The sequence below is a fragment of the Cohaesibacter marisflavi genome (assembly GCF_900115225.1).
Classification (GTDB): Bacteria; Pseudomonadota; Alphaproteobacteria; order Rhizobiales; family Cohaesibacteraceae; genus Cohaesibacter; species Cohaesibacter marisflavi.
Window position 1 is genome coordinate 57,672 of sequence record NZ_FOVR01000011.1, and the last position, 115,343, is coordinate 173,014.

General features: G+C 54.5%; 104 protein-coding genes (2 of these 104 cut by a window edge). 51 read left to right on the forward strand and 53 right to left on the reverse strand.

Translation table 11 applies throughout. The annotated features are described in order from the left end of the window. The 7 genes from BM258_RS17640 to BM258_RS17665 form a co-directional block, all read right to left on the reverse strand. Positions 1-1,707 carry the 5' portion of a transglutaminase family protein gene (locus BM258_RS17640; RefSeq protein WP_090074538.1) on the reverse strand. It extends 1,671 nt beyond the left edge of the window, so only the first 1,707 of its 3,378 coding nucleotides appear in the window; the start codon lies at positions 1,705-1,707; its stop codon lies beyond the left edge, outside the window. A gap of 112 nt (positions 1,708-1,819) precedes the next feature. Next, on the reverse strand, positions 1,820-2,845 hold the full coding sequence (locus BM258_RS17645; protein ID WP_090074539.1) for an alpha-E domain-containing protein: 1,026 nt from the start codon (positions 2,843-2,845) through the stop codon (positions 1,820-1,822). Then, entirely contained in the window at positions 2,842-4,263 is a 1,422-nt protein-coding gene (locus BM258_RS17650; protein ID WP_244544756.1) for a circularly permuted type 2 ATP-grasp protein, read from the reverse strand. Before BM258_RS17650 ends, BM258_RS17645 begins: the two co-directional genes overlap by 4 nt. Before the next feature lie 208 nt (positions 4,264-4,471). Continuing rightward, on the reverse strand, positions 4,472-4,690 hold the full coding sequence (locus BM258_RS24520) for a hypothetical protein (protein WP_175528140.1): 219 nt from the start codon (positions 4,688-4,690) through the stop codon (positions 4,472-4,474). 26 nt (positions 4,691-4,716) lie between these two features. Then, positions 4,717-6,183 carry a sucrose phosphorylase gene (gene gtfA, locus BM258_RS17655; protein ID WP_090074543.1) on the reverse strand — a complete coding sequence of 489 codons (1,467 nt, stop codon included), beginning with the start codon at positions 6,181-6,183 and terminating at the stop codon, positions 4,717-4,719. Positions 6,184-6,462: 279 nt separating this feature from the next. Beyond that, positions 6,463-7,278: a response regulator transcription factor gene (locus tag BM258_RS17660; protein ID WP_090074545.1), complete on the reverse strand. Its 816-nt coding sequence runs from the start codon at positions 7,276-7,278 to the stop codon at positions 6,463-6,465. A 25-nt stretch (positions 7,279-7,303) separates the two neighbouring features. Beyond that, complete coding sequence (locus BM258_RS17665; protein ID WP_090074547.1) at positions 7,304-8,920, reverse strand: sensor histidine kinase; 1,617 nt, start codon at positions 8,918-8,920, stop codon at positions 7,304-7,306. A 90-nt stretch (positions 8,921-9,010) separates the two neighbouring features. On the opposite strand from BM258_RS17665, the gene BM258_RS17670 reads away from it, so the two are divergent. The 3 genes from BM258_RS17670 (at position 9,011) to BM258_RS17680 (ending at position 10,567) form a co-directional block, all read left to right on the forward strand. After that, positions 9,011-9,232 (forward strand): hypothetical protein, encoded by a 222-nt coding sequence (locus BM258_RS17670; protein ID WP_175528141.1) that lies wholly within the window; start codon positions 9,011-9,013, stop codon positions 9,230-9,232. A gap of 47 nt (positions 9,233-9,279) precedes the next feature. Next, complete coding sequence (locus BM258_RS17675) at positions 9,280-9,765, forward strand: low molecular weight protein-tyrosine-phosphatase (RefSeq protein ID WP_090074550.1); 486 nt, start codon at positions 9,280-9,282, stop codon at positions 9,763-9,765. Positions 9,766-9,853: 88 nt separating this feature from the next. Next, complete coding sequence (locus BM258_RS17680; RefSeq protein ID WP_139229308.1) at positions 9,854-10,567, forward strand: hypothetical protein; 714 nt, start codon at positions 9,854-9,856, stop codon at positions 10,565-10,567. 69 nt (positions 10,568-10,636) lie between these two features. Here BM258_RS17680 and thpR read toward each other — a convergent pair whose 3' ends face one another. The 3 genes from thpR to BM258_RS17695 form a co-directional block, all read right to left on the reverse strand. Next, the gene (gene thpR, locus BM258_RS17685; protein ID WP_244544757.1) at positions 10,637-11,176 is read right to left on the reverse strand and encodes an RNA 2',3'-cyclic phosphodiesterase; all 540 of its coding nucleotides are present in this window, start codon (positions 11,174-11,176) and stop codon (positions 10,637-10,639) included. Between the two features lie 289 nt (positions 11,177-11,465). After that, complete coding sequence (locus BM258_RS17690) at positions 11,466-12,521, reverse strand: aldo/keto reductase (protein WP_090074553.1); 1,056 nt, start codon at positions 12,519-12,521, stop codon at positions 11,466-11,468. An 81-nt stretch (positions 12,522-12,602) separates the two neighbouring features. Continuing rightward, entirely contained in the window at positions 12,603-13,331 is a 729-nt protein-coding gene (locus BM258_RS17695; RefSeq protein ID WP_175528142.1) for an arylesterase, read from the reverse strand. A gap of 192 nt (positions 13,332-13,523) precedes the next feature. On the opposite strand from BM258_RS17695, the gene BM258_RS17700 reads away from it, so the two are divergent. The 4 genes from BM258_RS17700 to BM258_RS17715 all read left to right on the forward strand — a co-directional run bounded on the left by BM258_RS17700 (position 13,524) and on the right by BM258_RS17715 (position 18,571). Then, positions 13,524-14,252, forward strand: coding sequence for an ABC transporter ATP-binding protein (locus BM258_RS17700; protein WP_090074556.1), 729 nt, complete (start codon positions 13,524-13,526; stop codon positions 14,250-14,252). A gap of 9 nt (positions 14,253-14,261) precedes the next feature. Then, complete coding sequence (locus BM258_RS17705) at positions 14,262-16,871, forward strand: ABC transporter permease (RefSeq protein WP_090074558.1); 2,610 nt, start codon at positions 14,262-14,264, stop codon at positions 16,869-16,871. A 283-nt stretch (positions 16,872-17,154) separates the two neighbouring features. Next, on the forward strand, positions 17,155-17,934 hold the full coding sequence (locus tag BM258_RS17710; RefSeq protein ID WP_090074560.1) for a Bax inhibitor-1/YccA family protein: 780 nt from the start codon (positions 17,155-17,157) through the stop codon (positions 17,932-17,934). 226 nt (positions 17,935-18,160) lie between these two features. Further along, on the forward strand, positions 18,161-18,571 hold the full coding sequence (locus BM258_RS17715; protein ID WP_090074561.1) for a hypothetical protein: 411 nt from the start codon (positions 18,161-18,163) through the stop codon (positions 18,569-18,571). Here the strand turns inward: BM258_RS17715 and BM258_RS17720 are convergent. Next, positions 18,552-18,905, reverse strand: a complete 354-nt coding sequence (locus BM258_RS17720) for a DUF2794 domain-containing protein (RefSeq protein WP_244544764.1) — start codon at positions 18,903-18,905, stop codon at positions 18,552-18,554. The two genes, BM258_RS17715 and BM258_RS17720, sit on opposite strands and share 20 nt — an antisense overlap. Positions 18,906-19,753: 848 nt before the next feature. Between BM258_RS17720 and htpG the strand changes: the two genes are divergently transcribed. From htpG to BM258_RS17750, 6 genes are all read left to right on the forward strand, one after another. After that, positions 19,754-21,685: a molecular chaperone HtpG gene (htpG, locus tag BM258_RS17725; RefSeq protein ID WP_090074563.1), complete on the forward strand. Its 1,932-nt coding sequence runs from the start codon at positions 19,754-19,756 to the stop codon at positions 21,683-21,685. Positions 21,686-21,934: 249 nt separating this feature from the next. Further along, the gene (gene dapF / locus BM258_RS17730) at positions 21,935-22,825 is read left to right on the forward strand and encodes a diaminopimelate epimerase (RefSeq protein ID WP_090074565.1); all 891 of its coding nucleotides are present in this window, start codon (positions 21,935-21,937) and stop codon (positions 22,823-22,825) included. A gap of 6 nt (positions 22,826-22,831) precedes the next feature. Beyond that, positions 22,832-24,088, forward strand: a complete 1,257-nt coding sequence (mtaB, locus tag BM258_RS17735) for a tRNA (N(6)-L-threonylcarbamoyladenosine(37)-C(2))-methylthiotransferase MtaB (RefSeq protein ID WP_090074566.1) — start codon at positions 22,832-22,834, stop codon at positions 24,086-24,088. A gap of 297 nt (positions 24,089-24,385) precedes the next feature. Further along, positions 24,386-25,675 carry a signal recognition particle-docking protein FtsY gene (gene ftsY / locus BM258_RS17740; RefSeq protein WP_210186802.1) on the forward strand — a complete coding sequence of 430 codons (1,290 nt, stop codon included), beginning with the start codon at positions 24,386-24,388 and terminating at the stop codon, positions 25,673-25,675. A 48-nt stretch (positions 25,676-25,723) separates the two neighbouring features. Next, on the forward strand, positions 25,724-26,392 hold the full coding sequence (locus BM258_RS17745; RefSeq protein ID WP_090074569.1) for a septation protein A: 669 nt from the start codon (positions 25,724-25,726) through the stop codon (positions 26,390-26,392). A 27-nt stretch (positions 26,393-26,419) separates the two neighbouring features. Continuing rightward, entirely contained in the window at positions 26,420-26,902 is a 483-nt protein-coding gene (locus BM258_RS17750; protein ID WP_090074571.1) for a hypothetical protein, read from the forward strand. Here the strand turns inward: BM258_RS17750 and BM258_RS17755 are convergent. From BM258_RS17755 to ccmA, 5 genes are all read right to left on the reverse strand, one after another. Further along, on the reverse strand, positions 26,899-27,552 hold the full coding sequence (locus BM258_RS17755; protein ID WP_090074573.1) for a DsbE family thiol:disulfide interchange protein: 654 nt from the start codon (positions 27,550-27,552) through the stop codon (positions 26,899-26,901). The two genes, BM258_RS17750 and BM258_RS17755, sit on opposite strands and share 4 nt — an antisense overlap. A 36-nt stretch (positions 27,553-27,588) precedes the next feature. Beyond that, positions 27,589-27,768: a heme exporter protein CcmD gene (gene ccmD, locus BM258_RS17760; RefSeq protein WP_090074575.1), complete on the reverse strand. Its 180-nt coding sequence runs from the start codon at positions 27,766-27,768 to the stop codon at positions 27,589-27,591. A 52-nt stretch (positions 27,769-27,820) separates the two neighbouring features. Further along, positions 27,821-28,639: a heme ABC transporter permease gene (locus tag BM258_RS17765; protein WP_090074577.1), complete on the reverse strand. Its 819-nt coding sequence runs from the start codon at positions 28,637-28,639 to the stop codon at positions 27,821-27,823. Positions 28,640-28,793: 154 nt separating this feature from the next. Next, positions 28,794-29,453, reverse strand: coding sequence for a heme exporter protein CcmB (ccmB, locus tag BM258_RS17770; RefSeq protein ID WP_090074685.1), 660 nt, complete (start codon positions 29,451-29,453; stop codon positions 28,794-28,796). A 20-nt stretch (positions 29,454-29,473) separates the two neighbouring features. Next, positions 29,474-30,148, reverse strand: a complete 675-nt coding sequence (gene ccmA / locus BM258_RS17775; protein WP_090074578.1) for a heme ABC exporter ATP-binding protein CcmA — start codon at positions 30,146-30,148, stop codon at positions 29,474-29,476. 487 nt (positions 30,149-30,635) lie between these two features. Between ccmA and BM258_RS17780 the strand changes: the two genes are divergently transcribed. The 3 genes from BM258_RS17780 (at position 30,636) to BM258_RS17790 (ending at position 35,136) form a co-directional block, all read left to right on the forward strand. After that, positions 30,636-33,428 carry a bifunctional aconitate hydratase 2/2-methylisocitrate dehydratase gene (locus BM258_RS17780; protein ID WP_090074579.1) on the forward strand — a complete coding sequence of 931 codons (2,793 nt, stop codon included), beginning with the start codon at positions 30,636-30,638 and terminating at the stop codon, positions 33,426-33,428. 321 nt (positions 33,429-33,749) lie between these two features. Continuing rightward, positions 33,750-34,181, forward strand: a complete 432-nt coding sequence (locus BM258_RS17785) for a GNAT family N-acetyltransferase (RefSeq protein ID WP_090074581.1) — start codon at positions 33,750-33,752, stop codon at positions 34,179-34,181. A 103-nt stretch (positions 34,182-34,284) separates the two neighbouring features. After that, complete coding sequence (locus BM258_RS17790) at positions 34,285-35,136, forward strand: urea carboxylase-associated family protein (RefSeq protein ID WP_090074582.1); 852 nt, start codon at positions 34,285-34,287, stop codon at positions 35,134-35,136. A 10-nt stretch (positions 35,137-35,146) separates the two neighbouring features. Here the strand turns inward: BM258_RS17790 and BM258_RS17795 are convergent, their stop codons facing one another. After that, positions 35,147-35,581: an EamA family transporter gene (locus BM258_RS17795; RefSeq protein ID WP_090074584.1), complete on the reverse strand. Its 435-nt coding sequence runs from the start codon at positions 35,579-35,581 to the stop codon at positions 35,147-35,149. 129 nt (positions 35,582-35,710) lie between these two features. Between BM258_RS17795 and mgrA the strand changes: the two genes are divergently transcribed. Continuing rightward, complete coding sequence (gene mgrA, locus BM258_RS17800) at positions 35,711-36,739, forward strand: L-glyceraldehyde 3-phosphate reductase (RefSeq protein ID WP_090074686.1); 1,029 nt, start codon at positions 35,711-35,713, stop codon at positions 36,737-36,739. An 88-nt stretch (positions 36,740-36,827) separates the two neighbouring features. On the opposite strand, the gene BM258_RS17805 is transcribed toward mgrA, so the two are convergent. Further along, positions 36,828-37,124, reverse strand: a complete 297-nt coding sequence (locus BM258_RS17805) for a DUF1674 domain-containing protein (protein WP_090074585.1) — start codon at positions 37,122-37,124, stop codon at positions 36,828-36,830. 109 nt (positions 37,125-37,233) lie between these two features. Between BM258_RS17805 and htpX the strand changes: the two genes are divergently transcribed. The 3 genes from htpX to BM258_RS17820 all read left to right on the forward strand — a co-directional run bounded on the left by htpX (position 37,234) and on the right by BM258_RS17820 (position 39,376). After that, the gene (gene htpX / locus BM258_RS17810) at positions 37,234-38,220 is read left to right on the forward strand and encodes a zinc metalloprotease HtpX (protein ID WP_090074587.1); all 987 of its coding nucleotides are present in this window, start codon (positions 37,234-37,236) and stop codon (positions 38,218-38,220) included. A gap of 265 nt (positions 38,221-38,485) precedes the next feature. Then, positions 38,486-38,827 (forward strand): hypothetical protein, encoded by a 342-nt coding sequence (locus BM258_RS17815; protein WP_090074589.1) that lies wholly within the window; start codon positions 38,486-38,488, stop codon positions 38,825-38,827. A gap of 204 nt (positions 38,828-39,031) precedes the next feature. Next, a complete protein-coding gene (locus BM258_RS17820) occupies positions 39,032-39,376 on the forward strand; it encodes a DUF6122 family protein (protein WP_090074590.1) in 345 nt (114 codons plus the stop codon). Between the two features lie 87 nt (positions 39,377-39,463). Here the strand turns inward: BM258_RS17820 and typA are convergent, their stop codons facing one another. From typA to BM258_RS17845, 5 genes are all read right to left on the reverse strand, one after another. Next, positions 39,464-41,284, reverse strand: coding sequence for a translational GTPase TypA (gene typA, locus BM258_RS17825; protein ID WP_090074591.1), 1,821 nt, complete (start codon positions 41,282-41,284; stop codon positions 39,464-39,466). Positions 41,285-41,540: 256 nt separating this feature from the next. Continuing rightward, complete coding sequence (locus BM258_RS17830; RefSeq protein WP_090074687.1) at positions 41,541-42,074, reverse strand: DUF1643 domain-containing protein; 534 nt, start codon at positions 42,072-42,074, stop codon at positions 41,541-41,543. A gap of 41 nt (positions 42,075-42,115) precedes the next feature. Continuing rightward, positions 42,116-42,559: an RbsD/FucU family protein gene (locus BM258_RS17835; RefSeq protein ID WP_090074592.1), complete on the reverse strand. Its 444-nt coding sequence runs from the start codon at positions 42,557-42,559 to the stop codon at positions 42,116-42,118. Between the two features lie 151 nt (positions 42,560-42,710). Continuing rightward, positions 42,711-43,940, reverse strand: a complete 1,230-nt coding sequence (locus tag BM258_RS17840) for an argininosuccinate synthase (protein WP_090074593.1) — start codon at positions 43,938-43,940, stop codon at positions 42,711-42,713. A 230-nt stretch (positions 43,941-44,170) separates the two neighbouring features. Continuing rightward, positions 44,171-44,953, reverse strand: a complete 783-nt coding sequence (locus tag BM258_RS17845; RefSeq protein ID WP_090074594.1) for a phosphatase PAP2 family protein — start codon at positions 44,951-44,953, stop codon at positions 44,171-44,173. A 125-nt stretch (positions 44,954-45,078) separates the two neighbouring features. Between BM258_RS17845 and BM258_RS17850 the strand changes: the two genes are divergently transcribed. Beyond that, complete coding sequence (locus tag BM258_RS17850) at positions 45,079-45,429, forward strand: hypothetical protein (protein ID WP_139229309.1); 351 nt, start codon at positions 45,079-45,081, stop codon at positions 45,427-45,429. A 148-nt stretch (positions 45,430-45,577) separates the two neighbouring features. Here BM258_RS17850 and BM258_RS24525 read toward each other — a convergent pair whose 3' ends face one another. Next, entirely contained in the window at positions 45,578-45,730 is a 153-nt protein-coding gene (locus BM258_RS24525; RefSeq protein WP_175528144.1) for a hypothetical protein, read from the reverse strand. Positions 45,731-45,989: 259 nt separating this feature from the next. On the opposite strand from BM258_RS24525, the gene BM258_RS17855 reads away from it, so the two are divergent. Both BM258_RS17855 and BM258_RS17860 read left to right on the forward strand, forming a co-directional pair. After that, on the forward strand, positions 45,990-46,853 hold the full coding sequence (locus tag BM258_RS17855) for a LysR family transcriptional regulator (RefSeq protein WP_090074596.1): 864 nt from the start codon (positions 45,990-45,992) through the stop codon (positions 46,851-46,853). Positions 46,854-47,034: 181 nt separating this feature from the next. Next, on the forward strand, positions 47,035-47,277 hold the full coding sequence (locus BM258_RS17860; RefSeq protein ID WP_090074597.1) for a hypothetical protein: 243 nt from the start codon (positions 47,035-47,037) through the stop codon (positions 47,275-47,277). A gap of 102 nt (positions 47,278-47,379) precedes the next feature. Here the strand turns inward: BM258_RS17860 and BM258_RS17865 are convergent, their stop codons facing one another. The 4 genes from BM258_RS17865 to BM258_RS17880 all read right to left on the reverse strand — a co-directional run bounded on the left by BM258_RS17865 (position 47,380) and on the right by BM258_RS17880 (position 50,828). Beyond that, a complete protein-coding gene (locus BM258_RS17865; RefSeq protein ID WP_090074598.1) occupies positions 47,380-47,838 on the reverse strand; it encodes a hypothetical protein in 459 nt (152 codons plus the stop codon). Positions 47,839-47,901: 63 nt separating this feature from the next. Further along, positions 47,902-49,158: a dual-specificity RNA methyltransferase RlmN gene (gene rlmN, locus BM258_RS17870; protein WP_342029362.1), complete on the reverse strand. Its 1,257-nt coding sequence runs from the start codon at positions 49,156-49,158 to the stop codon at positions 47,902-47,904. A gap of 348 nt (positions 49,159-49,506) precedes the next feature. Continuing rightward, positions 49,507-50,019 carry an invasion associated locus B family protein gene (locus tag BM258_RS17875; RefSeq protein ID WP_090074600.1) on the reverse strand — a complete coding sequence of 171 codons (513 nt, stop codon included), beginning with the start codon at positions 50,017-50,019 and terminating at the stop codon, positions 49,507-49,509. A 266-nt stretch (positions 50,020-50,285) separates the two neighbouring features. Then, positions 50,286-50,828 (reverse strand): RNA methyltransferase, encoded by a 543-nt coding sequence (locus tag BM258_RS17880; protein ID WP_090074601.1) that lies wholly within the window; start codon positions 50,826-50,828, stop codon positions 50,286-50,288. Positions 50,829-51,108: 280 nt separating this feature from the next. Here BM258_RS17880 and BM258_RS17885 point away from each other — a divergent pair, with 280 nt between their 5' ends. Further along, complete coding sequence (locus tag BM258_RS17885) at positions 51,109-52,164, forward strand: peptidoglycan-binding domain-containing protein (protein ID WP_210186795.1); 1,056 nt, start codon at positions 51,109-51,111, stop codon at positions 52,162-52,164. Positions 52,165-52,272: 108 nt separating this feature from the next. Continuing rightward, entirely contained in the window at positions 52,273-53,247 is a 975-nt protein-coding gene (locus BM258_RS17890) for an NADPH:quinone oxidoreductase family protein (RefSeq protein WP_090074603.1), read from the forward strand. 25 nt (positions 53,248-53,272) lie between these two features. Here the strand turns inward: BM258_RS17890 and BM258_RS17895 are convergent, their stop codons facing one another. The 12 genes from BM258_RS17895 to BM258_RS17955 form a co-directional block, all read right to left on the reverse strand. Beyond that, the gene (locus tag BM258_RS17895) at positions 53,273-53,608 is read right to left on the reverse strand and encodes a YkvA family protein (protein WP_394705150.1); all 336 of its coding nucleotides are present in this window, start codon (positions 53,606-53,608) and stop codon (positions 53,273-53,275) included. Between the two features lie 363 nt (positions 53,609-53,971). Then, positions 53,972-54,127: a DUF1127 domain-containing protein gene (locus tag BM258_RS17905; protein ID WP_090074688.1), complete on the reverse strand. Its 156-nt coding sequence runs from the start codon at positions 54,125-54,127 to the stop codon at positions 53,972-53,974. Between the two features lie 456 nt (positions 54,128-54,583). Next, complete coding sequence (purH, locus tag BM258_RS17910) at positions 54,584-56,197, reverse strand: bifunctional phosphoribosylaminoimidazolecarboxamide formyltransferase/IMP cyclohydrolase (protein WP_090074606.1); 1,614 nt, start codon at positions 56,195-56,197, stop codon at positions 54,584-54,586. A gap of 131 nt (positions 56,198-56,328) precedes the next feature. Continuing rightward, the gene (locus BM258_RS17915) at positions 56,329-57,984 is read right to left on the reverse strand and encodes a heparinase II/III family protein (RefSeq protein ID WP_175528145.1); all 1,656 of its coding nucleotides are present in this window, start codon (positions 57,982-57,984) and stop codon (positions 56,329-56,331) included. A gap of 303 nt (positions 57,985-58,287) precedes the next feature. Further along, complete coding sequence (locus BM258_RS17920; protein ID WP_210186797.1) at positions 58,288-59,595, reverse strand: RsmB/NOP family class I SAM-dependent RNA methyltransferase; 1,308 nt, start codon at positions 59,593-59,595, stop codon at positions 58,288-58,290. Positions 59,596-59,915: 320 nt separating this feature from the next. Beyond that, entirely contained in the window at positions 59,916-60,731 is an 816-nt protein-coding gene (gene xth, locus BM258_RS17925; RefSeq protein ID WP_090074689.1) for an exodeoxyribonuclease III, read from the reverse strand. A 177-nt stretch (positions 60,732-60,908) separates the two neighbouring features. After that, positions 60,909-61,628: a LolA family protein gene (locus tag BM258_RS17930; protein ID WP_175528147.1), complete on the reverse strand. Its 720-nt coding sequence runs from the start codon at positions 61,626-61,628 to the stop codon at positions 60,909-60,911. Between the two features lie 152 nt (positions 61,629-61,780). Then, complete coding sequence (locus BM258_RS17935; RefSeq protein WP_244544759.1) at positions 61,781-64,612, reverse strand: DNA translocase FtsK; 2,832 nt, start codon at positions 64,610-64,612, stop codon at positions 61,781-61,783. Positions 64,613-64,713: 101 nt separating this feature from the next. Then, positions 64,714-65,916 carry an aminotransferase class I/II-fold pyridoxal phosphate-dependent enzyme gene (locus BM258_RS17940; RefSeq protein WP_090074610.1) on the reverse strand — a complete coding sequence of 401 codons (1,203 nt, stop codon included), beginning with the start codon at positions 65,914-65,916 and terminating at the stop codon, positions 64,714-64,716. A 182-nt stretch (positions 65,917-66,098) separates the two neighbouring features. After that, positions 66,099-66,356 (reverse strand): hypothetical protein, encoded by a 258-nt coding sequence (locus BM258_RS17945; RefSeq protein ID WP_090074611.1) that lies wholly within the window; start codon positions 66,354-66,356, stop codon positions 66,099-66,101. Between the two features lie 39 nt (positions 66,357-66,395). Then, on the reverse strand, positions 66,396-71,225 hold the full coding sequence (locus BM258_RS17950) for an NAD-glutamate dehydrogenase (RefSeq protein WP_090074612.1): 4,830 nt from the start codon (positions 71,223-71,225) through the stop codon (positions 66,396-66,398). A gap of 208 nt (positions 71,226-71,433) precedes the next feature. Continuing rightward, positions 71,434-72,342 (reverse strand): LysR family transcriptional regulator, encoded by a 909-nt coding sequence (locus BM258_RS17955; RefSeq protein WP_090074613.1) that lies wholly within the window; start codon positions 72,340-72,342, stop codon positions 71,434-71,436. Between the two features lie 109 nt (positions 72,343-72,451). On the opposite strand from BM258_RS17955, the gene BM258_RS17960 reads away from it, so the two are divergent. Continuing rightward, entirely contained in the window at positions 72,452-73,687 is a 1,236-nt protein-coding gene (locus BM258_RS17960; RefSeq protein ID WP_090074614.1) for an MFS transporter, read from the forward strand. An 83-nt stretch (positions 73,688-73,770) separates the two neighbouring features. On the opposite strand, the gene leuB is transcribed toward BM258_RS17960, so the two are convergent. The 5 genes from leuB to BM258_RS17985 form a co-directional block, all read right to left on the reverse strand. Beyond that, entirely contained in the window at positions 73,771-74,877 is a 1,107-nt protein-coding gene (leuB, locus tag BM258_RS17965; protein ID WP_090074615.1) for a 3-isopropylmalate dehydrogenase, read from the reverse strand. Between the two features lie 280 nt (positions 74,878-75,157). After that, positions 75,158-75,763 (reverse strand): 3-isopropylmalate dehydratase small subunit, encoded by a 606-nt coding sequence (leuD, locus tag BM258_RS17970; protein ID WP_090074616.1) that lies wholly within the window; start codon positions 75,761-75,763, stop codon positions 75,158-75,160. Positions 75,764-76,058: 295 nt separating this feature from the next. Continuing rightward, positions 76,059-76,871, reverse strand: coding sequence for an alpha/beta fold hydrolase (locus tag BM258_RS17975; RefSeq protein ID WP_090074617.1), 813 nt, complete (start codon positions 76,869-76,871; stop codon positions 76,059-76,061). A gap of 134 nt (positions 76,872-77,005) precedes the next feature. After that, positions 77,006-77,962: an N-acetyl-gamma-glutamyl-phosphate reductase gene (gene argC / locus BM258_RS17980; protein ID WP_090074618.1), complete on the reverse strand. Its 957-nt coding sequence runs from the start codon at positions 77,960-77,962 to the stop codon at positions 77,006-77,008. A gap of 106 nt (positions 77,963-78,068) precedes the next feature. Beyond that, positions 78,069-78,341 carry a hypothetical protein gene (locus BM258_RS17985; RefSeq protein WP_090074619.1) on the reverse strand — a complete coding sequence of 91 codons (273 nt, stop codon included), beginning with the start codon at positions 78,339-78,341 and terminating at the stop codon, positions 78,069-78,071. Positions 78,342-78,785: 444 nt separating this feature from the next. Here BM258_RS17985 and BM258_RS17990 point away from each other — a divergent pair, with 444 nt between their 5' ends. After that, the gene (locus BM258_RS17990) at positions 78,786-79,829 is read left to right on the forward strand and encodes an aspartate-semialdehyde dehydrogenase (protein WP_090074620.1); all 1,044 of its coding nucleotides are present in this window, start codon (positions 78,786-78,788) and stop codon (positions 79,827-79,829) included. Between the two features lie 98 nt (positions 79,830-79,927). On the opposite strand, the gene BM258_RS17995 is transcribed toward BM258_RS17990, so the two are convergent. From BM258_RS17995 to BM258_RS18010, 4 genes are all read right to left on the reverse strand, one after another. Then, positions 79,928-80,572: a carbonic anhydrase gene (locus BM258_RS17995; protein ID WP_090074691.1), complete on the reverse strand. Its 645-nt coding sequence runs from the start codon at positions 80,570-80,572 to the stop codon at positions 79,928-79,930. Between the two features lie 152 nt (positions 80,573-80,724). Then, positions 80,725-81,687: a pyridoxal kinase gene (gene pdxY, locus BM258_RS18000; RefSeq protein WP_244544760.1), complete on the reverse strand. Its 963-nt coding sequence runs from the start codon at positions 81,685-81,687 to the stop codon at positions 80,725-80,727. Between the two features lie 144 nt (positions 81,688-81,831). After that, a complete protein-coding gene (locus tag BM258_RS18005) occupies positions 81,832-82,278 on the reverse strand; it encodes a hypothetical protein (protein ID WP_090074621.1) in 447 nt (148 codons plus the stop codon). A 206-nt stretch (positions 82,279-82,484) separates the two neighbouring features. Then, entirely contained in the window at positions 82,485-83,651 is a 1,167-nt protein-coding gene (locus BM258_RS18010) for an NAD(P)/FAD-dependent oxidoreductase (RefSeq protein ID WP_090074622.1), read from the reverse strand. A 129-nt stretch (positions 83,652-83,780) separates the two neighbouring features. Between BM258_RS18010 and BM258_RS18015 the strand changes: the two genes are divergently transcribed. Beyond that, positions 83,781-84,668, forward strand: a complete 888-nt coding sequence (locus tag BM258_RS18015; RefSeq protein ID WP_210186798.1) for an HpcH/HpaI aldolase/citrate lyase family protein — start codon at positions 83,781-83,783, stop codon at positions 84,666-84,668. A gap of 2 nt (positions 84,669-84,670) precedes the next feature. Further along, entirely contained in the window at positions 84,671-84,889 is a 219-nt protein-coding gene (locus BM258_RS18020; RefSeq protein WP_090074623.1) for a DUF1737 domain-containing protein, read from the forward strand. Between the two features lie 52 nt (positions 84,890-84,941). On the opposite strand, the gene BM258_RS18025 is transcribed toward BM258_RS18020, so the two are convergent. Further along, complete coding sequence (locus BM258_RS18025) at positions 84,942-85,478, reverse strand: GNAT family N-acetyltransferase (protein ID WP_175528148.1); 537 nt, start codon at positions 85,476-85,478, stop codon at positions 84,942-84,944. A gap of 232 nt (positions 85,479-85,710) precedes the next feature. On the opposite strand from BM258_RS18025, the gene BM258_RS18030 reads away from it, so the two are divergent. From BM258_RS18030 to lpdA, 17 genes are all read left to right on the forward strand, one after another. Further along, complete coding sequence (locus tag BM258_RS18030) at positions 85,711-86,529, forward strand: siderophore-interacting protein (protein WP_090074625.1); 819 nt, start codon at positions 85,711-85,713, stop codon at positions 86,527-86,529. Positions 86,530-86,691: 162 nt separating this feature from the next. Further along, the gene (locus BM258_RS18035; protein WP_090074626.1) at positions 86,692-87,741 is read left to right on the forward strand and encodes a MaoC family dehydratase; all 1,050 of its coding nucleotides are present in this window, start codon (positions 86,692-86,694) and stop codon (positions 87,739-87,741) included. Between the two features lie 449 nt (positions 87,742-88,190). Continuing rightward, complete coding sequence (gene sdhC, locus BM258_RS18040) at positions 88,191-88,595, forward strand: succinate dehydrogenase, cytochrome b556 subunit (RefSeq protein WP_090074627.1); 405 nt, start codon at positions 88,191-88,193, stop codon at positions 88,593-88,595. Positions 88,596-88,611: 16 nt separating this feature from the next. Next, positions 88,612-88,986, forward strand: a complete 375-nt coding sequence (sdhD, locus tag BM258_RS18045; protein ID WP_090074628.1) for a succinate dehydrogenase, hydrophobic membrane anchor protein — start codon at positions 88,612-88,614, stop codon at positions 88,984-88,986. 6 nt (positions 88,987-88,992) lie between these two features. Further along, positions 88,993-90,840, forward strand: coding sequence for a succinate dehydrogenase flavoprotein subunit (gene sdhA / locus BM258_RS18050; RefSeq protein ID WP_090074629.1), 1,848 nt, complete (start codon positions 88,993-88,995; stop codon positions 90,838-90,840). Between the two features lie 103 nt (positions 90,841-90,943). Continuing rightward, positions 90,944-91,726 (forward strand): succinate dehydrogenase iron-sulfur subunit, encoded by a 783-nt coding sequence (locus tag BM258_RS18055; protein ID WP_090074630.1) that lies wholly within the window; start codon positions 90,944-90,946, stop codon positions 91,724-91,726. Between the two features lie 368 nt (positions 91,727-92,094). Then, on the forward strand, positions 92,095-92,550 hold the full coding sequence (locus BM258_RS18060) for an arsenate-mycothiol transferase ArsC (RefSeq protein ID WP_090074631.1): 456 nt from the start codon (positions 92,095-92,097) through the stop codon (positions 92,548-92,550). 295 nt (positions 92,551-92,845) lie between these two features. Next, a complete protein-coding gene (gene fbaA, locus BM258_RS18065; RefSeq protein ID WP_090074632.1) occupies positions 92,846-93,928 on the forward strand; it encodes a class II fructose-bisphosphate aldolase in 1,083 nt (360 codons plus the stop codon). A gap of 328 nt (positions 93,929-94,256) precedes the next feature. Then, positions 94,257-94,880, forward strand: coding sequence for an AprI/Inh family metalloprotease inhibitor (locus BM258_RS18070; protein WP_090074633.1), 624 nt, complete (start codon positions 94,257-94,259; stop codon positions 94,878-94,880). A 97-nt stretch (positions 94,881-94,977) separates the two neighbouring features. After that, positions 94,978-95,568 carry an AprI/Inh family metalloprotease inhibitor gene (locus tag BM258_RS18075; RefSeq protein ID WP_090074634.1) on the forward strand — a complete coding sequence of 197 codons (591 nt, stop codon included), beginning with the start codon at positions 94,978-94,980 and terminating at the stop codon, positions 95,566-95,568. 310 nt (positions 95,569-95,878) lie between these two features. Beyond that, positions 95,879-97,024 (forward strand): cell division protein ZapE, encoded by a 1,146-nt coding sequence (gene zapE / locus BM258_RS18085; RefSeq protein ID WP_090074636.1) that lies wholly within the window; start codon positions 95,879-95,881, stop codon positions 97,022-97,024. Positions 97,025-97,175: 151 nt separating this feature from the next. Continuing rightward, the gene (mdh, locus tag BM258_RS18090) at positions 97,176-98,138 is read left to right on the forward strand and encodes a malate dehydrogenase (RefSeq protein WP_090074637.1); all 963 of its coding nucleotides are present in this window, start codon (positions 97,176-97,178) and stop codon (positions 98,136-98,138) included. Between the two features lie 262 nt (positions 98,139-98,400). Beyond that, positions 98,401-99,597 (forward strand): ADP-forming succinate--CoA ligase subunit beta, encoded by a 1,197-nt coding sequence (gene sucC / locus BM258_RS18095; protein ID WP_090074638.1) that lies wholly within the window; start codon positions 98,401-98,403, stop codon positions 99,595-99,597. A 4-nt stretch (positions 99,598-99,601) separates the two neighbouring features. Further along, on the forward strand, positions 99,602-100,513 hold the full coding sequence (sucD, locus tag BM258_RS18100) for a succinate--CoA ligase subunit alpha (protein WP_090074639.1): 912 nt from the start codon (positions 99,602-99,604) through the stop codon (positions 100,511-100,513). Between the two features lie 122 nt (positions 100,514-100,635). Next, positions 100,636-103,623, forward strand: a complete 2,988-nt coding sequence (locus BM258_RS18105) for a 2-oxoglutarate dehydrogenase E1 component (protein ID WP_090074640.1) — start codon at positions 100,636-100,638, stop codon at positions 103,621-103,623. Positions 103,624-103,657: 34 nt separating this feature from the next. Beyond that, complete coding sequence (gene odhB, locus BM258_RS18110; RefSeq protein WP_090074641.1) at positions 103,658-104,893, forward strand: 2-oxoglutarate dehydrogenase complex dihydrolipoyllysine-residue succinyltransferase; 1,236 nt, start codon at positions 103,658-103,660, stop codon at positions 104,891-104,893. 102 nt (positions 104,894-104,995) lie between these two features. After that, positions 104,996-106,396 carry a dihydrolipoyl dehydrogenase gene (gene lpdA, locus BM258_RS18115; protein WP_090074642.1) on the forward strand — a complete coding sequence of 467 codons (1,401 nt, stop codon included), beginning with the start codon at positions 104,996-104,998 and terminating at the stop codon, positions 106,394-106,396. Positions 106,397-106,516: 120 nt separating this feature from the next. On the opposite strand, the gene BM258_RS18120 is transcribed toward lpdA, so the two are convergent. The 3 genes from BM258_RS18120 to fsa form a co-directional block, all read right to left on the reverse strand. Continuing rightward, positions 106,517-106,927, reverse strand: a complete 411-nt coding sequence (locus BM258_RS18120) for a hypothetical protein (protein ID WP_090074643.1) — start codon at positions 106,925-106,927, stop codon at positions 106,517-106,519. Between the two features lie 233 nt (positions 106,928-107,160). After that, positions 107,161-108,144: a tyrosine recombinase XerC gene (locus BM258_RS18125; RefSeq protein WP_090074644.1), complete on the reverse strand. Its 984-nt coding sequence runs from the start codon at positions 108,142-108,144 to the stop codon at positions 107,161-107,163. A gap of 156 nt (positions 108,145-108,300) precedes the next feature. Then, the gene (gene fsa, locus BM258_RS18130) at positions 108,301-108,954 is read right to left on the reverse strand and encodes a fructose-6-phosphate aldolase (protein WP_090074645.1); all 654 of its coding nucleotides are present in this window, start codon (positions 108,952-108,954) and stop codon (positions 108,301-108,303) included. A gap of 164 nt (positions 108,955-109,118) precedes the next feature. Between fsa and BM258_RS18135 the strand changes: the two genes are divergently transcribed. From BM258_RS18135 to atpD, 5 genes are all read left to right on the forward strand, one after another. Continuing rightward, positions 109,119-111,335, forward strand: a complete 2,217-nt coding sequence (locus tag BM258_RS18135) for a primosomal protein N' (RefSeq protein WP_280141788.1) — start codon at positions 109,119-109,121, stop codon at positions 111,333-111,335. A 253-nt stretch (positions 111,336-111,588) separates the two neighbouring features. Beyond that, positions 111,589-112,149, forward strand: coding sequence for a F0F1 ATP synthase subunit delta (locus BM258_RS18140; RefSeq protein WP_175528149.1), 561 nt, complete (start codon positions 111,589-111,591; stop codon positions 112,147-112,149). Continuing rightward, on the forward strand, positions 112,149-113,678 hold the full coding sequence (gene atpA / locus BM258_RS18145) for a F0F1 ATP synthase subunit alpha (protein ID WP_090074648.1): 1,530 nt from the start codon (positions 112,149-112,151) through the stop codon (positions 113,676-113,678). The genes BM258_RS18140 and atpA overlap by 1 nt, the downstream gene beginning before the upstream one ends. Positions 113,679-113,708: 30 nt before the next feature. Beyond that, positions 113,709-114,596: a F0F1 ATP synthase subunit gamma gene (locus tag BM258_RS18150; RefSeq protein WP_090074649.1), complete on the forward strand. Its 888-nt coding sequence runs from the start codon at positions 113,709-113,711 to the stop codon at positions 114,594-114,596. Between the two features lie 23 nt (positions 114,597-114,619). Beyond that, positions 114,620-115,343: the 5' portion of a F0F1 ATP synthase subunit beta gene (atpD, locus tag BM258_RS18155; RefSeq protein WP_090074650.1), read on the forward strand. Its footprint extends 707 nt past the window's final position; the window shows 724 of its 1,431 coding nt (coding positions 1-724); the start codon lies at positions 114,620-114,622; the stop codon falls past the right edge of the window.

The window sequence follows — 115,343 nt, forward strand, 5'->3', positions numbered from 1 at the left end:
AGGGAGCGCCGCATGGGCTGCATGGGGGTCCATCGGGATCACATGCGGAAATTGGGTTTCCGGAATATGGGTAAGAGAGCCGAGTGGCAGACGGAAGCCGACCGGGCTGTCGCCGGGGATGAGGAAGAGCCTGTCACGGCGGAATTTCCAGACTTCCGACATCCAGGACCGGCCATAGGCCTCGCTGTTCCATGCCTGAACGGGCAGGACGAATCCTGCTGGAGTGGATAGACCCTGCTCAAACACCTTGATGATGCGGGCACGCTCTGCCGGATCGTCGATCTTGTTTTTGGATGGATCGACATCGACGGGAAGCTTCTGCTCCACCAAAGAGAAATGCGCCGGATCCTCATAAGCGGGCAGCACGCATTTGGGGTCTATCTTGAGCTTTTCGACGAGCTTGTAGATGAAGCGCTGCGCGATCTTTGCATCCGCCGGTTCCTGCGGGGTTTCCTGATCGATCAGAGCGGGGTCTTCCCACAGTGGTTCATCATCGGCGCGCCAATAAAGGGCAAAGGCCCAGCGGGGGAGCTGTTCGCCGGGATACCATTTGCCCTGTCCAAAATGCAGAAGGCCACCCGGTGCGAAGCGGTCGCGCAGACGGCGAATGAGATTTTCCGCGTAATAGCGCTTGGTCGGGCCTACGGCGCCGGTGTTCCATTCATCGCCTTCATAATCATCGATGGAGACAAAGGTCGGTTCGCCCCCCATTGTCAGGCGGACATCGCCCTCGTCAAGGCGCCGGTCTACCATGTCGCCCATCTTGTTGATGGCCTTCCATTGGTCATCGGTGTAGGGCTTGGTAACACGGGGGCGCTCGAAGATGCGCTGCACATCCATTTCAAATTCGAACTCGACTTCGGCCTTGTCATGCGCCCCGGTGATGGGGGCTGCCGAAATGGGATGCGGCGTTGCTGCCAGCGGAATATGGCTTTCACCGGTCAGAAGGCCCGATGTCGGGTCCAGACCGATCCAGCCCGCTCCGGGGATATAGACTTCGGTCCATGCATGCAGATCGGTGAAATCGTGATCGGTGCCTTCCGGCCCTTCCAGTGGCTTGACGTCGGGTTTGAGCTGAATGAGATAGCCGGAGGTGAAGCGGGCTGCGAGCCCAAGGTGACGCATGACATGGACCAAGAGCCATGAACTGTCGCGGCAGGAGCCGGAGCATTTGGTCAGTGTCTCTTCAGGCGACTGTACGCCGGGTTCCATGCGGATCAGATAATCGATCTTGCTTTCGACCAGATGGTTGATCTGTACGAGCATATCGATGGTCTTGATTTCCTTGCCCTTGTGGATCGGCTCGATTTCCTTGAGCAGAGCAGAGAGAAGGGGCGTTTCTTCACCAAGTTCCAGATAGGGGGCGAGATCCTTTTTTTCTCCCTCGGCATAGGGGAAAGGATAATGCTCGGCGCTTTCTTCGATGAAGAAATCGAACGGGTTGATCACCGACATGTCGGTCACCAGATCCACAGTAACGGAAAAGGCGTTGATCTTTTCGGGGAAGACAATCCGCGCCATATAGTTGCCGAATGGATCCTGTTGCCAGTTGATCCAGTGGTCGGCCGGTTCGATATTGAGCGAATAGGACAGAATCTGGTTGCGCGTATGCGGGGCAGGGCGCAGGCGAATGATTTGCGGCCCCATGCCTGTCGGGCGATCATAGATATATTTTGTCTTGTGTGTCAGAGCTGCATGAATGGACATTGAAAATGTGCCTTTGTTTCAAGACTCTGATCCCCTGCGGACAAATGCCCATGGACGGATCAGGATAAGATCACGAATAAAAAGGTTCAAAGTGAGCGGGCCGGCTGTGGCGTCAGGCCATCGTTTGTGACTGGGTTTGAGACTGGGACTGGCTTTCGCATTCCTCAGCTTCTTTTGACCAATCTGCATGTCCGAAGAATGACGTGCCCAGCTGGTTGGTAATCTCCATCAATCTGTGCTGAACCTTGTCGTTGAACCCATGGAACCGCATATGCAAGTGCGGGTCTTTTGCCGCAGCCTCCAGTTCGTAGAGCAACATCTCCACCTCTTCATAGCATTGAGCGGCCCGGCGTAGCTGGTAGCCCATATAAAGGTCATTGAGCATATCCTGTATTTCGCCGATGCAATGGGTTAGCGATTTTGGGAAGCTCTGGTTGAACATCAAGAAGTTGGCGACTTTTTTGGGGTCCAGTTTGCCCGATTTTGCGCGCTGGAAGGCATGATAGGCCTCAAAGGAGTGGAGCAGCAGTTTCCAGAATTCCATATCGGCAACGGTCTCGGTCTGATCGAGGCCATTGAAACTGGCAACCTGGGCGACCTTGACGTCGAGCAGGCGGCTGGTCTGGTCTGCACGCTCGATCCAGAGGCCAAGCTGATAGAAGCGCCATCCGGCATCGCGATAATAGGTGCCTTCTGTCACTCCCATGATCGCATCGCAGGTGCGGGCGATGGATTCGCAGGTGCGAGACAGGCGCGACGCATCCAGATCCCGGTCGCTGAGGCTCTTCATCTGATTGTATGAAACGTTGATGTAGGACCACATGGAAACAGAAATCAGCGGGCGCAACAGGCGGGCATTTTCTCGCGCAGCCCAAAGGCAGGAGAGGATCGAGCCCGGATTGTCGCGGTCCGTGATATAGAATTTGGCTACCTTCTGGGCGGTGATCTGACCGTTCTGCTCAGTGAAGCGGTCCTTATCGGCATAGAGGGATAGAATGGATGCCCAGTTTTCCTGACTGGAGTGATCCTGCCAGAAGCCGGCTTGCACATTGAGAATGCGCGCAAGGCTGGCTGAGCGCTCGATATAGCGGGCGAACCAGAACAGGGCTTCGGCATAACGACTGAGTAGCAGGCTCATGAGTTGCCTCCGTCCGTTGGATTGAATGGGGTTTCAGCGAGAACCCAAGTGTCCTTTGTGCCGCCGCCTTGGGAGGAATTGACGATGAGAGAGCCTTCCTTGAGGGCCACACGGGTGAGACCTCCGGGCAGAACCCATGTGCCTTTGCCCGTGATGGCAAAGGGGCGCAAATCCACATGGCGCGCCACCAGATCTGTTTCGCCCAATGTGGGGCAGACCGACAGGGAAATCATGGGCTGGGCAATGAAATTGCTTGGCTTGGCCAGAAGAGCCTCGCGGGCCGTGGCCAATTCTTCCTTGCTGGCCTTGGGGCCGATCGTGATACCATAGCCGCCGGATTCTCCCACCGGCTTGACGACCAGTTCATCCAGATGATCAAGGGTATATTGCAATGCGTCCTGTTCGCGGCAAATGTGGGTTTCCACGTTGGACAGAATGGGCTCTTCATCAAGATAATATTTGATGATGCGTGGCATATAGGCATAGACAGCCTTGTCATCGGCAACACCGGTGCCCAATGCGTTGGCGATGGTCACATTGCCTTTCAGCATGGCGCTTACGAGCCCTTTGACGCCAAGCATTGAATCCGGTTTGAAGGCTTCGGGGTCGAGGAATTCATCATCGATGCGGCGGTAGATGACATCCACCCGACGCGGGCCGCCGATGGTTTTCATATAGACCTTGTCGTCATCGCAGAAGAGATCATTGCCTTCCACGACGGGAACGCCCATCTCGCGGGCGAGGAAAATATGTTCGAAATAGGCCGAGTTGAACATGCCCGGGGACATGACGACCACTTGCGGATCGTCCTTGTCGAGGCATCCTTCCGGCGCGGTCTCGCTCAGCTTGGCAAACAGGTTGGTGCCATAGTCTGACACCTTGCGTAGCTTGAGATCGGCCAGAAGATCGGGGAAGGAGCGCTCCATAAGATGTCGGTTCTCGACTACATAGGAGACACCTGAAGGGGAGCGCACATTGTCTTCCAGTACGAGAAAATTACCACTGTCATCGCGGATGATATCCGTGCCCGAAATATGGGTGTAGACATTGCAGGCGGGTGTGAAACCGACCATGACGTCGCGATAGTTGGAATTGCCGAGTACCAGATCGGCAGGCACAATGCCGTCATTGATGATGTGACGGTCGTTATAGATATCGTGAAGAAAGGCATTGATGGCCGCGACACGTTGAATGACGCCGCGATCGATGGTGTTCCATTCGTTGGCGGTCAAGACCCGTGGGATGATATCGAAGGGGAGAACCCGATCGATAACATCCTTGTCGCTGTAGACCGTGAATGTGACACCGAGATTGAAAAGCTCCAGATCCGCGTCCTTGGCGCGTGTCTTCAGATTTTCAAAATCTGCTTCGTCGAACCTGTGCCAGATATCCTTCAATTGCGGACTGCGCTCTGACATGGCGCTCGACATTTCGCAAAAAAATGCGCAGGGATCGTAATTACTCACGCGATGCACCTTTATGTTGGCGCTTCAATTGCCCGCGTCGTCTGCTTTCCCGCCGTGTGCTGTTTGTGTGGCTTATAGCCTTGATAAGCTGTTCCCCAGTCTGTTCTTCGTGCGGAAAATCGTCCTTTGAGCCTGAAACGTACGAATTAACTGTTACGAGTTATTCAAAAGCAAGTTTTGGACCAAGCGTCATAAATTGGGCAAGGTTCTGTCTTTTTGGCATGTTATGCCGTTTCAAGGTGGTCTTCCAACCACTTTGAATCGTTTCCAGCTTAAATTTTACCCAAAGTTGTGTTGCTTTGTGGAGCAACTTTGCCTTACTTTTGAGCATTGTTCTAAAAGTGCGCGAATTTTGAACAATTGCAAGCTGTAAGGCCATCAGGCTCATGCAACTTGGGCAGGGCTTTAAGGTTTAACCGGGAAACGCCCGGTCCCATCCGGCGTGGTGTGGGAAATGGTTGCTTCCATTTGGGCAAAGTCGACCGAAAGCTTGGCCCATTGGCCCTCGGCTTTCCAGGTTATTTCAAGCTGAGCTCGGGCCGGCTGCACAATGGAGAAGGTGCCATTGAAGGCAGGGTGTTCATTTCGGAAGCGAATCAGTTTTATGAGGGCTGCGACCATTGGGGTCTCGAGCGCCTCTACAACTTCGTCATTCTTGTAATAGTGACGGTTGATGTCGCGCCCGACATCGGTTTTGGCCAGCAGCTCCATGTCATTTTCTCCGCCCAGCAGGCCGATATAATAGACCTGCGGAATGCCCGGCGCAAAAAACTGTACGGCACGTGCGATCAGATAGTCGGCTTCTCTGCGACCGATCGCGTCGAAATAGGTGCTGTTGACCTGATAGAGATCGAGGTTGGAGGCCTTGGCGCCTGTTGCTTTGCGAGAGGTGCCATCGGAGCGCTCATGCATGGTTTCTACCAGATTGTGAATGGCATCCGGCTCCAGCAGGCCCGGGCGTCCATCGGAATGGGCCCCTACATCAATGACGCCGATACCGTCATGGGTGTCGAGCACGGTGAGTGCATTGCGCGGGCTGATGTCAAGCCAGCGGCAGAGCGGAGCCGCATCGCCAGTGAACAGCGCATGCATGATGAGAGGCGGCAGAGCGAAATCATACACACAGTCGACTTTTTTCGAAATTTCGATCTGATCCTGATAGTAACTATGGATTTCGACCAGAACCTCCATGCCGCGCGCCTTGGCTTTCTGTGTTAGCTCGGCGAGGAAATCGTAGGTTTCCGGAATCATGAAGCAGCTGGTGCCCGGCTTCTTGATGGCATAGCCGGCCGCATCCAGGCGAATGCAGCTGATCCCTGCTTCGGCAAAGCGCGTCAGGATGCTATCGAGATAGGCTTCGCCCTTTTCGCTGCGTACATCGATATCGATCTGCTTGGGCGTAAAGGTGGTCCAGATCAGGCGACTGCTCCCGTTTTTCAGCGACATCTGGTTGAACGGCAACCCCGGGCGCGGACGATAGATGGAGGTCAGATCCTTTTCGGTGGCGCCATCAGGGAAGACCGATGCATAGGTCAGGAACATCTCCGCATAGTCGGAGGCGTCTCCATGGGCGAGAAAATCCTGAAAGGCCTCGCCATCGGCCGACACATGATTGACGATAAGGTCTGCCATCAGATCCACTGATTTGCTGAGGCTGCGCACGTCATCCCATGTGCCAAGGCGTGAGTCGACGTTGGTGTGGTCTTTGGGGTCAAAGCCCGCATCCGCGCCATCATAGGGATCGAAAAAGGGCAAGGCGTGGACCGTGCCGAAAAGACCCTTGAGCGGGCCATCGATCATGGTCTTGAGATCGGCAAATGTGCCATCGGTGAGCCGGTCTACATAGGTGATAAGCTGGACTTTGTTTTTCATAGCTGGCTCTCCGCTAAGAGGCGCACGCAAGGCTTTGACTGTATGACGTCATTTTGCAACGCGGTTTGAAGGGGCAGGCGCAAGGCACAGAATTTTGATTTCAAATGCTCTCTTGCGCACTGGTTTTACAACATTTTTGAAATTGCTAAAAGCAGTTATTGAGTGGCAAGGGGGATAGCGCTCATCCTCTGATGGCCATGCTAGGTGCGACAGGAGCGTATCGCACGTCTGTCGCGCCAAGCTCTGGCCTTCGAGGCTAAGGGAATATGAGGCTGCTTTTCACACCTTGTTTTGTGTGGCTTCTAGAATAACTTTGAAGATTGCGACAGGTGGATAGGGGTAATCGATGGTTTTGCCGATGCCCAGATCCAACAGCGCTTCTTTCAGGTTCCTGTCGACATTTTCCTTGCAAAGCAGCACCATTTTTCCGCGCCCATGGGTAGCGCGGGTGTTGATGAGATCATTGAGATAGAAATGCACGATTTTGCTGTAGAGCAGAAAAACCAGATCATTATTTTCGATCGCATCCTTGCGCACGGACAAATGCTCTTCATGCACGAACTCCACAAGGCAGCCCAAATCCTGAAGGGCCTGTTCGATTGGCAAAACGAACTTGTGCGAGCTTGCCACCAGAGCGATCGAGAGTGGTTCGGATGACCGGTTTTCGCGCAAGGCATTGTAGATGCGTTTGAGCTTGGTCTCGTTGGTTTCCTTGATGCGATAAACCTGTTCGAGGCGCGCTTTGATCGTGGCCAGCAGCAGGTCATAATCGATGGGTTTGGTGAGATAGTCATCCACCCCCATTTTTTTGCCCACGAGAATATCTTCTCTTGTCGACTTTGCCGTCAGAAAGATGAAAGGCACTTCATTATGTTGTGGCAGTCGTTCGCGGATGAGTTTGAGCGTGGTTGGACCATCGATCAGCGGCATCATGATGTCGCACAGGATGAGATCTACGGTTTCCACTTTCAGAATCTCGATGGCCTCCTTGCCGTTGGAGGCTTTCAGCGTTCTATAGCCAGCGTCCTGCAATTCTTCGACGATATCTTCCAGCAACAGGGCTTCGTCTTCAATGCAAAGAATCTTTTCCGGCATGGGTCTTTCTCCGATATGTCTTTAATCAGGATGCCAGTTCGTCAGGGGTGCCCTGATCTTTGTCGGGGCGGGCCTTACCGGTGTCTTCCTGCTCTTGGACATCATCTGCGATGGATGCCGGAAGGAAAATGGTGAAGCAGGAACCCTCTCCGAGTTTGCTTTTTACTTCAATTCTACCGCCTTGTTCCTTCAATGCCATTTGGGTGAAATTGAGGCCGATGCCTGTTCCGGCAATGCCACTTGAGTTGGAGGCGCGATAGTATTTGTTGAAGATCTTGGGCACTTCGTCTTCTGGAATGCCGATGCCTTCGTCGCAAATATCAATCGTGATATGCTGATCGCCGCGACGTCCGATTACATTGATAGGGGCGCCCGGCTCGGAATATTTGATCGCATTGGAAAGGATATTGCTGACGCACTGATCCAACAGATTCTGATCAAAGCTGGCATATTTGGGCAGCTCGTTCAAATCCCAAAGAATATTGGCGGTCTCCCCCATTTCCAAATGGTTCGCACATAGGCGCTCTACAGTACTGCGAAAATTCTGCTTCTTGGCGGCCATCTTGAGACCTGCGATTTCTTCGCTGGAGAAATCCATGAAGCGGTTGATCAGATACTGCATCCTTTGCACGGAGTCGCGAATGTTATCGATGCGCGTCAACAAGCGCTCGGTGGTCATGTCGCCTGCCTTGCGTTCAATGCGCTGGGCATTGCTGTCGATGATGGCGAGCGGCGTCTTGAATTCATGGGAGGCCATGGAGACAAATTCGCGCTGCGTCTCGGAAAGCGAGATTTCCTTTTGCAACAGTTTGACCAGCTTGTTGGTATGTTGCTGCAGCTTGCTGGTCTGGTCCTTGTAGGTCGAGATATCGGAGAATATGGCTATCTTGCCGCCATTGACCGTTGCCGATTGCTCGATCCGGTACCAGTGATCATCATGCAGTTTGACTTCGTTGCGATGCCGCCCCTTGAGCAGGTCTTCTTCGTTTGTTTCATCCGGCTCGGGCAGATCGAAGCCTTCGATCTTTTTGATATGGGACTGCTGGATCAGGTGTCGTTTCAGGCTTGGATAAAGATCCAGTATGCGGGTGTTGGCCAAAACCAGTCGGTCATCCTCATCAAACAGAATGATGCCGTCGTCGATGGCGTTGATCGCATTGAGCAACAGATCCCTGTTGTAGCGCACTTCTCGCAGGCTGTTTTCCAGCTTGAGTTCCAGCTCATACTGGACGGCTTCCAGTTTGGCCTCATAGGCGCGTTGTTCCGTCACGTCGCTGAAAATGGAAACAAAGATGCCTTCGGTGGCGAATTTGCCCTGCAGGCAGATGACACGTCCGTCCTGTGTTTCGTGATCGATATCGTGGACGGTTTCCTTGCGCAGCAGCTCAATGCGATGCTTGATGATTTCATCGATATCGCCCGGGCCATAGTCGCCCCGTTCAGCCATATAGCGAATAAGATTGTAAACAGTATTGTTTTTTTGCAAGAGGCTGACAGGAATATCCAGCATCTTGCAAGCTGCCCGGTTCATAAAAACTATATTGAGATCTTCGTCTGTAACCGAAATTCCCTGTTCGACGGATTCCATCAAGAATGAAATCAGATTATTCTCGATATTCTTGTTTTTTATGAAGTAAGGCATGTGTCCTCCCTCGGGTTTTTTACAAAATTTATAATATAATTGTTAATGAAAATAGAATTCCTAAATTCATCTATTTTCATGGTTGAGTTTATGTTTATTAAACGTTTTGTTTACTATAAATTACGCAAGTATTTTCTGATATTATCTAACTTTATAGACATTGCCTGGATTGACGACTTGTCTGTATCCTTTCATGTCCGTGGTTGGGAGGCTTGGGCAGAAGGTGTGGCTCATGTGGCCTTAGGTAAAGAAACCGGACTGATGCCCGCCAAGCCTGCAAAGGGGGTTGCGACTGCGCCTTTAGGCGAATAGGTTGTCTGCAAACAGATCGGTCAGATCAATCTACCGCGAGATACTTCATGATTCCTGCGCATCCCACCTCGGTTCTATTTGTCTGTCTTGGCAACATTTGCCGTTCCCCTTTGGCCGAAGGGGTTTTCAGGCAGAAGATTCAAGAGGCTGGCCTTGGCGATCAGTTTTTGCTCGACAGTGCTGGCCTTGGTGCCTGGCATGTGGGCCATCAGCCGGATGGCCGTACCATTAGCGTTGCCAGGGCCCATGGAACCGATATCTCTGATCTGCGTGCCCGGCGCATCGCTGTTGAGGATTTTTATGCCTTTGATCTCATTCTAGCGATGGATCGGGACAATCTGCGCGATATCCGGGCAATGCAGCCTCGCGATGGCACCGCAGAAGTCGCTCTCTATCTGGAATATTGCGGCCTTGAGCAAATGAAGCGCTCTTATGAAGTGCCGGATCCCTATTATGGCGGCGCGGATGCTTTTGAGGATGTCTATCATTTGGTCGATCAGGCCAGCGACATTTTATTACAAAAACTTCGTTGAAAAACTTGCTTCGTTTGACGGATCTGGCTGTACATGTCATCTCTTTATGCTTCTGTATTTTCGAATATGGCTAATTATGGAGAAGATCATGGCTCGCCCTTCCAGACTCATTCTTGCCACCGCGCTGCTGGTTGGCATGTCTTCGGCCGCCTTGGCTGATTTCGATTCCGATGTTGCAAAGGCCTATGCGCCTTATCGTGTTGCGCTCTTCAAGAGCAATCAGAAGGATGTTGAGGGCACCAAAAAGGCTTTGGCGCAATTCCAGACGGTCTGGAATGGCACCATCCTTGAAACCTACCCCACTGCTCCGGCTCGCTATGCCGATGAGGCCAAATGGTCTGAAAGCCTTCAGTCCATAAGCGCCATTGCGGCCAAAGCCGTCGACGCCACCGCAAAGGGGGAGGTGCTTGAAGCGCATGACATCCTGGAAGCAATCCGCAATGAGCTCGATGATTTGCGAGATCGAAACGGCGTGCGCGTGTTCAGCAGTTTCGTCAATGCCTATCATGCCGCCATGGAACCCGTACTCCGGGTGACAGTCAGCGAGCAAAGCTGGTCAGATGAGACGCGGGCGCAGCTTCTGGAACAAGCCGGTGTGCTTGGTTATCTGAGCGATGATCTGGTCGCCCATGCTCCGGCTGAGCTGCTGTCCAATGGTGAATTCAAAAAGCTCCTCAGAGGGCTGACAGGATCTGTCCGGGCCTTCATGGAAGCGCTGGAGAGCAATGACCCGGCCAGGGTTGGAGCTGCGCAAAAAGCGCTGAAGCCTGCCTATGCCAAGCTTTTTGTCAAGTTTGGCTAGCGCGGTAGAGTGCTTTATGCCAATCATCAAAAAGGGCCCATAAGGGGCCCTTTTATTCGATCACAGCGCCTATAAGAGATCGAAGGTTTCCTCGATCACATAGGGGCCACCGCCGGTACTGTCGCGTGATGAATAGAGTATAAAGCGCGGCACTCTGAAATGATCTGTCCGGAAGCCGCCGCGCAATGTCAAATAGTTGGCGACATCAATTGGTTCGGCTGATTTTTTCAGGCGGGCCAATGTGACATGGGGCGTATAGTCATGCTTGTCTGACTTGAGGCCAAGTTTGCGCATGCGCCGTTCCAGTTCGTGATGCAGGAGCAGCAGATCTTCATTATTCTGCACCGCCGCAAAGACCGAATGGGGCTTCTTGGCTCCGAAAGACCCAAAGCCTCGCAAGGAGAGGTCAAATTCGGGACATTGGATCTGGGACATTTGAAATACAATTTCATTGGCCAGAGTGTAATCGACATCACCCATGAAGCGCAGCGTGATGTGGTAGTTGGACTCGTCCACCCAGCGCGCACCATAAAGGCCGCCCTTCTGCAGGGACAACATGGTCGTGATGTCGGGGGGGATTTCCAGACCGGCAAATAAGCGTGGCATCATTTCGCTCCCGTATTGGACGTGGGGGCAGGATCACGTGATCCGTGTTACAGTCGAAATGAGTTCGGCCAAAGTAATTGATAGGTCAATGTCGAATCACTTCGGGGCTGTTGTCGTTGCAGGATAGCTGAAAAATTGTGACGATGCTTTAAAAGCTTTATCCGCCGTTGCCTTGTCCTGTTGGCATTTGCTCATAAAAGAAAGCCGCCCCGGCTAGTTCTGGCAGGCCGGGGCGGCTTTTTTTATTCTTGTCTATTAGGTCTTGGGGCTGTTGAAATCTACCGCTGCCAGATCATGGGCAAGGGTTGGAATGCAGCAGATGAACCTTGTTGATGGCTTCTTCCATTTCGTCGGTCAGCTTGAAATCGTGACAAGCGATGTCTGTTTTCAGCTGCTCGAGTTTGGACGCACCGAGGATCACCGACGTGGTGAACGAGCGGGTGTGGACAAAGGCCAAAGCCATTTGGGCAACATCCACGCCAAACTCTTCGGCAACCTTGAGATAGCCGCGAATGGCTGGTTCAGCTCCAGGGGTCTGATAGCGACCACCGAAATTCTTGAACAGGGTCATGCGTGCACCTTCAGGATGTTTGCCATCAAGATATTTACCCGTAAGAGTGCCCTGACCCAGTGAGGAATAAGCCAGCAGGCCGACCTGTTCGCGCATCGCGACCTCTGCGAGGTTGACCTCGAAGGTGCGGTTCAGCAGACTATAGGCATTCTGGATGGAAACGACGCGGGGGCCGGTGCCTTTTTCCGCTTCATTCAGATAGTTCATGGTTCCCCAGCCGGTCTCGTTGGACAGGCCCACATGACGCACCTTACCAGCCTTGACCAACTCGTCCATCGCGGCGAGTGTTTCGGCGATCGGGGTTTCGTCTTCGGCTGGTTCCGGATGGGAATAGATGACCGGGTTGGCGCCGAACTGGGAGACCTTACGATCTGGCCAGTGGATCTGGTACAGATCGATATAATCGGTCTTGAGGCGCTTGAGGCTCTTGTCGACGGCTTCAAAAATCTGTGCGCGGGTGAGGCGCGGTTCGATTTCGCCATCGCGGAACCATGTGCTCATGGAGCGGCCCACGACCTTTGTGGCCAGAATGATGTCGGAGCGGTTGCCGCGATCTTGCATCCAGTCGCCGATGATCTCTTCGGTGCGTCCTTGCGTGGCTGCGCGGCTAGGAACCGGGTAAAGCTCGGCAACATCAAAGAAATTGATGCCCTGATCGATGGCATAATCCATCTGTTCATAGCCGTCTGCTTTGGTGTTCTGCTCGCCCCAGGTCATGGTGCCAAGGCAAAGGCTGCTCACTTCGAGGTCTGTGCGACCCAGTTTTCTCATTTCCATATCGGGATCCGTTTATTCATCGCCAGCAAAGGGGGAAGGGATCTGGCTGTGTTAAAATGGCTACATGCCAGATGCATGCTGTCAGTTAGGTTGGTTCAATAAATCAATCACGAAGGGTGCGATATTTTTGACAATCACTTGAATGCCCTTCTGGTTCGGGTGCATGCCGTCCTGCAGATTCAGGTCTGGCTCAGCGGCCACATCTTCCAGAAAGAAGGGGTATAGCGGTATTTGGTATTCATTGGCAAGGGCAGGGTAAATGGCGTCAAAGGCCTGAGTATAGTCAGCGCCCATATTGGGGGGCGACCGCATGCCCATCAAGGCGACCTTGATGTCCTTTTGCTGGAATTTCTCGATCATGGCCGCCAGATTGGCCTTGGCATTGTCTACCGAGAGCCCTTGCAAGGCATCATTTGCGCCCAGTTCCAACAATACAAGATCGATATTCTCCGGTGTTGACCAGTCAAGACGAGAGAGGCCAGAGGCCGTGGTGTCGCCAGAAACGGAGGCGTTGACGATCTCTACATCAAGTCCCTGGTTTTTTAAATGCTGCTGGAGCTGCGTTGGGAAATCCTCTCCGGCGGGCAACTGATAGCCAGCGGAGAGAGAATCGCCAAAGGCAAGAATTCTGGTGGTGTCGGCGGCTTTTGCAGAGGTCATGGTGAAGAGGCCAAGAAGCAGTAATAGAAAAAAGGAAGGGAAGAAATGGGCAGGATGACTGGTCATCCGAGCCGTTGCCGCACCGCCGTGTGGCGATTGCAGGCGAGCCGTTGTTTGGCCATGTTGGCTATATTCATACTTCATTTTCATAAGACTTATCTTTGGTGCGCATAAGCAAAACGCCCAAGAATGCGCTTTGCTGTCTTTGATTCCGAAATAACGACCCCATATAGGATTGATCATATTTTCCTTTGTCTTGTCTTCACACTGCGTGCAGAGTTACTTGCAATATAGGTTAGGATCATCGTGACTTCATCCCTTGCTCAAGAAGTTTCCAAAACAATGGCCAATCCGGCAGACGGAGAGACTGCAAAAGAAGCGATTATTTCGCTGCATGGCGTCTATTTGAGCCTCGGGGCAGGGAATTCACGGGTCGATATTCTGCGCGGCATCGATCTCGACATCGAAAGCGGCCACTCGGTGGGCCTTGTCGGGCCGTCCGGCTCGGGCAAGTCAACCTTGCTGATGGTGATGGCAGGTCTTGAGCAAGCGGATCAGGGCAAGGTGCTTGTTGAGGGCAGCGATCTGTCGCAAATGGATGAGGATACGCTGGCGCAGTTTCGCGGCACGCGGATTGGCATCATCTTCCAGTCCTTCCATCTGGTGCCGACCATGACAGCGCTTGAAAATACCGCCATTCCTCTGGAACTTGCTGGCCGCCGCGATGCTTTTGATGTCGCCAAGGCCGAGTTGGAAGCGGTGGGGCTGGGACATCGCGTGCATCATTATCCGGCAGAGCTTTCCGGTGGTGAGCAGCAGCGCGTGGCCATTGCCCGTGCGCTGGCGCCGCGTCCCTCCATTCTTATTGCCGATGAGCCGACGGGGAACCTTGACGCAGACACGGGGCAGGAGATTTCCGATTTGATGTTCCGCCTGCATAAAGAGCGGGGCATGACGCTGATGCTGGTGACCCATGATCCGCGCCTTGCAGATCGATGTGAGCGTGTGGTGCGGCTCAAATCCGGCCAGTTGGTGGAAACACCCCATGATGCTGCCCACCCGGTTCAATAGGAGGGCGCTATGGATCAGCTGACTTCGAACAAAGACACAGGCAGCGCGCATGCGTTTCCCGGTCTGCCCGCACCGCGCGGCATCTGGGCATCCTTGCGCCTTGCTTTCCGTTTTGCGCTCAGAGAAATGCGTGGCGGATTGCGTGGATTTTATATTTTTCTGGCCTGTATCGCTCTTGGCGTGGCTGCCATTGGCGCAGTAGGCTCGGCCTCCAAGGCGTTGACCGGTGGCCTCAATGAGCAGGGACGGCAGATTCTGGGCGGGGATATCTCGCTATCGGCCATCCACACGCCGTCGACTGAAGAGCAGCGCGCCTATTTGAAACAATTTGGTCAATTGGCACAGTTGGCCAGCCTCAGGGCTATGGCGCGCACGGCTGATGCGTCCGATCAGTTGCTGATTGATATCAAGGCCGTGGATGGCAATTACCCCATGGTTGGCGATCTGGTGACCACCAATGGCAAGACGCTTGCGCCCGGCTCGCTGATTGTTGATCCGCTCCTTCTGGATCGGCTCGGGCTTTCGGTTGGGGATCCGCTGGTCATTGGCGTCAAGCAATTCACCATCGCAGACAGCATTGCTGACGAACCGGACGCGTTGGCCTCTGGCATTGCCTTCGGGCCAAGGGTGATCATGGGGCTTGATGACCTGCAAGCAACCGATCTGCTACAGCCCGGCGTCATCGTGCGTTGGATCACGCGGCTGAAGATGGATGGTGATCCGTCTCTTTCCCAAGTCGAGGCCGTTATTGAACAGATACGGGCAGAATTTCCTGATGCAGGTTGGCGCATTCGCTCTCGTGCCGATGCCGCGCAGGGGCTAAAGCGCAATATCGATCGCTTTGCGGCCTTTCTAGTGCTGGTCGGCCTTGCCTCGCTGATCACTGGCGGGGTTGGCATCGCCAATGCTGTGCAAGCCTTCATCTCCGGTCGGCAGACGACCATTGCCAGCTATAAGTGCCTTGGGGCGCCCAGTTGGCTGATTGTCGGCATCTATCTGATGCAGATCGTGTTTATTGCCTTTATCGGCATTGCGATCGGTGTCTTTTTCGCCGCGCTCGTGCCTTTCATTCTGCAGGCTGTGATACCGGATAATTTGCCGCTGTCTTCATCGTTGTTTCATCCGTTGCAGTTGGGCAAAGCAGCTCTGTTCGGTCTGTTGGCCGCGCTGCTTTTCTCCATGCGTCCCTTGTTGCGCACTCGTTCCATTCCGGCAACGGCACTGTTTCGTGACCAGATCGCTCCGGTCAAATATCGGGCCAGCAAACGCGATTGGCTGATCGTTCTGGCGCTTGGGGCCTTGCTGGTGGGGCTGGTTCTTGCAACGGCAGAGGTGCTCTATGTGGCTGCGGCTTTCCTTGTGGGCATGGTGATTGTCTTCTTGCTGCTGCGGTTCGTGGCTTTCGTCATCATGAAGGTGGCTGCTCGGTTGCCGCGTTTTCGGCATGTGGTGCCGCGGCTTGCCATTGCCAACCTGCATAGGCCCGGCGCGTTGACGCCTTCGGTGGCGCTGTCGCTCGGGCTCGGGCTCAGTCTGTTGGTGACGCTGGTGCTGATCGATCTTAATCTGCAACAGCAACTGACAGGCAATTTGCAGCAGAAGGCACCAAACTTCTTCTTCATGAACATCCAGAATTCCGAGGTCGATCAGTTTGAAGCCGAACTGGAAGCCATGGCTCCGGAAGGCATGCATCAGCGCGTGCCGATGTTGCGCGGTCGGCTGGTGACGCTGAAGGGGATCGCTGCACGTGATTTCGAAGCGCCGGACGGAGCGCAATGGGTGCTGCGCGGGGATCGTGGCATCACCTATTCGGCCCATCTGCCTGAAAATTCCACGCTGGTGGAAGGCGAATGGTGGCCTCAGGATTATTCCGGCGAGCCGCTGCTTTCCTTTGATGCCGAGTTAGCTGACGAAATGGGGTTAGCCATTGGTGATAGTCTGGAAGTCAATGTGCTTGGGCGCACCATTTCGGCAAAGATTTACAATCTGCGGCAGGTGGAATGGCAGTCACTGGCGATCAATTTCGTCATGGTCTTCTCGCCTAACACCTTTGCCGGAGCGCCGCACGCCCATCTTGCCACTCTGACCCTTGATCCTGATGGCAAGGAGAGTGCCGAGCAAATTGGGCAACGGGAATCGGCCATCATGAAGGCCCTTGTGCAGGATTTTCCAGCTGTCACCTCTATTCGGGTTGGTGATGCGCTTGATACGGTCAATGATCTTGTGCGCCAGTTGGCCTGGGGCATGCGCGCGGCTTCATCGCTTGCCATTATTGCCTCCATTCTGGTGCTCGCCGGTGCCTTGGCCGCTGGGCAACGCGAACGCATCTATGATGCGGTGATCCTCAAGACGTTGGGGGCAACCCGTGGTAAGGTTTTGCAGGCCTATTCGCTGGAATATTGTCTGTTGGGCGTGATTACGGCAGTCTTTGCGCTGATCATCGGCCATGTGGCGGCTTATCTGGTGCTGACCGAGATGATGGAAATGGCCTTTGCCTGGCAGCCATTGGTTTCGGCCATCGTGGTGGTGCTTGCCATGCTTCTGACAATTTTGCTTGGTCTCATTGGTACATGGTCAAGTTTGAACCGGAAACCGGCCCGAATTCTGCGTAATGGTTAACTGGCGTTAAGATTTCAAATGAAGCTTGGGCGAGTCTTTTCAAGCTTTTACAAGGGTCGGGCAAGGATTGTGCATCAAACTTTGCGGCCAGTGATGACATTTGCGTGAATTCGACGATAGAATCCCGTTTGTTGCGCAAAAAGGTCTTGAGCTGGTGCCTGAACCCACCCATATATGGGACACACGTCGGTTTTGAAATTAGGTCCGGCGACCACCAACGACATGAACACTTCGGATTGGTCAGTCGAACCGTTCGAGCTTTTGAGTTTTGTGAGGAGAAACCATGGTGAATGACTTCCGTCAAAGCGCGCAGCATATGAGTGGCCGTGCCGCCGAAATGGCGCGTATCGATCAGGGCCTGCGCAGCTATATGCTGAAGGTCTATAACTATATGGCCATTGCGCTGGCAGTGACCGGCGTATTTGCCTATGGCCTTTACACTGTCGCCTTTACACAGGATCCGTCTCAGGCCGTAGCTCAGGTGAGCGGTAGCCTGTATGTGACCCAGCTTGGTTACACACTGTTTGGCAGCCCGCTTAAATGGGTCGTGATGTTTGCGCCTCTGGCGATGGTAATGTTCCTGAGCTTCCGTATCCAGAAAATGAGCGCTAGTGCTGCTCAGACCATGTTCTGGGCTTACGCGGCGCTGATGGGTATTTCCCTTTCATCGATCTTTGCGGTTTATACCTCGACATCCATTACGCAGGTCTTCTTCATCACCGCAGCAGCCTTCGCTGGTCTTAGCCTCTATGGCTACACCACGCCGAAGAGCCTGTCTGGCTGGGGCAGCTTCCTGTTCATGGGCCTGATCGGTATCGTGATCGCTTCGATCGTCAACATCTTCCTTGCGTCCAGCGCACTGGCCTTTGCCGTGTCTGTGATCGGTGTTCTGGTCTTTGCAGGCCTGACCGCCTATGACACCCAGCAGATCAAGGAAATGTATTTCGAAGGTGACAGCTCCGAAGTCGCTGGCAAGAAAGCCATCATGGGCGCTCTGCGACTGTATCTGGACTTCATCAACCTGTTCATCATGCTTCTGCAGCTGCTTGGCAACCGCGAATAGGCATAGAACAGCGCTCTGCTGAATTAGAAAAAGCCGCTCCATTCGGGGCGGCTTTTTTCGTTTGATGCCATAGATATGGTGCGTCTTGCCCCGCCTTTCAATTGGGGCCATTCCCGACAAAATCGGTCACATTGACGCTTGGCTCTCGCGCGACATAGATAAGGTGTCGCCTCATACTGAGCGGCCTTGTTTGCGAGGATATTTGCGGGATAGGGGAGGATTTGCCGTGATCAAACTCATCGCAGGCGTCAATTTTGTTGCCGCCATGGTTCATCTGCTTTTCTGGGGGCTGGTGGCCTTCCATTTTTGGGACGGGGTCTTTGGTACGGCACCAACGACAGCGTTGGCGACGACGTTCGGAATCGGGGTGGCCGATCTCGTCTGGTCGGTGCCTTTGTTGTTGATTGGCTCGATAGGGCTAATGCGCCAGCATGCGTTCGGCTGGCTCTGTGCGCAGATGGCGAACGGGCTCTATTTCTATTCCATGACCTTCATTCTGGTCAGGGACGGGCTGACGGGGGATTTCAAGCCCGGCTCCTATCTCTTTATGCCCTTCACGCTGTTTGCTTTCTGGGCCGTGTGGGCGCTCTGGAGCCGGCGCCATCTGTTTTTCGTGCCTAGCTTTCCACGACCTTAAGCAGTTTCTGATTGAGAAGCTTGAGGATGGAATCCAGCTCGTGACCGCGTTTGAGAATCTGACCCTGTTGCGAAATGAGGCTGTAGGCGCCCTGACGGCGGGCGAGCTTGGGATTTTTCTCGATGCGGTAAATGGGCATTTCGCTTGATCGTCGGAAGATGGAAAAGACCGCCCGGTCTTTCAGTGTGTCGATGGCGTAGTCGCGCCACTCGCCTGCTGCCACCATGCGTCCGTAAACGTTGAGAATATTCGTCAGCTCCATGCGATGGAAACAGATTTGCTGAGGTGGCTTTGGCTGTTGGTTCGAATGGCCTGTCGTTGTTGCCGGACGCAGACTTGCCAGTGAGGTCACACTTTCATCAGAATTATCGAGCAAGCGATCCTCCTTTTGTTCGTGGTCATGGAAGGCATGACACCTAATGTGGCGCCGATCTTCGAAAACTCAAGAGATATGATTGCTGTAAAACGCCCGCTTGGCAAGAGTGGAGACCCGAACCAGCAAGGGGCTTGTCGCAAAGTTCATAGAGGGGGACACGATTATTCTGTTTTAAAGCAAGATATGGGTAGAGAAGCATTCGCTTTCTTTCGTGGAGGATCTGGTCTCCTGTCACCTGGCGATGGGGGCCTGACCGGATGACTGATCGTGGTGTTATCTGATTGATCGGCATAGGAAAATCACACAATTGCCTTATTTCGGCCCTTGGAAAGTCGCAGGTGGGGACCAATATCAGATATGTTGCATCGCGGTACGGTTCATTGATTGGACATGGGACTCTGCCCCCTCTGACTTATGTCCATGAACCTGATTGTTAAGCTTGGTCTGCTTGAGCTTTGATTTCAATGGCTCGAGCAGCTTGCTCGGCAAGCGTTCGATAGAGGTCATTTGTCCTTCGGATTCCCGATAGCGGTCAACATCCCAACAGCTCCTTCACGGGATGCCTTAGCGCATCCCGTTTTTTTTGGGCTCTGCTTTGCCCTTCCCATCTTGAAACTCACCGGCAGCATTGCTAGATCCTGTGCTGAAAACCGTCTTTCTTGCAGTTTTCCGGGGTATCCTTTTGCTCTTCTCGTGCTTGCGAGGCGGGGAGGCGGATGAACCTTGCAGAAAGGCGATCAATCTGGTTGCCGGATTTGGGCCAAAGCGGCTGCTTCCGGCGATGCTGATAAGGAAGGACATCTGTCATGACTGATGAAGCGCAAACTCCTGCTGCGGGCGCCGAGACCCATTCGTTTGAAGCCGAGGTTTCCCGACTGCTCCACCTGATGGTGCATGCCGTCTATTCCAACAAGGAAATTTTCCTGCGTGAGCTGATTTCCAACGCGGCGGATGCCTGCGAGAAATTGCGCCATGAGGCTCTGACCAATTCCGATCTGACGCGCAACGACCCCACTTTCAAGATCACACTGTCTTCTGATGGCAAGGCTGGAACGCTGAAGGTTGTCGATAACGGCGTTGGCATGAGCAAGGAAGAGCTAATCGACAATCTTGGCACGATCGCCCGCTCCGGCACCCGCGCCTTTCTTGATCAGCTTGCCAGCAGCTCCAATGGCGAAGATGGTTCGGCCCTGATCGGCCAGTTCGGTATCGGTTTCTATTCCGCCTTCATGGTGGCCGACAGCGTAGAAGTCGTTTCCCGCCGCGCCGGGGCCGATGAAGCATGGCGCTGGTCGTCCGATGGCATGGGGTCTTACGAGATTGCCCCGGCGAGCGATGAAGACGCGCCGGTGCGCGGCACCAAGATCACGCTGTATCTGAAGGAAGACGAAAAGAGTTTTGCCGATCCGGTAACCATTCGCCGCGTCGTACGCGAATATTCCTCTCATGTGCCCGTACCTATCCGCCTGATGAGCTACAATGAAGAAGCCAAGGCGATTGATGAGGAAGAGTTGACCGATGGCTCCGCACTCTGGATCAAGCCGAAGTCGGACATCACCGAAGAGCAATATACCGAGTTTTATCAGCATACGGCTGGCCAGTTCGACCATCCGGCCCTGACGATCCATTATCGCGCTGAAGGGCGGACGGAATATAACGTGCTCGCCTTCGTGCCTGAGCATAAGCCGTTTGATCTGTTTGATCCAAACCGCAAGGGCCGCATCAAGCTTTATGTGCGTCGTGTCTTCATCACCGATGATGCGGATGTGCTGCCGGCTTATCTGCGCTTTGTGCGCGGCGTCGTGGACAGCGAGGACATCCCGCTCAATATTTCCCGCGAAATGTTGCAGGACAATCCGATCCTCAATGCCATTTCCAAAGGCGTGACCAATCGTATTCTTAGTGAACTGGAAAAGCTGGCCAACAAGGAAGAAGAGAAGTTTGCTTCCGTCTGGGAAGCCTTCGGCCCGGTGATCAAGGAAGGCCTTTATGAAGATCCCGAGCGTCGCGATCAGCTGTTCAAGCTGGTGCGCTTCAACACCACCAAGGGCGACAACCGCACCTTGGCGCAATATGTCGAGGATCTGAAGGAAAACCAGACCGCGATCTATTATGCGCTCGGCGACAGCAAGGAAGCCATTCTGGCCAGCCCGCAGCTTGAAGGCTATCAGGCGCGCGATGTAGAGGTTCTGCTGCTCTCTGATGCAGTGGATGCCTTCTGGGTGCAGACAGCGCTTGGCTTTGATGGCAAGAGCTTCAAGTCTATTTCCCAGGGCGGTGCCGATCTCGATTTGATCGAGAAGCCGGAAAAGGAAGAAGACAAGGGCAAGAGCGAGGAAGACAAGGCCAAGGAACAGGGCGATGTGGCCGAGCTGGTGACCTTCGTTAAGGAAACCCTCGGGGAGGCCGTGTCTGACGTGCGCATTTCTGCTCGTCTGGCAACGAGCCCGGTTTGCATTGTGGCTCCGGATTATGGTCCGGATCGTCAGTTGGAAAAACTGATGCGCAGTCAGAAGGGCGCTGAGGTCGGAATGAAGCCAATTCTTGAGGTTAATCCGGATCACAGCCTCATTCGCATGCTGGCTGACCAGTATAAGGCTGCCAGCGACAAGGCCAGCGTGGAAGACGGGGCGCATCTGTTGCTCGATCAGGCGCTTATTCTGGATGGCGAACATCCGACCAATCCGGCCGACTTTGCCACACGCCTCAGCAAGGTGATGATGTCGGGTCTCAAGTAAAAGACCTGCCGCATAAACCAATCGGCGCTATTGGATGACATCAAGCCGCGAAGGAGGGTATCTTTCGCGGCTTTTTTGTTGTAATAGCAGCACTCTTGTAAAGGTGAAGAGGTGCCTCCCGGTTTCGGGGGTGGTAATTTGCGCCCAGTTTCGCCATATAGAACGAGAAAACCGAGAGCCCAGATACGGATCGGGCTCTCCTTCCCATCATAATGATCAGCAAAGTGATCAAGCAGGAATGGCTGAGAAATGGCCCCGCACGTGCAATTCTTGAAAATGAATGGTCTTGGCAACGAATTCATCGTGATCGATGCCCGAAAGACCAAGCCCCAACTTGGGGCCGATGCCGTGCGCGCACTTTCCAACCATCAGACCGGACCGGGCTGTGATCAGTTCATCACGCTTGAAAAGTCGCCCGCTGGCGGGGACGTCTTCATGCGCATTCACAACGCCGATGGCGGCGAGGTGGAAGCCTGTGGCAACGCGACCCGCTGTGTCGGGCGGCTGATGATGGCCGAGAGCGGCGCCAATCGGGCGGTGATCGAAACAGTGGTCGGCAAGCTGATCGGCTATCGCTGTGATGATGAAAGCATGGTGACGGTGGATATGGGCGTGCCGAAATTCGGCTGGCAGGATATCCCCCTTTCCGAACCTTTCGAAGATACCCGTGTCATTGAACTGCAAGTCGGACCGATTGATGCGCCTATTCTTCATTCCCCCTCGGTGGTCAATGTGGGCAACCCGCATGCCATTTTCTGGGTGAAGAATGATGTCGAGAGCTATGGGCTGGAAGTGAACGGACCGCTGCTGGAAAATCACATGATCTTTCCGGAGCGGGCCAATATCTCTCTGGCGCAGGTGCATAATCGCAGCGAGATGACCCTCAAGGTCTGGGAACGCGGCGTGGGCCTTACGCAGGCGTGCGGCACGGCTGCCTGTGCTGCCACGGTGGCGGCCATTCGCAACAAGATGACCGACCGCACCGTGCTGGTGCATTTGCCCGGTGGCGACCTCACGATCGAGTGGCGCGAAGCGGATGAGCACATCATGATGTCCGGTGGGACAGAACTGGAATATGCCGGTGAGATTGATCTTGCAGATCTCTCCTGGCGCAAGCTGCCAGCAGGCAGCGTGGAGTAGCCTTATATGACAATCAAGGTTCTTACCTTCGGATGTCGCTTGAACACCTATGAATCCGAAGTGATGAAACAGCAGGCCGATGAAGCCGGGCTGGACAATGCCATTCTTGTGAATACCTGCGCTGTAACCAGCGAAGCGGTGCGTCAGGCCCGCCAGCAGATTCGCAAGGCGAAGAGGGACAATCCCGATGCCCGCATCATCGTGACCGGTTGCGCCGCGCAGACCGAGAGCGAGCGGTTTGCCTCCATGGAAGAGGTGGATCTGGTGCTTGGCAACGATGAGAAATTGCGGGCCGAGAGCTATAAGGCCGTGCCTGACTTCGGTGTGCCGCTACCAGAGAAGATCCGCGTCAACGACATTATGAGTGTGCGCGAAACGGCGCTGCATCTGATTGACGGGCTGGAAGGGCGCACCCGTGCCTTCGTGCAGATCCAGAATGGCTGCGACCATCGCTGTACCTTCTGCATCATTCCTTTCGGGCGGGGCAATTCCCGCTCTGTTGCGATGGGGCCGATTGTCGAGCAGATCACCAAACTGGTGGACAATGGCTATGCGGAAGTGGTGCTCACGGGCGTGGATATCACCTCTTACGGGGCAGATCTGCCCGGTCAGCCCAAGTTGGGCACGTTGGTCAAGTCCATTCTCAAGCATGTACCGGATCTGCCGCGTCTGCGCATTTCATCGATTGATTCCATCGAGGCCGATCCGGACCTGATGGACTGCATTGCCAATGAAGAGCGCCTGATGCCGCATCTGCATCTCTCTTTGCAGTCGGGAGACAATATGATCCTCAAGCGCATGAAACGGCGGCATAATCGCGAACATACCATTGCCTTTTGCAAGGATGTGCGCGCGTTGCGGCCGGATATGGTGTTCGGGGCGGATATCATTGTCGGGTTCCCAACCGAGACCGAAGAGATGTTCCAGCGCAGCCTTGATATTGTCGAAGAGTGCGATCTGACCCATTTGCATGTGTTCCCATATTCCGCTCGGCCCGGAACACCCGCAGCGCGGATGCCGCAGGTGCGTGGTCCGGTCATTCGCGAACGGGCTGCCCGGTTGCGTGAAGCGGGGGAAGCGGCCCTGCAGCGCCATCTTCAAAGCCAGATCGGGCGTGAGGTGCGATTGCTTGTAGAGGGGAAAGGTCTTGCCCGCACTGAGCAATTTACGCTTACGGAGATTGCAGAAGGCGATTCAGGTGATATTGTTGCTGCGCGCGTCGTGGATGCCAGCCAGCGCCATTTGATGGCGGTCGGGCTTTGATCGTCCGCATATAGATGCGCGCCGCCTTGCGCTTTCGAGCGCGTTTTTCGATCAGGGAGTAGGATCGTGGCCAAAAAAGGATTTTTCTCGCGTTTGTTCGGCTCGTCCGAGGAGAACACGCCCGAAGAGCAAGTCAAGGACAAGGCTCTGGAGGCAGAAGGCGAGGATGTTGCCGATCCTGCCCAGGAGGCGACGGAAGCGACGCCTGTTGAGACCGAAGCTGAAGCGGTGGTTGCGGCTGCTGGTGACGATACAGGCAATGCTGGCGATGCTGTCGAAGAAGTGGATGTGGCCATTATGGGCGGGGATGTCCCTGCCGGAGCCGTTGCATCCGATGCCGAGGAGCTCGCCGAAGACAAGCTGGGAGAGGAAGCCGGTGAGGCTGTCTCCGAGGCCGATCTGGCCGCGCTTGAAGCGGAAGAAGCCGTTGTTCTGGAAGAGGATGCGGTCGATGATACTCCCTTGGAAGAGGCCCCTGCACCACTAGACGCGCCAGCTGCCGAGGAAGACGGACCGGAAGAAGCTATTGAGGCAGTGGCTGAAGAGCCTGAGCTCCCAGAGATTGCTGCCGAAAGCGCACCTGCGGACGACGCCGCTGACGTGCTTGAACCAGACGTGGAGCCAGCAACAGTTACTGAAGAAGCAGAAACGCCAGCGAAAAAGCTCTCATGGTTCGAGCGGCTCAAACAGGGGCTGTCGCGCTCTTCAGGGGCGTTGGGTGAAGGGATCAGCTCGATCTTTACCAAGCGCAAGCTTGATGACGACACCCTGCAGGATCTGGAAGACATTCTCATTCAGGCCGACCTTGGCGTTGAAACGGCGATGACGATCACGGAGCGCCTTTCTGACGGGCGCTACAACAAGGAAGTGTCTGACAAGGAAGTACAGGAAATTCTCGCCGACGAGGTGGACAAGGTGCTGGAGCCGGTGGCCAAGCCGCTGGAGATCACAAAGCCGGCCAGCGGTCCGCATGTGGTCCTGATGATCGGGGTCAACGGCGCAGGCAAGACCACCACGATCGGCAAGCTGGCGCAGAAATTCCGCGCCGATGGCAAAAAGGTCATGATGGCCGCTGGCGATACCTTCCGAGCGGCTGCCATTGACCAGCTGAAGGTCTGGGGCGAACGCACGGGCGCACCCGTGATTGCCCGCGAAGTGGGGGCTGATGCCGCCGGGTTGGCTTATGATGCGATGCTGGAAGCGAAAGAGAAGGACATGGATGTTCTTCTGATCGATACCGCTGGGCGATTGCAAAATCGCACCGAGCTGATGGCCGAGTTGGAAAAGATCGTCCGCGTGATCAAGAAGCATGATGAAGCGGCTCCGCACTCGGTGCTGTTGGTGCTGGATGCGACCACGGGGCAGAATGCGCTCAATCAGGTTGAGGTCTTCACCAAGATGGCGGGCGTTACGGGCCTTGTCATGACCAAGCTGGACGGCACGGCGCGGGGTGGTATTCTCGTTGCCATTTCAGCCAAGCACAAGGTGCCGGTGCATTTCATCGGTGTTGGCGAAGGCGTTGATGATCTGGAGCCATTCGCATCACGTGATTTCGCACGAGCCATTGCCGGGTTGGCAGACAATTGAGAACAGGCCTGTTCGCAGGCATATTGAACAGGCAGATAAAGGCATAGCATGAGCAATTCCGAATATCCCGGCAAGGATGCTTCTGAGGGGAGCGCACAGCAGGCGGCCGAGCCGCAGTTGGACAAGGCCCAGCTTCTCAAGCTGGTTCTGGAACTGGGGCCACTTGGCATTTTCTTCTTTGCCAATGCCAAGGGCGAAATGCTGGCAGACTGGATACCGGCGCTTGCTGGCATGAAGCCGATCTTCATCGCCACAGCCTGTTTCATGGTTGCCACCGTGATCTCTCTGGTCATTTCCCGAGTCAAGCTTGGTAAGCTGCCCGTGATGCCCATGGTCACCGGTGTTGTGGTGTTCATTTTCGGAGGGCTGACGCTCTATCTTCAGGATGACACCTTCATCAAGATGAAACCGACCATCGTCAATGTGCTGTTCGGATCGGTTCTGCTTGGGGGCTTGCTGTTTGGCAAGAGCCTGCTGGGCTATGTGTTTGATTCCGTGTTTGAGCTCAATGCAGAAGGCTGGCGCATTCTGACCATTCGCTGGGGCATTTTCTTCTTTGTGCTGGCATTTCTGAATGAAGTGGTCTGGCGCAATTTCTCCACCGACGTCTGGGTGGACTTCAAGGTCTTTGGTGTCATGCCGCTGACGATGGTTTTCGGGGCCTTCCAGATGCCCCTGCTCAATCGCTACGCGCCGGGCAAGGAAGAAGAAGCCTGAGCCGGCTGCATATGAAAGTCTTACGAGATGAAACCTCAGGTGTTTCTGTTTGACGGGCCTATAGGAGTGGGTAAGACATCTCTGGGGCAGGGCGTCGCAGAGCGTCTGGCACTTGCTTTCATCGACGGCGATGATCATTGTAAGACGGAGCGCTGGTTGGATTCCAGTTTGCAAACCAACAAGAGCATTGCGTCTTTGTGCATCAAGTTGCTTGATAGCGGGCAGGGGGTGATTGTCGCCTATCCTGTGCGCCGCACGAACTGGATTTTCTTTAAAGAAACATTTGCGCGTCTGGGATATTGCTGCCGCTGCATTGGCCTGATTGCGCAAAGCAGCCAGATCGCAAAACGCGAACGGGTGCTCTCAAAGGGAGAGTTGGCCAGAAGCATGCAGATGATCAAGGAAGGCTATGGTCAGCGAAGCTTCTGCGACTTGATCTATCACACCGATAAAGCTGACCTTGAAACCAACTGCGTCCGTCTTGCAGACAGCATCCGCGCACTGCCTTAATTGGCCTCTGCCAGAATCTTTTCCAGTTTGGGCATGAAATTTTCGGCGATGGAGCGTTTGGTCAGGGCGCCAATATGCTTGTAGCGGATGATGCCTTTTTTATCGACAATGAAGGTTTCCGGCGCGCCATAGACGCCCCAGTCGATGCCGACGCGGCCTGAAACATCCATGCCGACCTTGTCAAACGGGTTGCCGTGATTTTTCAGGAAGCGGGCCGAGTTGGCCGGTTCGTCTTTGTAGGCAAGGCCGATGAGGTCGAAGCGATTGTCATTGGTCATCTCGATGAGCAGCGGATGTTCATCGCGGCATGTGGGACACCAGGATGCCCAGACATTGACGACGGCAACCTTTTCCTTGAAATCCTCGGTCTTGAAACCGGGAATGATGCCGCCATCGGGGCGGCGAATGCCGAAGCTGGCATCCAGCGGCGGCAGGTCAAACTCTGGTGCGGGCTTGTTGATCAGCACGCTGGGCACTTCATTGGGGTTGCGCCCGAATTGCATCTGATAGCCAAACAATAGCGCCATGCCGACAAAGATGAGCAATGGCAGCAGGATAAAGATATTGAACCCGCGCTTGGAAGGGGCTGCCTCTTCGCTTGGTGCTTGTTCGGTCGTCTGGTTTTCGGGCGATTTGTTGTCTTCGCTCATGCTGGTCGTTCTGCTCGCAGGATGTGACGTGTCAGATTAGGAATGTGTGGCCGCTTTTGTGCGTTCGGAGCGGCGATGAACACCTCTCTCATGCAATTGGGCCAAAATTTTGGTCTGTTTGCGCCCATCCAGCAGGACCCACAGGATCAAGACAAGGATGGTTGCAGCGGTGACGCCATAGGAGGCGAGAATGAAACCGGCGTAATTTCCAAACATGCTGTTCTCCTTGCTCTGCTTTTGCCCCAAGTATCTCAGGTGCCTTTGCGCGTCAGTGTGAGGCCGAAGGGCCGGTGGAAGGGCTGGCTGCCTGAGTGGCTGCGGCCCGATTGCCGGAGGCGACCTGACGGGCGGCCTGCATTTGCATCGAGCGGATGCGGCGTCGCAGAATTTCGTTTTTCATGGCTTTGAAATGCAACACGGTGAAAAGCAGCGTGAAGCCGATTGCCATCACCATCAAGGGGATCAACATGGAATTGTCCATCTTGGGCCCTTCGAGCGTGAAGACGCTGGCTGGTTGATGCAGGGTGCTCCACCAGTCGACCGAAAATTTGATGATCGGGATGATGATAAAGCCCACAAGGGTGAGAATGGCGACGGCCTTGCCTGCCTTGATCGGGTCTTCGATGGCGTGCCAGAGGGCGATGAGCCCCAGATAGATGATCAGCAGAATGAGCATGGAGGTGAGCCGTGCATCCCAAACCCACCAAGTGCCCCACATGGGCTTGCCCCAGAAACTGCCGGTGGTCAGGCACACGAAGGTGAAAGCTGCGCCCAGAGGGGCGGCGGCCTTGGCCGAAACATCGGCCAGCGGGTGCTTCCAGACCAGCGTGCCCAGAGCGGAAATGGTCATCATGGTATAGGCAAACATGGCCAGCCACGCGGCAGGCACATGGATATACATGATCCGGACCGTGGCACCCTGCTGATAGTCTTCCGGGGAATCAATCAACGCCATATAGAGCCCTACGCCGATTACGACCACCGTGAGAATAACGAGCGGGATCATGATCTTGTCAAGCAATGCGAGAAAGCGCGTTGGATTGGCCAGGCCTCTAATCCGGAAAGATGGTTGTTTGGTCTCAGTCATCAAGCGTCCTGCGGTCTGGTCGAGCCCCGCGAAGGGGGCGGCTTGTTCGGTTGGTCGCCGAAAAGCGCGCCGGGTTTCTAGACAAATATCACGAGATGAAAGGCGCGCGAATTACGATTTTGTAACAAAGCCGCTTTTGCGCGCCGACTTTCTGCTATTCCTGCGAACTCCTCAAGGCGGCTGCGGCGGCCACGGGGCCGATTACCAGATAGAGAAGCGATAGGCCGCATAGAATGTAGAATGGCGTATCAAAAGGCGCAGGATCTGTGACCGCGCCAAGGGATGCGCTGACACCAAAGATCAGTACGGGGATCGTCAGCGGCAGAATGAGAATCGAAAGCAGCAAACCGCCGCGCCTCAGGATCACCGTCAGGGCCGCACCCACCGCGCCAATGAGCGTGAGTGCTGGCGTGCCGACAAGTAAGGTGGCAGTTACGGCGGCAATGCCGACCGGCTCCACATTGAGAAACAGCGACAGAAGCGGGGTTGCGACCACCAGAGGCATGCCGGTGGAGATCCATTGAGCTGCGCATTTGACCAGCACCACCAGCTCCAGCGGATGTTCGCCCAGCAGCAGAAGGTCCAGCGTGCCGTCTTCCTGATCTGCCTGAAACAGTCGATCCAGGCTAAGCAGCGTCGCCAGCAGGGCTCCGATCCATAGAATGGCCGGGCCGATGCGGGCAAGAAGATTGAGATCTGGCCCCACGGCAAAGGGAAAGATGGTGACGACGATCAGGAAAAACAGCACGCCCATGAGCGCACCGCCGCCGATCCGGATGGACAGTTTTAGATCCCGTACAAAGAGGGCACCCATGGCTGACATATTCTGCTCTCCTAGTGGGCGGTTGGTTCGCTCAAAGCGTCATCAAGCGCGGGCTCGCTGGCCAGATTGCGGTCAAGATGCAGGCGCAGCGGGTCGACCAGTCCAAGAGGCGCATGGGTGGCGGCAATGATCAGGCCGCCCTCAATCAAGTGCTCTGCCATCAGAACCTCCAGCTTGTGTTCGGATGCCTTGTCGAGCGCCGAGGTCGGCTCATCGAGCAGCCAGAGGGGGCGGTAGCTGACCAGCAGGCGCGCCAGCGACAGACGTCGGCGCTGACCGGCGGAGAGATAGGCCGCAGGCAGGTCGATGAGATCCTCGATCCCCACTTCGATCATTGCCTGATAGGGACTGCGGGTGGGGTGGCCATAATAGGTTTGCCAGAATTTGAGATTTTCCCTGCAAGACAGGGCTGGCTTGATAGCGTCGGCATGGCCAAAATAATGGGCTTGCTGGCCGACAGATAGGTCGTCCTCGGCCCCCTCAAGCGTCATGGAACCGGCATGGGCCTTGATGAGGCCCGCCAATGTGCGCAGCAGGGATGATTTTCCTATGCCGTTCGGGCCGGTCACCACAAGCGCCTTGCCTCCGGGCAGGTCGAAGGAAATATTCTCGATGACAGGACGGCCTCCACGGATACATCCCAAATTATGAACGCTTAAAAGCTTTGTGTCTTCTTGAAGAGTCAATGGTTGGTTACTCACCGCTGGGATCTGTATTGGAAACCAAATCTTGCCTTGAATTTCATTCTTTTATCTGGATTTTCCTGCTTGGGGCTGTCCAGCCTGTCTTTTGCATATTCCAGCTATAAAAAAGCACAGTCAAGACCATCGGTTATCTAGCAATCAGTAGTAAAAGATCTTAAAAATGGCTTGTTTGATGCCTGCGGTTCTCGCGAGGTCGGGTAATGTTGCGCTCTTTTTGGGCGGAAAACCGGCTTTTCGCGATCTTCTCGTGAGCATTTTCTTTCAATCATTGCACTGCATGTGCCCTTTTGTTGGCTCGGGCGCATGATCTGCACAAATAGGTGATGATCGACGGTGGAGCAATGGTCTTTTGTCGAAGCATTGCACGTTGATCTCATTGATTCAGGACGGCAGTTGAAATGCCTTTTTCTTCTCACCACGTTTAGTGGGAAGAAAATGGTTGAGCGTTAACGAATAAGCTGGGACCGATATGACCTTATATACAGACTATCTAGACGAAATCGAAACTCGCAAGATTCAAGGGTTGCACCCCAAGCCTATTGATGATGCCGCTCTCTTGAATGAGATTATTGCGCAGATCAAGGACACCGGCAACGAGCACCGGGCCGATTCACTTCACCACTTCATCTATAACACGCTGCCCGGGACCACGAGCGCAGCGGGGGCAAAAGCGGCCTTTCTTAAAGAGATCATTCTGGGCAATGAAGTCGTTGAGGAAATCACTCCGACTTATGCTTTTGAGCTTCTCTCCCATATGAAGGGTGGACCGTCGATCGAGGTTCTGCTCGATCTTGCTCTTGGTGATGATGACGCCATTGCCAAGCAGGCCGCCGAAGTGCTGAAAATGCAAGTCTTTCTGTATGAAGCCGATATGGAACGCCTCGAAAGCGCCTACAAGGCTGGCAATGCGATTGCCAAAGATGTATTGGAGAGCTATGCGAAGGCAGAATTCTTCACCAAGCTCCCCGATGTGGACGAAGAAGTGGAAGTGGTTACCTATGTCGCCGCCGAAGGCGATATCTCCACCGACCTTCTGTCTCCGGGCAATCAGGCCCATTCCCGCTCCGACCGCGAACTGCATGGCAAATGCATGATCTCGGAAAAGGCGCAGAAGGAAATCGAAGCGCTGAAGCTGCAGCATCCGCAAAAACGTGTCATGTTGGTGGCGGAAAAAGGCACCATGGGTGTGGGCTCTTCGCGCATGTCTGGCGTTAACAACGTGGCGCTGTGGACCGGCAAGCCTTCCAGCCCTTATGTGCCTTTCGTCAATTTCGCTCCGGTGGTTGCAGGCACCAATGGCATTTCGCCGATTTTCCTGACCACGGTCGATGTGACCGGTGGTATTGGTCTTGACCTTAAAAACTGGGTCAAGAAGGTTGATCCGGATGGCAAACCGATCCTGAATAATGATGGCAACCCTGTTCTCGAACAGAAATATTCTGTCGAGACGGGCACTGTTCTCAAGATCAACACCAAAGAGAAGAAGCTTTATAATGAGGATGGCTCTGAGGAGCTGACGGATGTTTCCAGATCTTTTACACCGCAGAAGCTTGAATTCATGAAGGCTGGCAGCTCCTATGCGATTGTCTTTGGCAAGAAGCTGCAGACATTTGCTGCCGAAACCCTTGGCATTGAAGCACCGACCGTCTTTGCGCCACCCAAGGAAGTGACCAATGAAGGGCAGGGCCTGACGGCTGTCGAGAAAATCTTCAACAAGAATGCCGTGGGCGTGAACTCCGATTTGCCACTGCTCGCTGGTTCGGACGTGCGCGTCAAGGTGAATATCGTCGGCTCGCAGGATACTACGGGCCTGATGACATCGCAGGAACTGGAAGCCATGGCGGCAACCGTGATCTCGCCAACGCTGGACGGGGCCTATCAGTCTGGCTGTCATACAGCGTCTGTTTGGGATCTCAAGGCGCAGGCGAATATTCCGCGGCTCATGAAATTCATGAATGACTTTGGTCTCATCACCGGTCGTGACCCGAAAGACGTCTATCCGCCGCTGACGGACGTCATTCACAAGATGCTGAACGATCTGACCGTTGATGACTGGGACATTATTATCGGTGGCGACAGTCATACCCGCATGTCAAAGGGTGTTGCCTTCGGGGCCGACTCAGGCACCGTTGCATTGGCTCTGGCCACGGGCGAAGCCTCCATGCCTATTCCGGAATCCGTCAAGGTGACCTTCAAGGGCACTATGGCTGATTATATGGATTTCCGTGATGTGGTGCATGCAACTCAGGCGCAGATGCTCAAACAGCATGGAGACAATGTCTTCCAGGGCCGAGTGATTGAAGTGCATATCGGCACACTGTTGGCTGACCAGGCCTTCACCTTCACTGACTGGACCGCAGAAATGAAAGCCAAGGCTTCCATCTGTATCTCCAACGATGAAACCCTGATCGGGTCGCTTGAACTGGCCAAGAGCCGCATTCAGGTAATGATCGACAAGGGCATGGACAATGAGAAGAAGGTTCTGCAGGGTCTGATCGACAAGGCGAACAAACGCATTGACGAGATCAAGTCTGGTGAGAAACCGGCTCTGCGTCCTGACGACAATGCGCAATATTTCGCAGAAGTCGTGGTTGATCTGGACGAGATCGTCGAGCCGATGATTGCCGATCCAGATGTCAACAATGCCGACGTTTCCAAGCGCTATACCCATGATACGATCCGTCCGATCTCCTACTATCATGCAGAGAAGAAGGTTGATCTGGGCTTTGTCGGGTCTTGCATGGTGCATAAGGGGGACATGAAAATCGTTGCCAAGATGCTGCGCAATCTCGAGGCTGCCAAAGGCAAGGTCGAGTTCAAGGCGCCGCTCGTTGTTGCCGCACCGACCTACAACATCATTGATGAGCTGAAGGAAGAAGGCGACTGGGACGTGCTTCAGAAATATTCAGGCTTTGAATTTGATGATCTGGCACCAAAGAGCGCTGCGCGTACCGAATATGAGAATATTCTCTATCTGGAGCGTCCGGGCTGTAACCTCTGCATGGGTAACCAAGAAAAAGCCGAGAAGGGCGATACCGTTCTGGCAACCTCCACACGCCTCTTCCAGGGTCGTGTTGTGGAAGACAGCGAAGAGAAGAGGGGGGAATCCCTGCTGGCCTCTACGCCGGTTGTCGTTCTCTCTGCAATCCTTGGCCGCACCCCAACCCTTGAGGAATACAAAACCGCGGTTGAAGGCATCGACCTGACCAAGTTTGCTCCTCCGAAGGAGATACCGGGAACCACACGGTCCGTGCATTTCTAGGATCAATCGGCTGAGCTTTGCTCTTCTTGATATCGAATTAAGAGCCCGTTGATATCGAATTAAGAGCCCGGCGTTCGAAAGAGCGTCGGGCTTTTTGCTTGCTTGACTGTGAAGGTGGGGGCGCTTATCCAGGATATATTGATGGATACAGGAGTTTTGATGTCCCGCTAAAAAGGGAAGCCGCAGATGCTTCCAATTGCATGAACCGTGTGAGACCTGCGGCGCGTTGCGCCAGCAGTCACTGTTTGTGCGACCATTTTTAGCGAAGCAATGAAACCGGAACGGCACCAGCCTTTCCGGACGAAAACTGGATATCACATCATGATCCGGACATTTACATCTGAAGACACCGACGCCGTGATTGCCATCTGGCAATCTGCCAGCGAACTGGCGCATTCCTTTCTTCCTGCCGACTTTATGATCGAGGCCGAGCGGTTGACCCGAGAGGTCTATCTCCCGCAAGCCGAGACATGGGTCTTTGTGCGCGATGGCGCAATTGTCGGCTTTATCGGACTGATCGACGCCTATATAGGCGGACTGTTTGTCGACCCCTCTCATCATGGCGAGGGCATAGGGCGGGCGCTTGTCGATAAGGCTGTGGCAGAGAAGGGATCCTTGACGATTGAGGTCTTTGTCGACAACGCTATCGGACGGCGCTTTTACACAGCCTATGGCTTCACCGGCGATAAGCAGGTGAGTGACCCGCATTCGGGTTTTCCGTTGTTACAGCTCACCTATGAGGTGACAGCTTAACGAAACAGCCCGGCGCCACTGCGCGCCGGATTTTTTCTTGCGCTGGTTGCCGCTTTTCTGTCAGACTGATAAAAAAGAATATCCTTCCAAATCGAGTTTTCCCATGTCCAACATCGTTCCACCCGCTGATGCAGACGCGCGTCGCGCGATCAAACCCGTTATTTGCTATCCGACCGAGACCTTGCCCAAGCCGGATATCGGGCTTTATCAGGCTGCTTTTGAGGGGGCCGAGAAGATTGATGAAGTCATCATTCCGGCGCGAGATGCTGCCAGCATTGAGGTGCCTGCAGGGCATCTGCTGCGCATCATCTGTCCGGAAGGGCCGCAGGTGGGGGATCTTGATCTCTTCAACAGCGGCAATCTCGACGAGCGTTTTTATTCAGGCAAGACCCGCGCGCTGCATGGAACCCATGTGAGCATTGGTGATCAGCTCTGGTCGAGCTTTCCCTATATGCGGCCGATGGCGACCGTTATGGAAGACACGCTGGCATGGTATGGCATCGATGAATATGGTGGCTCGGTGCATGACGTGATTGGTACGCGCTGTGATCCCTATACGGGGCGTGTGCTCAACGGGGTGGATTATCACTATTGTTGCCATTCGAATCTGACGCGCGCTTTGGCGCGGGCGCGCGGGCTCAGCCTGCCTGAAGCTGAGAAATATGTACATGATGTGCTCAATGTCTTCATGTGCACCGGCTTTACGCGGGATACGGGGCAATATTTCATGAAGGCCAGCCCGGTGCGGCCCGGCGATACTCTGGGGCTGTTTGCCGAGATTGATCTTTTGGCAGTGCAGAGTGCCTGTCCGGGCGGGGATTGCTCATCAGAACATTCCAGTGATGCGGCACAATGCTATCCCTTGAAGATGGAAGTCTATAAGCCTGCTGCGGGAAGCCTGGAGGGCTGGCAAAGCCCTGCTGTGAATGCTTATGATGGCAGTCACGGCTGCTGAAGGTTTGAGCTTAGAAAAGGGCAACGAGCACGGCTCCTGTGGCGATGAAGCCAACGCCGAGCCAGCCACCAATGGAGAGCTGTTCGCCAAGGAAGAGGGCGCCGAAGATGGCAACGAGCACAACGCTCATTTTGTCTATGGGGGCAACCTGAGAGGCTTGTCCGATTTTGAGGGCGCGGAAATAGCAAATCCATGATGCGCCTGTGGCCAGACCGGAAAGGACCAGAAAGAGGATTGATTTTGACGATAGGCTGGAAAGGCTGTCCCAGCCGCCTGTCGCACTGAGCATGGCTGCCAGAGCGAACAGAATAACGATCGTGCGTATGAAGGTTGCGAAATCCGACCCAATACCGGATACGCCGACCTTGGCAAAAATGGCCGTTAATGCAGCAAAGCAGGCCGAAAGAATGGCCCAGAACTGCCATGAAAGGATTAGATTTCTCATTGTTTCCTCGTGCTCGCCAGAGGACGAACGGATTCGAGTTTGAAAGAGTGAAATTTTGTGACCTCTCCCACGCTTTGGCAAGAGCCAAGTCGGGGTGGCGCAATGACGTTTGAACGTTGGAGGGAAGATATGATTTATACTGCATCTGATAAACGCTATGACACCATGCCTTACCGTCGGTGTGGCAAATCAGGACTCAAGTTGCCAGCGGTTTCGCTGGGGCTCTGGAACAACTTTGGCTATGACACACCGCATTTCACTAAGCAGGAAATGTGTCGGACCGCATTTGATCTGGGCATTACCCATTTCGACCTGGCCAACAATTATGGCCCGCCTGCTGGTGCTGCCGAAGAAGCCTTCGGTGACATTCTCAAGACCGACTTCAAACCCTATCGCGATGAAATGATCATTTCTTCAAAGGCGGGCTATGACATGTGGCCGGGGCCTTATGGGGAATGGGGTAGCAGGAAATATCTGATCGCGTCCTGCGATCAATCCCTCAAGCGTATGGGGCTCGACTATGTCGACATTTTCTATTCCCACCGCTTCGATCCCAATACGCCGTTGGAAGAAACCATGGGGGCGCTAGATACGCTGGTGCGTCAGGGCAAGGCGCTCTATGTGGGCATTTCGTCCTACAATTCCCAGCGAACGCGGGAAGCGGTCAAGATTCTCAATGAACTTGGTACGCCGTGCCTTATCCATCAGCCGAGCTATAATATGCTCAACCGCTGGGTTGAACGCGATGGTCTGAAGGATACGCTCAAGGAGCTCGGTGTGGGCTCGATTGCCTTTACGCCATTGGCTCAGGGCATGTTGTCCAACAAATATCTCAACGGTATTCCGGCTGATTCGCGTGCTGCTTCCGGTCGTTTTCTCAAAAAGGAAATGATCACGGATCGCGCTGTCGAGCATCTCAAGAAGCTCAATGAGATTGCCGCTCGTCGCGGTCAGACGTTGGCGCAGATGGCGATTGCGTGGGTGCTGCGTGATGAGGGTATTACCACGGCACTGATCGGGGCGTCTCGTGCGTCGCAGATCGTTGACTGCGCAGGTGCGGTAGCGAATCTTGATTTCACAGCGGAAGAACTGGCTGAGATTGATCTTTATGCGCAGGATGAGGACATCAATATCTGGAAGAAATCATCCGATCTGTGATTGACCCGGTCTTTGTGGCTTATTGAAAAACGAAAAAAGGGCGAGCGGCCAAGCCGTTCGCCCTTTTGTTGATCGCTGTGTGATCGTATCAAAAATCGATGGCACGACCGTCGATTTCATAATCATCATAGCGTGATGGATCGAGACCGCCGCGACCATTGAATTCTTTGGGGCGGTCTGCACTGACTTTCAGTGCATCGCGTTCCTTGCGGCGCTGTTCCGCTTCCATGAGCGCGCGCTGGGCTGCGGGGGGCAGATCCTCAAACTTGCGGCGTGGTCTTGGCTCTTCTTTCGGCTTGGCAGTATCGGCGACGCGTTCTTCCGTGCTCTTGAACTGAGGGGAGTCGACGTCAACCGTCTGTCTTTTCGGGGCTTCGTCTGCCATAAATTTGCTCCCTTGCTTTCCTATCTTGAAAATGGGTCTCGTGCGGCACCATATAGGATATTATAATGCGATCCAATCGCTGTGCGCCATAAAGAAGGATAGATTTGGCATGAATTTCTTCCGTACCACATTATTGCTGGCCGCCATGACGGGCCTGTTCATGGCCATCGGCTATTTGCTCGGTGGCTCGGGAGGCATGATGATTGCCTTCATCTTTGCGCTGGGCATGAATGTGTTCAGCTATTGGAATTCGGATAAGATGGTGCTGCGCATGCACAACGCCATGGAGGTGGATGCGCGTACGGCTCCTGAATATTACGAGATTGTGCAGAAGCTGGCCCAGTCAGCCGGGCTGCCCATGCCCAAGGTGTATGTCATCAATTCCGATCAGCCCAATGCGTTCGCCACCGGACGCAGTCCGCAGCATGCTGCTGTTGCTGCCTCGACGGGCCTGCTCAACCGGCTGACCTATGAAGAGGTGGCTGGCGTGATGGCCCATGAGCTGGCGCATATCAAGAATTACGACATTCTGACCATGACCGTGACGGCGACCTTTGCGGGTGCCATTTCCATGCTCGCCAACTTTGCGATGTTCTTTGGCGGCAGCAGGGAAAGGGGCGGTATCATCGGCACGATTGCCATCATGATTCTGGCTCCGTTGGCAGCGTCCATCGTGCAGATGGCCATCAGCCGGACGCGGGAATATGCGGCCGACAAGACCGGTGCTGAAATCTGCGGTCAGCCCATGTGGCTGGCCACGGCGTTGGCCAAGATTGCCAACGCTGCGGGGCGCACGGCCAATGTAACTGCCGAACAGCATCCCGAAACGGCCCATATGTTCATTATCAACCCGCTATCGGGGCAGAAGATGGATAATCTCTTCTCCACCCACCCGGATACGCAGAACCGGATCGATGCACTGCAGTCGCTGCAGTCTGAATGGTATGGCGGACAGAGCCCTCTCAAGGTAAGTGGTGGCGGTACGCTCGGAGCTTCCCAGCGTCGCGGCCAGATGCAACAGGATGCGGGCGCAGACGGCCCTTGGGGGCGCAGTTCTTCCCAGAGGGATGACAATCAGCCCGGGCCTTGGGGCTAGGGGGAGATTGGCTGCGTTGCAGCTTGAGACGAATCATTCAGGAGATAGGAAGAGCCCGGTTAAGCCGGGCTTTTTTATGTCTCCGGTATAGGCTGCGCGTTCCATGCAACTATGGGGCATTGTGCAACAGGTGGTTTTCCCGTGCTGGACCTTAGGAGGTTTCCATAATTCCTTGAGAGTTGCCATTTCGCGTTTGTTGTCCCCTTTTTTGCCTTTATTGGCATGTTCTAAACGGGGCTCTACGAAAAAGAAAAAGGAATATTCGATGTTTTTGATCTGGAGAGGCTGGGGCCTTCTGCTTCCTCTTGGTGTCTTCGCCGGTGCATTTATCGGTTTTCTCGTATCCGGTAGCCTTCTTGGCCCTCAGTCCGGTTTTGCTCCTGTCATTATTTCGCTTTTTGCGACAATCGGGGCATATGGCGTTGTGGCGCTTCTCGGCCGTACTGATAAGGGCAAAGTGGTTATCGACAAGGATAGTGGAGAGGAGCTTCTCTTGAAGCGGGGCGATAGCCTGTTTTTCATTCCAGTTCGTTTCTGGTTCTATCTGCTTGTCATTATTACTGTTGTGGCTCTCGGTATCAGCGTCTTTTCTCTGTTCGCTGGCTAAAGAGATTGTCTGCATTGGTTTTGTGAATATCGATCGCGTAAGCCGTGTGACTTTCAAACCCGGATCTAGATCCGGGTTTTTTTATTGGCGATTTCGATTGATCTATGTTTGATAGAGCGCCTGTAAAGGCAGGAAAGGCTTGTCTGCTCAAGCTGACGCGGCTCTTTTCTGGTAACAATCCGGGTTTAGACAAAGAGAGCCAACGTGGACGGATCTTACGACTTGCTTCGCACCCTTGTGCATTATTCAGGGCATTTTCTGGTGCCATTTGTGCTGGCTCGGTTGCTCTTTCCCAAAGAGATATGGCTCAAGGCTGCATTGGTCATGGTCGCTACCATTGTCATCGATGTGGACCATCTTTTGGCCGACCCGATTTTTGATCCGAACCGTTGCAGCATCGGTTTTCATCCGCTGCATACGCTTTGGGCTGGTGTGGTTTATGTCGGGCTTGTGTTGGTGCCAGACTGGCGGGCACGGGCGTTCGGCCTTGGGGCGTTGTTCCATTTGGCGGTGGATGCCAATGACTGCTTCATGGGTGGCACTTTCTAGCACCGGCTTGGTAAAACCTAATCATAAAAAAGCCGCCTGCGGGGTCTCCCGAGGCGGCTTTTTTGATTGCTTTGAAGGGGCGGCCTATCAGCTGGCCTTTTTGGAGGCGCGCATGGCCCGCTTGCGATCATTAGGATCCAGCAGGATCTTGCGCAGGCGGATGGACTGTGGCGTCACTTCCACCAGCTCATCATCGGCGATGTAGCTCAGCGCAGCTTCAAGGCTCAGCCTTAGCGGCGTGGTCAGCTTGATGGCATCATCCTTGCCCGAAGAGCGGATGTTGGTCAGCTGCTTGCCCTTGAGCACGTTGATGTCCAGATCGTTGCCACGGGTATGCTCGCCCACGATCATGCCTTCATAGACCTTGGTGCCCGGATCGATCATCATAGGTCCGCGATCTTCCAGCTGCCAGAGGGCGTAAGCCACAGCTTCGCCATTGCCGTTGGAAAGCAATACGCCGGTGTTGCGCGAGGCGATCTCGCCCTTGTGCGGCTGATATTCATGGAAAATACGGTTCATGATGGCCGTGCCGCGCGTGTCGCTGAGCAGTTCGGACTGGTAGCCGATCAGGCCACGGGTCGGCGCGTGGAACATCAGGCGTGTACGACCGCCACCGGATGGGCGCATTTCGACCATTTCGGCTTTGCGTTCCTGCATCTTTTGCACAACGATACCGGAAAATTCATCATCCACGTCGATGGTAACTTCTTCGATTGGCTCGAGGCGCTTGCCATTTTCGTCCTTCTGCATGACGACCTGCGGACGGCCGACGCCAAGTTCGAAGCCTTCGCGACGCATATTCTCGATGAGGATGGAGAGCATCAGCTCGCCACGGCCCGATACGATGAAGGCGTCTGTGCCCTGGGCTTCTTCCACTTTCAGGGCAACGTTGCCCTCGGCTTCAGACAGCAGGCGGGAACGGATGACGCGGCTCTGTACCTTGTCGCCTTCCTGGCCGGCCAGCGGGCTGTCGTTGACGCGGAAGGTCATGGACAAGGTTGGCGGGTCAATCGGCTGGGCCTGAATGGCTTCGGTCACGGCTGGCGCGCAGATGGTGTCGGCAACGGTGGCCTTCTGCAGGCCGGCGATGGAAACGATGTCGCCTGCTTCGCCCTTTTCGATGGCGGCGCGTTCAAGGCCGCGGAAAGCCAGAACCTTGGAGATGCGGCCCTGTTCGATCAGTGAACCATCACGGGACAAAGCCTTGACGGCCATGTTCGGGGTGACTTCGCCTGCGATGATACGACCGGTCAGGATGCGGCCAAGGAAGTTGTCCGACTGAATGGTGGTTGCCAGCAGACGGAATTCGCCTTCTTCCACCTTGGGGGCAGGCACATGCTTGATGACCATATCGAACAATGGCTCAAGGCTATCCTTGGGGCCATCCGGATCGGTCGCCATCCAGCCGTTCTTGGCGGAGCCGTAAAGAACGGGGAAGTCGAGCTGATGCTCGTCGGCATCCAGATTGGCGAACAGGTCAAAGACTTCGTCGAGCACTTCGTCAGCGCGCTGCTCGGGTTTGTCGATCTTGTTGATGGCTACGATCGGGCGCAGGCCAAGATTCAATGCCTTGGAGACCACGAATTTGGTCTGAGGCATCGGGCCTTCAGCCGCATCCACCAGCACGATAACGCCATCGACCATGTTGAGGATACGTTCCACTTCGCCGCCAAAGTCGGCGTGGCCCGGGGTGTCAACGATGTTGATGCGTGTGCCGTCATGTTCCAGCGAAGTCACTTTGGCCAGAATGGTGATACCGCGCTCACGTTCGATATCGTTGGAATCCATCATCCGTTCTTCGGTTTGCTGGTTGGCCCGGAACATGCCGGAGGCTTTGAGCAGTTCATCGATCAGAGTGGTCTTGCCGTGGTCAACGTGTGCGATGATCGCAATGTTGCGCAGATTCATGTCTGTTTCTCATGTTGTACGGGCATAGCAAACGGCCTCGGCAAATGCCGACGCACCCTCTCAGCCCGACTTATTCAGGAAGTTGGCGCAAGCTCTATACGAATTTTCCCCAGTTGAAAAGCCTTGTTCATGCGGAAAAACGGCAAATTGGCTGCGTTGCAGTATTGCATAGCTCTCTAAAGCGTTCCTGTGACAGGGGAATGAAGCTTGTTGCGGGACCATAATTGACCGATCTCGAACAGCGATGCGCGCGTGTTTATGCCGAGGGATCAACCGGCCAGACCTCAAAAGCTGTCTGGTAGGAGACATAAAGAGGGTGTTTGGGGTGATTATCGCGGGAGAGGCCAAGATGGTGCAATACCAATCCTTCCGAGGCCAGCAGCCTGGAGACCGCAGGTCCCATGCCCAGATAGGCTCCGTGGGTGCCCCATGCACACAGGACCGTGTCGGCAAGACGGGCGGATTTCGTCAGGATGGCCAGATTGTCCGGCCCTATCGGCTCCTTTGCCCGTTTGAGGTCTTTCGGATCTGTGGCGCGATAGGCAAAGAGGTTGCAAGCCCTGAGGCCGCCATAGCCCAGTGCGCGGGCACGTCGTTCGCAGCGCTCGATGGTGGGATCATTCTTCAGCTCGGTTGCCGTGGACGGATTGAGCATGATGAACAGGAGTTTGGGGGCCGTCTCGTCCCAGACCCGCGTGAGGGCGTAGCGGTAGGTTTCGCATGGCGAGTAATGGGCCGTGGAGATTTTGCCCTCTTCGATATGCTGTCTGATCAAAAGTGTTTCGGTCATATGCGTTTCCAAAGAGGGCAATATGCTCTGTTTCATGCGCGTCAGAGACGCACAACGCCCTTCTTGACGATAATATTGCCATAGAGCCGCCGTTCGCCGGTCTGGACGATGGCATAGGCGTTCTGGGAGCGCTCATAGAAGGCAAAGCGGTTCATCGATGCAATGTCTGCCGGATTGTCAGCCGCATCTTTGATGACAGACTGGAATTCGGTCACAACAGGCGGAATCTCGGCAGTATCGCCAACCACTTCCATCACATAGGCCGGGTCTTCCACGAAGTCGTCCAGTGGCATCAGCTCCAGCACGGCTTTCAAAACGTCCGTTGCCAATATGCCGTCAAGGCGCACATAGCGGCAGCCGTTGGTGCGGGCGATCTGCTCGCCGGGGTAATTCGCATCAGCAATCACCAGATCATCGCCATGTCCCATGGCAGCGAGAATATGAAGAAGGTCTGGGGAGAGAAGTGGATTGATATTTCTAAGCATTGGATGGTTCCCAATCACATAAAGGCCTTATGGATACAGGATCGCGGCTGGTTTGCGGGTGCAAATCGACTAAGGAGCAATCTGTCTCATCCATAAAAAATGGCGAGGTTGTAACCCCGCCACTTTGTCATTCCAGATTGGAGGCTTCAACTTAGCCTTTGGCCTTGCGGTTGCGATAGCCAATGGTCCTTAGGCGCAGTCCCTGTAGCTCGATAAAGCCGGCAGCGTCATTGTGGTCATAGTCGATCGCGCCTTCTTCGAAGGTCACCAGATCTTCGCTATAGAGGCTGTATTCGCTGTCTCGGGCGATGACGTCAACATTGCCCTTGTAGAGCTTCAGTTTAACAGTGCCGGTGACATATTCCTGAGACTTGTCGATCAGAGCCTGCAGCATTTCGCGTTCCGGGCTGTACCAGAAGCCGTTATAGATCAGCTCTGCATAGCGCGGCATGATGGAATCCTTCAGGTGTGCCGAGCCGCCATCAAGGGTGATGGATTCGATGCCGCGGTGCGCTGCGATCAGGATCGTGCCGCCCGGGGTTTCATAGATGCCACGGGATTTCATGCCGACGAAACGGTTCTCCACCAGATCAAGGCGACCGATGCCATTGTCATGGCCCAGCTCGTTGAGTTTGGTGAGGATTTCTGCCGGGGTCATTTTGACGCCATCAATGGAAACAGCGTCGCCCTTTTCAAAGCCAACTTCGATGATGGTGGCTTTGTCTGGAGCCGCTTCCGGGCTGATGGTGCGGGAATAGACATATTCCTCAGCCGGGATGGCCGGATCTTCCAGAACACGGCCTTCAGAAGAGGTGTGCAGCAGGTTGGCATCCACCGAGAAGGGGGCTTCGCCGCGTTTGTCCTTGGTGATGGGGATCTGGTTCTGCTCTGCAAACTCGAGAAGCTTGGTGCGCGAGGTCAGGTCCCATTCACGCCAAGGTGCGATGACCTTGATGTCCGGGTTGAGGGCACGGGCGGCCAGCTCGAAACGGACCTGATCATTGCCCTTGCCGGTTGCGCCGTGAGCGACGGCATCGGCGCCGGTTTCCTTGGCGATCTCGACAAGGCGTTTGGAGATCAGCGGGCGGGCGATGGAGGTGCCGAGCAGGTAGACGCCTTCATAAAGGGCGTTGGCGCGGAACATCGGGAAAACGAAGTCACGCACGAATTCTTCACGGACATCTTCGATATATATGTCCTTGATGCCGAGCATTTCGGCTTTTTTGCGGGCTGGTTCCAGCTCTTCACCCTGACCGAGATCGGCGGTGAAGGTAACCACTTCGCAGCCATATTCGGTCTGCAGCCATTTGAGAATGATGGATGTATCCAGGCCCCCTGAATAGGCCAATACGACTTTTTTGATATCGCCTTTTTTCGCCATGCGATTTCACCTGATTGTCTGGAGGCGCCTGATGCAATGTCTGCGCCATAGTCATTGGGAAGAGACTGCTCTCTTTAATATATCTGGCGGCACTATAGGCGCTATATAATTCTGCGCAAGAGGGAGAGGGGAGAATTTCCTCCTGAGGGGGGCGAGTTATCCGCCGGGTTTTGTCCTTATGGCAGCGTAGGTCCTTCCACTCTGCCAAGGCTTCTTAGCATTTGGCTGGGTTATTGGCTCAGAATGCGCCAGAGCGTTGCAAGGCGCGCGCGGAGCTGTTGTCCTGTATGATCCCAGTTTTCCTCAATTCTTTGTGCCCTGTCGCCAAACCATCCGGCCTGCTGCATGAGGCGATAGAGGATGACCATCACCCAGCCTGTCAGCGCCCACGAAAGGAGAATGTCGGAGAGAAAATGCCCCCCAAAGGCGACGCGATTAAGCGAGATCAGCACACACAGCGTGGCAAGGAGCCAAACCGATACCTTGCGCCAGCCAAATGGCAAGAGCAATACCAATCCCAACATCCAGAAGCCCATTGAGGCTTCACCTGATACGAAGGAACAGTTGCTCTGGCAGTGATCGGCCAACACCCAGACTTCAGAGTAGGGCCAGTCGCCGCCAAACAGATCTGTCTGGATCGGGCGGGCGCGGCCCCAGTTGGCCTTGAGCAGGCCATTGACCAGTAGTCCCGGCCCCAATAGGGCGCTTGCTCCCAGAAATAAGACAATCGGGAGCGGAAAAAGCTTTTTGAGAGATGGCCAGAAGAGACGCGCAAGAGCGAAGCCAAGCAAGAGCAGAATGGCGGCACGAGGCAGAAACAGGCCCAGCTTGCGCAACCGCAGTGGCACATCGTGAGCCTTGAGCCAGAAGCCATCGACAGGACTGAAAAAGAGCCCACTGACCCAGATGTCCAGCTCCGGCAGGATGAGAAAGAGGCTTGATAGCAGCAAAATCGCCATAGTCGCCCAATAGACAGGGTAACGGTATGCTTCGTGTATAAAAGTCTTGCGCATGGGTGGGTCCGGGTCGCTTGGTCTTTGCCTGCTCTAGCCTATTTGTCGGGCAAAGAAAAGGGACTGCGGGCGGTTGCATCGTGGTGGTGATTTATGTCCTTCTGGGTGGGGAAAGGATCGATTCGATGACGCATTTATGGATAAGTCTGATGCGGTTGGTTCTTGTTGCCTTTCTTGGCGCGGGACTCTTTGCCGTCAGCAGCGTTTCCGGCGCGACACAAAGCCGGGATGATAGTTGCAGAGCTCTGTCCATGGTGCGTTGTGATGCAGCGTCCCGATGTATTTGGGTGAAGAGCTACATGACCAAGACGGGCGCACGCATTGGTGCCCATTGCCTGGCCAAGAACCGCAATAAAAGCTCGGCCATCAATAAATTGCTCAATGGCGAGAAGTCCTCCACTACCGTCACGCGGATCCCCCCCCAGAGGCGGGGCAGTATCACGCGCAATCCCAAGCCCTCTGAAAAGCTTAGATAGGCTCTGCGGGTGCGATCGCGGGGTTTGTCGCTTCATGGTGACATGAAAAGAGCCGACGCAAGGGCTGTGATCGCTTGCATCGGCTCTGGCTCGCTATCTTTGGGAGGATAGGGCCTATCAATGGGTATTTTTCTTTGAAAAGTAGGCGTTAGTGTTTGCGTGAAAGGGCCTGAAGCATATTGACCCATGGCATGAAAGGTTGCCATTCAGGACGTTCAAACGGGTCCTGGAAGGCGTCATGTTTGGTATGGCTGGTCTTTGTTGCAGAATCCCACATGAGCAATGTTTGCATATGTGTCATTTTCTACACTCCTGCATTATGCGCATAAAAATCCCTGCCGTCGGCCCGTGGAGGCAGGAACGGATGATTCTATACGCCGATTGTGACTGATGGTTCCCTTGGAATGGCTCGGTGTTGATCCATTGAAAAATCGCGCACCGGTCCTTGGGGACACCCTAAGATATAGCATCACCCGCATGAGCGATGTAGATTAGAGTTTGAAAGTCGTTTTTCATTCTTATGCGTTTCGCCTGTTTGTGCTCCGTAGGAAAGAAGTGTCATGGAAGCAAGTTGGGATGATCTCAGGCTCTTTATGATTGTGGCCGAGTGCGGCGGATTATCCGGTGCAGCGGCGCGTACGGGGCTTAGTGCGCCGACAATCGGGCGACGCATTCTGGCTCTTGAGCGGACGATGAATCGTTTGCTGTTCGAGCGCAGCAGACGCGGCTATGTCTTGGCCAAGGACGGCGAGATTCTGCTTGAGCAGGTCAAGCAGATGCAGAAAATTTCGACCGATATTACAGACTGGCATGGCGGGGCTTTCAAGGATCCTGTGGTGGAAGTGGCTGGCGATACATGGTTGGCCATGTTTTTTGCCCATCACGGCAAAGCCCTTTCAAAAGGGCCGGGTGATATTCGAGTCGGCTTTACCGACTGTCATGAAACAACCCAACATATCAATCGCGACAGGCTCGTGTTTCTGACGATTGCACCGCCCACTTCAGGCAACTATGCCATCCTGCAATCGGTCGTGATGCGCTATGCGGTCTATAAAAGCATTGAGCTGGCCCAAACAGAGGATGTGCCATGGATTTCTCTGGGCAAGGAGACGTCGCGTTTTCCCGCCGATCGTTGGGTGTTTGAGCATTATGACAGGGAAATCTACAGCTGGACCAACAAGGCGCATATGTTGCTGCACCTCATCGTGAGCGGGCAGGGGCGAGGGGTTTTGCCTTGCTTCATCGGAGATATGCAGCCTTCCGTGATCCGGGAAGGCGATATAATCGAGGATTTAACCACGCGGCTCTATATCGTGGTCAATGATGATGATCGCCGACGCCCCGAAGTGCGCATGATGATGGATCGCGTGGCAGGTCTGCTTAGCGATCATGCCGAGCTGTTCGCCGGTCGCGGCGGCGCTTGAGTCGGCCTTACCGCTTGCTTGCATCCTGAATCGTGCCGCATCTTCGCCACTATTCCTCCATACCGCTTTTTTCGACATTCGTGTCTATTATTAGAAGCTCTCGAAAAGAGATGCCAACCCGGCAGAGCCTTCATGTTCTGGTTTGTCGGGTTTTCAGTTTTGTAAGGAAGAGAAGAAGAAAATGTCCGTAAAACCGTTTGTTATCGGAGCGCTGGTCTTCGCTGTCTGTGAATATCTCGCCTATGTCGCCTATAGCGGCGAAACTCTAGGTGTGAGTGGGCGGCGCGGTCGCGCGATAGCCGATCTGGTCAATTGGCTTGTTGCCAAGGTGGGCAGTATGCCGGCCGCGGGAATTCTTGCCGTGGCAGGACTGCTGCTGGCACTGATTGCTTTCAAGGCAGCCGTGCGCAAGGCTGCGGCCTAGTCGGCTTCTATTCTGACAAGCCAAATCTGGAGAGGTGCGTTCCTGCTGGAGCGCGCCTTTTTTTGCGAGACGAGCAGAGATATTCCAAGAGTTTTCGTGACTTCAGAGTGATTTGGGCTTGTTGTCGAGAGACCGCTTGACGATGCCTGCGCCTCTGCCTGCAATCAGCCAGTAGACAAAGCCGCCGATGAGGCCCGCTGCCATGGCGCGAATATCTATGGCGATTGCCATGGCATCAACCGGCTCATTGGGAGAATGGGTAATAAAGAAGGACAGCACCAACCCATAGGCCAAATAGATCCAGATGCTGCGCCATGAGAAGATTTCCGCGATGATCAGGCCCAGAATGGCTGGATAGAAGGCAAAATGCCCCAGTGGGAAGACAAGTACAAAGCCGGAAAAGATGGCGAACATATTTTCCGCTGCCGGATCATGATACATGCCGGGGCTGGGCGCCATGGAATTGAGGGCAAAGCCCAGAAAGATGCTGGCTGCCATGATGGCCAGAAACAGGCCGATTGGCACCATGATGATGCGGGCAATCAGGCGGGACAGGCTCATGGCAGGCTCCTTGGGCTTACAGGTATCTTGCGAGTGAGAAAAAGGGGAGTGTTTGGGTGCTCCCTATTCCTCTTCTTCCATATCGTCGTTGGAGCCGTCGCCGACAAGGTTTGCCATGCGCATTCTTTCAAGGGCGGCCAACTCGGCTTCCAGCTTTTCGCGCTCAACCTTGCGCAGGCGTTCGGATTCGGATTTCAACTGACCACAGGCAGCATAGATGTCACGTCCGCGTGGCGTGCGAACCGGAGACGCATAACCGGCGCGGTTGATGAAATCAGCAAATTCCTCGATCTGATCCCAGTCGGAGCATTCATAATTGCTGCCCGGCCAAGGGTTGAAGGGAATGAGGTTGATCTTGGCGGGAATGCCGCGCAGCAGCTTTACGAGGTTGCGGGCATCCTCGATGGAATCATTCACACCCTTGAGCATCACATATTCGAAGGTGATGCGCTTGGCGTTGGAAACGCCGGGATAGGTGCGGCAAGCCTCAAGCAGTTCCTTCAGGTTCCACTTCTTGTTGATGGGCACGATTTCGTCGCGCAGCTCATCATTGGTGGCATGAAGGGAAATGGCCAGCATGCAGCCGACTTCCTCGCCAGCGCGCCGGATGTTTGGCACATGCCCGGAGGTCGACAGCGTGATGCGGCGCTTGGAGATGGACAGACCTTCACCATCGGACATGATCAACATCGCGGTTTTCACATGGTCGTAGTTGAAGAGCGGTTCGCCCATGCCCATCATGACGACGTTGGAAACAAAACGGCCCATTTTTGGTACGATGGTGCCGACCTTTGCTTCGCGATCAGGGAAATCGTTGAGGATTTCGCGCGCAACGCGCAGCTGAGCGACGATTTCTTCCGCTGTCAGGTTGCGCACCAGCTTCTGGGTGCCTGTGTGGCAGAAGGTGCAGTTGAGCGTGCAGCCAACCTGGGAGGAAACGCAAAGCGTGCCCCGATTTTCATCGGGAATATAGACAGTTTCCACTTCCACCGGACGTCCGGCGCCACGGGGCGGAAAGCGCAGCAGCCATTTGCGGGTGCCGTCTACCGAGATCTGTTCGGCGACCAGTTCGGGATGGGTAATGGTGTAGACCAGATCCATCTTGGCGCGCAGATCCTTCGACACGTTGGTCATCTGATCAAAGGAAGTGGCCCCGCGCACATAGATCCAGTGCCAGAGTTGGTTGACGCGCATGCGGATCTGCTTTTCCGCCACGCCGACCCGGCGCATTGCCTCCGAAAGGTCTTCGCGGTTCATGCCCACAAGATTGAGCTTGTCCGGATCAAGGGCAGGCCAGGTGTAATTGTGGCTTGTTTCAATAGCGACAGTGTCCAGAACAGGGGTCTCCTGTGCTGTGTCGAGAGCGGAGGCGTGCGTCATGTAATTTTCAAAGCCGCGGGTTGGCGCGGTTCCTCTTTTCAAGGCCGATCACGTCTGTTCCTTCGCTTGCCGATCGGCAAAGGCGCAAGGTGTGGCGCGATCCTTGTAGACTGCCATTCCAGAACGACCACCGTGCATTGGCTATGGGTGGCCCGATCCTTGCCCTTTTTTCAGCAAATGCTGTCCATCAGGGGGCAATCCGGTTGAATGCTGTGCGAATTGGCGGGTGTATAAAGCAAAAAAGCGGCCTTGTCAGCCGCTTTTGTTGATTTTTCTGGTCACTTTATCTTACTGGCACTCGGCCAGAGCCTTGCGGGTTGCCGCCGTAACGCCCGAGAGGGAGTAGGTATCAACCGTCAGGGTGCCGCGAGACGAGGTGCCTTTGACGACCATGCTTGCGCCAGCGCGCATTGCATTGACCAAACGGGCTTCTTCAGCTGCATTCTCAAGCCAGGCGCCATCGCCGGACGTATAAAGAGAGAATGTATCCGAACCGACCTGAATGGAGGTCTTGGACCCCTCTTTGTAAGGATAGCCGGTGATCACGTTCACTTCTTCGCGAACACCTTCGCGCGGGCGCGTGGTGATGAAGAAATAGACCGGATCGCGGTTCACATTCTTTGGCTCCATGTCTTTGGGTTGGCTAACCGCAAAGCACATCTTGCCACGTTGAGGATCGTTAAAAACATAAGCACCCCAATCTTGGAATTGTTCGACGCGAGTGGCCGCGCCCTGAGCATTTGCTGCAGTGGCGGAAAGTGCGAGAAGGGTGGCTGCTCCGAGGATTTTTACGCTTTTCATCTCTACCTGTCGCTTTCGACTGGATGCCAACAGGAGCCTCAAGCTCCAATTCATTCATTTAACATTTACCAAAGTCAGGGTTACCAAACAGTGAAGTTGCAGCAAATTTTGATTTTTTTTGCTCGTTTGCCGTTCACTGCCCGGAATTCCGCGATTCTGATGTGATTGCAGGCAAGATTCACCGCAAATGCGGCAAGAGATAGGCAGATGCCATCTTGTCTGTTGTCTAAAGATCCTTCTTTGAAAGAAGACCTTCAGGCCATTTTTCAGCCCTTGAGCGCATCCGGTGTACCGGAGCGGAATCTTGGCTGGCCATGTTGATGCACACGGGTTTCGCGTGGGCCGCCAGCGCGCACCGGACGATCAGTAAAACCGCCCATGGATTGCACACGATCATACATGATGATCGCACCCGCTGTCGCGACATTCAGGCAGAAGCGTGTCGGGATCTTGACGATGAATTCGCATTTATCCTGCATCGACTTGGTCAGGTTACCCCGCTCGGGGCCCAGAATATAGGCTGCCTTGGTCGGGTGCCTGAAACTGGGCAGATCCACGGCGTCGTCTGTCAGTTCGATGCCGACAAGGCGGCAATCCTTGGGCAGTATGAGCTCATCTTCACTGGCCCATGGATAATAGGGCAGGTGGTCGCCGCTGTTGGAGGTGTCCGTTCCCGGCTTGGCGAATGTTTTTTCCGCCGCAATCGTGAAAAAGAAGCTGGCGCCGAAGGCATGGGCCGTTCTGACCAGATTTCCGAAGTTGCCCTCTTTGGATAGCCCTTGTACGCCGACTGCGAAATATCCGCGCATTTGTTTCCTGTCTTCCGCTTTTGTTGTTCTTTGTTTTGGTGCTGCGGCTTGCTGCTCTGGTAAGGTATCAGCGCAATGGCCACAGATGCGCCTTTCTAGACCAGAACGCGCCAAAAGGGAACCATCTGGCTTTTCACAGCGCAAAAGCTCGGCGATGAGCTAGACAAAAAGCGCAGTGATAAAATTTCGGGTTGATAAAATTTTTTCTGAAACCCTATCATTTGAAGATCATTCTTTCGGCCCCGTTGGCGGGCAAATTTATTGCAAATGGACTAGTCTCTTGAAACACCTATATCTGGCTGGCCTTGTCGCCTGCGCGTTTGCGGTCTTTATGGCCTCTTGCCCTTCATCCATGGCGCGCGAAGATCTCGTGGTTCAGTATCTGAGGGCGGAAAATGGCTCTGATCTTGGCCTCTTCACGGTTAAAAAGGTCAATCTGGAAGCCCATGGGGACAGAAGTGATGAATATATCGTCTCCTTCAGGGGCTCGCTATATTGCGGGACCGCAGGCTGTTCCCATGAAGTCTTGCAGGTTCGCGACAGGAAGGTGACCAAGCTTTTGGACATTGTCACCCATTCGATAGACCCGATTGAGGATCAATCTCGGAATGGCATGAAAGGGCTGATGCTTGGTGGCAGCAGGGGCGACGCGATCTGGGCGTTTGATGGCCAGGAATATCAGCATGTTAAAAATCTAAGTGAGCAGCAGCAGGCCTCCGCTCCTTCCCCTACTCCTTCAGCCCCTGCATCGGGCTGGGGCGCGCAACCCGACACCCGACCAAGTCCGCCCCCGAACGTGCGGGAAATCCAGTCAGCGCTCAACTATCTGGGCTTCTGTGTCGGGCCGGTCGACGGAATTATGGGCCGCAAGACGCGTGATGCCATTGCGTCCTTCAAGCGTAACCGGCGGGAATGGACAGCCAAAAACGAGACCTCGAGTATGATGACGGATCAGTTTGTCAGGGTGCTGCGCAAAGCTCGGGCCGAACAAGGGGCAGGCTCCGATCGATGCGCCGCTATGGCTCGGGCTGTTCGGCCCAAAATACCCGGGAGCTATCTCAATGAAAAAATTTATCAAAATAGTGAGGTGGATACACTTCTGTATTTGATGGGGAACGGCGAATTCAAGTTGAGCGTGATGCAATATAAGCCTTTGGGCACGCCGGGGCGCTATGTAATTTTGGTTTCGGGTGTTTACTCGGTCAGAGGGAGAGACGTTATTCTTCATGTGCAACGCTCGGATCCTCCCGGAGCCCCCAATAGAAGTGTTTTCGTGCTAACCCGGGATGGCAAAGCCCTGATTAATGAAGGGGTTGTTTACTACAAACAGCGCTAGATTTTACTTTGCCTGCCGCCTTTTGTCTTATTGCGCGCGTTTGCATCTTTGTGACGCCGTTTTCTCATGCTAGGGCTATGAGGATGGTTGCAGAAGGGGGAACCGAGTATGCGGGCAATTGTGTGCGATGCCTTTGAAGGCGTTGATAATCTCAAGCTGGTTGACATGAAGAAACCTTCTGCCGGGCCGGGGGAGGTTTTGATCCGGGTGAAGGCGGCCGCGCTTAATTTCTTCGACACATTGATTTTGCACAACAAATATCAGTTTACACCTGAGCTGCCTTTTTCTCCTGCTGGGGAGATTGCCGGTATTATCGAGGCGGTTGGGGAAGGAGTGGACCCGCACCGCGTTGGTGAAAAGGCAATTGCCTATATCCGTTGGGGTGGCGCGCGCGACTATGTCGTTGTCCAGCAGGATGAAGCGATCACGATGCCGTCCAAACTCGGCTTTGAGCATGCCGCCGGCCTGATGATTACCTATGGCACCACCATTTATGGCCTTCGTAGTCGCGCCCGCATGCAGCCGGGGGAAACCCTTGCCGTGCTTGGGGCCGCCGGGGGCGTCGGGCTTGCTGCAGTGGAAATCGGCAAGTTGATGGGCGCACGGGTCATCGCCTGTGCGTCATCGGATGAGAAGCTTCAGCTTTGCAAGGCCCATGGCGCAGATGACCTTCTCAATTACAAGACAGATGACCTTAAGGAGGCGCTGAAAGACATGACCTACGGCCATGGTGTCGATGTGGTCTATGATCCGGTTGGTGGCGATCTGTCCGAAGCGGCGCTCAGAGCTACGGGCTGGTATGGGCGGTTTCTGGTTATCGGTTTTGCGTCGGGCGCCATCCCCAAAATGCCGCTCAATCTGGTGATGCTGAAGGGCGTGGACCTGCTTGGGGTCTTTTGGGGAGAGGCGATCGGGCGGGAGCCCGCTGATCATGCGGAGAATATGAAGCAGATCATGGCCTGGGTCGCCAGCGGTCAGCTCAAGCCATATATTGATCGCCGTTATCCTCTTGAAGAAACGCCAGAGGCGATTAAGGCCATTGCCAACAGAGAAGCCAAGGGCAAGGTGGTGATTACGCTTTAGGTTGAGTGGTCAAGAGAGGTTTTGGCTAGCGCTCTACATGCACATCATGCTCGGCCATGGCCTGTTTGGCACGCAGCCGGTGTTTATCGGTGATGTTGCCGTGTACGGTCTTGATGACATAGGTCAGCAGCGCGATGTCGTCGGCAAAGCCGAGGCCGAAAATCATGTCGGGGATGGCATCCAGTGGCAAGACGAAATAAGCAAGGGCCCCGATCAGCGTCAGGCGTACCTTGACCGGCGTTTCGGGATCAAAAGCACAATAATAGGCGGCGACCACATCCTCGATGATGGGCATCTGCTTGGCTGCTTTTCTGACCACAGACCAGAATTTCTTGCGTACATTGGCAGCCTTTTTGGCCATGGAAGAATCGCGATGGCCCTGCTCATCCTCGGCTGCTTTCTCTGGCGGAAGCAGTTCGATTTCGTCTTCGGAATAGTGTTTATCAGCCATTTGTCCTTCCCCAGAATGTCTTGCCTTCTTGATATGGGGCAAAATATGCGGAAAGCAAGCTGCGTGCGACGGGAATGTCGGATGGCTTTGGGGATTGTCGAAGGAAGGCAGATAACAAAAACCCTCCGGGGGAGGAGGTCCGGAGGGCTTTGTTAGGAGATTCAAAACTGGGAGGAGGTAGTTTTGAATCGATCAGGCTTTGGGAGGAGGAAAAGCCTGAATTCCTTGAAACTCGTGGCTTTCGCTTGGACATTTCTGTCAGCGAAAGACTTTTTATTTTGCAGTAGCAGCTTCACGTGCGATTTCGGTGATGTCGCCGCGGGAAATTCCCAGTTCGCCCAGATCGCGATTGCTCAGGCGGGCAAGTTCATCAACCGTGTCACGGTAGTTGCGCCACTGGCGATAGTTTTCAACAACAGTATTGATCATCGGTGTCATTCCTTTGTTGCTATGTGGCTGTTTATCTTCAACTGCGTTTCAGAAGCGTTTACTTGATTTTGTCTTTCGAACTCGTCATCGCTTCCTTGACCATGAATATAGTTCATGGCTCTCGATTTTACATCGCACAAAATTGCATGGCTGTTTTGTTGGCATTGCATTTGTGGTGGTGATTATTTTTTAGGCAGACTATTTTTGCATATCTACATGGGTTTTGTCTTTGAAAACAGATATTTAAAAATTTTTCCAATTGCTTGATAGACGCTAAATATCAAACTTTTTGGTTCAAGAATTTCTTTCAGACTTGATGTCAAGCAGTGGATACGTGTTTTTACGCTGGGTTTTCTCCTTGTTTGGGGCGTCGTGCAGCCATGGAAAAAGCCCGAAGCGATTGCTCCGGGCTTTGTATATTGGACAGGCTTTCGCCTTTTTCTGGCGAAGTGTTCCCTAGTGCCGGAAATGGCGCATGCCGGTCATGACCATGGCAAGGCCGGCTTCGTTGGCCGCATCGATGACTTCCTGATCGCGCATGGAGCCGCCTGGTTGGATAACGGCAGTTGCTCCGGCTTCGGCGGCTGTCAGAAGACCATCGGCGAAGGGGAAGAAAGCATCGGAGGCCACGACGCATCCCTTTGTGAGTGGTTCGGTCATGCCTGCGGCTTCGGCTGCGTCTTCAGCTTTGCGGGCTGCGATGCGGGCAGAATCCACGCGGCTCATCTGACCAGCACCGATACCGACGGTCGCGCCGTCTTTCACATAGATGATGGCGTTGGATTTGACATGCTTGCAAACCTGGAAGGCGAATTTGAGGTCGGCCATTTCCTGCTCGGAAGGCTGGCGCTCGGTGGCTACCTTCAGGTCAATATCGGCAATGTTGCCGTTGTCCCGGTTCTGTACCAAGAGACCGCCGGAAACGGACTTGACGGTCACGCCTTCTTCGCGTGGGTCGGCAAGGCCACCTGTGAGCAGCAGGCGCAGGTTCTTCTTCTTGGAGACAAGCGCCTTGGCGCCTTCCGTTGCATCGGGGGCGATGATCACTTCAACGAAGATCTTTGTGATTTCTTCTGCGACAGCTTCATCCAGTGTGCCGTTCAGTGCCACGATACCGCCAAATGCGGAAACCGGATCACAGGCCAGCGCCTTGACATAGGCATCCTTGAGCGTGGCGCCCATGGCGACCCCGCATGGGTTGGCATGTTTGATGATGGCAACGGCCGGAGAGACGGCCGGATCGAACTCGCAGACCAGTTCGAAGGCGGCGTCGGTGTCATTGATGTTGTTGTAGGAAAGCTGCTTGCCCTGAACCTGGGTTGCGGTGGCAACGCCGGGACGGGAAGAGGCGGTCTTGTAGAAGCCTGCTTTCTGGTGCGGGTTTTCGCCGTAGCGCATCACTTCAGCCAGTTCACCACCAAAGGCGCGGAAGGTTGGCGATTCGATTTCCAGTTCAGCGGCAAACCAGCCAGAGATGGCTGCATCGTAAGCGGCGGTGCGGGCATAGGCCTTGGCGGCAAATTTCTTGCGCACGTCATAGCTGATGCCACCCTTTTCCTCGATCTGGGCGAGGATCTCGGCATAGTCGGCTGGATCAACCAAGGTGGTGACGAAAGCGTGGTTCTTTGCCGCAGCGCGGATCATGGCCGGGCCGCCGATGTCGATATTTTCAACAGTGGTGGCATAGTCGGCGCCCTTGAGGATGGTTTCCTCGAAGGGATAGAGGTTGACCACCAGCAGGTCGATTTCCAGAATGCCATGCTCTTTCATTGCTGCGCTGTGGGCTTCAACCGAACGGGCGCCCAGAAGACCGCCATGCACGCGGGGATGCAGGGTCTTGACGCGGCCATCCATGATTTCCGGGAATTCGGTAACCTCGGAGATGTCTTTGACCGGAATGCCAGCATCGGCAATGGCCTTGCAGGTGCCGCCGGTCGAGACAAGCTCGACGCCTTTGTCGGCGAGGGCCTTGGCAAAGTCGACAATACCGGTTTTATCAGAAACGGAGATGAGAGCGCGCTTGACGGAAACAACTTCCGGCGCGGAAACAGAAAGAGGAGCTACGGACATCGGTTATCCTGCTGCGTTTGATATGGGAAATTTCGCCAATGCGATAGCACATATCAGCTTTGAGGGAAACAATCCATTTAGCACAAAACGGCATCATTGTGTTGCCTTTTTGGCATCAAATGAACGGTGTCCTAGAGAGGAGCAATCGCGACGCGCTCAAAGAACCAGTTGACGGTCGGTACATGGCTGGCATGGCCATAAATGACGAGCTGTGTGGTCGGGCGGATGCCGTGAATATCGGAAAGATAGACACTCTCTTCGATGCCGGGATCGATTTCCTGGCAAACGAATTTCCAGATCTCGCCGTTGGCAAGCCCCAGATAGGCGACGTCCCTGTCTTCGGAGAATTCCACCTGTACCGATGGATGAAGATGGAAGCGGATGGCGTAGCTGTCCTGTCCCTTGGTGATGCCTTTGCCTATGGCATCCATTTCATCGCGCCCATCCAGACGGCGTCCATCGATGGCCAGCCAAATCTGGCGCGTGTGCCGAATGCCGAATTTCGAGCCATAGGCATCGTGGCTGGCATGGATCGTTTCCTGCCCACGTTCAAGAAAACGCTCATATCTGACATGGCTATCCCCACAAATCAGCGGGCGGCCATCCAGGTCAAAGCTCCTTGGGGCGATCTTGCAAGTCGAATGGTCCTGCACGATGAGGGTGGAATGCGCTGCCGTGCTGCGGGCCAATTCGCGCCAGCCTTCATGTTGTGGCGCAGGGGTGCCGCAGTTGACCACCATGGGAGCCGTGCCGGAGCAGATTTCAAAGGACAGCGCGCCTGCATGGGCCAGTGTGGATTGCTCGGTCGGCGGCGGGGCGCCGGTATCCATGATGAGAATCGACTGGCCTGCTTCCATGCGCTGATAGCCCGAGAAGGAGGCATCCGAGACGGGGGTGCCGCGGGTGTCATCATAGGCCAGAATGGTGGCCAGAGAATCCGCCGGTGTAGCGCCGGTGCCATTGAAATGGGCAAAACTGCCATTGGGGTGGCGGAAAAAGCGCAGCATGGGCATCATGCGTTCGATGGCTAGATTCATGCCTTCGGGCGGCACCATGTCGCGGGACATGAAGGTCTGGCGCAAAGGCAGCAGCTCCAGCAGGATGGACACGATGGCCAGCGGGTTGCGCGAAACATGGCCGCCATCCGGCAGGATTTGGTCGTTGAGCTCATGGACCAACCGCTTGGAAACGGAGCGCACGAGGCGCTCCTTATCCGAAAAGCAAAGCCAACCAGCCAGCTCGGCAATCAGAAGAAGCAACCTGTCGAGATTGTTGGGCATACCCGAGTATGTCGCACGCAAATACCGCACCTGTAGATAAAGCGCGCGCAAGAAGGCGCGATAGAAGACATGGTCTGCATCCTGAAGGATTAAGGGCGAATTGTTAAGCCATGCCAGCACCCTGTTTGCCACCACGGGAGCGGCCCATGCTTCATAATCCAGTTTGCCGGAATTCTTGATCCAGTCTTCTACCAAGGCTCGGGCATTCGAGCGCGGCAGGGTGGCATTGGAGGCGCGCAGATGGCGCAGCCAGCGGAAGCCATGCAGCTCGCGCGCCCATTCCTTGCTAGGGGCGGCATGCACAAATGGGGAGTGGCCCTGACAATTTTCCACCTGACCGGCAAAAATGAAAAGACCCGAATAGATATCCTCTGCGATGGTCGGATCAGAGGTACGCAAATCTTGCGGCGCAATGAGCAACCGGTCCGGGCAGCGCGGAACATAACGCGTGTTGCAGGCTGGCCGCCTAACCGGGATGCGCTTGGCACGGCGCAAAAGAGTCGCCATGGAGATTCGCAGTTTTTGCCAGTTTTGTGACACGCAATAGTCGTCCGTGTTAAGGGCTCCCTTCAAGCAGGGCTTCTGTGAAAGGGAGCTGATGGCCAGGATTGGTACGGGCTTCAAACCATTTGGGTCTTTGCCGCGCGTCATCCGATTCATGAATGGTCCAAGCGCTCAGTCATCCGATCATGGCGAATCACCGGATGCAGGCGCTTTTTGGTAATCGATTGGTTACAATTTTATCAAGCTATGGTTAACAAGGTCTATCTGAGTCCATTTGGTCCCGATTTACACAAAGCTTTGTCAAGGTCAGGAAGGGGCGTGGTTGCGCAGCCGGATCGCAAAGAATCCATCCATGCCGCCCGCTTCAGACCAATAGTCAGGCCTTGTTCTCAGGCTGCCATCAGGCTGGATGAAGGGGGCAAGGGCGGGTGTTTCTTCCGCTGTGAGCGGCTCGATGCCGAATGTCGGGTTCTGCATGAGGAAATCCGCGATCAACTCGGGCCCTTCTTCGGGCTGGAGGGAGCAAGTGCAGAAAACCATCAAGCCGCCCGGAGCCAGCATGTCGGCAACATGATTGAGCATCTTTGCCTGCAATTTGGCGAAATGGCCTATGTCAGCGGGTGTCCGCTGATGGATGAGCTCAGGGTGGCGGCGCATGGTGCCGGTGGCCGAGCAGGGGGCATCAAGTAGAATGAAAGGCCATTTTGCGTCGAAGCTTTTCTTGAGCAGATCGCCTTTTACCAACTCCGCAGAGAGGCCAACCCGCTTCAAATTCTGTTCGATGCGTTCAAGGCGTTTGGCCGAAATATCCAGCGCAGTGACATCCGCTCCGCCTGCGGCCAACTGCATGGTTTTACCGCCCGGAGCGGCGCAGAGATCAAGAACCTTTTGACCGGAAACCTCGCCCAGCATCTGCACGGGCAGCGTGGCCGCGGCATCCTGCACCCACCATGCCCCTTCGGCAAAGCCTTCCAGTGTGTCCACCTTGTCGTGGCTGGCAAGACGCAGACTGCCGGACGGCATCTTTTCTGCGCCAAGGCGCTCGGCCCACTCGTCCGCTGAGGCAGGGTCTTTCAGGGTCAGATCAAGCGGAATCTGCGCCTTCTGGAATTGCGCCATCATGGCGTTGGTGCTGTCTTGCCCATAGGTGGTGCTGAGGGATTGATACATCCAGTCGGGCAGGGTCGCCTTGGCCGGATCGATGGTCGCCAGCTCATCGGCGCCATCGCGGCTGATGCGGCGCAGAACGGCATTGGTCAGGCCCTTGAAGCCGGCATATTTGCGCCATGTGCGATAGTGCGACACGGCACAATCGACCACCGCATGGGGCGGAGTATTCAAAAACAGAAGCTCGGCAGTACCGATGCGCAGAATGTTGCGCAAGGGGCCGGACTTTTTGGGGATGCCGCGCTCCATGAAGCGGCTCAAAATGGTGTCGATTTCTCCTAGATGCTGCAGAACCGTGGTGGCGATGCGCTTGGCAAAGGCGCGGTCGCTGCCGTTGAGTTTGCGCAAGGGGCCTTCTGCCAGTTCATGGGCGTAGGCTTCGTCCAAAAGGGCTTTTTCGCTGAGCACCGCATGGATAAGGCGCAGGGCGCCAGCGCGTGCAGCCATTCCGCTTTTTCCGGAGGATTGGGATTTTTCCATGTTTCTGGCCTTACGGTGCATCTTGGGGCGACGCCTCATGGAAGCGTGCGGCAAAGTGCCTTGGATGTTGCTGTGTCAAACCGAAAAACCGCACTGTCCGGCACGATGCTTGCGAGCGCCTCACAAGCGCCGCTCAAACCCCGGTCAACGGTCCGCATGCGGACGGTTCGCGTGGATGGCTATACATCATATCAGTGCCATGGATGCAAGGAAAAGGTTGGGCTCTTGTCCCGCCCTTTCCTTGAGGGGCCAAATCTGTTGGCGTTTTTTGATCGTCCCTTGCTGCTTTATGCGAGCTGGGTCATATCCAGTTTGGCAATTACAGGGGCGTGGTCCGATGGTTTTTCCCAGCTGCGCGCGTCGCGATAAACCTCCACACCGCTCACCTTGTCTGCGGCTGCATCCGTTGCCCAGATGTGATCAAGGCGGCGGCCCTTGTCTGCCTTGGACCAATCACGAGAGCGATAGCTCCACCAGCTGTAAAGACGATGCTCCACCGGGATGTGGTTGCGCACCACATCCTGCCATGGACCCGCAGCTTGCACAGCTGCCAAAGCTTCAACCTCGATGGGGGTGTGGCTGACGACCTTGAGCAGCTGCTTGTGGCTCCAGACGTCATTTTCATGTGGCGCGATGTTCAAATCTCCCACCAGAATGGACGCATTGTCGGTTTCCTCACCGGTCAGCCAGCTTTTCATTTCTTCAAGGAAATCCAGCTTGTGCTGGAATTTGTCATTGACTGCCGGGTCTGGAATATCGCCACCGGCCGGGACATAGAAGTTATGAATGCGCAACGGTCCCTTGTCTGTGTCGATGGTCACTTCCACATGGCGTGCATCGCCCTTGTCGCAAAAACCGCGCATATCGACCTTGGCGAAGGGAATGCGTGAGAGGATGGCGACCCCGTGATAGCTCTTCTGCCCGTTGATCGCATAATGCTCATAGCCCAGCTTTTTCAGGCTTGCCGTGGGAAACTGATCGTTGATCACCTTGGTTTCCTGCAGGCAGAGAATATCCGGCGCTCGATCGGCATTGAACTGTTCGACATGGTGAAGTCTGGGGCGGATGGAATTAATGTTCCAGGTGGCAAGAGTGATGGTCACGGGCAGCGCCTTGTAAAGGGATTGGACTGAAAAAGAATGCCGATAGGCATAGCGGGAATCGGCTTTCTTTTCCTTTATAGCAGGCGATTTCGACAAAAAAAGCACCGCAATGGATTGCGGTGCTTAAATCATTCACTTTTACTGAATCTCTAAAGGTCCGGGCTGTCTGCCAACGGGTCAGTCGTTGGTCGGGCTCAGATCATATTTGATTTCGAAAACAGAGGGTTTGATCGGTTTGCCGGTTTCCACATTGAACACGGTAACGGTGGTGTCATTGCCGTTGGCATCTCGAATGGTCCACTGGCGCAGAAGGGACTGTTCCCTGTCGAAGATGAGAGTCAGGATGCCGTCTCCAAACAAGCTTTCCTGTTCCACCACCACCGAGACGATATCATCGGCGATGCTGGCCTGACGCACGCGCGGATCGCGGGCGAGATCCAGATTTTCTGACAAAAGAACGCGCAAGGGGGTTTTGCTCAGCGGATAGATATCCTGTGTCTTGAGCTTACGGTCTTCGATGGACAGGGTTTTGCCGTCGGAGATGATGTCCGTGTAAGAGGGTTTGGAATAATAGAAACGGATTTTGCCCGGACGCTCGATGAAGAAATAGCCTTGCAGCGTGTCGCCATTGGGGGCGGTCTGAATGAACTCGCCATTCATGGTTTTGGTCGCGTTGAAGGCCTTGGAGATGGTGTCCAGCGCTTTGACGGAGGTTTCACTGAGTGCCGCTTGCGCGGTGGGGGTAAAGCCAGAAGCCAATATCATGAAAAGACTGGCAACAAGCAGGGCTGCCAAGCGGAACGAATGAGCGGTTTTTGTCATCAGTTTTGTATCTTGCGCGGTGGTTGGGCCATCAGAATAATAGTCGTCCATAAGCTTGCCTTCGTTCTTTTTCATGTTTTGACGCATCAATGTACGTTTTGCCCTGCATATTTCAATAGCAAGCCAATGCGGCAGAATGACGAAATAAATCTGACGATTGTTTGTTTTCGCCGCCGCAAGGGTTGTTCTTCTCTCTCGCCGCCTTCCTTTGGCGGTATGAGAAAAGGCTACATGGTTGCGCCCTCTTCGGGAACCAGGATCTCGCGTTTACCGGCGTGGTTTGCCGGGCTGATCACGCCTTGTTGTTCCATCTGCTCGATGAGGGTTGCGGCCCGGTTGTAGCCAATGGAGAGGCGGCGCTGGATGTAGCTTGTCGAGGCCTTGCGGTCTCTCAGAACAATATCGACGGCCTTGTCATAAAGGGTTTCGGCATCGCTAGAGCTGCCTCCGGCCGAGGAATTGTCCCCCTGATCAGCATCGCTTTCTTCCGTTACGGCTTCCAGATAGTCCGGCGTACCCTGTAGCTTCAGATGGGCGACGATTTCCTCGACTTCCTCATCGGCAACAAAGGCACCATGAACACGCTGGATGCGACCGCCACCGGCCATATAGAGCATGTCGCCCATGCCGAGCAGCTGTTCTGCCCCCATTTCACCCAAAATGGTGCGGCTGTCGATCTTGGAGGTTACCTGGAAGGACATGCGGGTCGGGAAGTTGGCCTTGATGGTACCGGTGATGACGTCGACAGACGGACGTTGGGTAGCCATGATCAAATGAATGCCGGCGGCACGGGCCATCTGGGCCAGACGCTGGATGGCGCCTTCGATGTCCTTGCCGGCAACCATCATCAGGTCTGCCATCTCGTCGACGATGATGACGATGAATGGCATAGGCTCGAGGTCGAGCGTTTCCTGCTCATAGATCGGTTCGCCCGAGTCCGGATCAAACCCTGTCTGGATGGTGCGGGTCACCTCGTCACCCTTGGCCAGCGAATCGCGTACGCGCTTGTTGAAGCCGTCGATGTTGCGCACACCCATCTTGGACATGTTCTTGTAGCGTTGTTCCATCTCGCGCACGGCCCATTTGAGGGCGACAACGGCCTTGGACGGATCGGTCACAACAGGGGTCAACAGATGCGGGATGCCATCATAGACGGAGAGTTCCAGCATCTTCGGGTCGATCATGATCAGGCGGCATTCTTCCGGGCGATGCCGGTATAGCAGCGAGAGAATGGTGGTGTTGATCGAGACCGACTTACCCGAACCGGTGGTACCAGCCACCAGCACGTGGGGCATGCGGGCCAGATCGACGACTACCGGATCGCCGGAAATGTTCTTGCCAAGGCAGATGGGCAACTTGGCCTTGGATTTCTCGAAATCTTTGGAGGCCAGCATTTCGCGCAAATAGACGGTTTCCCGACGGGCGTTCGGCAATTCGATGCCGATGGCATTGCGGCCCGGAACCACGGCCACACGCGCAGAGATAGCGCTCATGGAACGGGCGATGTCGTCCGCCAGACCGATAACACGGGATGATTTGATACCCGGCGCCGGTTCCAGCTCATAAAGCGTAACCACAGGGCCCGGGCGTACCTTGATGATTTCGCCGCGAATGCCGAAATCCGAGAGAACGCCTTCCAGAAGGCGGGCATTGTGCTCAAGTTGGTCGGCGGTAAGGCCTGCATTGGGCCCCAGGCTTTCCGGCTCGGAGAGAATGTCCAGAGACGGGAATTGATATTCATCCTGACGGCTGAACAGATTGCCCTGACCCGCCTTGACCATGCGTTTGCCCTTGCCTTTGCCGCCTCTGGCTGGAGCGCCTGCGGGTTTGGTCTGGGCTCTCTCGTTGGTCTCGGCGCGGTTGCCCGGCTGGCTGGAGGGACGATTCAATTCGGGAGGCGCAATGCCGACAGGGGAAGACTGATAGGGGCCATCGTCGTTCCAGTCGTCTTCCTCGTCATAATCCTCATAGCCTGCTGCGGATTGCGGCGCGAAATCTTCCGGTCCGGAATAGCCCATGTCCGGGGCGGGGCCGGGTTTCTGCTGCTGGTAGCCCGGTTGGGCCGAGCGCTCAAGGCGTGGTTCCATGCGATCGCTCAGAGCGTCCAGACCATCATCGTCATCGGCCAGAAGGCGCGAGAAGAAGGATGGTTTCCTGGCCTTTTCCTGCCGCTCAATCTCACGTTCTCTTGCTTTTCGCGCCTTGTTGGCGCGGCGTGAGAGATACCAGTGGTTCAAAGCACCGATCGGTACCGAGAAGAAGGAGCCGCGTTTTGACGCAGGGCCCTTAGTGCGATCAAGCGTGCCGGCACCATCATGTTCTTCATGATGTGAAGCGTACTCTTCGCTGTCGTCATCGTCCCAGTCGTCTTCTTCATAGTCGGTTTCGTCGTAGGTTTCGTCGTAGGTTTCGGCGTCTTCTTCCTCAAAGGCGGCTGTTGGTTTGCGGCGGAAGGCGAGATCTTTAAGGCCCATGTCCATGGAGGCTAGGAGGATGAGAACGCCCAGAAAGGCGGCACCTGCCCCAACAAGTACAGCACCAAGACCCTGCATGACCTCAGTGTCAAAGCGGCTGACGACCGAAAGAAAGGCATCCCCAACCATGCCGCCAAGGCTGAGCGGCAGAGGCCAGCTGTCGGGTACGGGAATGGTGGAGCAGGCAATGGCAAGCATGCACAGCCCGGCAAACCAGCCCATGAAGCGGTTGCGACTGATGCGAGCCGGACGCATGAGCACGAGCCGCCAGAACCAGACGGTCGGGGTGATGATCAGGAAGGCCGAAGCCAGCCCCAAACCCTGAAAACTGAGATCGGAAATGATGGCGCCCGCCAGCCCGAACGCATTGCGCGGGCTGACTTCCGTGGCGTTGGACAAGCTCGGGTCGGCCACATGCCATGTGACCAGACTGGTGGCCACGACAGCGCAAAGCAATAGCCCCAGCAGCCCAAGGCCTGCATAGGCATTGCGGCGCAAGGCATGTTTCAAAGCTCCATCGCGATCTCGTCTTCCCATTGCTCCGCCTTCATAGGGTGCGGTTCGATAGTCGTCGAATGTGGTCATGATCTGCTCAGTTCCAGTTTCATTTGCCCCATTTCAACTTGTGTGGCTTTCCTGTTTACCCTGAAAAAGACGTTGCCGGTCACCGGTTGGTGGATGCCTGATCAGTTGATCAGGCAGGTGCGCAGTCTCGTAAGGGCTTCTTCTGTTTCTGCAAGGTCTCCCACCAGTGCAAGGCGCAGGAACCCGTCGCCGGGATTGACACCGGAGCGGTCTTCGCGCGCAAGATAGGAGCCCGGAATGACTCTTACCCCCACTTCCTTCCAGAGCTTTTGCGCAACTGTGACGTCATCGCCAAAGGCACTGACGTCAAGCCAGAGGAAAAAGCCTGCAGGGGGCGTTTCATATGGCAGCTCTTTGCCCAAAATACGGCGGGCCGCATCGAATTTTTCGTTATAGAGCATGCGGTTTTCCTTCACATGCTCTTCATCCCGATAGGCCGCAGCAGCTGCTGCTTGTATCGCCATGGATACCTGAGGGGCAACCAGGTTGCGGTATTTCGTCCACTGGGTCATGAAGGCGCCGTCCCCTGCGGCAAAGCCACAGCGCATGCCAGCAAGGTTGGAGCGCTTAGAGAGCGAGTGGAAGGTCACAACATTGGAGAAATCGCCTTCGCAAGCCTGAAGGATACCGGCAGGGGGCGTCTCACGATAAAGCTCGGAATAGCACTCATCCGCAAAGATAAAGAAGCGATGCTTGCGCGCAAGGGCAATAAGCTTTTTCCATGTGGCGATGTCAGCCACATTGCCTTGCGGGTTGGCTGGCGAGGCATAATAGAAGGCGATGGTGCGGTCGAGTAGATCCGTTTCCTTGGCCAATTCATCCAGATCTGGCAGAAAACCGGTTTCTGCGGTGCCATTGAGGAAAATCTGTTCCGCATCAATCGCCGCCGCGGCACCCTTATAGGTGTGATAGAAGGGGTTTGGCAGCAGGACAGCCGCATTGCTCGTGTCTTTGCCAAACTGGGAGCGGGCATAGTCGCGCGCGCCAACGCAGGCATGGAACAGCCCTTCGCGGGTGCCATTGAGCGGCAGGATATTCTTCTCTCCCAGCGGCAGACCACCCAGATCATAGCGCCAGTTCAGCCAGTCTTCGACGGCTTTGCGAAACTCGTCGGTGCCGCGCATCTGCGGATAGGGGCGAAAATACTGCGCGTTTTTCATGATCACATCGGGGATGAAATCAGGAAAGGCATGGCGTGGCTCGCCAATGGTCATATTGATTGGCTGGGCGTCTTTTTCATTGACCGGTACAACACCATCCAGCAGATCTGCGAGTTTCTGGAAAGGGGAACGTTCGTCTTGCATTGGGAATCTGGGCCTTTCGAAAGCCTTGGGTGTTGTGGTAAATCGGCGATCATTTTAGCTGGCTTTTGGTTAAGGCAGTTTTAACTCTTGCAAGCGGAAAGGGACGCAAATTGCATGCCTTGGATGGTTGTTAACCATTTCAGCTTGCCTTGTTTCATGACCGGATCGATCCATCACAGATGTTAAAGGCAGGTTGTCTTGAGAAGTGACGGTGCCGGGAGCGTCCCGCACCATCCCTCTGGCGGAGCTGCCGGAGGCTTGAGAAAACCATGGTCCAAAGTCGCGAAACAGGCAAGGCTTTCGCCTTTGAGGAAATATACGATGATCATGACTTTGCGGAATGGCGAGGGCCAGATGGTCTGCTCGTTGCCATAGGGATAGACCTTGAAACACAAAATGCAAAGACCATAAACGAAAAACAGCCCGATGACGGATGACAACGGGCTGTTCTGTATTTCTTTGGTCTTGTCGGTATAGCGTCAGACCAGTCTTGCCAGATCCTCCAGCAGGCCAGCGGCAACTGACAATTTCGAAACCGTCAGATCATCGCTCTGGGTGATCGTGTTGACAGACTTGACCGTACGTTTGATGGCACCGCCTTCCTGCTCAAGCCAGATTTCCATACCGCTCTTTTCTTTGGTTGCCAGCCCCAGAACATATGCGGTCATCTGATTGTGAGCGGAGGAGATGGAATCGCGAACACGATCCAGAGCCAGCCCCTCATAATAGTCGGACACATCAAGATCCCCGGCGATCGCATCAATGCGGCCGATATTGAAGTGGCCTGCCACAGCAAAATAGGCCTCGGCGACTTCATTGAGCGAATGTTGGGATTTCTCTGCAATCAGCACCATATCCGGAATATCCGCGATCAGGAACAGGCGGGCAATTCTGGCGGCCAGATCTGATGGGATATTTTTCTGCTCGAATTTGCGGGTGTCGCTTTGTACGAGGTCCGTAAGATAGGCGGGCAGATATTGGTCCATATTGCCAGAAAGCGCGCTGATTCCTTTTTTATAAAGAGCTACGGTTTCTGCAATCGGGGTTGATGCGGGAATGTTACGCATGAACCACTGGATGTTACCCAGCAGCAGCTTCTGGATTTCTTCATATAGCTCCAGCTGCACGGCTCCGGAGATCTTGTTGTCGAGCGCGTCGATGCTTGCGTTGAGGGCAGGCAGATCGAAGGAATCGCGTACCGTCACATAGGCTTTGGCAATGTCTTTGGCAGACGCGCCCGTCTTGTCGGCAATGCGCGGGATGAGCGTTGCTCCGCCCCGGTTGATCATCGAGTTGGAAATAACCGTCGAGATGATTTCGCGGCGCAAGCGATGGCCTTTGATTTCCTCGGCATAGGCCTCACGCATTTTCTCTGGGAAATAATGCATCAGCTCATGTTCGAGATAGCTCTCGTCGGGGAAGTCGCTATGCAACAGCTCTTCATAGAGCGAGTTTTTGGCATAGGCCAGCAACAGCCCCACTTCGGCGCGGCTGAGAGGCTGGCCCTTCTTACGGGCTTCCTTAAGGGCTTCATTGTCGGGCAGGAACTCAACCACACGATCCAGCTCACCGGCTTCTTCGAGCCGTTCCATCAAACGGCGTTGATAGCCGAAGTCTTCCATGCCGCGCAGCTCTGTGAGCGAGATGGAAAGGGTCTGGAGATAGTTGTTGCGCAGGATCAGCTCGGAGACATTTTCTGTCATTTGGACAAGCAGCTTGTTGCGGCCATCCAGATCGATCTTGTTCTCGCGGATAGCAGCACCGAAGGCGATCTTGATGTTGACCTCCATATCGGAGCTGTTGACGCCAGCGGAGTTGTCGATGGCGTCGGAGTTGCAGCGCCCGCCCAGATGGTCGAACTCGATTCGGGCCCGCTGGGTGACACCGAGGTTGGCGCCTTCGCCGATCACCTTGACGCGTAGCTCTTTGGGCGTGACGCGAATGGCATCATTGGCGCGATCATCCGCATCTGCGTCGGTTTCCGAGCTGGCGCGAATGTAGGTGCCGATGCCGCCGAACCACAACAGATCGGCAGGCGCCATCAGAATGGCTTTCATCAGCTCTTGCGGCGTGACCTTGGTTTTGGCGATGCCCAAGACGGCTTTGACTTCCTTGGATAGGGAAATGGATTTTTCGGTGCGCGAGAAGATGCCACCACCCTTTGAAATCAGGCTCTCGTCATAGTCGCGCCAGGAGGAGCGGCCCAGATCGAAGACACGCTTGCGTTCCTTCCAGCTTTTGGCCGGATCGGGATCCGGATCAATAAAGATGTCCCTGTGGTCAAAGGCCGCGATGAGCCGTGTTTCCTTGGAGAGCAACATGCCGTTGCCGAAGACGTCGCCGGACATGTCGCCCACGCCAACAGCGGTGAAGGGGTCGCTCTGGATATCGCGATCCATTTCGCGGAAGTGCCGCTTGACCGCTTCCCATGCGCCGCGGGCCGTGATGCCCATTTTTTTGTGGTCATAACCAGCCGAGCCGCCGGAAGCAAAGGCATCGCCGAGCCAGAAGCCATAGGATTCGGAAATACCGTTGGCGATATCGGAGAAGGTGGCGGTGCCCTTGTCTGCAGCGACAACGAGATAAGGATCGTCTTCGTCGTGACGGGTGACATTCTCTGGCGGCAGAATGGTCTGCCCTTCCAGATTGTCAGTCACATCCAGCAGGGCCGAGATGAAGAGCTTATAGGTCGCAATGCCTTCTGCCATGAAGGCTTCTCGTCCACCTTCGGTTGGCAGATGCTTGGGCACGAAGCCACCCTTGGAGCCAACCGGCACGATCACCGCATTCTTGACCTGCTGGGCTTTTACGAGACCAAGCACTTCGGTGCGGAAATCCTGCGGACGGTCAGACCATCTGAGGCCACCACGAGCAACTTTGCCGAAGCGCAGGTGCAGGCCTTCCACCCTCGGACTGTATACGAAGATTTCGCGGAAGGGTTTTGGCTCTGGCATGTCTTCCATGGCACGCGGGTTGAGTTTGAGAGACAGGGTTGGCTTATAGGCCCCGTCTGGGGTGCGCTGGTAGAAGTTTGTGCGCAGGGTGGCCTGAATGACGCCGTGGAACTTGCGCAGGATGCGGTCGTCATCAAGATTGGAAACCTGCTCAAGGGCTGTCAGAATGCCGTTCGACAGGCGATTGCACTCTTCCTCGCGCTTGGCTTGATCCGGATCGAATTTGGCATGGAACAGGTGGACCAGAAGGGCGGCCAGATCCGGATAGGTGTTGAGGGTTTCCCACATATAGTCTTGATCATAGGGGATGCGGACCTGACGCAAATAGCGCGAAATGGTGCGTAGCACGGTGATGTCGCGCCAAGGCAGATCGGCGGCCATGGAAAGCTTGTTGTAGCCATCATTCTCGGCCAGCCCATTCCAGACAGCCAGGAAGCAGGCTTCCAGATCGTCCTGCACATCCTTAAAGGGAATCGGCTTGCCGCTGGCCCGCTCCAGATCCATGTCATGGAGCCAGAATTTGTGGTTTGTATTGAGCGGCGCGATTTCATAGGAGCGTTCATCGATCACCCGGAAGCCCATATTCTCCAGAATCGGCACGCGCTCGGAGAGCGGGATTGGCATACCCTGATGGAAAATCTTCAGGGTGATGCGATGGTCCTGATCTTTCTCCTTGCGATAGAACTGGATTGCGGTGTCGTGGATGCCATCCATACCTTCCATGATGGTGATGTCATCCATGCCCGTTTCCGGAGAGAAGGTGTCGCGGTAAGCATCGGAAAAGGCAACGCAATAGCGATCAATCAGACGACTGGCTGTCTTGATGGAATTCTTGGCCTTGACGACCTTGCAAAGACTGTCGACCCAGGTGCGCACGATGCTGTTGATGGCATCTTCAAGAATGGTGCGCGACGGTGCCGGGGTCTTGCCGCCTGAACGGCCGATGATGAAATGCACACGGGCAAGAGGCCCGTCCGGGAATTCGGGATAAACGGCGGAGAGGCGGCCTTCATAGACATCTTTGAGCAGATGTCCGATCTCTATACGTGCTGACGTGTTATAGCGGTCACGGGGGACGAACACGAGGCAGGAGACGAAGCGGTTGAATTTATCAACGCGGGAGAGCACGCGCACACGCGGACGCTGATGCAGCCGCAGGATTTCCTGCGAATGATAGAGCAGGGTTTCGCTATCGGTCTGGAACAGCTCGTCGCGTGGATAATTTTCCAGCACGTTGAGCATGGCCTTGCCTGAATGGCCGGACGGATCGACCGCCGCCATGTCGATGATACTTTCCACCTTCCGTCTCAGGAATGGGATATTGAGGACCGAACGGTTATAGGCGGTGTTGGTGAACAGGCCGACAATGCGCAATTCGCCCGTCAGCTTGCCGTCGTCATCGTAGCGCTTGATGCCGATATAATCCATGTAGGTACGGCGGTGCACCTTGGTCTTCACATTGGCCTTGGTGATGAACAGGGGTTCCGGGCGCAGGAGGAAATCGCGGATTTCCGGCGTCATCGTCACCAGTTCATTGCCCCGGCGCAGTACCCGCACTTCGGGATTGCGCAAAAGGCCGAGGCCGTCGCGCTTGGTGCGAACCAGATCGCCCTCTTCGGTGGTGCCATCGAAGGTATATTCGCGCATGCCCAGAAGGGTGAAATTGTTGTCGACCAGCCAGCGCAAAAATTCAACCGTTTCGGTGACATCCCCTTCTGGCAACGGCGGTGGTGTGATCTTGAGGATGGCGATGGTTTCTTCCAGCCGCAGCAGCATTGGCTTCCAGTCGTCAACGACTGAATCGACATCATCGAGGATACTGTCGAGAGTCTTTTGCAGGTCTTTTCTCTTCTGGCTGTCGGAAATGCGGGAGATATGGACGTGAATGAGGCTTTCGCGCTTGAGATTCGGGTTGGTCTGCACATCCTTGCGCTCTTTGAAGGCCACAACTTCACCAGCGCCGTTGCGCTCCACATTCATGATCGGGTGCAGCACCAGATGAATGCCTAGGCCTGCCTGCTGTAATTCGCCCATGATGGAATCGACGAGAAACGGCTTGTTGATGTTGTGCAGCTCGATGATGGTGATCTGGTTGGAGACAGCTTCCTTGTTGGCCTTGAAGGAAGGCTCGAAAATGTCGATCCGGTGCTTGCCATCAAAGGGGGTATGGAACTTCTCGAAGGAATGATGGGCAAGGAACGCGATTTCTTCAGCACTGTAGCGCGAGAGATCTTCCATATCCCCCTGAATGAAGAAACGTTCCAGAAACTCCGCTTCCAGTGCACTGTTCTTTGCTGCCAGTGCCTTGGCTTCTGCCATGAGTTTTTTGTGCTCGCGTTTTAAATCCGTTGCCATTTTTTCCTCCGGCGACCTTGTGTGTCCAAGATCTGCCTGACTTTATTGACTGCAATTTGACATTCTGTCGCCGAATCCGCCTTGTGCGACAAAATCTTGATGTAAGAAGATACGCTGATTTGCTTAAAGCACCGTCAAACAATGCTTTTCAACTTTGGTATGGGGTGTGGCTTGTACAATCTGAGATATCGGGGCAGAAGGTGGCCTTTTAAAGAGGGGCCTGATCCTGGTTGTGAATGGTGCGCGCAAGGGCGATGAAGGCTGACGCTGTAGGCGAAGGCGTGCCCCGCAGAATCGCGGTGGCGATGGTCGCTTTCATCGGCAGGTCTTTGAGGTGCTTGTAGCTGACATTTTCAAGGGCCAACTGGCGCATGCATTCGGGCACCAGCGAGATGCCCTGTTCGGCTGAGACCATGCTCATGATAGAAGTGATCTGCGGCGCCGGCTGGCCAAGGCGTGGCTCAAATCCGGCGCGGCGGCAGGCGGAAATGGCGGAATCGTGTAAGCTCAGGCCGATATGGCGAGGGGTCAAGACCAGCGGCTCATCCCGTAACAGAAACAGGTCGATCTCATCGCTGTCGGGCTCCGGATCGCGTGAGGTCGGGATCGCCGCAATGAGCCTTTCCGACGAAAGCGGATGGGTAAGAATATTCTTCGGGTCGTCGTGATTGGGGCGCAGAATGGCAATATCCAGCGTGCCATTGAGCAGATCATCGCGCAATTCCACCGAGTTGCCCTCTTCCAACTTGAAGCTGACATCGGGATGATCGCGCCGAAAGGTGCGGATGAGGCGGGAGACTGTCGGGTTGAGCAGCGAGGCTCCGGTGAAGCCCAGATTGAGGGTGCCGGTTTCGCCGCGGGCGGCCCGTCTTGCTGCTTCGCTCGCCTCTTTGGCGATGTTCGGCAGAGCGATGACGCGCTCCAGGAAGGCCTGTCCGGCGGTGGTCAATTCGGCGCCATGGGGTACGCGGTGGAACAGCTGCACGCCGATTTCCGTTTCCAGATCCCGGATTTGCTGACTCAGGGGCGGTTGGGCGATGCCCACTTTCTCAGCCGCGCGGGTGAAGTTTCCCTCTTCGGCAACGGCGAGAAAATAGCGGATATGGCGCAGTTCCATGCTATATCTTTTTTGTATGACGTTCGATTGTTCCATATATTAGATAACTGATCGCGTCTGCGCTATACTCTTTTTTCCTACCTTGATAAGAGAGTCTCAGGAAGAGTCCATGTCTACGACCTACTCCAATCCCGGCGACATACGTTCGGGATTTGAAGAGAATGCCGTTTCTCACGTCCAGTCCGGCACCAGCACCTTTCGCCGGATTTCCGTTGCCTTTTTTCTTGCCGGTTTTGCGACCTTTGCGCTGCTTTATTGTGTGCAGCCGCTGCTGCCGCTATTTGCCGAGCATTTCAACGTGCTTCCCGCGACCAGCTCGCTGCCCCTGTCGCTGACTTTAGGTTGCCTTGCGGTGTCCATCATGATCATGGGGGCGCTCTCCCAGCAACTGGGGCGCAAGGGGTTGATGCTTACCTCGATGGTCTCGGCTGCCGCCCTCAACCTGCTGGCGTCCGTCGCGCCTGACTGGACCACCCTTCTGATTGCCCGCGCGCTTGAAGGCATCGCGCTTGGCGGGCTGCCTGCCGTTGCGATGGCCTATCTGGCCGAAGAGATCGACCCGAAACATCTGCCCAAAGCCATGGGCATCTATATTGCGGGTACATCGGTCGGTGCCATGTTGGGGCGTGTGGGCATGGGCTCGCTCAGTGAGTTCATTTCGTGGCAGCAGGCCATGGAAGTGCTCGGTGTTCTGTGCCTGATGGCCGCTGGTGGCTTTGCCTTGTTGCTGCCGCCATCTAAGAATTTTACCAAAACCAGCCATGCCGGGCTTGGCTTTCATGTGCAGACCTGGTTGGGGCATCTGAAAAATCCGGCTTTGCAGAAGGTCTACATGCTGGGCTTCTGTCTTACCGGTGTCTTTTCGACGGTCTATAACTATCTTTCCTTCCGCCTGTTCGAGCCGCCCTACAATATGAGCCCCTTTACGGTGAGCCTGATGTTCCTGCTGTTCCTGTTCGGAACGGTGGCGTCTTCCTATACGGGTGCTCTGACCATGCGGTTCGGCGCCAAGCGGTTGCTGCTTTTCTCTTTCGCGCTGACCTTTGTCGGCGTGCTGATCACGCTGCCGGGCTCGCTCTTTTTCATTTGCGTGGGCATTGCCTTTATCACCGTTGGCTTCTTTATCGGCCATTCGGTGGCGAGTGGTCTGGTCGGGCTGTCAGCCAAGGGCAACAAGGGGCATGCCTCCTCGCTCTATCTGCTATTTTACTATATGGGCGCGAGCCTTGTGGGCTATGTCGGCGGATGGTTCTGGCATTGGGGTCATTGGCCGGGGCTTGCTGCGCTTACCTGTCTTTTGGCCTTGGCGGCGCTGGCTGTTTCCTCTCGGCTGAAAAAAGGCTGAGGCGTTTGACTGTTGATGACATGAAAAAAGCCGGATGGTTTCCCATCCGGCTTTTTGTTTGATCTGTCTTGGCAGGGGCTGGCTTATGCCAGTGCCTTGATCTCTTCCAGCACCGCAGCGCCCATTTGCGAAGTCGTGACGACGGTGTCGCCTTCCTTGGCGATGTCGCCGGTGCGCAGGCCTTTTTCCAGCACGGTGGCAATAGCCTTGTCGATCATGTCGGCTTCCTTGCCCATTTCAAAGCTGTAGCGCAGGGCCATGGAGAAGGAGGCGATCATGGCGATCGGGTTGGCGATACCTTTGCCTGCGATGTCCGGAGCGGAACCGTGTACCGGCTCATACATGGCTTTGCGCTTGCCGGTCTTCTCATCCGGAGCACCAAGGGATGCCGATGGCAACATGCCCAGAGAGCCGGTCAGCATGGCTGCGACGTCAGACAGGATGTCACCGAACAGGTTGTCGCAAAGGATGACGTCAAACTGCTTGGGACGGCGCACCAGCTGCATGGCGCAGTTGTCGGCCAGAACATGCTCAAGCGGGGTATCGGGATATTCCTTGGCGCCCAGCTTGGTGACAACTTCCTTCCAGAGCAGGCCGGATTTCATCACATTGTGCTTTTCCGCAGAAGCCACGCGGTTGGAGCGGGTCTTGGCAAGGTCGAAGGCAACGCGGGTGATGCGTTCGATTTCGCTCGTCGTGTAGAGCTGGGTGTCGATGGCGCGTTTCTGGCCATCTTCCAGCGTCACGATTTCCTTTGGCTCGCCGAAATAGACGCCGCCGGTCAGTTCGCGCACGATGAGGATGTCGAGACCCTCAACCAGTTCCTTCTTGAGGGATGAGCTGTCAGCCAGAGCCGGATATACCAGCGCCGGACGCAGGTTTGCAAACAGGCCCAGATCCTTGCGCAGACGCAGAAGCGCGGCTTCGGGGCGGGCTTCATAAGGTACGCTGGCCCATTTTGGACCACCCACTGCGCCGAAGATGACAGCATCTGCTGCCATTGCCTTGGCCATGTCTTCTTCCGAAATGGCAACGCCATAGGCATCATAAGCGGAGCCGCCGACCAGTCCATCGTCGGTTTCGAAGCTCACATCGAGATTGGCGTTCATCCAGTCGATGATCGCCTTTACTTCTTTCATGATTTCAGGGCCGATGCCGTCGCCGGGCAGAAGGAAAAGTTTGTGGGACATGGTCTACTTCCGAGTTTGGATTTTCTTCGAATTTGCGTATTGCGCGCAAGGATCGAAAAGATTGGATGCGTTATGTATTCGATTAATACCGAATGGCGCCGAATGCAAGGTCAAAGCCGATGAGAGGCCGGTGTCGACTGCGATCTGATACAAAAAAGCCAGACCCGAGGGGCCTGGCTTGTTGATTAGCCTATGTCTGATCTATCGTTTAAAAATCACTTGTCGCTGCAAGATCTGAGCGAATGGGAATAGGCGTACATATTCTACAAGGTAAAATGCTCTAGACCCAAGGGCGCTCTTTGGTCATTTCAGTTTCGAATTTGTCGACATTGGCGATTTTTTCCATCGTCAGGCCAATGTCATCGAGGCCTTCAAGCAGGCATTTGCGCTTAAACGGATCAAGGTCGAAGCTGATCTCGCCGCCATCGGGGCCTTTGATAACCTGATTTTCAAGGTCGATGGTCAGGGTGGCGTTGGCACCGCGTGACGCGTCATCCATCAGTTTGGCATGATCTTCTTCACTCACAACGATCGGCAGGATACCGTTCTTGAAGCTGTTATTGTAGAAGATGTCGGCAAAGCTGGTGGAAATGATGCATTTGATGCCGAAATCCTTCAGGGCCCAAGGCGCATGCTCACGGGAAGAGCCGCAGCCGAAATTGTCACCCGCCACGATGATCTCCGCGTTGCGGTATGCATCCTGATTGAGAATGAAGTCCGTGTTTTCCGAGCCATCTTCGTTGTAGCGCATTTCATAGAAGAGATCGACGCCAAGGCCGGAGCGCTTGATGGTTTTCAGGAACTGTTTCGGAATGATCATATCCGTGTCGATATTGATCAAGGGCATGGGTGCCGCAACAGCGGTCAAGGTCGTGAATTTTTCCATTCTCTGGCGGTCCTTCTGATAGGCGATCAGCCGCTCAACCCAACTGACCTAACGATACAAGCTGCGCATAGACTGGCTCGGTCTTGTATATCGAAATTCTCTTGTCTCATTGAGACATTCCGCATTCAAAGCCATGTTTACGGGGATGAATAGTGCTTTTCAATGAGATTTTTAAAATCTTGTACCGTTCTGTGAAAGATTGGGATTGGATATCGGCCATTCTTATTCGGCAGATCTGGGTGAAAAATCCGGCTTTGACGCTTGCTGGCTTATATCATGCATCAAAGAGTTTTGGCTATCCGGCACTCGCTGGAAGTTCAAGGCCAAATTCAATCGGATCCAGAGCGGTGATGTTTTGGAAAATCTGGATTGCCAGCTTTTTGGGAACGCGATTGCGCTTGAGGGTGCGTGCCAGATTTTGCGCCAATATGTTGGCTCTGGCGGGGGTGATGCGATCTTCCTTTTCTATGAAGACCTGTTTGTAGTAGCGCACATAGTCGCGACGTTGGCGAATGGCTTGGAAGAAGTCGGCTTTATCTGGCGCGTGGCCATTGAAAATATCCAGCACGAACGGCTTCAGAACGCCAAGAGCATGCATATGGACGGCGATTCCGTGGCCCACATCGGGAAAACGATAGAATTCACAGCTTGGACAAGCCCGCTCGAAACGCTTGATATGTTTGAGATCCAGAGAATGCAACGAGTCGGCAACCAGATAGACATGGGGAACACCGACTATTCCCTCTGCCGCATCATGGTAGGAGGAGGACCAGTTTACTCTCTTCGCAATTTCGAAACGTGTTTCCCATGGAGCCAGCTCTCTACTCAATGACGAGATCGGATTAAGCAGAATCGCCGCATCGCAATTGAGGCGCGATGCAAAAGCCCCAGCTGCATATCCGCCCATAGAGCCGCCATAGCTTATCCGAGACGAGAATTTGCTGAAATCGATTATCTGTTCAAGCTCTTCAAGAAAATCGAGAAAATTGGATGGTCTGTACCATGCTGTTGATCGGGTTTCCAAAAATGAAACGACATTGATCGATTGGGAGCGAATGAAGTCATAGCCCCATCCCTTGCGATTTTCTACAGGACCTGCTGAGGCCATGTTATCGTGAGAATGAACCGGGGAACTTCATGTTGTTGTTCTCAATGCGAATGGCTTAAAGAAAAAAGGCTTCCCATTTTGAATGGAAAGCCTTTTGATTTTTCGGATAGCTGAATCAACGTTTGAAAATGAAATCAGAGATCAGCAATGGTGAGGCCGGTGGTCTCTTCGATGCCCATCATGATGTTCATATTCTGAACGGCAGCGCCGGAGGCGCCTTTGCCCAGATTGTCGTAAACGGCCAGCAAGACGGCCTGTCCGGTTTCGTCATTGCCGTGAATATGAAGATGCAGCGAGTTTGTGCCGTTGAGCTTTTCCGGGGTGATCGCTTCAAGACGTCCTGCTGCTTCCAGAGGGGCGACCTTGACGAAGGTTTCGTTCCGGTAGCGCCGCTCCAGGCAAGCATGAAGGTCAGCAAGCTTGGGGGCGGAGTCCAGTGCCCACAGATTGAGTGGCACGGCGTCAATCATGCCCTGCGCATAGCGGCCAACGGCGGGCTGGAAGACGGGTGGATGCTCAAGTCCAGCATAAAAGGTCATTTCTGGCACATGCTTGTGAGCCAAGGTGAGGCCATAGGGCCAGTAGGGCACTGCCACGGGCTCTTCCTCGCGCTCATATTCAGCGATCATGCCCTTGCCGCCGCCCGAATAGCCGGAAACGGCATTGAGCGTGGCCGGGAAGTTGGCTGGAATGATGCCAGCATCGACAAGAGGCCGCATGATGGCGATATAGCCCTGCGGATAGCAGCCGGGGTTGGCAACCCGCTTGGACGCGGCAATCTTTTCGCGCTGATCGGAATCAAGCTCGGCAAATCCATAGGCCCAGCCTTCTGCCGTCCGGTGAGCGGTGGATGCGTCGATGACACGGGTGTCCTTGTCTTCGATCAGGCTGACCGCTTCGATGGCTGCCGCATCGGGCAGGCAGAGAATGGCGATGTCAGCCTCGTTGAGCATCTGTGCCCGTGCCTCGGCATCCTTGCGCAGATTTTCAGGCAAGCGCAGGAATTTGATATCGTCGCGGCCTTCAAGGCGCGTCCGAATCTGCAATCCGGTGGTGCCTGCTTCGCCGTCGATGAATAATTTTGTCGTCATTGTCTTCTGCCTGAATGCTTGTGAGGCTGCTTCTATGCCTTCATGGGGATGGTTTGCTGTGCCGATCCGTTAATGAATCCTGCTTTACAGCACTTAAGGGCTTTTGTCATCGGGTGAAATGATTGACAAGCCAAAGAACGAGAAAGATCGCAAAGATGACGCCACCAATGCGGCCAATGCGCGTGCCCCAGATCTCAATGGGATCATTGGGGTCTGCATCATTGGCGCCCAGATGGTCCTTGGCCCGGTTTGCCGTGCGGGCAAATGCCGACGTGCCAAGGGCTTCGCCTTCGGCGTCGACGCGCTCAAGGGCGCGCTCGGCTTGTCTGGCCTTTTCATCCTGGCGCTGTTGCCGTGATTTTGGTTCCCGTTCTGTCATACGCTTCTTTAACCTGCTTTTTGCCTGATTTTCAAGATAATATGCTGTATGGAGTGGCGGTATGGGAGCTCTTTCCATGAGATTCCGCATCGCATGGGCGTTATGTGCTGATTTTGTCTTGACTTGCAGGCACCCATAAAGCAAAAGGCATGACGTGAACCGAGAGGGTTGGGCATACGCTTGCCGCGTGTGACACTGTGATATGGCATTTGAAATGAAAACAGGAATGATGAGCAAAACCACTGGCGTTGTCGCTGGTGCTCTCACTGCTGGCCAGATGACAGACACAACAACCACTACTACCACCAAGGTTTAGGCCCCTCTCGCTCCCTGCTTCGGCTTCCCCCAGGGATGTGAGGGGAGCGAAACCGCCTGCCAATCAGCGAAAGCACAGGGCAGAGCGGAAACCTTAGGGGGAGCTTGCGGATCAGGAGATCATTGAAAATGGGTTATAAAGTTGCAGTTGTCGGGGCTACGGGCAATGTGGGTCGTGAAATGCTCGACATTCTTGCCGAGCGTGGTTTTCCCGCTGATGAAGTTGTCGCATTGGCCTCCAGCCGCTCCAAGGGCAAGGACGTGTCCTTCGGCGACAAAAATCTGAAATGTCAGGTGCTGGATCACTATGATTTCTCCGACACCGATTTCTGTCTGATGTCAGCTGGCGGCAGCCTTTCTGCCGAGTGGGCACCAAAGATCGCGGCTCAGGGCTGCATTGTGATCGATAACAGCTCCCAGTGGCGTTATGACGAGCGTATTCCGCTGATCGTGCCGGAAGTGAACGCTCAGGTGCTGGAAGACTGGATTAAGAAAGAAGATCGCATCAACATCATCGCCAACCCGAACTGCTCAACGGCTCAGTTGCTGGTTGCTTTGAAGCCCCTTCATGACAAGGCAACCATCAAGCGCGTCGTTGTTTCCACCTATCAGTCCGTTTCTGGCGCTGGCAAGGAAGCCATGGATGAGCTGTTCACCCAGACCCGCGCGGTGTTTGTTTCCGATCCGATCGAAGTGAACAAATTCACCAAGCGCATTGCCTATAACGTGATCCCGCATATTGACAAATTCATGGATGACGGCTCCACCAAGGAAGAATGGAAGGTTGTGGCCGAAACCAAGAAAATGCTCGATCCGAAAATCAAGGTGACCTGCACCGCCGTGCGCGTTCCGGTTTTCGTTTCTCACGGTGAAGCTGTGAACCTCGAGTTCGAACAGCCGATTTCTGCTGATGAAGCCCGCGATATCCTGCGTGAAGCACCGGGCTGTCTGGTTGTCGACAAGCGTGAAGACGGTGGCTACATCACTCCCGTTGAAGCGGCTGGTGAAGACGCAACCTATATCTCCCGTATTCGCGAAGATTCAACCGTTGATAACGGCCTCAACATCTGGGTTGTTTCCGATAACCTGCGCAAGGGTGCTGCCCTGAACACCGTTCAGATCGCCGAAGCCCTGATCAATCGCGGTCTGGTCAAGCCTCGCGCTGAAGCTTAAATCAATCTTCTCGTGCGTGATGCATCAAATTGAAAAACCGGTCTGGTTCGCACCAGGCCGGTTTTTTTGATGAGACGTCTTATTAAGAAGGGAAGGGTTTAGACCTTCAGGAAGGTGCCCTGTTCTTCTTCGTAATATTCCAGTTCGCCTGTCGAGATGTCGAACCATGCGCCATGCAGGGTCAGGTTGCCTTCCAGCACGCGGGTTTTGACAAAATCGTAGGAATAGAGATTTTCCAGCGAATGGATGATTGATGAGCGTTCCAGCAGCCCGCCATGATCCAGATCGGGGCGATTGAGCGCCTTGTAGCGGATCGGGTTGTCGGCAGCCTGTAGCTGGCCAGACCATTTGCCGATATAGTTGCTCTCGGACAGGGGTTCGGAATCGCCAGCGGAAATGTAGCTTTTCACGCCACCGCAGCGCCCGTGGCCCATGATGACGATATGTTCGACCTTGAGACCGTTGACGGCGAATTCCAACGCTGCCGTGGTGCCGTGGATGCCATCATCCTGAGAGGATTTGTGCGGCACGATGTTGGCCACGTTGCGCATGACAAAGATTTCGCCCGGTCCCGAATCGAAGATGATTTCCGGAGCTGCACGGCTGTCGCAACAACCAACGAGCATAATGTTCGGGCTCTGGCCTTTTTCGGCCAGTTTTTCATACCGCCCCTGTTCGGTGGGGAAGCGTCCCTTTTTGAACTCGGCATAGCCTTCAAGCAAGCGGTCAGGTAACTGGGCCATCATATCCTCTTTTCATCGCATACTGGTTTTTCCGTATGACATCTCGCGCCGGGCGCATAAAAAATCAAGAGTTGTTGCGCGAGTCTGCGCGATTTTTTTGGTCTGTCAAAGCCGGTATGCTGAAAATATGGGGGAAAAGGCCCGCCTCAGTCCTACTGCTTCGGTTTTTTGGGGGCCCGTCTCACTGTCGTCAGCTTTGGCCCGGCACCGATCTGGCGCATGTTGACCATGGCCATGGGGGAGTGGAAGCGGTCTGCAAAGCGCGCTACTTCCAAATCCCTGTAACCCAGATTGGCTGACCGGGTGACAACTTCCAATACACCGCTTGAAGCTTTTTTGAGCGCCATTTCATCGGACGCGCCAGCCAGCTTATGGCCCAGAAACAGGCTGGCCATCATGTCGCCGGTGCCATTCTGCGGATTGGGAATGGCGGGATGTTCGCACATGATCGGCAAAGGCTGCTTCTCGGCCGTGCCCTGTTGAATGAGCAGGTTGGCGATGGAATTGCGCATCAGGGCGAAGGCGCTGGTGATCAGCGTCGTCTTGCGTCCCAGCTTTTCGGCCTGTTCGATGAGGCCGACATTGTTTTCTTCGGCAGTGTTGGTGAGCCAGTTGAGCTCAAAGCGGTTGGGTGAAATGATGTCCGCACGCGGGATCAGCTCATCGCGGATGGCAACGGCGATCGGCTCGGCCATATAGAGGCCGCCCTTGTCGCCGACCACAGGGTCGCAGAAATAGAGGCCTTCCGGATTGGCTTGTTTGTATTTGTCAACGAGCGTGGCAATGGCTGCGACCTGTTCAAACGACCCCAAATAACCAGAATAGATGGCGCTGACCGAGGCAAAATCGGGATGGCGGGATAGATCCTCAAGGCTTTTGGCAAACAGATTTGGATCAATCTTCTGGACTGTGCCCGGGCCGTGGCCCGGATGCCAGGGAAGAATGACTGTCGGGACTTCCCAGACCGGGAACCCCAGGCGCTCCAGCGTGAAGGCTGCGGCGCGGTTGCCCACCGCGCCAGCCATGACATGAGATGAAATGACGATGACCGGTTTTGCCACAAACGGGGCGTCGCGCGCATTGGGATTGCCGGTTTGGGCCATCAGGTCGGTCATGCGATCATCTCTTTGTCGGTTGCGTCAGATGATGTTGAATTCACTGACGGGTTTGTTCTTCGCGATCTTTTCATAGCCGAAAACGGGTGCCGAAATCGAGCGCTAATCGATACAGAGCCGGAAGCCATGCTCGATGATGGTGGATTACATGCTTCCCCGATAGACGAAATAGACTGCGAACATGACCGCCGCGATGATCGCCAGGATGATAACGGTGTTGGTGATAAGGCGCAGAACCGGGATGAGAAGCCCGCCGCCCACAAAGCCGATGGCTGCGGCGAGTAGTCTTTCATTTGTTCCGTCGTTAGGTCCTGGCCATTTGATTGCCAGAAAGGCGCCGAGTAGAATGGCGGGTACGAGATAGAACCAGAGCGGTATTTTGCGCCACGCCCGATCAATCGCATTGGATGCGCCCTCAAATGCGCTCGCTTCGTGCTTTTCTTCTGTCTTTCCCCATGACGTATCAAGTTCCATGGGGATGCCGCTCTTCTGCGCAGCAGCGACCACAGCCGGGTTCTTGTGGGTGAGCTGGCCGGTCTCTCGTGCCGCGCGGATCTGGTCTTGGGTATATTGATCAATTGGGGTGGGCATGGTCGAAATCTCGGATATCTGTGGCGCGAAGGATATTGGCTAGCTGACTATTTCAGGCTTCTTTGGAATTTTTCCATGATGCCTGATTGTTGCAATTGGTAAAAACTGCAAATCATTGTTCGGCAAGGGAGACTGAAAAGGGAGATTGAAAAAGAAAAGGCGCGGGTTTTGCCGCACCTTTTATTGATGGCTGTCGACGATGCCGATCAGATGATGTTGAATTCACGGACTGGCTGGTTGTTGGCGATCCGCTCATATCCGAAGATCGCAAGATCGAACGTGCGATATTCGCCATAGAGGAACAGTTCTCCAATGGCAAGGCCCGTAGCGGGCGCGTGCTGGAGGCCGTGGCCAGAATAACCCGCATTGAAATAGAAGTTGGTCAGCTCTGGATGAGCGCCGATGAAGGCATTCTGATCCAGCGTGCAATATTCGTAATGACCGGCCCATGCATTGACCATTTTGATGGCATCAAAGCCGGGCATGCGATTGTAAAGCGCTGGCCAGACCACGTCTTCAAACAGATCATAATGCGGATCATGATCGTCAAGATCGGCGGCGGGATCATCGATGGGAGGCAGACCGGAGATGTAGAATTCGCCTTCCGGGCGGATATAGACGCCTGAAGTGTCTGCGATGAGAGGCATATTCGGATGTGGCTTTTTGTTGTCGATGACGAAAACGGTGCGTTTGCGCGGCTCGACCGGCAGAGCGATATCCAGCATGGAGGAGACATGCCCGGCCGCAGCGCCGGCGCAATTGACAGCTGCTCCGCAAGCAATGGTCTCGCCGGATTTGAGTTTTATCGCCGTTACCTTGTCGGCGCTCTTCTCCATGGCGACGACTTCGTCCTTGATGAATTCGGCTCCCGCTGCAATGGCGCCCTTGCGCACCAGATCAAGGAACATGTGGGCATCGAACCAGCCTTCGCCTTTGGCGCCATATGTACCCGCGGCGAGATCCTCGACATTGAGCCAGGGGAATTTGTCCGCCATCTGGCCGGGGGTCATCCATTCAATGGGAGCGCCATTCTCGACCTGAATGCGATGGTTGTTTTCCAGAATAGGCAGGCCTTCTTCACTGGCCAGCAGCAGATAGCCGCCTTCGTGATAGGCGATGTCGGCCTCTGGTCCGAAGCGGTCTTTCAATTCGTCAAAGAATTTGAGGCCGAATTTGGACAGGGCGATATTTTCCGGAGTGGAGAACTGCTGGCGAATCGAAGCCGCCGAAAGTGTGGTTGAGCTGTTGGCATAGGTGGGGTCCTTTTCGACCACAATGACAGAGCCTTCGAAGCCGAGATCCTTTTTCAGGAAATAGGCCACAGAAGCCCCCATGATTGCGCCACCAATAATGACGAGATCTGCCTGTTTCATTTGCTGTTCCGCTTTTCTTCTTGTCTTCCTTAAGGGGAGGTTGGCCTAAGGAAGGGGATGGCTAGGCGCGCGTTTGTGTTTTAAGTTGTCGCGCGCCAGCATATTGCCTCGAAGATCGGAGAAATTTCAATGTCTTTCAGACCGCGCCGAACAGCTCTTTACATGCCCGGATCCAACGCCCGTGCTCTTGAAAAAGCCCGCAGCCTTGATGTGGATGTGCTGCTTCTGGATCTGGAAGATGCCGTTGCGATTGACATGAAGGACGTGGCTCGGACCCAGGTTGCCGAAGCCGTCAAAGCAGGCGGGTTCGGGCACCGTGAAGTGGTCATCCGCATCAACGGTCTGGAGACCCAATGGGGGTCGGATGATCTGGCTGCTGCGATTGAAGCCAAGCCGGATGCCATCCTTGTGCCCAAGGTCAATTGCGCTGAAGATGTCTATATGGTCGGGCGCAAGATGAATGATGTAGGCGCCGATCAGGATATCAAGATCTGGGCCATGATGGAGACCCCGCAAGGCATGCTGCGTGCGTTGGAAATCGCCGAGGCGACGAAAGAATATCATGGTCGCCGCTTGAGTTGTTTTGTCTTGGGAACCAATGACTTGGTCAAGGAAACGCGTGTTGCAATAGTGCCCGGAAGAGCCCCCGTTTATGGCTGGTTGATGAATTGTCAGGCTGCAGCCAGAAGCTTTGATCTGGATATCATCGATGGGGTGTTTAACAATTTCAACGATCTGGATGGCTTCATCGCCGAGTGCGAGCAGGGCGCAGAAATGGGCATGGATGGCAAGACGCTGATTCATCCCAAACAGATTGCCGACTGCAACCGCATTTTCTCACCGGACGCTGATGCCGTGGCGTGGGGGCGAAAGGTGATCGAGGCTTTCGATGCACCGGAGAATCAGTCAAAGAATGTCATGACGATTGATGGTAAAATGGTCGAGCGACTGCATGCGGAAATGGCCCGCCGTCTGGTGGATATTGCCGAAGCCATTGCGGCTCGGGATGAGGAATAGTCATGAACGAAAAACAAAGAGTATACCGGTTTCTCACAGGCGTGGATGACGCCACCTTTTGTCACCGGGTCACCGAGGCGCTCTCCAAGGGGTGGGAACTGCATGGCTCTCCCAGCTACGCCTATGATGCCGAAGCACGGGTGATGAAATGTGGGCAGGCGGTGACCAAGCTGGTCGAGCCGTTTGAGTATAGCCGGGACGTGGTTCTGGGCGAGCTATAACCGGATTGCGTTTGAACGACGCTTATCTAGCCAAAGAGTAAAGAAAACAGCCTCAGTTTTGAGGCTGTATTTTTTTGCGCATTGTGTAATCCGTGACTTCAAAGCCGAGGGATTGATAAAGGGCAAAGGCTCGCTCGTTGAAGGCAAAGACATGCAAGCCGATGGAAGGAAAGCCCATTTGGGCAACTTCCGCTTCCAGAGCCAGCATCGCGGCGCGCCCATATCCTTTGCCGCGCTCGTTCTCCTCAATCTCGATGTCGTAAATGAAGGCGCTCTTCTGATTGAATTGGGTTTGCGCCGCAATCCAGATTGCGCCGATCCTGTCGCCTTTTTCATCGATCACCTTGAAAAAATGGTTGTCTTTGGTTTGCAAACCATCGGCAAGGGCGCACTGCATGCTCGATTGGGCAAAGGTGCGAGCCGCCTCCAGTGTGCATCCAAAGGTTTTCTGCTTGTCTTTGGCATATTCTTCGGTGCAATGATCAAACCAGCTCTGGAAATCAGCCTCGGCAAAAGGGGCAAGGCTTACCTGCGCTGTCGAGTGTGTGTCTGGTGTGGCTGATTCTTTGGGGGGCTTGGTTTGTGGCATGACTGGGCCTCTGATGGCTCGGGTTTGTTTGGTTGCACCCCGCTCCAGGCATGTCTGATTCGGTTGGGCACTCCGCATAGTAGAAAATACCCATTCGGATTGATATGGCGGGTTGAAAAGGGGACTGCTTTTCTGGCATTGATGCATAAAAGTTGAGTTGGAAACTCTTGAATTCTCTTGTTTGCTTCCGATATGGTTCAGATATTTCAAAAACAGATTGAGTGATGACAATATGACTTCAGAAAACAGCAAATCCCCGATCCCCGCCCCGATCCCCGCCCCGATCCCCGCCCCGATCCTTGAACGTGTGCGCCATGAACTGAAGAAGCGGGATCTGGAAGTGAAGACGGTCGAGCGGCTGACGCCATCAATGATCCGGGTCACGCTGATCGGTGAGGAATTGGCAGATTTTACCAGTCTGGCGGCCGATGATCACATGAAGCTGTTTGTGCCTGATCCCAGCGGCATGATGGTGATGCGGGATTACACGCCGCGCGCCTATGACAATGAGGCGCGGACGTTGACTGTCGATTTTGCTGTGCATGATGCCGGACCTGCGACGGCGTGGGCTCTTTCTGTCAAACCGGGTGATCATCTGCAGATCGGTGGCCCGCGCGGCTCTGCCGTCCTCAAAGGGGATATCGCGCGCTATGTGCTGATCGCGGATGAAACGGGTTTGCCTGCACTGGGGCGTTGGGTGGAAGAAATGGGGCCAGAAACAGAGGTGGAAGCTTTTGCGACTGTCCCCGGCGCTGAGGATGAGCAGAATTTTCAGACTGACGCCGAGCTCACGATGCACTGGATTCATCGTTCTGAGAAAAAGGCTGCCAGTCCGACGCCTTTCCTTGATAGCATCAAGGATGTCTCTTGCGGCGAGGGCACTTATATCTGGATTGCTGCTGAAGCACGCGTTGCCAAGGCGATTCGGACCTTCTTTCTTGAAGAGAAGGGGCATCCGCTGCAATGGATGAAAGCTGCTGGCTATTGGGTGCACGGTCAGGCGGACAGTTCGGAGAAATCCATAAGTGATGCCCCTGCCAAGCCTGCCTGACTTCGTCTCTTTCTGATATGTGGTGATATGAGGGATGCCCAAGGGGGGCATCCCTTTTGCTTATCTATCCGCCTTTCCTCCAAATGACAGCTTTGCTGCGGTGCAATATATTGCCTGCACAGTCTGCCGCTCTGCTTGGGTGGTGTGTAAGGGGAGGGGACAATGAGCAAGACCAATCCAGGTAACTTTTTTGAAGATTTTTCAGTGGGTCAAGTTATCCGGCATGCGACGCCGCGTACCGTGACCGAGGGTGATGCCTCGCTTTATACCGCGCTCTATGGCTCCCGTTTTGCGGTGCAGAGTTCGGACGCTTTTGCGCGGTCCATCGGCTATCAAAGGGCCCCGCTGGATGACCTGTTGGTCTTTCATATTGTCTTTGGCAAAACCGTACCGGATATTTCGCTCAATGCCGTGGCCAATCTCGGCTATGCCGGGTGCCGGTTTCTTGTGCCGGTTTTCCCCGGCGACAGCCTGACTGCAACGTCGGAGGTGATTGGCCTCAAGGAAAATTCGAATGGCAAGACCGGTGTTGTTTATGTGCGTTCCTGTGGGGTCAATCAACACGGGGACACGGTGCTGGATTATGTTCGCTGGGTAATGGTGCGAAAAAAAGATCCCGCCGTGCCGACCGGGCACGACTCGGTGCCTTCACTGCCAGCCGCTCTGGCCCCCGATGCGCTTGGAGATGCTGTGCCGATTCTCGATGTCGAGGACTTCGATACGGACCTCTCCGGCTCTCCCTACAAATGGGATGACTATGAGGTGGGCGAGAGGATCGATCATGTCGATGGCATGACGGTCGAAGAAGCCGAGCACCAGATGGCGACCCGTCTTTATCAGAATACAGCCAAGGTGCATTTCAACCAGTTTACTGAGGGTAAGGGGCGATTCGGGCGCCGACTCATTTATGGTGGGCATGTCATCTCTCTTGCCCGCGCTTTGTCTTTCAACGGGTTATCCAATGCTTTCCACATTGCTGCCATCAATGGAGGGCGACATGTCGCACCCCTGTTCGCCGGGGAAACCGTATTCGCCTGGTCGGAGATCATTGATAAGGCGGCGCTACCTGCTCGCGATGACGTAGGAGCCTTGCGAATCCGGCTCTATGCGACAAAAGACGCGCCATGCAGTGCATATCCGGGGAAAAATGAGGCCGGCTATGAACCTTCTGTTATCCTGGACACGGATCTGTGGTTGGTGCTTCCGCGCTGAACATGGTACAAGAAGGTGAACCCGGTTTGGTTGAGGGGAGGCTTGTTCGGCCCCGACCTGCTGGAATCAATTGGAGGAAAAGACACCAGGATTCTGTCTTGCGTTTGCAGTTGGGAGCCACTTGGTGTGTCTTTTTGTAAATGTCTTGTGGCTAGTTAGCCAAAAGTCGGGAGGATTTGCGAAATATCATATATCATCCCCATTATTGCAATTAAGTTTCGTCACGTCCGCTAAGATATTGCTTACTTGATCTTAATCTTGATCGAGATAATGGCATTATTGTTCAAATGTGATGCTGTCCGTTAGGCGCAGTTTGGACAAAATTCATCGAATTAGCGGGTTGGTCGCTTTGACCAGATCCAGAAATCTCGCTATGACAACAGACATGCAGACCAAAACCTGGTTATTTTTACGTAATACGTAAGTGTCAGCTGTCGAGGACCGAAAATATGACAGACGTCGACCTGAAGGGTAAACGCCCTACATCTCCCCATGTCCAAAACTTTGCCTACAAGATCACCCTGTCGATGGCGACTTCCATTAGCCATCGTGTAACCGGGGTTGGTGCTTACATCGGCTTATTCTTTTTGGCGTACTGGCTGATTGCTCTGGCAATCGGGCCTGAAGCTTTTGAAACCGCGCAGACCCTCTGGGGCTCCATTCTGGGGCGCTTTGTGTTGTTCTGCTTTACCTGGTCACTCATGCATCACATGCTTGGTGGTATCCGTCACTTCCTGTGGGATATTCCTGTGATGATCGAGAAGCCCCAGATTGAATTCCTTTATCGCGCAACCATCCTGGGCGGCTTCCTGTTGACGGTCGTTATCTGGATCATCGGTTATGCTGTGATGTGAGGACGGGGAGAGAGAAATGAAAACATCTACCAAAATCATTCGTGGCCTTGGTGAAACTCATCACGGCACGGAACATCACTGGATGATCCGGCTTACCGCTTTTGCTCTGGTTTTCCTCACCATCGGTTTCGTTATTTTTGTAATGGCCGCTGCAGGATCTGACTATGAGCAGGCCAGAGCGCTTGTTGGACATCCGCTTGTCGCGATTTTCCTTCTGTTGGTTATCGCCGTGTCCGGATATCACGCTTATCTGGGCGCTATCACCATTCCGGAAGATTATTTCCAGAATCAGCTATATCGCACGCTGTCCAAGATCCTGAACAGCTTCGCGGCTATCGTCGTCTGTGCCGCCCTTTTCTTTGCGGTGCTTAAAGTGGCATTTGGAGGGTAAGATCAGATGGCCAATACTTATAATATCAATGGTCGTGCCTACGAAGTTCACGACCACTATCATGATGTTGTCGTTTTGGGGGCCGGTGGCGCTGGTCTGCGCGCAACCCTCGGCATGGCCGAGCAGGGTCTGCGCACCGCTTGCGTAACCAAGGTTTTCCCAACCCGTTCGCACACGGTTGCCGCACAGGGCGGTATCGCAGCATCACTTGAAAATATGGGGCCTGACAGCTGGCAGTGGCATATGTATGACACCGTCAAGGGTTCTGACTGGCTCGGTGATACCGACGCCATGGAATATCTTGCGCGTGAAGCTCCGGCTGCGGTCTATGAGCTGGAACATTATGGTGTTCCTTTCTCGCGTACTGAAGAAGGCAAGATCTACCAGCGCCCGTTCGGTGGCCATATGCAGAACTATGGTGAAGGGCCTGCTGTGCAGCGTACCTGTGCTGCTGCTGACCGTACCGGCCACGCTATCCTGCATACGCTTTATGGTCAGTCCATCCGCAACAAGGCTGAGTTCTATATCGAATATTTCGGTCTTGACCTGCTGATGAACGAAGACGGCACCTGCGAAGGTCTGGTTGCCTGGAACCTTGACGACGGCACCATCCATCGCTTCAACGCCAAAATGGTTGTTCTGGCGACCGGTGGTTATGGTCGTTGCTACTTCTCCGCTACGTCTGCCCACACGATTACCGGTGACGGTAATGCTATGATCGCCCGTGCTGGTCTGCCGCTGCAGGACATGGAATTCGTTCAGTTCCATCCGACCGGCATCTATGGCGCTGGCTGCCTGATCACCGAAGGTGTTCGTGGTGAAGGCGGGTATCTGGTTAACTCCGAAGGCGAACGCTTCATGGAGCGTTATGCTCCGAGTGCCAAGGACCTTGCTTCCCGTGACGTGGTTTCCCGCTGCATGACCATCGAAATTCGCGAAGGTCGCGGTGTTGGCCCGAACAAGGACCACATCTTCCTGCATCTTGATCACCTTGATCCGGATATGCTGGCAGAGCGCCTGCCGGGTATTTCCGAATCGGCCGAGATTTTTGCCGGTGTTGACGTGACCAAGGAACCTATTCCGGTTCTGCCGACCGTTCACTACAATATGGGTGGTATTCCGACCAACTATTGGGGTGAAGTGCTCAACCCAACCAAGGATGATCCGAACGCAGTTGCTCCGGGCCTTATGGCTGTCGGTGAAGCGGCTTGTGCCTCGGTTCATGGTGCCAACCGTCTTGGCTCCAACTCGCTCATCGACCTTGTGGTCTTTGGCCGTGCAGCAGCTATCAAGGCTGGCAAGGTTATCGACCGCGAAGCTCCGATGCCGACGCCGAACCAGGCTTGCTTTGACAAGATCATGGCCAACTTCGACATGGTCCGTCATGCAAACGGCTCTCAGACCACTGCTCAGCTGCGCTTGAAGATGCAGAAGAGCATGCAGAACAATGCTGCCGTCTTCCGTACTCAGGAAACGTTGGAACAGGGCTGCAAGGAAATGGCTGCTCTTTGGGGCGAAATGGGTGAAATGAAAGTGACCGACCGGTCACTGATCTGGAACTCCGACCTCATGGAATCCCTCGAACTTCAGAACCTGATGATCAACGCCCTTCCAACGGTCGTTGGTGCTGAAGCTCGTAAGGAAAGCCGCGGTGCACACGCTCGTGAAGACTATAAAGATGGTCCTCTGGGTGGTCGTGACGACGAAAACTGGCGTAAGCATACGCTGGCTTGGGTCGCAGAGAATGGCGATGTCAAACTTGACTATCGTCCGGTTATTCTCGATCCGCTTACTTCCGAGGAAGAAGGCGGTATCGACCTTGCCAAGATCGCGCCGAAAGCTCGCGTCTACTAATGTCTTTCAAGTCGGGCAGCATGACGTTGCCCGGCCTTTTCGAAATTAAAGCCCGAGCTCGCCTTGATGCGATAAGGGCGCGACCCGAATACGGAGCGAAAAGATGGTTGAACTTGCGCTGCCGAAAAATTCACGGATTAAAGAAGGCAAGACTTGGCCAAAGCCTGAAGGTGCGACCAACTTGACCGAATTCCGCGTTTATCGCTGGAATCCTGATGACGGCAAAAACCCCCAGATCGACACATATTATGTCGATCGTGACGATTGTGGCCCGATGGTTCTCGATGGGCTGCTCTACATTAAAGACAACATCGATGCGACCTTGACGTTGCGCCGTTCTTGCCGTGAAGGCATCTGCGGTTCGTGCGCCATGAACATCGACGGGGCAAACAATCTCGCCTGTACCTTCGGTATGGACGAATGCAAGTCCAAGTCTGTGAATGTGTATCCGCTGCCGCATATGAAGGTGGTCAAGGACCTTGTACCTGACCTCAACAATTTCTATGCCCAGCATGCTTCCATCGAGCCTTATCTGAAGACCGATACGCCGGCTCCAGACACCGAATGGCTGCAGTCTCATGAAGATCGTCAGAAACTGGACGGCCTTTATGAATGTATCCTGTGTGCCTGCTGCTCGACCTCTTGCCCATCCTACTGGTGGAATGGCGATCGTTACATCGGCCCATCGGCTCTTCTTCAGGCTTATCGCTGGATCATCGATAGCCGTGACGAATATACCGGTGAACGTCTTGATCAACTCGATCATGCCTTCGGTGCCTATCGTTGTCACACGATCATGAACTGCACCAAGGTTTGCCCGAAAGGCCTGAACCCGGCCAAGGCAATTGCCGAAATCAAGCGTATGCTGCTTGAACGCGCTGTTTAATATGGTGTGTCGTTTCTGGCTATAAGCTAGAAGCTGAGTGAATCAGAACCGCCCTCCAGAGAGATCTGGTGGGCGGTTTTTTGTTTGGGCTCATTTGTTTTTAAGCGAAAGTGTCCAAATGTGGATTGTCAGGAATGTGTCAAGAATGCGAGGTTACGCGATCTTAGCTATTGAAATAAATGAGAAAATTGAATTCTTGAAATACTGTCTGCTTAAGCCCATGTGAGTGGTGACATTGTCAACCAAACACCATTTCTGATTTCCGGCCTGCTTCGGAGGAGAGAAGGACAATTCTTTTCGGGTTGTCATGGAGTTGTCGGAAAGTTTGTTTAGTTGGCTGCCTGAGCGTTGGCAGAACGGAGGGTTTCATGCTGCAAACGAATATCCTGTTCCTTGATGAAACGAACAATGATCGGAGCATCATGGCTGAAGCATATTTCAATCGGGGGCTTAACAATGCCGTGCGTGCATTCAGCGCCGGATTCGAACCTGCGGACCGACTGGACAGGCATGTGTTCGACGTGCTCAGAGGGAATGGCATTGCGCCGGAGGATTATTGTCCCAAGCCGGTCGATATCTTCTTACAGGCCTATTCGCCACGCATTGATCTGGTGGTTGGGTTTGAGCCGGCAAGAGGGGCGCACAAGCGTCCGATTTTTCCTTACAATCCTCCCGTCACCTATCTCAAGGTGCCTGGCTCTTTTGACCGAATTGACCTTCCTGGGCATCGCAAGAGGGCGGTAAGGGAAACCTATGCGGATCTGCGTCTTGCCATTGATCGGGCCGTTGCGACAGGGTTGTTGCCCGGTTCCATGGCTGCTTAATGCAGTAAATAGACTGTCAGGTCGGGATTATCCTTGAGCCCGGTCTGCCTTATCTGCATGTCAGCTCATGTAAAAAGGCTGGCATAAGCGATGAAATGCTACTGATTGGCATTTGCTTTTCTGTGTTTGCGGGTAAACATTGAAGCTGTTCAATGATTTGTGCTAACACAGGAAAAATACTAACCGATAGGACCGATATTGCTTCTTTCTTTGCTATTTTCTGGACGTTGGAGAAGGAATGTTTTATTTGACTATCGAGAATTAATTTAGTCTCGAAACTTTAAGGGAGATCAGCGTGAGCGGAATCAAATTGAGCCCGGGCGTCATCACCGGCGAAGAGTATTTGCAGCTTCTGGAAGCATGCAAAGAAGGTGGATATGCTCTGCCAGCCGTCAACGTTACCGGCACCAACAGTCTCAATGCGGTAATGGAAGCAGCTGCCAAAGCAAAATCCGATATCATCATTCAGATGTCGAACGGCGGCGCACAGTTCTTCGCTGGTCAGGGTGCTCCTGATGCGATGCGCGCACGTGTTTTGGGCTCTGTATCCATCGCCCAGCATGTACATCTGCTGGCAAAAGAATATGGCATCTGTGCCGTTCTTCACACCGACCATTGCAACAAGAAACTGTTGCCATGGATCGACGGCCTGCTAGACGAAGGTGAGAAATATTACAAGGCGAACGGTCGTCCGCTTTACACCTCCCACATGATCGACCTGTCCGAAGAAACCCTGGAAGACAACGTTGCGATCAGCGCCAAATATCTCGAACGCATGGCTCCGATGGGCATGAGCCTCGAGATTGAGCTTGGCGTCACCGGTGGTGAAGAAGATGGCATCGGTAAAGAGCTGGAAGAAGGCGATGCAGCCGATCCACGCCTCTACACCCAGCCTGAAGATGTGCTTTATGCCTATGACATTCTGTCCAAGATCGGTCACTTCACTGTGGCAGCATCCTTCGGCAACGTGCATGGCGTTTATGCTCCGGGCAACGTCAAGCTGCGTCCGGAAATCCTGAAACATTCTCAGGAGCTGGTTGCCAAGGAGCGTAACCTGGCTGACAAACCATTGAGTCTTGTGTTCCACGGCGGATCTGGGTCTCCGAAAGAACAGATTTCTGAAGCTGTGTCCTATGGCGTGTTCAAGATGAACATCGACACCGACATCCAGTTTGCCTTTGCTGAGGCTGTTGGCGCGAAAGTCGACGAAAAGCCGGTAGCCTTCAAGCATCAGGTGGATCCGAAAGACGGTACGCCATACAAGAAATTCTACGATCCGCGCAAATGGCTGCGTGCAGGCGAAGAGGGCATGATTGCTCGCCTCGAAGAAGCCATGCAGGATCTAGGCTCGGCTGGTCGTTCTGTCGCTGACAAGTGATAGACGAATAGTGTTGCTTCAAGAACAAGGCTCTCCGGGTGTTCCCGGAGGGCTTTTTTCGTTTTGGGTGGCGTATTGTAATCCGGAGCGGGTGATATTGGCCGGGGTCCTGTGAATTGGTCTTATGGAACACGGGCTTGGGCAGAAAACTTTTGTCTTTGCCACATTTCCCTGTTATCCGTTGATGCGTATCGGGCAACTGCTTTGCGCAAAACACTGATTCTTCCGGCTTTTGGCTGGCTTGCTATGGTTTTGGGGCGCGCAGGGCAGGGCCGTATTTCTTCTTTGTGCGCTCTCGGGGTTGATTGTGAAACGATCTGGAACACTCATGACCATCTCTCTCTTCGCTTTGGCGCTGGGGGGCTGTGCGGTGTCTTCTGGAGGGCTCTCTTCCAGCCAGAGCGGGGCTCAGCAAACAGCCGGCGCGGTGGGGCGTGGTCCTGTTGCCATGCCTGACCAAAGCGCAGATCTTGCGCTGGTGTCTGCGTCGGATAAATTTTCCAAGCCAAATGAAAGTTCACTGGGTGTTGCCGAGCCGGGTGCGGCGTTTGATGCCGTAGATGCTGAATTCAGACAAGCCTATGCCGAGGCCTCGCAGAATTTTGTGCCTGCAGGCACAACCCATGCGGAACTCAAGCCCTATGTTGGCCGTTGGAAGTTGCAGCCGAAGAACTCAAGGGAAAAGCTCAGGCAGTTGGGTTCCTCTCTGGGGCTCTCAGAGAGTTGCGAGCTGGTTCTTGAGGATGCCCGCAGGGATTATGGCTACAAGGCATCGGGGAATTCTGCCTGCCCGACGAGCCTGTTTATGCTGGACAGTTGGGTGGCCTTTGATGACCGTTTGGTGTTGCGCGACCATATGGGCGACGACATTGTCAAACTACGGTCTGATGGGAGAGGTGTCTGGGTTGGTGTGAATAAAGAAGGCAATATGCTGGTTCTGAAGAAATCTTGACCAGTTTCTGCTTGAAATTAACGGATCTTTCAGTTGGTCCTTGAATATTTACCAATAAGAATCAAAACTCTTATCTGTGTGACGTAAGGAGAGTGGTATGATTCGCTATTCCGCGCTTTTGTGTGCCGGTTTGTTGCTGACAGCTTGTTCATCCGCTGGCTTTGACCGGTTTGGTGGCAATGACGCATCCCCATTGAACCCAGCTCCGACGTCGCCTGTCGAGAGTCAGGCGCTTGGATCTCTTATTCCCAATGATCAGTATCCGAACCAGTCCTATTCAACGGGGCAGCAGTCCGGCCAGCCGATCAACAACGCGATGGGCGCTGAGGCCGAACTGGCGCCTCCGGTTCAGAATGACATGTCGGCGCTATCCCAGCCCGTGCCATCTTCGGCGCGTAGCTTGAAGCGAACCGATCTGCTGGGGGCCTGGACGCTGACCTCCGGAGCCGAGCAGTGCAAATTGAATATCAATTTGACCAACTGGACTGGCGGGTATCGGGCGTCTTCGCGTGGCTGTAGTTCGTCCGATCTACAGAGGATCAATGCATGGCGTCTGGATGGTGAAAAGCTGGTTGTCTTCCTGGCAGAAGATGGATCGACCATTCTTGGACGGTTCCATTCGAATGCGCCGGGGCGTTTTTCCGGTCAGGCAACGATGGATGGGCGTAGTTTGTCCTTCACCCGCTGAGCCAGGGCGGCTTTCTCGGTCTGAGAGTGTCCTTCAAGCTGATGGCGTATATGGGAGAGCATGAAGCAGGTCTTTATGCTCTTCATCCGTCTTAGGGATCATTTCCTTGCGTCGTCATTTCCCCTAAAGCAGAACTATTCTTATTTGCGTTTTGTCCATATGCCGCTTTTGATCGCGTGTACGGATAAAGCTATCGCTGCTTGCTCTTTGTTTCGATGTCTCGCCTTGCGATCTGGTGAAGGCTGCGGCAGGCGGGGCATTGCGGCGCATATTCAGGGCATTACATGCCGGATCTTGATGAGGCAAGCAATTGAACAGTGAATTAGGCGACATTTCGGTATCGGACCTGTATGACAGTAAAGTGCGCCACGGTGATATCGATGAGGATGCTGATCAGAGGGCATTGGCCGTTCGTTTCGACCAATTGCTTGAAAAAGTGAGTGAAAAGCGGCTCTCGCGGAAGACGTCCTCCCTTGGTTGGTTGTTTGCCAAACGCCAGCCCGTTGAACCCGTAAGGGGGCTCTATATCTGGGGTGAGGTCGGTCGCGGCAAAACCATGATCATGGACCTGTTTTTCGAGGTGGCTCCGGTCAAGCGCAAGGGGCGCTATCATTTCCATGAATTCATGCGTAACATGCATGCGCGCATCAAGCAGGCACGGGCCGACATCGCCAGCGGCAAGATCAAGGGTGATGATCCGATCAAACCCGTCGCTGACGCTCTGTGTCAGGAAATGCGATTGTTGTGCTTTGATGAGTTTAGCGTCACGGACATTGCTGATGCGATGCTTCTGGGGCGTCTCTTCTCCCGTCTGTTTGCGGATGGGGTGGTGGTGGTTGCCACGTCCAACGTTGATCCGGATCTGCTGTATAAGGACGGGTTGAACCGGCAGCTGTTCTTGCCCTTCATCGCGCTTCTGAAAGAGCGATGTGAGGTGGTTCGGCTCTCGTCGCGGACCGATTTCCGGATGGAAAAGTTGGGTGGTCAACCGGTTTATCTCTTCCCGAAAAATGCAGAAACCGAAGCCAGTTTCCAGTCCATGTGGGAGACGGTTATTGAGGCGCCACGTGCGCCCAGCGATGCGGTGGAAAATCAGGGGCGCAGCATCCATGTGCCCGAGGCTTACCATGGCATGGCCCGTTTTTCGTTCGAAGATCTTTGTGTTCGCCCCTTGGGTGCCTCGGACTATTTGCGCTTGTGCGAGGTCTATCATACGATCTTTATCGACGGTATTCCGCCATTCGAGCGGTCCATGCGCAACGAGGCCAAACGCTTCATCATTCTGATCGATACGCTCTATGACAATCATGTGCGTGTCATTGCGTTGGCCAAGGTTTCCCAGTTTGATTTGGCGCAGAATATGAACGGAACGGAGGCCTTCGAGTTTGATCGCACAGCCTCCCGTCTTACCGAAATGCAATCAGACGAATATCTGGAAGATTGCTCAAGGTTATAATTCCCTTAACGTAAAGGTTAAGTTCGCCAAAAGTCTCGGGTTTTTTATGCATTTAAAACTATCTGCGACTTGAAAGCGCACCGGATTCGCGGTACTCACACAGCCATCCATTCCCAGTTTTGGGAGAACCTTACGTTAAGGGAAACTGAATATGGCGCGGAAGAAAATTGCACTTATCGGATCAGGCCAAATTGGCGGCACTCTGGCACACCTTGCCAGCTTGAGCGAAATGGGCGATGTCGTCCTTTTCGACATTGCTGAAGGGACCCCGGAAGGCAAGGCACTCGATATTGCTGAATCGTCTCCAGTAGACGGCTTCGATGCTAAACTGTCTGGTACCCAGTCTTACGAAGCGATTGCTGGTGCTGACGTTGTTATCGTTACCGCTGGTGTACCTCGCAAGCCTGGCATGAGCCGTGATGACCTGGTTGAAATCAACCTCAAGGTCATGAAGCAGGTTGGTGCCGGCATTGGCAAATATGCACCAGATGCTTTCGTAATCTGCATCACCAACCCGCTTGATGCGATGGTTTGGGCTCTGCAGAAATTCTCGGGTCTGCCTGCCAACAAAGTTGTCGGCATGGCTGGCGTTCTGGACTCCGCTCGTTTTCGTTACTTCCTGGCAGACGAATTCGACGTATCCGTACAGGACGTTACCGCATTTGTTCTGGGTGGTCATGGTGATACCATGGTTCCGCTCATTCGCTACTCCACTGTTGCTGGTATTCCTCTTCCTGATCTGGTTAAAATGGGCTGGATCGAACAGAGCCGTCTGGACGAAATCGTTCAGCGTACCCGTGATGGCGGTGCAGAAATTGTCAAGCTGCTGAAAACCGGTTCTGCATTCTACGCTCCGGCTGCTTCAGCAATCGCAATGGCAGAATCTTACCTCAAAGACAAAAAACGCGTTATGCCTTGTGCTGCTCATCTTTCCGGTGAGTATGGCATCGATGGCATGTATGTCGGTGTTCCGACCGTTATCGGTGCTGGTGGCATCGAGCGCGTTGTCGAGATCGAAATGGACAAAGACGAAAAAGCACAGTTCGACAACTCTGTTGACTCTGTGAAAGGCCTCATCGAGGCTTGCCAGCGTCTTGCTCCAGAACTCGCTTGAGTAAGATAGGCGATTGAGATCCCCCCTCTTGAGACGGCTTGAACAATCGAGAGGGATTGATACCGGGCTTTCCTGCGCTCCTGGCTTACGGCTCAGGAATCCCCCGGCCTAAATTCTTGCACCACTTCCAAGCGTGAAACGGCCCATGGGGATGGATCGGGAAGCGCACGGGAGTGGTGCATTAAGACCACAAGCAAAGACCAGTCTGGTGGCGCTTGCTCACGGTGTTCATCAGGCCGATCCAAAGATTAGGGGAGATCCCATGAATATTCATGAGTATCAGGCTAAGGCCTTGCTTAAGGAGTATGGTGCGCCCGTCGCTGACGGTTTGCCCATCTTTTCCGCTGACGAAGCAGGTGCTGTTGCAGAAAAACTGGGCGGTCCGCTCTGGGTGGTTAAATCCCAGATTCATGCGGGCGGTCGCGGCAAAGGCAAATTCAAAGAAGAGTCTGCCGGCGAAAAAGGGGGTGTTCGACTCGCTTTCTCGAAAGAGGAAGTGATCGAGTTTGTCGGACAGATGCTTGGGGCAACCCTGGTAACGAACCAGACCGGCGAAGCCGGTAAGCAGGTCAATCGCATCTATATCGAAGATGGTGCCGATATTGACCGCGAACTCTATCTTTCCATCCTCGTCGACCGGACGAGCGGTCGCGTAGCCTTCGTGGTTTCAACCGAAGGTGGCATGGATATCGAAGCTGTTGCTGAAGAGACGCCGGACAAGATTCTTACCGTGCCGATCAACCCGGATGCGGGAGTGACGGCGGACAATGCGATCGCGCTGTGCGATGCGCTGAAGCTGGAAGGCACTGCACGCGATGACGGCATGCATCTCTTCCCGATCCTCTACAAGGCTTTCGTTGAGAAGGACATGTCTCTTCTCGAGATCAACCCTTTGATCGTGATGGAAAACCAGCGCCTGCGTGTGTTGGACGCCAAGGTGTCCTTCGATGGCAATGCGCTGTTCCGTCATCCCGATGTGATGGCGCTTCGCGACAAGACCGAAGAAGACGCCAAGGAGATCGAAGCTTCCAAATATGATCTCGCCTATGTGGCCCTTGATGGCAACATCGGTTGCATGGTGAACGGCGCAGGTCTCGCCATGGCCACGATGGACATCATCAAGCTTTACGGTGCTGAACCGGCCAACTTCCTTGATGTTGGCGGTGGGGCGAGCGTTGAAAAGGTAACGGCGGCCTTCAAGATCATTACCTCTGATCCCAATGTGAAGGGCATTCTGGTCAACATCTTTGGCGGAATCATGCGGTGCGATGTGATTGCGCAAGGTGTGTTGACGGCTGTTCAGGAAGTCGGGCTTGAAGTGCCCCTCGTGGTGCGACTGGAAGGCACGCGTGTTGAAGAAGGCAAGAAATTGATCGCTGAAAGCGACCTCAATGTCATTCCTGCTGATGATCTCAACGATGCCGCTCAGAAAATCGTCGCAGCTGTGAAAGGGGCCTAATACGATGTCCATTCTTGTCAACAAAGATACCAAAATCATCGTGCAGGGTCTGACCGGTAAAACCGGTACGTTTCACACCGAGCAGGCTCTCAATTATTTCGGCACGAAAATGGTGGCGGGTGTTCATCCCAAAAAGGGTGGGGAAACCTGGTCTTCCGGTGTTGAATGCGCTGCCGAGCTGCCGATCTTTGCCAATGTGAAGGAAGCCAAGGACGCAACCGGCGCAACGGCTTCGGTGATCTATGTGCCGCCTGCTGGGGCTGCTGCTGCGATTATCGAGGCGATTGATGCCGGCGTTGAATTCATCACCTGCATCACCGAAGGGATTCCTGTGGTGGATATGGTGAAGGTCAAACAGCGCCTTGAAAACTCCGATTCCCGTCTTCTTGGCCCGAACTGCCCCGGTGTCCTTACCCCTGAAGAGTGCAAAATCGGTATTATGCCCGGTTCCATCTTCAAGAAAGGTTCTGTTGGTATTGTTTCCCGGTCTGGCACTCTTACGTATGAAGCAGTGTTTCAGACGACGAATGAGGGTTTGGGCCAGACCACTGCCGTAGGGATTGGCGGTGATCCGGTCAAAGGCACCGAATTTATCGATGTGCTGGATCTGTTCCTTGATGATCCGGAAACGGAATCCATCATCATGATTGGTGAAATTGGTGGATCCGCTGAAGAGGATGCTGCCGAATGGCTCAAGGAGCAGGCAAAAAAAGGGCGCAAGAAGCCAATGGTCGGCTTTATTGCTGGCCGTACGGCTCCTCCCGGCCGGACAATGGGGCACGCAGGTGCCGTTATTTCCGGCGGAAAAGGCGGGGCTGAAGATAAAATTGCTGCGATGGAAAGCGCAGGGATCCGCGTTTCACCTTCTCCGGCAAGTCTCGGTACCACTTTGGTTGACTTGCTCAAAGGTAAGTAAAAGCGCGACATTACGTTATTGCTGCGAGATAGGAGTTATACCTATCTCGTGGCAGCAGATCAGTTCAGCAATGGTGCTGAGCTAGAAAAAAGAGACCGAACGAAGGTTCGGCGGTGGTGGCGATGGCACGTCAGGACGCAAATGAAGCGTTTGCGTTATCTTCCTTCCTCTATGGAGGTAACGCGTCTTATATCGAAGATCTTTATGCCCGTTTTCAGAAAGATCCGACATCTGTAGAAGAAGAGTGGCGAGTCTTCTTCAAGGATTTGCAGGATGACAGCGGCGATATTGCCGCGAATGCGCGTGGCGCATCCTGGAAGCGAGATGACTGGCCTCCAACGACCAATGGTGAGTTGGTTTCTGCATTGGCTGGTGGCGACTTTGTCGCCGATGAGAAAAAGCTGGGCGACAAGCTGAAAAGCAAGGCGCAGGGTCAGGGTGTGGAACTGACCGATGCTGCCGTTCAGCAGGCAACACGCGATTCCGTTCGCGCTCTCATGATGATTCGCGCCTATCGTATGCGCGGTCACCTGCATGCAGAACTTGATCCGCTCAATCTGGCAGATGCCAAGGATCATGAAGAGCTGCATCCTTCCTCTTACGGCTTCACCGAAGCCGATTATACCCGCAAGATTTTCATCGACCATGTTCTGGGGCTCGAGTTTGCCACGATCCCTGAAATGCTCGAAATTCTTCGCCGGACTTATTGTTCCACCCTTGGTGTGGAATTCATGCATATTTCCGATCCGGCTGAAAAGTCCTGGATTCAGGAACGTATCGAAGGGCCGGACAAGCAGATTGCCTTCACCGAAAACGGCAAGAAGGCCATTCTCTACAAGCTGGTGGAAGCGGAAGGCTTCGAGAAATTCCTCGACGTAAAATATACCGGCACCAAGCGCTTCGGACTTGATGGCAGCGAGTCGCTTATTCCGGCGCTGGAACAGATCATCAAGCGCGGCGGCGCCATGGGCGTCAAGCAGATCGTGTTCGGCATGGCCCACCGTGGTCGCCTCAACGTTTTGAGCCAGGTGATGGGCAAGCCGCATCGCGCCATCTTCCATGAGTTCAAGGGTGGGTCTATTACGCCTGACGATGTGGAAGGCTCCGGTGACGTGAAATATCACCTTGGTGCCTCTTCGGACCGGTCTTTCGATGATAACAATGTGCATCTGTCGCTGACGGCAAACCCGTCTCACCTTGAGATCGTGAATCCGGTTGTTCTGGGTAAAGCGCGTGCCAAGCAGGACCAGCTCTCTGCGGACGATGGCAAGTTCATCGAAACCACGGAAGTGGATCGTACCTCGGTGCTGCCTTTGCTGATCCACGGTGATGCTGCTTTTGCCGGGCAGGGCGTTGTGGCTGAGTGTTTCGGCCTTTCCGGCCTCAGAGGTCATCGAACGGGGGGGTCTATCCATTTCATCATCAACAACCAGATCGGCTTTACGACCTATCCGCGTTTCTCGCGTTCGTCACCTTATCCGTCTGATCTGGCCAAGATGATCGAGGCTCCGATCTTCCACTGTAACGGGGACGATCCGGAATCGGTGGTGTTTGCCGCCAAGATCGCCACGGAATTCCGTCAGCTGTTTGGCAAACCGGTCGTGATCGACATGTTCTGCTATCGTCGTTTCGGTCATAACGAAGGCGACGAACCGGCCTTTACCCAGCCGCTGATGTATAAGAAGATCCGCAAGCACCCAACCAGCCTTCAGCGTTATGCTGACCAGTTGATTGCAGAAGGGGTCATTACGCCGGAAGATTTCGAGCAGATGCGCGCCGATGTGCGTAAGATGCTGGATGATGAATTCGAGGCCGGCCAGAGCTTCTCTCCCAACAAGGCCGACTGGTTCGATGGCAAATGGTCCGGTCTGACGACCGCCAGCGCCGAAGATGATCGTCGTTCGGGTAACACCGGTGTTGATGTGGAAGAACTGAGGGAAATCGGCGAAAAGCTGACAACGGTTCCCGAAGGGTTCAACGTTCACCGCACGGTGCAGCGGTTCCTTAACAACCGGGCCAAGATGATGGAAACCGGCGAGGGAATCGATTGGGCAACGGCTGAATCACTGGCCTTTGGCTCTTTGGTTCGTGAAGGGTATCCGGTGCGTCTTTCCGGTCAGGACAGCGAACGCGGCACTTTCTCCCAGCGTCATACGGTTTTGTATGATCAGCAGGATGAAAGCCGCTATATTCCGCTCAACCATGTCGGCAAGGGCCAGAACCGCTATGAGGTCATCAACTCGATGCTCTCCGAAGAAGCTGTTCTTGGCTTTGAATATGGCTACTCTCTGGCTGAGCCAAGCGGGTTGACCATGTGGGAAGCCCAGTTTGGCGATTTTGCCAACGGCGCTCAGGTGGTGTTTGACCAGTTCCTTTCCTCCGCAGAACGAAAATGGCTGCGTGCGTCTGGTCTGGTGGTTCTGCTGCCACATGGTTATGAAGGGCAGGGTCCTGAGCATAGCTCGGCTCGTCTTGAACGCTATCTTCAGTCTTGTGCCGAGGATAATATTCAGGTGGCCAACTGCTCCACGCCGGCCAACTATTTCCATATTCTGCGCCGTCAGGTGAGACGCAGCTTCCGCAAGCCGCTGATCCTTATGACGCCCAAAAGCCTGCTGCGCCACAAACGTGCGGTATCCAATCTCGCCGAGCTTGGTGCAGGCAGCACGTTCCATCGTGTGCTCTGGGATGATGCAGAGATCCGGCCTAATCAGGAGATCAAGCTGGCATCGGATGACAAGATCCGTCGTGTCATTTTGTGTTCTGGCAAGGTCTATTACGATCTTTATGAAGAGCGCGAGAAACGCGGCATCAATGATGTCTATCTGATGCGTGTCGAGCAGCTTTATCCTTTCCCGGCAAAAACCCTGATCAAGGAACTTGGGCGCTTCAAGCAGGCCGATATGGTCTGGTGTCAGGAAGAGCCGAAGAATCAGGGCTCCTGGACCTTCATTGAGCCTTATTTGGAATGGGTTCTCAACCAGATTGATGCGAGTGTCAAACGGCCGGCCTATGTAGGGCGTCCGGCATCCGCAGCGACAGCTACCGGTCTGATGAGCAGGCATATGAACCAGCTCAGGGCCTTTCTTGATGATGCGTTTGCCGAATAACGGCTGAACCAAATAATAAATGTGAGAAAACCAAATGGCTACGGAAATCAAAGTCCCTACACTGGGCGAATCTGTGACCGAAGCAACGATCGGTCAATGGTTCAAGGCAACAGGTGATGCGGTTCAAGCCGATGAGCCGCTCGTAGAACTTGAAACCGACAAGGTGACCATTGAGGTGCCTGCGCCGGTTTCCGGTACCATGGGCGATATTGTTGCTCCGGAAGGGGAAACCGTTGAAGTTGGCGCGCTGTTGGCGATGCTGCTTGAAGGGGAAGGCGAAGCTGCGGCTCCTGCTCCCAAGAAAGAAGCTCCGAAGGAAGAAGCCGCGCCTGCCGCAGCTCCTGCCCCTGCTGCTCAAAGTGCTGCACCGACCTCCATGCCTCCAGCTCCTAGCGCTGCCAAGATGATGACCGAACAGAAAGTGGATCCCGCTTCTGTTTCTGGCACTGGTGTGCGCGGTCAGGTGCTCAAGGGCGACGTGATCAATGCGATCGCTGGTGGCGTAACCGCTCCTTCTGGCTCTGCGCCCCAGCCTGCTGCAAAGCGTCCGGCTTCTGCACCTGAAGATGCGGCCCGTGAAGAACGCGTTCGCATGACCAAGCTGCGCCAGACCATTGCGCGCCGTCTCAAGGATGCCCAGAACACGGCTGCCATGCTGACCACCTTCAACGATGTGGACATGTCCGCCGTTATGGGGATGCGTAAGCAGTATAAGGATCTGTTCGAGAAGAAACACGGCGTTCGTCTCGGCTTCATGGGCTTCTTCGCCAAGGCCATCTGTAAGGCTCTGGAAGAAATCCCGGCAGTGAATGCCGAGATTGATGGTACGGATCTGGTCTACAAGCATTTCGTCCATCTTGGCGTTGCCGTGGGTTCTCCTCGCGGTCTGGTGGTTCCGGTTCTGCGGGATGCGGATCAGAAGTCTCTTTCTGAAATTGAAAAAGAAATCGCAGATTTTGGCCGCCGCGCCCGCGATGGTCAGCTGACCATCGAGGAAATGCAGGGTGGTACTTTCACCGTTTCCAACGGCGGTGTTTATGGTTCCATGATGTCCACGCCTATTCTTAATGCGCCGCAGTCCGGTATTCTGGGCATGCACCGCATTGAAGAGCGTCCGGTGGTGCGCAATGGCGAGATCGTTATTCGTCCGATGATGTATCTGGCATTGTCTTATGACCACCGCGTCGTGGATGGCAAGGAAGCGGTTACCTTCCTTGTGCGCATCAAGGAAAGCCTTGAAGATCCACAGCGTCTGGTTATGGACATCTGATTTGACGATTTATGAAACGGGGCCGGTGTGCCCCGTTTTTGATATTCGAGTTTGGTTTTTGCCAACACTCCATCAATCCAGCATTCTTCAGGAGTGAATGAAATGTCTTATGATATGGTCGTGATCGGTACCGGCCCTGGCGGATATGTTTGCGCGATTCGAGCCGCGCAGTTGGGCATGAAGGTGGCTGTGGTCGAAAAGCGCAGCACCCATGGTGGGACATGCCTGAATGTTGGCTGTATCCCTTCAAAAGCCCTGCTGCATGCCTCGGAACTGTTTGAGGAAGCTGGCCATGACTTTGCCAATATGGGCATCAAGGTTGGCAAGCCGTCTCTCGATCTGAAGGCCATGATGGGCCACAAGCAGGCCGTGATCGATGGTAATGTTGGTGGTGTCGACTTCCTGTTCAAGAAAAACAAGATCGATGTCTTTCATGGCGCAGGCAAGATCCTTGCTGCGGGCAAAGTGGAAGTCACGCCGGAAACCGGCGAGGCACAGACCCTTGAAGCCAAGGCAATCGTGATTGCCACCGGTTCTGATGTTGCGCCGCTGCCGGGCGTTGAAATTGACGAAAAACAGGTTGTTTCTTCCACCGGTGCACTGGAACTGGACGAGGTTCCGGGCAAGCTTATCGTGGTCGGGGCCGGTGTTATCGGTCTTGAACTGGGCTCTGTCTGGCGTCGTCTGGGCTCGGAAGTAACCGTTGTCGAGTTCCTTGATCGCATTTTGCCGGGTATGGATGGCGAAGTGGTCAAGAATGCTCAGCGCATCTTCAAGAAACAGGGCTTTGACTTCAAGCTGAGCACCAAGGTGACTGGCGTTGAAAAGAGCAAGAAAGGGGTCAAGGTAACCCTTGAACCTGCCAAGGGCGGGGAAGCATCCGAGCTGGAAGCAGACATCGTTCTGGTGGCAATCGGGCGGCGTCCTTATACCGAAGGTCTTGGCCTTGAAGAAGCCGGTGTTGCTCTGGATGAACGCGGTCGCGTGGCGACTGATGGGCATTTCAAGACCAATGTTGACGGCATCTATGCCATTGGTGATGTGATTGCCGGTCCTATGCTGGCGCACAAGGCTGAAGATGATGGCGTTGCGCTGGCTGAAACTCTGGCCGGGCAGGCCGGTCATGTGGATTATAACCTTGTTCCGGGCGTTGTTTACACGATGCCGGAAATCGCCGTTCTGGGGCAGACCGAAGAACAGCTCAAGGAAGCCGGTATCGCTTATAATGTCGGCAAATTCCCTTTCACGGCGAATGGTCGCGCCAAGGCACAGCGTCATACAGACGGTTTCGTCAAGATTTTGGCTGACAAGACCTCAGACAAGGTTCTGGGCGTGCATATGATCGGTGCCGGTGTCGGTGAAATGATCCATGAAGCTTCTGTTCTGATGGCCTTCTCAGGGTCTGCTGAAGATCTGGCTCGCACAATTCACGCACATCCGACTCTTTCCGAAGCAGTCAAGGAAGCCGCTCTGGCGGTCGATAAACGCCCGATCCATATGTAGTCGGGCGGCTCATGCCGCTGATATCGTCTTTGAGAATATACAAAAGGCCGCTCTCTATCAGGGCGGCCTTTTTGCTGGATTGGGATGTCCGGATCTTTTCTCGGGTGCAGACAGTATTGGCTATTTGCGCCAGAGAACAAAAGACCGTGTGGTGTTTGCTTTGCGCGGATCATGGAAATCGTCATAGACGGTGGCGTCCATGCGTTTGCCATTGATGGACACGGTTACCGTGCGCCTTGCGAAAAAGGTGTTGTAGCCAACCGTCAGGCTGGTCGAGCTGCTTTGGTGGGCAATGGACCGTCCCCATGTGCAATCGCGGGGTGCGCATGCGGTGTAGGCTTTCACCTGAATATGGGGAACGGTGCGTGCGTTGCAGATTTCCTTGATTTCGAGCTTGGTGAGATCATATCGATGACCGGCAAATGGATTCTCCCAAGTACCGAGCGTTTGAGAGTCAACGCATTCGCCAGCTTGCGCGATGCTCGAAGCAAATAGCCTCAGTAAAAATACTAAAGCGGCGCGATATACCATTTGGCTCCTCCTCCGATATATCGTTTGATTGCCAAAACAGGTAGTTTCTCGACGTGAAGAACGCCTTTTGTAAAGTATAGACTAAATGTGTTACGTTGCAATTAAGAAAAATAATAGAAAATTAATTCTTAGTCGTATCTAATTTATTGAATTTAAATTCATCTATTAAGCGGATCGCAAGCGAGAGCTTTGCAATCTTTGTTAGAAGAAATTCTTTTTACTATGGTTGATGCTCAGGAACGTGGGTGCGCTTTTTGATAGATTTGCATTAGCTCAGACATCTCCACCTCGGTATAGGCTTGTGTTGTTGAAAGGCTGGCATGTCCCAATAGTTCCTGAATGGTGCGCAAATCGCCACCGTTGGCCAGAAGGTGGGTCGCAAAAGAGTGACGCAGGGCGTGCGGTGTTGCGCTGTCGGGTAACCCGAGTGCTCCGCGCATGGAGGCTATGGTTTTCTGCACGATGCGTGGATTAAGGGCGCCGCCGCGTACGCCTCTGAAAAGCGCTTCATCGGGCTCCAGATCGAAGGGACAAAGAGAGAGATAGTGCTGCAGAGCCGACTGCACGACGGGCAGTACCGGAAGTCGCCTTTGTTTGCCGCCCTTGCCGGTTATGGTCATGGCGTCCTGTCCGGGCAGCGGAGCGCTGTTCGGCGTCAGCGACAGGGCTTCTGAAATACGCAGGCCAACGGCATAAAGCAACAACATGATGGCGCTGTCGCGAGCTGTCACCCATGGTTCATCGGAAAGGGACTGGCCTGGATCGACCAACTGGCTCGCCTTCTCTTCGCTGAGTGGCTTGGGCAGCGAGCGGGAATATTTAGGCGTCTGGATGGCGTTGAACGGCGCGCTGGAGGCCAGCCCCTGTTCTTCCAGATATCTGACAAAAGAGCGGATGCCAGCCATGCCGCGCGCCAAAGAACGTGAGCCTGTGCCCTGTCGACGACGCTCGGCCATATAAGCGCGAATATCGGCCGGTCTGAGGCCGGGAAAATGCGGCAGGTCCGAGACCTCGCCCATATGCCGGGTCAGAAAGGTGAAGAACTGGTCGAGATCGCGATCATAGGCTTCCAGCGTTGCTGCTGAGAGGCGGCGCTCGCCTTCAAGGCTCTTGAGCCAGCGTCTTTGTTTTTCGCGCAGGGTCGGCGTTGCGATGATAAGGGGGGCATCGCTGTTGACCTGCTTTCTTGTCTGCTTTTTGGCCTGATTGCTAGGCATGCTGCCGTGTCTCATTCTGTCGCGCCCGAGGCGGGATGGGCGCTTCGGGTATGATACTTGGGGAATCAAAAATCCCCGGTGCTGGTGGTCTCAGCATCGGGGATAAAATTTACACAAGCTTTAAGGCAGAACCGGGTCCGCCTTCGCCTCTGTTGATTACAGGATGGACTGACCGGTGGTTGCCCAGTCTTTCATGAAGGCTTCGATGCCTTTGTCGGTCAGGGCATGGTTTGCGAGACCCTTGATCACTGCTGGCGGAATGGTTGCCACATCGGCACCAGCAAGCGCACATTCCTTGACATGGTTGGCATTGCGGATGGACGCAGCCAGAATTTCGGTTTCGAAGCCGTAATTGTCATAGATGGTGCGAATATCTTCGATCAGTTCCATGCCGTCGATGTTCAGATCATCCAGGCGACCGATGAACGGGGAAATAAAGGTTGCGCCAGCTTTTGCAGCCAGAAGAGCCTGGTTGGCAGAGAAGCACAGGGTTACGTTGACCATGTGGCCTTCGTCGGTCAGGGCTTTACAGGTTTTCAGGCCATCGATCGTCAGGGGAACCTTGATGGCAATGTTGTTTGCGATCTTGAGAAGTTCTTTGGCTTCTGCCAGCATCTGGGTGGTTTCGAGTGCGGTGACTTCCGCAGAAACCGGACCATCGGTGATTTCGCAGATTTCAGCAATGACTTCTTTGAAGTCGCGCCCGGATTTCACGATCAGGGATGGGTTGGTGGTAACACCGTCGATCAGGCCAGTAGACGCCAGTTCGCGGATATCTTTTGTTTCGGCAGTATCGACGAAGAATTTCATTGTCTTTCGTGCTCCGTTTCCGTTAGCCATGCATGCGCGACTACCTGATTGGAAATCGCGGGCGAGGTACGATATGTTCAATAAACTATAGTACACGCATCGTCAGCCCACCTCTAAGGCGAAATCAATTTATTTGCTTCCTTCGTAAAGGAATAGGGATCATCTTGTCGTCAAAGCGTCAAATTGTGTCAGTTCTCGTCCCGGTTTATGTGGATAGTTGTTACAGTTATCGAGTGCCTGTCGATTCGCCTTCTTTGTTTGGCGATGAAACGGGGCGGGGGTTTGATGGGGGACTTGAGCCGGGGCAGGTGGTCAGGGTTCCGTTGGGGCCGCGCTCCGTGCTTGGCGTGGTGTGGGATGATCCCAGTGAATTTTCCGATGAAGCAAGGCTCAAGGATATTCAGGAAGTTTACCACGGGGTGCGCCTGTCTGAGGATTTCCGCAAATTTGTTGACTGGATTGCGCAATATACGCTGTCTCAGCGCGGCATGGTGCTGCGCATGGTGCTGCGCGGCGAGGATGCGCTGTTGCCGCCCAAGCCGGTTGCAGCACTCAGGCTGACGGGCGACGCTCCAGAGCGCATGACCAAGGCGCGTGCGCGTGTGTTGGAAGCTATAGAAGGCGGATTGGCTGAGACAAAGGCCGCCATCGCAGAGCGGGCTGGCGTCTCGTCATCGGTGGTTGATGGCTTGGTAAAGAGCGGGACACTCACTCAATGCCAATTGCCCCCTCCGTCCCTGATGGAGCCGCCGCAGGCTGATTTCGCACCCCCTGCCTTGTCTGACCTTCAGGCTGAGGCCGCTGAAGAAATCCGCAAGATTGTTGAGGCTCAGGTCTTCGAGGGTGTGTTGTTGGACGGGGTGACCGGTTCGGGCAAGACCGAGGTTTATTTCGAAGCTGTTGCCGAGGCGTTGCGTCAGGGCAAACAGATTCTCATTCTCGTGCCCGAAATCGCGCTGACAGATGCCTTTTTGCATCGCTTTGAAAGCCGATTCGGTGTGCGACCGGGGGAATGGCACTCCGGCCAGGCCCAGCGTTACAAGAATCTTGTCTGGCGCGGGGTGGCTACGGGCGAAGTGCAGGTGGTTGTCGGGGCTCGGTCTTCCCTCATGCTGCCTTTCCGCGATCTGGGGCTGATCGTGGTCGATGAAGAGCATGACGGTGCCTACAAGCAGGAGGACCGCGTCATCTACAATGCTCGGGATATGTCGGTGGTGCGCGGTCACCTGTCCGGTTTTCCCGTGATTCTGGCCAGCGCGACCCCGTCGGTAGAGAGTCGCAACAATGCTGATCAGGGGCGCTATAGGCACATCCGGTTGCCAAGCCGTTATGGCGGTCAGTCGATGCCGGATATTTCCCTGATTGATATGCGCGTCAATCCGCCCGAGAAGGGTAGCTGGCTTTCTCCTGTTCTCATTGATGCAGTCAACGAGACCATTGAAGCGGGGCAGCAGAGCCTGTTGTTCCTGAACCGGCGCGGCTATGCGCCGCTTACCCTTTGCCGAACCTGCGGGCATCGCTTTCAGTGCCCTAACTGTTCAACATGGCTGGTGGAGCATCGCTTCCGCAAGCAGCTTGTCTGTCATCATTGTGGCCATTGCGAGCCTGTTCCGCCTGCTTGTCCGCAATGCGGAGATGAGCATAGTCTGGTGGCATGTGGCCCCGGAGTAGAGCGGATTGCCGAAGAAGCGGCGACTCGTTGGCCGGATCACAAAATTGTTATTCTCTCCAGCGATCTCATACATGGGGTGCAGCAATTGCGGGCCGAGCTTGATCTGATCGCCTCGGGAGAGGCGGATATCGTGATCGGCACACAGCTGGTTGCCAAGGGGCATAACTTCCCCGGCATGACTCTTGTCGGGGTGATCGATGCCGATCTTGGACTTGCGCATGGCGATCTAAGAGCAGGCGAAAAGGTCTTCCAGACCTTGGCACAAGTGACAGGGCGGGCCGGGCGTGTGAAGGGGCAGGGGCGAGGCCTGCTTCAGAGCTATGTACCTGATCATCCGGTTATTGCTGCGCTTGCGAAAGGCGAAAGAGAAGAGTTTTACACATATGAGTTGGACCAACGTCGCAAAGCGGCTATGCCACCTTTTGGTCGACTGGCTGCTGTGATTCTGTCTTCGGAGCATCGCGAGGCCGCTCTGGCCTATGGTCGGGAGATGGTGAGGGCCGTTCCTCATGAGGAAGGGGTGCGGGTGCTGGGGCCCGCTGAAGCCCCGATTTCCGTGCTTCGTGGACGTTTTCGCTTTAGACTTTTGGTGATGGCTCCGCGCTCTTTTTCGCTGTCGCAATGGCTGCGTCGCTGGCTCGCGCAAAGCCCTAAAATCGCAGGATCTTTACGTATTCAGGTGGATGTAGACCCGGTTTCCTTCATGTAATCTTTTTGCTTATGCGAAGGGATGAAACTGTGTAGAACAGGCTCATAAGCCTGGTTTCACAGTACGATTTACGACTTATGGCTTTAACCGCAATGTTGCGCATGCTCATTCCATGTGCTAGACGAGCTAGCGGTTTCAGGGATTTATATCCCCGGACAGATGAGACAGACTTCCAGGGAAGATAAGGGCTTTTATTGGCTCATGTTTTCGCATTATGGTTGGGAGTATTCTCCAAATGTCAGAGAGCGACCAAGTGACAGATACAAATTCAGAAGTTTCAGGAGTGGCCGAACGTTACGCTCGCGCGTTGTTCGATCTTGCTCTCGAAGAAAAGGCAATCGATGCGGTGGAAGCTGATCTTGCACGCATTGAGGCCATCATGGATGAAAGTGAAGATTTCATGCGGCTTGTTGAAAGCCCTGTCTTTACTGCTGACGAGCAACTCTCGGCTGTTTCAGCGCTTTTGGACAAGGTCGGCATGTCCGGCACTGTCGGAAACTTTGTTCGTGTCGTTGCTCAAAATCGCCGGCTGTTCTCTCTGCCGGGAATAATTAAAGCTTTTCGCAAAATCCTTTCCATCCATCGTGGTGAGCAGGTGGCAGAAGTCACGTCCGCTCAGCCTTTGGGCGATGACGACTTGACTGCGCTCAAAGCGTCGCTCAAGGAAGCGTTGGGCAAGGATATTGCAATTCATGCCAAGGTCGATGCAGATATTCTGGGCGGCCTTGTTGTAAAAGTAGGCTCGCGGATGATTGACTCATCTGTGCGCACTAAACTCAACTCGCTCAAGATTGCACTGAAAGAGGTCGGCTGATGGATATTCGGGCCGCGGAAATTTCCGCAATCCTCAAAGAGCAGATCAAGAACTTCGGCACAGACGCTCATGTCTCCGAAGTTGGTCAGGTTCTGTCTGTTGGTGACGGTATCGCCCGCATCTATGGTCTGGATAATGTCCAGGCCGGTGAGATGGTGGAATTCCCTGGTGGAATGCGCGGTATGGCGCTCAACCTTGAAATGGACAATGTCGGCGTCGTGCTGTTTGGCGATGACCGAGGCGTTAAGGAAGGCGATGTGGTCAAAAGGACCGGCGCCATCGTTGACGTACCTGTCGGCAAGGGCCTTCTGGGCCGTGTCGTTGATCCGCTTGGTAACCCAATTGATGGTAAAGGCCCGATCGAGGCCGACGAACGCCGTCGCGTGGACGTGAAAGCGCCGGGCATTATCCCGCGTAAATCCGTTCATGAACCAATGCAGACAGGACTCAAGGCCGTGGACGCCTTGATCCCGATCGGTCGTGGACAGCGCGAGCTGATCATTGGTGACCGTCAGACCGGTAAAACCGCGATTGCTCTTGACGCGATCCTGAACCAGAAGTCGATCAACGACACTGGAGAGGAAAGCGAAAAACTCTATTGCGTTTATGTTGCTATTGGTCAGAAGCGCTCCACCGTTGCCCAGTTCGTGAAAACGCTGGAAGAAAACGGTGCGCTGGAATATTCGATCATCGTGGCTGCTACGGCTTCCGATCCTGCTCCAATGCAGTATCTGGCACCGTTTGCCGGTTGCGCCATGGGCGAATTCTTCCGTGACAATGGCATGCACTCGCTTCTGGTTTATGATGACCTGACCAAGCAGGCTGTGGCTTATCGCCAGATGTCCTTGCTTCTGCGTCGTCCTCCAGGGCGTGAAGCTTATCCAGGTGACGTGTTCTATCTGCACTCTCGTCTGTTGGAACGCGCTGCGAAGCTGAACGAAGACAATGGCTCTGGCTCCATGACCGCTCTGCCGGTTATTGAAACCCAGGCAAACGACGTGTCCGCGTTCATTCCGACCAACGTGATTTCCATTACCGATGGTCAGATCTTCCTGGAAACCGATTTGTTCTATCAGGGTGTTCGTCCTGCTGTGAACGTTGGTCTGTCCGTGTCCCGCGTGGGCTCTTCGGCACAGATCAAGGCCATGAAACAGGTTGCCGGCCCGATTAAGGGTGAATTGGCACAGTATCGTGAAATGGCCGCGTTTGCGCAGTTCGGGTCCGACCTTGATGCCACGACCCAGCGCTTGCTGAACCGTGGTGCCCGTTTGACCGAGCTTTTGAAACAGCCGCAGTTCTCACCTCTTCGGGTGGAAGAACAGGTCGCTGTGATCTATGCCGGTGTGAACGGTTATCTGGACACCATTGAAGTTAGCCAGGTTCGCTCGTTCGAAGAAGGTCTGCTTTCCGTGATGCGCAACGAGCACAAGGATGTGCTGGAAGCCATTCGCGAGAAGAAGGCTCTCGATGACGAAATTACATCTAAACTGAAGGCGGCGGTCGACGGTTTCGCAAAGAATTTTGCGTAACTTTGGACTGACGGGGAACGGAGGCTAATCATGCCAAGCCTTAAGGACCTCAAGAATCGTATCGCCTCGGTTAAGGCGACTCAGAAGATCACCAAAGCCATGCAGATGGTGGCGGCCGCAAAACTCCGTCGTGCCCAGAGCGCGGCGGAAAATGCCCGGCCTTATGCCGAACGCATGAGTGAGGTGCTGGCCAACGTGGCAGCGCGGTGTGCGATGGATGAATCGACACCAAAGCTGCTGGCAGGAACAGGATCTGATCAGACCCACCTGCTGTTGGTTTGTACCGCTGAACGTGGTCTTTGCGGTGGCTTCAACTCTTCTATCGCGCGTCTTGCGCGCGATAAGGCCCGTGCTTTGAAAGCTGCGGGCAAGACAGTCAAGATGATCTGCGTCGGGAGCAAAGGCTTTGACGCACTCAAGAGCGAATTTGGTGATGACATCATCGAAGTCGTTGATATGCGAGATTTGAAACATATCCGCTTCAGCGACGCAGAAGTCCGCATCGGACGCCCGATTTTGAACAAGTTCGAAAAAGGTGAATTCGATGTTTGTACGCTCTTTTATTCTCAGTTCCAATCTGTGGTGACACAGGTTCCAACTGCTATGCAGATCATTCCAGCTGTTTTTGAAGAGGTCGAGAGCGAAGGGTCTCATGCATCCGGTGCAGTATATGACTATGAACCGGATGAGGAAGAAATCCTTTTGGATCTTCTACCGAGAAACGTATCGGTTCAGGTTTACCATGCGCTTCTAGAAAATGGTGCTTCTGAGCAAGGTGCTCGCATGTCCGCCATGGACAATGCTACGCGCAATGCTGGCGAAATGATTGGCAAACTGGAAATGTCATACAACCGTCAGCGTCAGGCTCAAATCACGAATGAATTGATTGAAATCATCTCGGGTGCTGAGGCGCTCTGACGGCGATTGATGAGGACAGACGAATGGCAGCAAATGAAGCAGCTACCGGACGTATCACGCAGGTTATCGGCGCTGTTGTGGACGTCCAGTTCGAGGGTGATCTTCCACCGATCTTGAACGCACTTGAAACTGATAACAACGGTCAGCGCCTCATTCTCGAGGTAGCGTTGCATATGGGCGAAAATACCGTTCGCACCATTGCAATGGACAGCACCGAGGGGCTGGTTCGCGGCCAGGGCGTCTCCAATACCGGACGGGCTATTGCCGTGCCGGTCGGTGAAGAAATGCTCGGACGCATCATCAACGTTGTTGGTGAGCCTGTTGACGAAGCCGGCGAACTGGGCACCAAGCTGACCCGCGAAATTCACCAGCCAGCACCAACCTTTGTGGAGCAGTCCACCGAAGGTGAGATTCTGGAAACCGGCATCAAGGTGGTTGATCTGCTCGCGCCTTATGCAAAGGGCGGTAAAATTGGTCTGTTCGGCGGTGCCGGTGTGGGCAAAACCGTGCTTATCATGGAGTTGATCAACAACATCGCTAAAGCCCACGGTGGTTACTCGGTGTTTGCCGGTGTTGGGGAACGGACCCGTGAAGGGAACGACCTGTACTGGGAAATGATCGAATCCGGCGTGAACAAGGAAGGCGGCGGCGAAGGCTCCAAATGTGCTCTGGTTTATGGCCAGATGAACGAGCCTCCAGGAGCCCGTGCCCGTGTTGCTCTTTCCGGCCTGACCGTGGCTGAGCATT

Coding starts and splice junctions, on each gene's coding strand:
- BM258_RS24520 (WP_175528140.1), bottom strand. CDS start 4,690: ATGGCCTTACAGCTTGCAATTGTTCAAAATTCGCGCACTTTTAGAACA.
- BM258_RS17690 (WP_090074553.1), bottom strand. CDS start 12,521: ATGGAAATGAGAAAACTGGGTCGCACAGACCTCGAAGTGAGCAGCCTT.
- BM258_RS17765 (WP_090074577.1), bottom strand. CDS start 28,639: ATGACTGAGACCAAACAACCATCTTTCCGGATTAGAGGCCTGGCCAAT.
- typA (WP_090074591.1), bottom strand. CDS start 41,284: ATGAATCTGCGCAACATTGCGATCATCGCACACGTTGACCACGGCAAG.
- sucD (WP_090074639.1), top strand. CDS start 99,602: ATGTCCATTCTTGTCAACAAAGATACCAAAATCATCGTGCAGGGTCTG.
- BM258_RS17935 (WP_244544759.1), bottom strand. CDS start 64,612: ATGACCACATTCGACGACTATCGAACCGCACCCTATGAAGGCGGAGCA.
- BM258_RS17890 (WP_090074603.1), top strand. CDS start 52,273: ATGCGGGCAATTGTGTGCGATGCCTTTGAAGGCGTTGATAATCTCAAG.
- BM258_RS17985 (WP_090074619.1), bottom strand. CDS start 78,341: ATGACAGAACGGGAACCAAAATCACGGCAACAGCGCCAGGATGAAAAG.
- thpR (WP_244544757.1), bottom strand. CDS start 11,176: ATGATGCCACGCTTATTTGCCGGTCTGGAAATCCCCCCCGACATCACG.
- BM258_RS17875 (WP_090074600.1), bottom strand. CDS start 50,019: ATGAAAAGCGTAAAAATCCTCGGAGCAGCCACCCTTCTCGCACTTTCC.
- BM258_RS17795 (WP_090074584.1), bottom strand. CDS start 35,581: ATGAGAAATCTAATCCTTTCATGGCAGTTCTGGGCCATTCTTTCGGCC.
- BM258_RS17950 (WP_090074612.1), bottom strand. CDS start 71,225: ATGGCAACGGATTTAAAACGCGAGCACAAAAAACTCATGGCAGAAGCC.
- BM258_RS17920 (WP_210186797.1), bottom strand. CDS start 59,595: ATGGCTGCACGCGCTGGCGCCCTGCGCCTTATCCATGCGGTGCTCAGC.
- ccmD (WP_090074575.1), bottom strand. CDS start 27,768: ATGTTTGGAAATTACGCCGGTTTCATTCTCGCCTCCTATGGCGTCACC.
- BM258_RS17940 (WP_090074610.1), bottom strand. CDS start 65,916: ATGCAAGACGAACGTTCCCCTTTCCAGAAACTCGCAGATCTGCTGGAT.
- BM258_RS17855 (WP_090074596.1), top strand. CDS start 45,990: ATGGAAGCAAGTTGGGATGATCTCAGGCTCTTTATGATTGTGGCCGAG.
- BM258_RS17880 (WP_090074601.1), bottom strand. CDS start 50,828: ATGCGCGGATATTTCGCAGTCGGCGTACAAGGGCTATCCAAAGAGGGC.
- pdxY (WP_244544760.1), bottom strand. CDS start 81,687: ATGACCGACCTGATGGCCCAAACCGGCAATCCCAATGCGCGCGACGCC.
- odhB (WP_090074641.1), top strand. CDS start 103,658: ATGGCTACGGAAATCAAAGTCCCTACACTGGGCGAATCTGTGACCGAA.
- BM258_RS17680 (WP_139229308.1), top strand. CDS start 9,854: ATGGCTCGCCCTTCCAGACTCATTCTTGCCACCGCGCTGCTGGTTGGC.
- BM258_RS18075 (WP_090074634.1), top strand. CDS start 94,978: ATGATTCGCTATTCCGCGCTTTTGTGTGCCGGTTTGTTGCTGACAGCT.
- purH (WP_090074606.1), bottom strand. CDS start 56,197: ATGTCCGTAGCTCCTCTTTCTGTTTCCGCGCCGGAAGTTGTTTCCGTC.
- BM258_RS17665 (WP_090074547.1), bottom strand. CDS start 8,920: ATGCCTTACTTCATAAAAAACAAGAATATCGAGAATAATCTGATTTCA.
- BM258_RS18105 (WP_090074640.1), top strand. CDS start 100,636: ATGGCACGTCAGGACGCAAATGAAGCGTTTGCGTTATCTTCCTTCCTC.
- BM258_RS17745 (WP_090074569.1), top strand. CDS start 25,724: ATGAGCAATTCCGAATATCCCGGCAAGGATGCTTCTGAGGGGAGCGCA.
- sdhA (WP_090074629.1), top strand. CDS start 88,993: ATGGCCAATACTTATAATATCAATGGTCGTGCCTACGAAGTTCACGAC.
- gtfA (WP_090074543.1), bottom strand. CDS start 6,183: ATGAAAAACAAAGTCCAGCTTATCACCTATGTAGACCGGCTCACCGAT.
- BM258_RS17705 (WP_090074558.1), top strand. CDS start 14,262: ATGGATCAGCTGACTTCGAACAAAGACACAGGCAGCGCGCATGCGTTT.
- BM258_RS17710 (WP_090074560.1), top strand. CDS start 17,155: ATGGTGAATGACTTCCGTCAAAGCGCGCAGCATATGAGTGGCCGTGCC.
- BM258_RS18005 (WP_090074621.1), bottom strand. CDS start 82,278: ATGCCCACCCCAATTGATCAATATACCCAAGACCAGATCCGCGCGGCA.
- BM258_RS18120 (WP_090074643.1), bottom strand. CDS start 106,927: ATGGTATATCGCGCCGCTTTAGTATTTTTACTGAGGCTATTTGCTTCG.
- BM258_RS17860 (WP_090074597.1), top strand. CDS start 47,035: ATGTCCGTAAAACCGTTTGTTATCGGAGCGCTGGTCTTCGCTGTCTGT.
- BM258_RS17995 (WP_090074691.1), bottom strand. CDS start 80,572: ATGGCCCAGTTACCTGACCGCTTGCTTGAAGGCTATGCCGAGTTCAAA.
- sdhD (WP_090074628.1), top strand. CDS start 88,612: ATGAAAACATCTACCAAAATCATTCGTGGCCTTGGTGAAACTCATCAC.
- BM258_RS18150 (WP_090074649.1), top strand. CDS start 113,709: ATGCCAAGCCTTAAGGACCTCAAGAATCGTATCGCCTCGGTTAAGGCG.
- BM258_RS17790 (WP_090074582.1), top strand. CDS start 34,285: ATGTCCAACATCGTTCCACCCGCTGATGCAGACGCGCGTCGCGCGATC.
- BM258_RS18070 (WP_090074633.1), top strand. CDS start 94,257: ATGACCATCTCTCTCTTCGCTTTGGCGCTGGGGGGCTGTGCGGTGTCT.
- mgrA (WP_090074686.1), top strand. CDS start 35,711: ATGATTTATACTGCATCTGATAAACGCTATGACACCATGCCTTACCGT.
- sdhC (WP_090074627.1), top strand. CDS start 88,191: ATGACAGACGTCGACCTGAAGGGTAAACGCCCTACATCTCCCCATGTC.
- fsa (WP_090074645.1), bottom strand. CDS start 108,954: ATGAAATTCTTCGTCGATACTGCCGAAACAAAAGATATCCGCGAACTG.
- leuB (WP_090074615.1), bottom strand. CDS start 74,877: ATGTCCCACAAACTTTTCCTTCTGCCCGGCGACGGCATCGGCCCTGAA.
- mdh (WP_090074637.1), top strand. CDS start 97,176: ATGGCGCGGAAGAAAATTGCACTTATCGGATCAGGCCAAATTGGCGGC.
- BM258_RS18035 (WP_090074626.1), top strand. CDS start 86,692: ATGAGCAAGACCAATCCAGGTAACTTTTTTGAAGATTTTTCAGTGGGT.
- BM258_RS17990 (WP_090074620.1), top strand. CDS start 78,786: ATGGGTTATAAAGTTGCAGTTGTCGGGGCTACGGGCAATGTGGGTCGT.
- BM258_RS17830 (WP_090074687.1), bottom strand. CDS start 42,074: ATGACCGAAACACTTTTGATCAGACAGCATATCGAAGAGGGCAAAATC.
- BM258_RS17805 (WP_090074585.1), bottom strand. CDS start 37,124: ATGGCAGACGAAGCCCCGAAAAGACAGACGGTTGACGTCGACTCCCCT.
- htpG (WP_090074563.1), top strand. CDS start 19,754: ATGACTGATGAAGCGCAAACTCCTGCTGCGGGCGCCGAGACCCATTCG.
- BM258_RS17975 (WP_090074617.1), bottom strand. CDS start 76,871: ATGGCCTCAGCAGGTCCTGTAGAAAATCGCAAGGGATGGGGCTATGAC.
- BM258_RS17780 (WP_090074579.1), top strand. CDS start 30,636: ATGACCTTATATACAGACTATCTAGACGAAATCGAAACTCGCAAGATT.
- BM258_RS17850 (WP_139229309.1), top strand. CDS start 45,079: ATGACGCATTTATGGATAAGTCTGATGCGGTTGGTTCTTGTTGCCTTT.
- argC (WP_090074618.1), bottom strand. CDS start 77,962: ATGACGACAAAATTATTCATCGACGGCGAAGCAGGCACCACCGGATTG.
- BM258_RS17840 (WP_090074593.1), bottom strand. CDS start 43,940: ATGGCGAAAAAAGGCGATATCAAAAAAGTCGTATTGGCCTATTCAGGG.
- BM258_RS17835 (WP_090074592.1), bottom strand. CDS start 42,559: ATGCTTAGAAATATCAATCCACTTCTCTCCCCAGACCTTCTTCATATT.
- BM258_RS17785 (WP_090074581.1), top strand. CDS start 33,750: ATGATCCGGACATTTACATCTGAAGACACCGACGCCGTGATTGCCATC.
- lpdA (WP_090074642.1), top strand. CDS start 104,996: ATGTCTTATGATATGGTCGTGATCGGTACCGGCCCTGGCGGATATGTT.
- BM258_RS17660 (WP_090074545.1), bottom strand. CDS start 7,278: ATGCCGGAAAAGATTCTTTGCATTGAAGACGAAGCCCTGTTGCTGGAA.
- BM258_RS17845 (WP_090074594.1), bottom strand. CDS start 44,953: ATGCGCAAGACTTTTATACACGAAGCATACCGTTACCCTGTCTATTGG.
- sucC (WP_090074638.1), top strand. CDS start 98,401: ATGAATATTCATGAGTATCAGGCTAAGGCCTTGCTTAAGGAGTATGGT.
- dapF (WP_090074565.1), top strand. CDS start 21,935: ATGGCCCCGCACGTGCAATTCTTGAAAATGAATGGTCTTGGCAACGAA.
- BM258_RS17695 (WP_175528142.1), bottom strand. CDS start 13,331: ATGAAAATGAAGTATGAATATAGCCAACATGGCCAAACAACGGCTCGC.
- BM258_RS17865 (WP_090074598.1), bottom strand. CDS start 47,838: ATGAGCCTGTCCCGCCTGATTGCCCGCATCATCATGGTGCCAATCGGC.
- BM258_RS18030 (WP_090074625.1), top strand. CDS start 85,711: ATGACTTCAGAAAACAGCAAATCCCCGATCCCCGCCCCGATCCCCGCC.
- mtaB (WP_090074566.1), top strand. CDS start 22,832: ATGACAATCAAGGTTCTTACCTTCGGATGTCGCTTGAACACCTATGAA.
- BM258_RS18010 (WP_090074622.1), bottom strand. CDS start 83,651: ATGAAACAGGCAGATCTCGTCATTATTGGTGGCGCAATCATGGGGGCT.
- atpA (WP_090074648.1), top strand. CDS start 112,149: ATGGATATTCGGGCCGCGGAAATTTCCGCAATCCTCAAAGAGCAGATC.
- htpX (WP_090074587.1), top strand. CDS start 37,234: ATGAATTTCTTCCGTACCACATTATTGCTGGCCGCCATGACGGGCCTG.
- BM258_RS17675 (WP_090074550.1), top strand. CDS start 9,280: ATGATTCCTGCGCATCCCACCTCGGTTCTATTTGTCTGTCTTGGCAAC.
- BM258_RS17915 (WP_175528145.1), bottom strand. CDS start 57,984: ATGGCGACTCTTTTGCGCCGTGCCAAGCGCATCCCGGTTAGGCGGCCA.
- BM258_RS17960 (WP_090074614.1), top strand. CDS start 72,452: ATGTCTACGACCTACTCCAATCCCGGCGACATACGTTCGGGATTTGAA.
- BM258_RS18125 (WP_090074644.1), bottom strand. CDS start 108,144: ATGCCTAGCAATCAGGCCAAAAAGCAGACAAGAAAGCAGGTCAACAGC.
- BM258_RS17645 (WP_090074539.1), bottom strand. CDS start 2,845: ATGAGCCTGCTACTCAGTCGTTATGCCGAAGCCCTGTTCTGGTTCGCC.
- BM258_RS18025 (WP_175528148.1), bottom strand. CDS start 85,478: ATGCCACAAACCAAGCCCCCCAAAGAATCAGCCACACCAGACACACAC.
- BM258_RS17700 (WP_090074556.1), top strand. CDS start 13,524: ATGGCCAATCCGGCAGACGGAGAGACTGCAAAAGAAGCGATTATTTCG.
- ftsY (WP_210186802.1), top strand. CDS start 24,386: ATGGGCGGGGATGTCCCTGCCGGAGCCGTTGCATCCGATGCCGAGGAG.
- BM258_RS24525 (WP_175528144.1), bottom strand. CDS start 45,730: ATGACACATATGCAAACATTGCTCATGTGGGATTCTGCAACAAAGACC.
- BM258_RS18020 (WP_090074623.1), top strand. CDS start 84,671: ATGAACGAAAAACAAAGAGTATACCGGTTTCTCACAGGCGTGGATGAC.
- BM258_RS17755 (WP_090074573.1), bottom strand. CDS start 27,552: ATGAGCGAAGACAACAAATCGCCCGAAAACCAGACGACCGAACAAGCA.
- BM258_RS18015 (WP_210186798.1), top strand. CDS start 83,781: ATGTCTTTCAGACCGCGCCGAACAGCTCTTTACATGCCCGGATCCAAC.
- ccmB (WP_090074685.1), bottom strand. CDS start 29,453: ATGGGTGCCCTCTTTGTACGGGATCTAAAACTGTCCATCCGGATCGGC.
- BM258_RS18060 (WP_090074631.1), top strand. CDS start 92,095: ATGCTGCAAACGAATATCCTGTTCCTTGATGAAACGAACAATGATCGG.
- BM258_RS17750 (WP_090074571.1), top strand. CDS start 26,420: ATGAAACCTCAGGTGTTTCTGTTTGACGGGCCTATAGGAGTGGGTAAG.
- BM258_RS17650 (WP_244544756.1), bottom strand. CDS start 4,263: ATGTCAGAGCGCAGTCCGCAATTGAAGGATATCTGGCACAGGTTCGAC.
- BM258_RS17905 (WP_090074688.1), bottom strand. CDS start 54,127: ATGATCAATACTGTTGTTGAAAACTATCGCCAGTGGCGCAACTACCGT.
- BM258_RS17815 (WP_090074589.1), top strand. CDS start 38,486: ATGTTTTTGATCTGGAGAGGCTGGGGCCTTCTGCTTCCTCTTGGTGTC.
- BM258_RS17955 (WP_090074613.1), bottom strand. CDS start 72,342: ATGGAACTGCGCCATATCCGCTATTTTCTCGCCGTTGCCGAAGAGGGA.
- BM258_RS17930 (WP_175528147.1), bottom strand. CDS start 61,628: ATGAAAAAGAACGAAGGCAAGCTTATGGACGACTATTATTCTGATGGC.
- leuD (WP_090074616.1), bottom strand. CDS start 75,763: ATGGAAAAATTCACGACCTTGACCGCTGTTGCGGCACCCATGCCCTTG.
- BM258_RS17895 (WP_394705150.1), bottom strand. CDS start 53,608: ATGGCCAAAAAGGCTGCCAATGTACGCAAGAAATTCTGGTCTGTGGTC.
- BM258_RS17670 (WP_175528141.1), top strand. CDS start 9,011: ATGTTTATTAAACGTTTTGTTTACTATAAATTACGCAAGTATTTTCTG.
- BM258_RS18055 (WP_090074630.1), top strand. CDS start 90,944: ATGGTTGAACTTGCGCTGCCGAAAAATTCACGGATTAAAGAAGGCAAG.